Origin of the sequence: Sorangium sp. So ce887 (assembly GCF_051521455.1) — a bacterium.
Taxonomy (GTDB): Bacteria; Myxococcota_A; Polyangia; order Polyangiales; family Polyangiaceae; genus Sorangium.
Genome location: NZ_CP150354.1, coordinates 10,811,373 through 10,926,715 on the forward strand (window position 1 = coordinate 10,811,373; position 115,343 = coordinate 10,926,715).

Annotated in this window: 83 protein-coding genes and 1 pseudogene (2 of these 84 cut by a window edge); 50 read left to right on the forward strand and 34 right to left on the reverse strand. The window is 70.7% G+C overall.

Features of this window, described 5'->3' with window-relative positions:
• Positions 1 to 425, reverse strand: partial view of a winged helix-turn-helix transcriptional regulator gene (locus WMF36_RS40470; protein WP_437576179.1) — the 5' portion only. The gene continues 16 nt to the left of window position 1, outside the view; only the first 425 of its 441 coding nucleotides appear in the window; it begins with the start codon at positions 423 to 425; its stop codon lies beyond the left edge, outside the window.
• 143 nt (positions 426 to 568) lie between these two features.
• Here WMF36_RS40470 and WMF36_RS40475 point away from each other — a divergent pair, with 143 nt between their 5' ends.
• Together WMF36_RS40475 and WMF36_RS40480 are read left to right on the forward strand one after the other, a co-directional pair.
• Positions 569 to 1,681, forward strand: coding sequence for an alkene reductase (locus WMF36_RS40475; protein WP_437576180.1), 1,113 nt, complete (start codon positions 569 to 571; stop codon positions 1,679 to 1,681).
• Positions 1,682 to 1,888: 207 nt separating this feature from the next.
• Positions 1,889 to 4,852 carry a HEAT repeat domain-containing protein gene (locus WMF36_RS40480; RefSeq protein WP_437576181.1) on the forward strand — a complete coding sequence of 988 codons (2,964 nt, stop codon included), beginning with the start codon at positions 1,889 to 1,891 and terminating at the stop codon, positions 4,850 to 4,852.
• Positions 4,853 to 4,992: 140 nt separating this feature from the next.
• On the opposite strand, the gene WMF36_RS40485 is transcribed toward WMF36_RS40480, so the two are convergent.
• The 7 genes from WMF36_RS40485 to WMF36_RS40515 form a co-directional block, all read right to left on the reverse strand.
• Positions 4,993 to 5,415, reverse strand: coding sequence for a response regulator (locus WMF36_RS40485; RefSeq protein ID WP_437482058.1), 423 nt, complete (start codon positions 5,413 to 5,415; stop codon positions 4,993 to 4,995).
• A gap of 278 nt (positions 5,416 to 5,693) precedes the next feature.
• Positions 5,694 to 8,588 (reverse strand): PAS domain S-box protein, encoded by a 2,895-nt coding sequence (locus WMF36_RS40490; RefSeq protein WP_437576182.1) that lies wholly within the window; start codon positions 8,586 to 8,588, stop codon positions 5,694 to 5,696.
• Between the two features lie 420 nt (positions 8,589 to 9,008).
• Positions 9,009 to 9,662 carry a hypothetical protein gene (locus WMF36_RS40495; protein WP_437576183.1) on the reverse strand — a complete coding sequence of 218 codons (654 nt, stop codon included), beginning with the start codon at positions 9,660 to 9,662 and terminating at the stop codon, positions 9,009 to 9,011.
• Positions 9,613 to 10,353 carry a ParA family partition ATPase gene (parA, locus tag WMF36_RS40500; RefSeq protein ID WP_437576184.1) on the reverse strand — a complete coding sequence of 247 codons (741 nt, stop codon included), beginning with the start codon at positions 10,351 to 10,353 and terminating at the stop codon, positions 9,613 to 9,615. Before parA ends, WMF36_RS40495 begins: the two co-directional genes overlap by 50 nt.
• A 33-nt stretch (positions 10,354 to 10,386) precedes the next feature.
• Entirely contained in the window at positions 10,387 to 10,926 is a 540-nt protein-coding gene (locus tag WMF36_RS40505) for an SRPBCC family protein (protein ID WP_437576185.1), read from the reverse strand.
• A gap of 195 nt (positions 10,927 to 11,121) precedes the next feature.
• A complete protein-coding gene (locus tag WMF36_RS40510) occupies positions 11,122 to 12,876 on the reverse strand; it encodes a right-handed parallel beta-helix repeat-containing protein (RefSeq protein ID WP_437576186.1) in 1,755 nt (584 codons plus the stop codon).
• A 564-nt stretch (positions 12,877 to 13,440) separates the two neighbouring features.
• Positions 13,441 to 13,917 carry a DUF1801 domain-containing protein gene (locus WMF36_RS40515; RefSeq protein WP_437576187.1) on the reverse strand — a complete coding sequence of 159 codons (477 nt, stop codon included), beginning with the start codon at positions 13,915 to 13,917 and terminating at the stop codon, positions 13,441 to 13,443.
• A 644-nt stretch (positions 13,918 to 14,561) separates the two neighbouring features.
• On the opposite strand from WMF36_RS40515, the gene WMF36_RS40520 reads away from it, so the two are divergent.
• The 4 genes and pseudogenes from WMF36_RS40520 to WMF36_RS40535 form a co-directional block, all read left to right on the forward strand.
• Positions 14,562 to 15,806 carry a PAS domain S-box protein gene (locus WMF36_RS40520; RefSeq protein WP_437576188.1) on the forward strand — a complete coding sequence of 415 codons (1,245 nt, stop codon included), beginning with the start codon at positions 14,562 to 14,564 and terminating at the stop codon, positions 15,804 to 15,806.
• A gap of 138 nt (positions 15,807 to 15,944) precedes the next feature.
• Positions 15,945 to 20,009, forward strand: coding sequence for a hypothetical protein (locus tag WMF36_RS40525; protein ID WP_437576189.1), 4,065 nt, complete (start codon positions 15,945 to 15,947; stop codon positions 20,007 to 20,009).
• Positions 20,006 to 21,157, forward strand: a complete 1,152-nt coding sequence (locus tag WMF36_RS40530) for a UDP-N-acetylmuramate dehydrogenase (protein ID WP_437582017.1) — start codon at positions 20,006 to 20,008, stop codon at positions 21,155 to 21,157. The genes WMF36_RS40525 and WMF36_RS40530 overlap by 4 nt, the downstream gene beginning before the upstream one ends.
• Positions 21,158 to 21,483: 326 nt before the next feature.
• Positions 21,484 to 21,741: pseudogene (locus tag WMF36_RS40535) on the forward strand (ATP-binding protein); the annotation flags it as partial.
• 331 nt (positions 21,742 to 22,072) lie between these two features.
• Here WMF36_RS40535 and WMF36_RS40540 read toward each other — a convergent pair.
• Together WMF36_RS40540 and WMF36_RS40545 are read right to left on the reverse strand one after the other, a co-directional pair.
• A complete protein-coding gene (locus WMF36_RS40540; RefSeq protein ID WP_437582061.1) occupies positions 22,073 to 22,516 on the reverse strand; it encodes a hypothetical protein in 444 nt (147 codons plus the stop codon).
• Between the two features lie 345 nt (positions 22,517 to 22,861).
• A complete protein-coding gene (locus WMF36_RS40545) occupies positions 22,862 to 23,137 on the reverse strand; it encodes a DUF4288 domain-containing protein (protein WP_437576190.1) in 276 nt (91 codons plus the stop codon).
• A 66-nt stretch (positions 23,138 to 23,203) separates the two neighbouring features.
• Between WMF36_RS40545 and WMF36_RS40550 the strand changes: the two genes are divergently transcribed.
• From WMF36_RS40550 to WMF36_RS40560, 3 genes are all read left to right on the forward strand, one after another.
• Positions 23,204 to 23,533: a hypothetical protein gene (locus WMF36_RS40550; protein WP_437576191.1), complete on the forward strand. Its 330-nt coding sequence runs from the start codon at positions 23,204 to 23,206 to the stop codon at positions 23,531 to 23,533.
• A 197-nt stretch (positions 23,534 to 23,730) separates the two neighbouring features.
• Positions 23,731 to 24,198, forward strand: a complete 468-nt coding sequence (locus WMF36_RS40555; RefSeq protein ID WP_437576192.1) for an ATP-binding protein — start codon at positions 23,731 to 23,733, stop codon at positions 24,196 to 24,198.
• Positions 24,186 to 24,323 (forward strand): ATP-binding protein, encoded by a 138-nt coding sequence (locus WMF36_RS40560; RefSeq protein ID WP_437582018.1) that lies wholly within the window; start codon positions 24,186 to 24,188, stop codon positions 24,321 to 24,323. Before WMF36_RS40555 ends, WMF36_RS40560 begins: the two co-directional genes overlap by 13 nt.
• Positions 24,324 to 24,871: 548 nt before the next feature.
• On the opposite strand, the gene WMF36_RS40565 is transcribed toward WMF36_RS40560, so the two are convergent.
• From WMF36_RS40565 to WMF36_RS40575, 3 genes are all read right to left on the reverse strand, one after another.
• On the reverse strand, positions 24,872 to 27,802 hold the full coding sequence (locus WMF36_RS40565) for an RHS repeat-associated core domain-containing protein (RefSeq protein ID WP_437576193.1): 2,931 nt from the start codon (positions 27,800 to 27,802) through the stop codon (positions 24,872 to 24,874).
• 334 nt (positions 27,803 to 28,136) lie between these two features.
• Complete coding sequence (locus WMF36_RS40570) at positions 28,137 to 28,481, reverse strand: hypothetical protein (protein ID WP_437576194.1); 345 nt, start codon at positions 28,479 to 28,481, stop codon at positions 28,137 to 28,139.
• Positions 28,482 to 28,746: 265 nt separating this feature from the next.
• Positions 28,747 to 30,027, reverse strand: a complete 1,281-nt coding sequence (locus WMF36_RS40575; RefSeq protein WP_437576195.1) for a SpvB/TcaC N-terminal domain-containing protein — start codon at positions 30,025 to 30,027, stop codon at positions 28,747 to 28,749.
• Positions 30,028 to 30,354: 327 nt separating this feature from the next.
• On the opposite strand from WMF36_RS40575, the gene WMF36_RS40580 reads away from it, so the two are divergent.
• From WMF36_RS40580 to WMF36_RS40645, 14 genes are all read left to right on the forward strand, one after another.
• On the forward strand, positions 30,355 to 31,185 hold the full coding sequence (locus WMF36_RS40580) for a hypothetical protein (protein ID WP_437576196.1): 831 nt from the start codon (positions 30,355 to 30,357) through the stop codon (positions 31,183 to 31,185).
• Positions 31,186 to 31,567: 382 nt separating this feature from the next.
• Positions 31,568 to 32,647 carry a prephenate dehydratase gene (gene pheA / locus WMF36_RS40585; RefSeq protein WP_437576197.1) on the forward strand — a complete coding sequence of 360 codons (1,080 nt, stop codon included), beginning with the start codon at positions 31,568 to 31,570 and terminating at the stop codon, positions 32,645 to 32,647.
• A gap of 120 nt (positions 32,648 to 32,767) precedes the next feature.
• Entirely contained in the window at positions 32,768 to 34,099 is a 1,332-nt protein-coding gene (locus WMF36_RS40590) for a hypothetical protein (RefSeq protein ID WP_437576198.1), read from the forward strand.
• A 147-nt stretch (positions 34,100 to 34,246) separates the two neighbouring features.
• Positions 34,247 to 34,846, forward strand: coding sequence for an RNA polymerase sigma factor (locus WMF36_RS40595; RefSeq protein ID WP_437576199.1), 600 nt, complete (start codon positions 34,247 to 34,249; stop codon positions 34,844 to 34,846).
• Entirely contained in the window at positions 34,843 to 35,838 is a 996-nt protein-coding gene (locus WMF36_RS40600; protein ID WP_437576200.1) for a tetratricopeptide repeat protein, read from the forward strand. Before WMF36_RS40595 ends, WMF36_RS40600 begins: the two co-directional genes overlap by 4 nt.
• Before the next feature lie 67 nt (positions 35,839 to 35,905).
• The gene (locus WMF36_RS40605; protein WP_437576201.1) at positions 35,906 to 36,946 is read left to right on the forward strand and encodes a hypothetical protein; all 1,041 of its coding nucleotides are present in this window, start codon (positions 35,906 to 35,908) and stop codon (positions 36,944 to 36,946) included.
• Between the two features lie 58 nt (positions 36,947 to 37,004).
• Positions 37,005 to 38,018 carry a hypothetical protein gene (locus tag WMF36_RS40610; protein WP_437576202.1) on the forward strand — a complete coding sequence of 338 codons (1,014 nt, stop codon included), beginning with the start codon at positions 37,005 to 37,007 and terminating at the stop codon, positions 38,016 to 38,018.
• Positions 38,019 to 38,075: 57 nt separating this feature from the next.
• Positions 38,076 to 40,139, forward strand: a complete 2,064-nt coding sequence (locus WMF36_RS40615; RefSeq protein ID WP_437576203.1) for a PEP/pyruvate-binding domain-containing protein — start codon at positions 38,076 to 38,078, stop codon at positions 40,137 to 40,139.
• Positions 40,140 to 40,266: 127 nt separating this feature from the next.
• On the forward strand, positions 40,267 to 41,457 hold the full coding sequence (locus WMF36_RS40620) for a CotH kinase family protein (RefSeq protein ID WP_437576204.1): 1,191 nt from the start codon (positions 40,267 to 40,269) through the stop codon (positions 41,455 to 41,457).
• 353 nt (positions 41,458 to 41,810) lie between these two features.
• Positions 41,811 to 43,070: an Ig-like domain-containing protein gene (locus WMF36_RS40625; protein WP_437576205.1), complete on the forward strand. Its 1,260-nt coding sequence runs from the start codon at positions 41,811 to 41,813 to the stop codon at positions 43,068 to 43,070.
• A 102-nt stretch (positions 43,071 to 43,172) separates the two neighbouring features.
• The gene (locus WMF36_RS40630; protein WP_437576206.1) at positions 43,173 to 43,853 is read left to right on the forward strand and encodes a class I SAM-dependent methyltransferase; all 681 of its coding nucleotides are present in this window, start codon (positions 43,173 to 43,175) and stop codon (positions 43,851 to 43,853) included.
• A gap of 82 nt (positions 43,854 to 43,935) precedes the next feature.
• Complete coding sequence (locus WMF36_RS40635; protein ID WP_437576207.1) at positions 43,936 to 46,182, forward strand: glycosyltransferase; 2,247 nt, start codon at positions 43,936 to 43,938, stop codon at positions 46,180 to 46,182.
• A gap of 14 nt (positions 46,183 to 46,196) precedes the next feature.
• Positions 46,197 to 47,606 carry a DUF362 domain-containing protein gene (locus WMF36_RS40640; protein ID WP_437576208.1) on the forward strand — a complete coding sequence of 470 codons (1,410 nt, stop codon included), beginning with the start codon at positions 46,197 to 46,199 and terminating at the stop codon, positions 47,604 to 47,606.
• Positions 47,607 to 47,843: 237 nt separating this feature from the next.
• Positions 47,844 to 49,076, forward strand: a complete 1,233-nt coding sequence (locus tag WMF36_RS40645) for a non-reducing end alpha-L-arabinofuranosidase family hydrolase (protein WP_437576209.1) — start codon at positions 47,844 to 47,846, stop codon at positions 49,074 to 49,076.
• 11 nt (positions 49,077 to 49,087) lie between these two features.
• Here the strand turns inward: WMF36_RS40645 and WMF36_RS40650 are convergent, their stop codons facing one another.
• From WMF36_RS40650 to WMF36_RS40670, 5 genes are all read right to left on the reverse strand, one after another.
• A complete protein-coding gene (locus WMF36_RS40650) occupies positions 49,088 to 49,822 on the reverse strand; it encodes a glutathione S-transferase (RefSeq protein ID WP_437576210.1) in 735 nt (244 codons plus the stop codon).
• A gap of 140 nt (positions 49,823 to 49,962) precedes the next feature.
• Positions 49,963 to 52,215, reverse strand: coding sequence for a bifunctional SulP family inorganic anion transporter/carbonic anhydrase (locus tag WMF36_RS40655; RefSeq protein WP_437576211.1), 2,253 nt, complete (start codon positions 52,213 to 52,215; stop codon positions 49,963 to 49,965).
• A 252-nt stretch (positions 52,216 to 52,467) separates the two neighbouring features.
• The gene (locus WMF36_RS40660) at positions 52,468 to 52,833 is read right to left on the reverse strand and encodes a hypothetical protein (protein WP_437576212.1); all 366 of its coding nucleotides are present in this window, start codon (positions 52,831 to 52,833) and stop codon (positions 52,468 to 52,470) included.
• 141 nt (positions 52,834 to 52,974) lie between these two features.
• The gene (locus WMF36_RS40665) at positions 52,975 to 53,715 is read right to left on the reverse strand and encodes a ferritin-like domain-containing protein (protein ID WP_437576213.1); all 741 of its coding nucleotides are present in this window, start codon (positions 53,713 to 53,715) and stop codon (positions 52,975 to 52,977) included.
• Positions 53,708 to 54,190 carry a hypothetical protein gene (locus tag WMF36_RS40670; protein ID WP_437576214.1) on the reverse strand — a complete coding sequence of 161 codons (483 nt, stop codon included), beginning with the start codon at positions 54,188 to 54,190 and terminating at the stop codon, positions 53,708 to 53,710. The genes WMF36_RS40665 and WMF36_RS40670 overlap by 8 nt, the downstream gene beginning before the upstream one ends.
• A gap of 534 nt (positions 54,191 to 54,724) precedes the next feature.
• Between WMF36_RS40670 and WMF36_RS40675 the strand changes: the two genes are divergently transcribed.
• Positions 54,725 to 56,530: a serine hydrolase domain-containing protein gene (locus WMF36_RS40675; RefSeq protein ID WP_437576215.1), complete on the forward strand. Its 1,806-nt coding sequence runs from the start codon at positions 54,725 to 54,727 to the stop codon at positions 56,528 to 56,530.
• 293 nt (positions 56,531 to 56,823) lie between these two features.
• On the forward strand, positions 56,824 to 57,126 hold the full coding sequence (locus WMF36_RS40680) for a pentapeptide repeat-containing protein (protein WP_437582019.1): 303 nt from the start codon (positions 56,824 to 56,826) through the stop codon (positions 57,124 to 57,126).
• Between the two features lie 164 nt (positions 57,127 to 57,290).
• Here WMF36_RS40680 and WMF36_RS40685 read toward each other — a convergent pair whose 3' ends face one another.
• Positions 57,291 to 58,001 carry a hypothetical protein gene (locus WMF36_RS40685; protein WP_437576216.1) on the reverse strand — a complete coding sequence of 237 codons (711 nt, stop codon included), beginning with the start codon at positions 57,999 to 58,001 and terminating at the stop codon, positions 57,291 to 57,293.
• Between the two features lie 364 nt (positions 58,002 to 58,365).
• A complete protein-coding gene (locus WMF36_RS40690; RefSeq protein WP_437576217.1) occupies positions 58,366 to 58,941 on the reverse strand; it encodes a hypothetical protein in 576 nt (191 codons plus the stop codon).
• Positions 58,942 to 59,219: 278 nt separating this feature from the next.
• On the opposite strand from WMF36_RS40690, the gene WMF36_RS40695 reads away from it, so the two are divergent.
• Together WMF36_RS40695 and WMF36_RS40700 are read left to right on the forward strand one after the other, a co-directional pair.
• On the forward strand, positions 59,220 to 59,549 hold the full coding sequence (locus WMF36_RS40695) for a transposase (protein WP_437576218.1): 330 nt from the start codon (positions 59,220 to 59,222) through the stop codon (positions 59,547 to 59,549).
• Positions 59,539 to 60,432 carry an IS701 family transposase gene (locus WMF36_RS40700; protein ID WP_437582020.1) on the forward strand — a complete coding sequence of 298 codons (894 nt, stop codon included), beginning with the start codon at positions 59,539 to 59,541 and terminating at the stop codon, positions 60,430 to 60,432. The genes WMF36_RS40695 and WMF36_RS40700 overlap by 11 nt, the downstream gene beginning before the upstream one ends.
• A gap of 143 nt (positions 60,433 to 60,575) precedes the next feature.
• Here WMF36_RS40700 and WMF36_RS40705 read toward each other — a convergent pair whose 3' ends face one another.
• Complete coding sequence (locus WMF36_RS40705) at positions 60,576 to 61,472, reverse strand: cupin domain-containing protein (protein ID WP_437576219.1); 897 nt, start codon at positions 61,470 to 61,472, stop codon at positions 60,576 to 60,578.
• A 108-nt stretch (positions 61,473 to 61,580) separates the two neighbouring features.
• Between WMF36_RS40705 and WMF36_RS40710 the strand changes: the two genes are divergently transcribed.
• Positions 61,581 to 62,324: an SDR family oxidoreductase gene (locus WMF36_RS40710; protein WP_437576220.1), complete on the forward strand. Its 744-nt coding sequence runs from the start codon at positions 61,581 to 61,583 to the stop codon at positions 62,322 to 62,324.
• 124 nt (positions 62,325 to 62,448) lie between these two features.
• On the opposite strand, the gene WMF36_RS40715 is transcribed toward WMF36_RS40710, so the two are convergent.
• Positions 62,449 to 63,237 (reverse strand): hypothetical protein, encoded by a 789-nt coding sequence (locus WMF36_RS40715; RefSeq protein ID WP_437576221.1) that lies wholly within the window; start codon positions 63,235 to 63,237, stop codon positions 62,449 to 62,451.
• Positions 63,238 to 63,532: 295 nt separating this feature from the next.
• Positions 63,533 to 64,918, reverse strand: a complete 1,386-nt coding sequence (locus tag WMF36_RS40720) for a sigma-54-dependent transcriptional regulator (RefSeq protein WP_437576222.1) — start codon at positions 64,916 to 64,918, stop codon at positions 63,533 to 63,535.
• 322 nt (positions 64,919 to 65,240) lie between these two features.
• On the opposite strand from WMF36_RS40720, the gene WMF36_RS40725 reads away from it, so the two are divergent.
• Positions 65,241 to 66,728 carry an amino acid permease gene (locus tag WMF36_RS40725; protein WP_437576223.1) on the forward strand — a complete coding sequence of 496 codons (1,488 nt, stop codon included), beginning with the start codon at positions 65,241 to 65,243 and terminating at the stop codon, positions 66,726 to 66,728.
• A gap of 19 nt (positions 66,729 to 66,747) precedes the next feature.
• Here WMF36_RS40725 and WMF36_RS40730 read toward each other — a convergent pair whose 3' ends face one another.
• A complete protein-coding gene (locus tag WMF36_RS40730; RefSeq protein WP_437576224.1) occupies positions 66,748 to 67,956 on the reverse strand; it encodes a cytochrome P450 in 1,209 nt (402 codons plus the stop codon).
• Positions 67,957 to 68,180: 224 nt separating this feature from the next.
• A complete protein-coding gene (locus WMF36_RS40735) occupies positions 68,181 to 68,642 on the reverse strand; it encodes a macro domain-containing protein (RefSeq protein WP_437576225.1) in 462 nt (153 codons plus the stop codon).
• A gap of 359 nt (positions 68,643 to 69,001) precedes the next feature.
• Between WMF36_RS40735 and WMF36_RS40740 the strand changes: the two genes are divergently transcribed.
• From WMF36_RS40740 to WMF36_RS40780, 9 genes are all read left to right on the forward strand, one after another.
• Complete coding sequence (locus tag WMF36_RS40740; protein WP_437576226.1) at positions 69,002 to 70,762, forward strand: sigma-54-dependent transcriptional regulator; 1,761 nt, start codon at positions 69,002 to 69,004, stop codon at positions 70,760 to 70,762.
• 60 nt (positions 70,763 to 70,822) lie between these two features.
• Positions 70,823 to 74,878, forward strand: coding sequence for a TOMM system kinase/cyclase fusion protein (locus WMF36_RS40745; RefSeq protein WP_437576227.1), 4,056 nt, complete (start codon positions 70,823 to 70,825; stop codon positions 74,876 to 74,878).
• A gap of 27 nt (positions 74,879 to 74,905) precedes the next feature.
• Positions 74,906 to 75,766 (forward strand): BMA_0021/BMA_0022 family TOMM bacteriocin, encoded by an 861-nt coding sequence (locus WMF36_RS40750; RefSeq protein WP_437576229.1) that lies wholly within the window; start codon positions 74,906 to 74,908, stop codon positions 75,764 to 75,766.
• Positions 75,767 to 75,787: 21 nt separating this feature from the next.
• On the forward strand, positions 75,788 to 78,013 hold the full coding sequence (locus WMF36_RS40755; RefSeq protein WP_437576230.1) for a TOMM precursor leader peptide-binding protein: 2,226 nt from the start codon (positions 75,788 to 75,790) through the stop codon (positions 78,011 to 78,013).
• Positions 78,014 to 78,040: 27 nt separating this feature from the next.
• Positions 78,041 to 79,261: an amidohydrolase family protein gene (locus WMF36_RS40760; RefSeq protein ID WP_437576231.1), complete on the forward strand. Its 1,221-nt coding sequence runs from the start codon at positions 78,041 to 78,043 to the stop codon at positions 79,259 to 79,261.
• Between the two features lie 447 nt (positions 79,262 to 79,708).
• Positions 79,709 to 80,827, forward strand: coding sequence for a phytanoyl-CoA dioxygenase family protein (locus WMF36_RS40765; protein WP_437576232.1), 1,119 nt, complete (start codon positions 79,709 to 79,711; stop codon positions 80,825 to 80,827).
• Positions 80,828 to 80,899: 72 nt separating this feature from the next.
• The gene (locus WMF36_RS40770; protein ID WP_437576233.1) at positions 80,900 to 82,519 is read left to right on the forward strand and encodes a hypothetical protein; all 1,620 of its coding nucleotides are present in this window, start codon (positions 80,900 to 80,902) and stop codon (positions 82,517 to 82,519) included.
• A gap of 85 nt (positions 82,520 to 82,604) precedes the next feature.
• Positions 82,605 to 85,469, forward strand: a complete 2,865-nt coding sequence (locus WMF36_RS40775) for a TIM-barrel domain-containing protein (RefSeq protein WP_437576234.1) — start codon at positions 82,605 to 82,607, stop codon at positions 85,467 to 85,469.
• A gap of 420 nt (positions 85,470 to 85,889) precedes the next feature.
• Positions 85,890 to 86,327 carry a hypothetical protein gene (locus WMF36_RS40780; RefSeq protein WP_437576235.1) on the forward strand — a complete coding sequence of 146 codons (438 nt, stop codon included), beginning with the start codon at positions 85,890 to 85,892 and terminating at the stop codon, positions 86,325 to 86,327.
• Positions 86,328 to 86,544: 217 nt separating this feature from the next.
• Here WMF36_RS40780 and WMF36_RS40785 read toward each other — a convergent pair whose 3' ends face one another.
• The 3 genes from WMF36_RS40785 to WMF36_RS40795 form a co-directional block, all read right to left on the reverse strand.
• On the reverse strand, positions 86,545 to 87,573 hold the full coding sequence (locus tag WMF36_RS40785; protein WP_437576236.1) for a S1 family peptidase: 1,029 nt from the start codon (positions 87,571 to 87,573) through the stop codon (positions 86,545 to 86,547).
• A gap of 68 nt (positions 87,574 to 87,641) precedes the next feature.
• On the reverse strand, positions 87,642 to 88,307 hold the full coding sequence (locus WMF36_RS40790) for a hypothetical protein (RefSeq protein WP_437576237.1): 666 nt from the start codon (positions 88,305 to 88,307) through the stop codon (positions 87,642 to 87,644).
• Positions 88,308 to 88,463: 156 nt separating this feature from the next.
• Entirely contained in the window at positions 88,464 to 90,737 is a 2,274-nt protein-coding gene (locus WMF36_RS40795) for a membrane dipeptidase (RefSeq protein WP_437576238.1), read from the reverse strand.
• Positions 90,738 to 91,088: 351 nt separating this feature from the next.
• Here WMF36_RS40795 and WMF36_RS40800 point away from each other — a divergent pair, with 351 nt between their 5' ends.
• Positions 91,089 to 92,132 (forward strand): AraC family transcriptional regulator ligand-binding domain-containing protein, encoded by a 1,044-nt coding sequence (locus tag WMF36_RS40800; protein WP_437582022.1) that lies wholly within the window; start codon positions 91,089 to 91,091, stop codon positions 92,130 to 92,132.
• Positions 92,133 to 92,628: 496 nt separating this feature from the next.
• On the opposite strand, the gene WMF36_RS40805 is transcribed toward WMF36_RS40800, so the two are convergent.
• Positions 92,629 to 92,757 (reverse strand): hypothetical protein, encoded by a 129-nt coding sequence (locus WMF36_RS40805; protein WP_437576239.1) that lies wholly within the window; start codon positions 92,755 to 92,757, stop codon positions 92,629 to 92,631.
• 28 nt (positions 92,758 to 92,785) lie between these two features.
• On the opposite strand from WMF36_RS40805, the gene WMF36_RS40810 reads away from it, so the two are divergent.
• Both WMF36_RS40810 and WMF36_RS40815 read left to right on the forward strand, forming a co-directional pair.
• Complete coding sequence (locus WMF36_RS40810) at positions 92,786 to 98,008, forward strand: DNRLRE domain-containing protein (protein ID WP_437576240.1); 5,223 nt, start codon at positions 92,786 to 92,788, stop codon at positions 98,006 to 98,008.
• A 55-nt stretch (positions 98,009 to 98,063) separates the two neighbouring features.
• Positions 98,064 to 99,746, forward strand: a complete 1,683-nt coding sequence (locus tag WMF36_RS40815) for a VWA domain-containing protein (protein WP_437576241.1) — start codon at positions 98,064 to 98,066, stop codon at positions 99,744 to 99,746.
• A 98-nt stretch (positions 99,747 to 99,844) separates the two neighbouring features.
• Here the strand turns inward: WMF36_RS40815 and WMF36_RS40820 are convergent, their stop codons facing one another.
• The 3 genes from WMF36_RS40820 to metG all read right to left on the reverse strand — a co-directional run bounded on the left by WMF36_RS40820 (position 99,845) and on the right by metG (position 104,933).
• Positions 99,845 to 100,840 (reverse strand): AraC family transcriptional regulator ligand-binding domain-containing protein, encoded by a 996-nt coding sequence (locus WMF36_RS40820; protein ID WP_437576242.1) that lies wholly within the window; start codon positions 100,838 to 100,840, stop codon positions 99,845 to 99,847.
• A gap of 180 nt (positions 100,841 to 101,020) precedes the next feature.
• Complete coding sequence (locus WMF36_RS40825; RefSeq protein WP_437576243.1) at positions 101,021 to 102,625, reverse strand: sensor histidine kinase; 1,605 nt, start codon at positions 102,623 to 102,625, stop codon at positions 101,021 to 101,023.
• A gap of 178 nt (positions 102,626 to 102,803) precedes the next feature.
• A complete protein-coding gene (gene metG / locus WMF36_RS40830; protein WP_437576244.1) occupies positions 102,804 to 104,933 on the reverse strand; it encodes a methionine--tRNA ligase in 2,130 nt (709 codons plus the stop codon).
• A 170-nt stretch (positions 104,934 to 105,103) separates the two neighbouring features.
• Between metG and WMF36_RS40835 the strand changes: the two genes are divergently transcribed.
• The 3 genes from WMF36_RS40835 (at position 105,104) to WMF36_RS40845 (ending at position 108,222) form a co-directional block, all read left to right on the forward strand.
• Positions 105,104 to 105,718, forward strand: a complete 615-nt coding sequence (locus WMF36_RS40835; RefSeq protein ID WP_437576245.1) for a Dps family protein — start codon at positions 105,104 to 105,106, stop codon at positions 105,716 to 105,718.
• 201 nt (positions 105,719 to 105,919) lie between these two features.
• A complete protein-coding gene (locus WMF36_RS40840) occupies positions 105,920 to 107,209 on the forward strand; it encodes a phytoene desaturase family protein (RefSeq protein ID WP_437576246.1) in 1,290 nt (429 codons plus the stop codon).
• 20 nt (positions 107,210 to 107,229) lie between these two features.
• Positions 107,230 to 108,222 carry a sigma-70 family RNA polymerase sigma factor gene (locus WMF36_RS40845; RefSeq protein WP_437576247.1) on the forward strand — a complete coding sequence of 331 codons (993 nt, stop codon included), beginning with the start codon at positions 107,230 to 107,232 and terminating at the stop codon, positions 108,220 to 108,222.
• 162 nt (positions 108,223 to 108,384) lie between these two features.
• Here the strand turns inward: WMF36_RS40845 and WMF36_RS40850 are convergent, their stop codons facing one another.
• Positions 108,385 to 108,717, reverse strand: a complete 333-nt coding sequence (locus WMF36_RS40850) for a polyhydroxyalkanoic acid system family protein (RefSeq protein WP_437576248.1) — start codon at positions 108,715 to 108,717, stop codon at positions 108,385 to 108,387.
• Positions 108,718 to 109,021: 304 nt separating this feature from the next.
• Between WMF36_RS40850 and WMF36_RS40855 the strand changes: the two genes are divergently transcribed.
• The 3 genes from WMF36_RS40855 (at position 109,022) to WMF36_RS40865 (ending at position 113,309) form a co-directional block, all read left to right on the forward strand.
• Positions 109,022 to 110,050, forward strand: a complete 1,029-nt coding sequence (locus WMF36_RS40855) for a hypothetical protein (protein WP_437576249.1) — start codon at positions 109,022 to 109,024, stop codon at positions 110,048 to 110,050.
• A 93-nt stretch (positions 110,051 to 110,143) separates the two neighbouring features.
• On the forward strand, positions 110,144 to 111,814 hold the full coding sequence (gene rseP / locus WMF36_RS40860; RefSeq protein WP_437576250.1) for an RIP metalloprotease RseP: 1,671 nt from the start codon (positions 110,144 to 110,146) through the stop codon (positions 111,812 to 111,814).
• Positions 111,807 to 113,309, forward strand: a complete 1,503-nt coding sequence (locus WMF36_RS40865; protein WP_437576251.1) for an RsmB/NOP family class I SAM-dependent RNA methyltransferase — start codon at positions 111,807 to 111,809, stop codon at positions 113,307 to 113,309. The genes rseP and WMF36_RS40865 overlap by 8 nt, the downstream gene beginning before the upstream one ends.
• A gap of 59 nt (positions 113,310 to 113,368) precedes the next feature.
• Here WMF36_RS40865 and WMF36_RS40870 read toward each other — a convergent pair whose 3' ends face one another.
• The gene (locus WMF36_RS40870; protein ID WP_437576252.1) at positions 113,369 to 113,548 is read right to left on the reverse strand and encodes a hypothetical protein; all 180 of its coding nucleotides are present in this window, start codon (positions 113,546 to 113,548) and stop codon (positions 113,369 to 113,371) included.
• A gap of 255 nt (positions 113,549 to 113,803) precedes the next feature.
• On the opposite strand from WMF36_RS40870, the gene WMF36_RS40875 reads away from it, so the two are divergent.
• The 3 genes from WMF36_RS40875 to WMF36_RS40885 all read left to right on the forward strand — a co-directional run.
• Positions 113,804 to 114,394: a Uma2 family endonuclease gene (locus tag WMF36_RS40875; RefSeq protein WP_437576253.1), complete on the forward strand. Its 591-nt coding sequence runs from the start codon at positions 113,804 to 113,806 to the stop codon at positions 114,392 to 114,394.
• A 135-nt stretch (positions 114,395 to 114,529) separates the two neighbouring features.
• The gene (locus WMF36_RS40880) at positions 114,530 to 114,835 is read left to right on the forward strand and encodes a hypothetical protein (protein WP_437576254.1); all 306 of its coding nucleotides are present in this window, start codon (positions 114,530 to 114,532) and stop codon (positions 114,833 to 114,835) included.
• On the forward strand, positions 114,832 to 115,343 hold the beginning of the coding sequence (locus WMF36_RS40885; protein ID WP_437576255.1) for a hypothetical protein. 784 nt of this gene lie beyond the right edge of the window; 512 of the gene's 1,296 nt are visible here — the first part of the coding sequence; it begins with the start codon at positions 114,832 to 114,834; its stop codon lies off the right edge, out of view. Before WMF36_RS40880 ends, WMF36_RS40885 begins: the two co-directional genes overlap by 4 nt.

Below are 115,343 nucleotides of genomic sequence, written 5' to 3' on the forward strand. Positions count from 1 at the left end.
ACCGGCGCGGCCCGCGGCCGCGCGCGCCTCGCCGCCGGCACGTGCCGCGCCGCGCGCTGGCTGCTCGCCGCGCGCGCGCCGCCCTTCGCCCCGCCGCTGCGCGCCGCGCTCTCCTCGAGCAGCTCCCCCCACCGCGAGATCGCCTGCGCCACCTCGCCGAATCCCCGCCCGGCGTCGGTCAGCTCGTACTCCACGCGGACGGGGGGGCCCGGCAGGACGCGCCGCACCACGAGCCCGAGCGCCTCGAGCTCCTTCAGCCGGCTGGAGAGCATCCGATCGCTGATCGCGTCGAGCCGCTCGCCGATCTCGCCGAAGCGCAGCGCGCCCTCCTCGAGCGTCGCGATGATGAGGCCGTTCCATGGCTTGGCGAGCACGGCCATCGCCGCCTGGAACCTGTCGCAGAGGTGCTGGCAAGAGTGCTTCATTGCTCGTCCCCATGTCACAGCATGACCGCTTCACTACCAAAAAGGAAGTCCCTTGACACAAGGTAGCGGAGATCCATGCTGCTCGCCGGACGGATGCTACTTCCCTTTCGGAAGCCACATCCTTTTTACAAGGAGCATCGATCGTGACCACCGCATCTGACCTGCTGTTCAGCCCCTACGCGCTCGGTCCCCTGTCGCTGCCGAACCGCCTCGTGATGGCGCCGATGACGCGCTCACGCGCGGAGGGCCACGTGCCGACCGAGCTCCACGCGCGGTATTACGAGCAGCGCGCCTCGGCCGGCCTCATCATCAGCGAAGCCACGCAGGTCAGCCCGCAGGGCATCGGATACCTCCGCACGCCGGGCATCCACACCGACGCGCAGGCCGAGGGGTGGCGGCTCGTGACGGACGCGGTCCACCGGGCGGGGGGGCGCATCTTCCTGCAGCTCTGGCATGTCGGGCGGGCGTCCCACGTCTCGTTCCAGCCGGACCGACAAGCGCCGGTGTCGTCCTCGGCCATCGCCATCCGCAAGGGCCATGCGCACACGGCCGAGGGCCCGCAGCCGTACAGCACCCCGCGCGCCCTCGAGACGGACGAGATCCCCGGCGTCGTCGCGCTGTTCGAGCACGGGGCGCGCCAGGCCAAGGCCGCCGGCTTCGACGGAGTCGAGATCCACGCGGCGAACGGCTACATCATCGATCAGTTCCTCCGCGACGGCGTGAACCGGAGGACCGACCGGTACGGCGGCTCGATCCAGAACCGGGCGCGGTTCCTGCTCGAGATCACCGACGCCGTGACCGGCGTGTTCGGCGCGGACCGGGTCGGCGTCCGGGTCTCGCCGACGGGCGACTACAACGACATGAGCGACTCCGATCCGAAGGCGCTCTTCGGCCACGTCGCCGCCGAGCTCTCCGCGCGCAAGCTCGTCTATCTGCACGTCGTGGAGCCGATCTCCGGGGAGCCGCCGGACGCCCCGGAGCGGGTGACGACCCTCCTCCGCGAGCGGTTCCGCGGCGCGCTCATCGTGAACGGCGGCTACACGCTGGAGGCCGCCGAGCAAGCGCTGCGCGCCGGCGTGGCGGAGCTCGTCTCCTTCGGCGTGCCGTTCCTGGCCAACCCCGATCTGCCCGAGCGCCTGTCGCGCCGGGCGCCGCTCAACGCGCCCGACGTCGCGACCTTCTACTCCGACGGCCCGCGCGGCTACGTCGACTACCCGCGCCTCGGCGAGGCGCAGGCGGCCAGCGCCGCGCGCTGAACCTGATGGCCTGAGGACGTCGTGGCCAGAGGGCCTGGACCCGTGAGCCGCGGTCTCGATCGGCCGCGAGGGCGGCAGCGGCGGCCAGGAGCCCCCGCGTCGCTGGCCATGATAGGCTTCCGGGCCGATGTCGGCCGCCGCTCCCCTGCTCCCGCACGATGAGATCCACCCGGCGCCGTGCCCGGCGCGCTCGCCCGCGGAGGCCCCGTGAGCGCGGCGCCGGGCGAGGTGCAGCGCATCGGGGCCGCCGAGCTCCGGGCGTTCATCCAGGACGCGGGGGAGCTCAAGAAGGGCACGCTGCTCTACGACGGCGGGCAGCTGCTGAACCTGGCGCGCCACGAGAACAAGCTGTTCTGCGACGCCAGGGGCTCGGGGGCCTCGCCCTACAAGGTGACGCTCGTCTACAGCGACGCGCCGGCGCCCGCGTTCAAGGGGCGCTGCACCTGCCCGGCGCGGGCCTTCAGCACCGCGTTCTGCAAGCACGCGGCGGCGCTGCTCGTCGCCTGGGCGCGCGCGCCCGAGTCGTTCGCCGTGAGCAACGCGGCGCCCCCCGGCGCCCCGGGCGGGGAGAACGCGCGCAAGAGCGTGAAGAAGGGCGCCGCGAACGCGCAGGCCCTGATGAAGTCGGGCGTCGAGCAGGTCAGCACGCTCGTGCGCGAGCTCGGCGTGGCCGGCGTCGCGGCGATCGGGGCCGACCGCATCGAGCAGATGGAGAAGCTCGCCGAGGGCCTCCGGGAGAACCGCCTCCGGCGGCTCTCGGCCCGGACGCTCGACCTCGCCGCGCTGCTTCGCGGACAGGCCGCGAGCGGTCCACAGGCCACGGGCGGGCGACAGGCCGCGGGAGCTCGCCGCGGCGCGCTCCCGGCGGTCGCCTACGCGAACCTGATGGCCGACCTCCTGCTCACCGCCCGCAAGCTCGAGAAGCACCTCGCGGGCGAGCCGCTCGACGACCGACACGTCGAGGAGCTCGTCGGCAAGACGTGGAAGGCGTCCGACCGGAAGCCCGCGGACGGGCTCACGCTCGTCGAGTACGCCTTCTCGACGCGGACCACGAGCGACGATTTCGTCATCCGGGAGAGCCGCTTCCTCGATCTCGAGTCCGGCCGGCACTTCAGCGAAAAGCAGATCCTCCCCGCCTTCCTGGCGAAGCGGACCGAGCCGAAGCGGAGCTTCGCCGGCGAGGTGCTCGCCGGGGCGCGCGCGACGACCTACCCCGGCTACCCGCCGCTCCGCCTCGACTTCACCGATCTCGGCGACAAGCGCCCGCTCGACACAGGCGCCCTCGAGGCCGTCCTCGCGCGGGCGCTGCCCGACGTCGGCGCGGCCCTCGCGGCCCTCCAGGAGCACCGCAAGGACGTCTTCGCGCCCGACCTCGTGCCCGTCGCCGTGCTCACCGACACGCTCTTCGCGCGCGGCGCGCGGCTCTCGGCGGTCGACGACAAGGGGGAGGCCCTCCACCTGCCCGACGACCCGGCGCTCGAGGAGCGGCTCGCCGGCTCGCTCCGCGACGCCCGGCTCCGCGCGCTGCTCGGCGACGTCGGGATCGACGCGGCCCTGCCCATCCTGTGGCCGCTCGCCGCGATCGTCGAGGGCCCGCTCGGCCTCTCGCTGCTCCCGGTCATCGAGCAGGGGGCCGCGGCGCGGACCGGGCCGCTGGAGGGCTCGGCGTGGAACGCCGCCGCCCGCGAGGCGGGCGCCTCGCCCGCGGCCATCGCGCTCGGCGAGGTCCGCGAGGAGCTCGCCGAGGCGCTCGCCACGGGCCTGACCGGGCTCAGCGCGCGCGTGACGGACCCGCTCGCCGAGCGGCTCCGCGACCTCCGCCTCGAGAAGCAGGCCGCGCTGCTCCAGAGCCTGCCGCAGAAGCCCGAGCCGGCCGACCGGCTCGACGACTTCATCAAGCTCTACCAGGTGCTCGAGATGGCGCTCGTGCGCCTCGCCGGCGCGACCCACATCGATCGCGCCGGCGAGGCGATCGAGCGCGTGCCGACCTACGAGAGCGTCGCCGTGGCGCGGCCCGACGAGACGCTCCCCCCGGACGAGGTGGCGCGGCGCCGGGCCGCGGGCGCGATGAGCCGCTACGTCGCCGCGGTCCACCACGCGCGCTACTACGCGTCGCTCCCGGCGAGCGAGCTCGTCCAGAGCATCTTCCCGATCTGGGCCGACGGCACCGCGACGCCGACGATCGCGAGGACGTTCGCGCCGCTCGGGGCCGAGGCGATCGCCGCCGCCGAGAAGGCGCTCACGGTGAAGGCGGGCCGCGTGGCGAAGCTGACCGCGGTGCGGGTGCTGCAGGCGGTCGTCCAGCACGGCGGCCCGGCCCGCGGCGAGGCGGCGGCGATGCTCGGCAAGGTCGCGGAGCACGCCAAGGACGCCGGCCTGCGGGCGCTCGCCCGCGACGCGCTGGACGCGATCGACGTCGCGCAGTCGCCCGGGCCGGGCGGCGCCGCGGTGCGCGCGCGCCGCGCCGCCCGGATGGAGCGGGTGCAGGAGCTCGCGAAGACGCTCGGCGCGGCGCCGACCAAGGAGGAGCGGGGCGAGGCGCTCAAGGCGCTCGCCGAGCTGGGCGACCTCGCCGCGCTCCCGGCGCTCCGCCGCGCCTTCTACGCGGACGCCGCCCGCGGCGTGCGCGAGGAGGCCGCCTACGCGCTCGCCCAGCTCGGCGACGTCGAGATGGTCGAGACCTTCGTGCGGAGGCTGGCGAGCCGCGGCGAGGACGAGCGGGAGGCGAAGATCGCCGCGTACGCGCTCGGCTACCTGGGCGACGTCCGCGGGCTGAGCGAGCTCCTGTCGGCCTACGCCGAGGGGTACAAGCCCGGCATCGTGGCGGACGCGATCCGCGCGTTCGGCCCCGTGGCGCTCGCGCCGCTCGTGGATCTCATCGAGGCGCAGCCGGAGCTCGCGAAGCGGGCGGCGGCGCTCGACGCGCTGAAGAAGATGGACGACGCCGCGGTGGCGAGCTGCCTGCTCGAGCGGATCGAGGCGCGGCGCGGCGGCGCCGATCTCGCCGAGAAGGCGCAGCTCTACCTGAAGCTCGCCGACGTGCACCCGCACAGCCGGCGCGAGGTCGCGACCGCGATCATGGCGGCGCTCGCAGGGGTGGACGGCAAGGAGGCGCATGCGGCCGTCAAGGCGGCGCAGCGGGCCCTCGGCGTCGTCAAGCGCAGCAAGTAACCGGCCTCCGCCAGGTCACATCGCGATCTGCACGGAGATCTCGTGCGCGTGGCCGGCCTCGGCCAGGTCACATCGCGATCTGCGCGCCTCGCCGTCTCTCCGCCCCGCCGTGAAGGCGGTCAGAAAGCCGGCGAATTTCGCTAAGGTAGCTCCACGAGTCTCCAGTACTTGTTGAGCGCTGCCATGAGCTCGACGAAGCTGAGGAACGTGACGGGCTTGAGGAGATAGCCGGCCACGTTGAGGTTGAAGGCACCCACCTTGTCACGGTCGTCGTTCGAGGTGGTCAGCACGACGACCGACGTGGCCACGAGATCCGGATCGGCCCGCAGCTCGCGCAGGAACTCGATGCCGTTCATCTTCGGCATGTTCAGGTCGAGCAAGATCAGCCGGCGCTCGACCGGGATGACGCCGCTGCGCAGGATCTCGAGCGCCTCGACGCCGTTGCCAGCGACCCAGAGGGGGTTCGAGATGTTGTTGCGCTTGAACGCCCGGCGGACGTTCATCACATCGACCTCGTCATCCTCGACGAGGAGGATGTTGAGGAGTTTTTCTTCGACGTTCATTGTCTCCAGGATCTCCTTGGCGAGGAGGACGTGAACGTCAACCTCCGCGCGATGGCCGCCGAGGCAATTATCATGGCAAGACGGCGATCGCCGCGGAGGTTTCGCGGCCGCCGGTGTGCCTGGGCGCGCTCCGACCTGCACGCACCCGCGCGGGCTCCTCGAAGTAGTCCATCGTTCGAGCTTGGACCACCGTTTCGCCCGGTTCAACTCCAACAAGGAGATTCCGTACCTCTGCTGAGCTTGCCAGTGGCGCTCGCCGGACGCGGCAGCACCGGGTCTCAGGAGTCGCTCGGATCACGCTTCTGCCAGGTGAAGCGGAAGGTGGCGCCCGGGCCTCGGGGGGAGTCGATCCAGATGCGTCCGCCTCGGCTCTCGACGATCTTCTTCACCACCGACAGCCCGATCCCTGTGCCCTCCACCTTGTCGCGCGCCTCGAGCGTCTGGAAGAGGCCCCAGACGCGCTCGTGAAACTCCGGGGCGATGCCTGGCCCGTTGTCCTCGACGAAGAACTCGTGGTGCAGGCCCGCGTCGCGGTGCCCGACCCGCACGCGCGCATCGGCGCGCCGCGCGTGCTTGAGCGCGTTGCTGATGAGGTTCATGAACACCTGCTGCAGCGGGATCCGCTCGGTCCGCAGCACCGGCAGCCCCGGCGCGACCTCGACGCTCGCCTCGGGCGCAGGCGCGATCAGCTCGACGACGTCCGCGAGGATCTGGCCGACGTCGACCGGCTCCAGCGCGTGCCGCAACCGGCCGGCGCGGCTGTAATCGAGGATCCCGTCGATGAGCGCCTCCATGCGTCGGACGCGGCCGCGCAGCAGCGTCATGTGCTCGCGCGAAGCGCCCCCGAGGGTCCCGGCGAGATCTTCCTCGATCCACTGCGTCAGGTTCGCGATGCCGCGCAGCGGCGCCTTCAGGTCGTGGCTGGCCACATACGCGAACTGGTCGAGCTCCTTGTTGCTCCGCTCCAGCGCGGTGATGAGGCGCTCGCGCTCGGCCTCGGCGCGCTTCTGCTCGGTGATGTCGCGGAGCTCGATGACCGTGCCCACGGGGACGTCGCCGTCGAGGATGGGGCTCGCGGTGAAGGCCACATGGTAGAAGGAGCCGTCCTGGCGGACGAAGACGTCCTCTCCCTGCTCCTGGCTCTTGCGCGGCAGCGCCCGGTCGATCGGGCACTCCTCCATGGGATAGCGGCTGCCGTCCGGCCGCGTATGGTGGACGATCTCGTGCAGCGGGCGATCGATCGCCTGGATCTCGTCGAAGCGGAAGCCGGTGATCTTCTCGGCCGCCGGGTTCATGAAGGTGCAGCGCTGGTGCGCATCCATCATGAGCAGGCCGAGCGTCGCGTTCTCGGCGATGGTGCGCACGAGCCGGTGCTGGACCCGGAACGCCTCCTCGGCGCGCCGGATGTCGCTCACGTCGACGTTGCAGCCGACCCACTCGTAGATCGCCCCGTCGTCCGCCACCAGGGGGACGCCGCGCGCGACGGTGTGGGCCCACGAGCCGTCGCGCCGGCGCAGCCGGTACTCCACCTCGTACCGGCTCCTCGACGCGACGGCGCCTCGCCACGCGGCGTCCGCGCGCTCGCGGTCGTCGGGGTGGACGGCGTCGAGCCAGCCGTAGCCGGCCCACTCCTCGTAGCTCTGCCCGGTGAAGCCGCGCCAGGACGGGGAGTCCTCCACGACGTGGCCGCCCGGATCGGTCCGCCAGACGACGACCGTGGTCGCCTCGACCATGGAGCGGAAGCGCTTCTCGGCGGCGAGCGACCCCTCGCGCAGCCGCGTGTTCTCGATGGCCACGCTGGCGAGCTGCGCGAGCTGCACGAGGATCGACTCGTCGTCGCCGGTGAACTCGCCCTCTTCCTTGTCCGAGAGCTCGATGAGCCCGAGGTTCTTGCCGTCGCGGCAGATGAGCGGCGCGGCGAGCCAGCCGCGCATCGGCGGGTGGCTCGCGCCCTCGCCGTCGCAGCCCCGCCACGCCGGGTGCGCCTCGAGCTCGGCCTGCGTCATGCGGAGCGGCCTGTTGGCCTTGCGGACCAGCGTGTCGATGCCGTTCCCGTTCGTCCTCGCGTCATCGCTGCGGTACGCGGCGTACTTGTCCGAGAGGCTGACGGCGTGGGTGGCCTGCGCCCAGTCCTGGTCGTCGGTCATGCGGATGGCCGACTGGTGCGCCCCGATGAGGGAGCGCGCCCGCTCGGTGATCTCGGCGAGCATCCGCTCGAGCGACGTCGCCGAGTTGACGGCGAGCGACGCCTCGGCGAGCCCCCTGAGCTGCTCGCTGCGGCGCTGCTCCTCGCGCAGGGCGCGGATCCTCTCCGTCGCGTCGACGCCCACCACGACGCCGGCCACGATCTGCCCCGCGGCGTCGCGGATGGGCGCGGCGCTGTACTCGATGATGGCGCGGGCGCCGTCGGTGCGCAGCATCTCCACCGGCTCGGCCCGGACGAGCTCACCGGCGGTGACCGCGCGCGCGAGCGGCCACTCGTGCGGCGCGTAGGGGCGGCCGTCTCCGTGGAAGCCGTGGTAGGCCGCGTTGTATGTGGCGATGTCCGCCGAGGGGACGAAGGGGCGCCCCAGCTGCTCGGCGCACTGGGCGTTGCCCATCACGATCTGCCCCGAGGGGGCCTCAGCGATGTACACCGCGTGGGGCATCTGCTGGATGATCTGCTCCAGCTTGTGGCGCTCGTGCTCGAGCTGCTCGGCGAGCTGCTCGATGCGGCGGCGCGCGAGCACCTGATCGGTGACCTCGACGGCGAAGAGCACCACGCTCGCCGCCCCGCCGCCCGCGGCCGGGATGGGCTGAAACGTCACGTTGAAGTACCCCTCGGCCAGCGCCCCGTCGCCCGCGCCGCGGTCGAGGAGGATGAGGAGCTCGCCCGCGGCGGCGGGCTGGCTCGATCCGTAGGCCCGATCGAGCAGCTCGGCCACCCGGGAGCCGGCGAGCTCCGGGGCGCACTGGAAGAGGCGCCTGCCCACGACGGTCCGGTCGCGGAAGAGGCGCTGGGCGAGCCGGTTCGTGAAATCGATCACCCAGTCGGGGCCACGGAACACCGCGATGGCGGTCGGCGCCTCCATGAACATCGCGTGAACGGAGCGGCCGGCGTCCGACGTGACCTGCGCCTCCTTCTGATTGAGCCCGCGCGCGGCCGTCCCCTCGTCCCGAACATGCTGGGTCATCGCTCGTCCTGGTGGTCAGTCGCCGCCGCGGCGAACGGTTCCGTGACGCTGGAGCTCATCGCGCGCTCGGCGGCGGGAGCAGCGCGCTTCATCCATCGCGCGGCGCCTCGGCGGGGCGGGCGGCCTGGCCACGCCCCGCGGAGAGACGGGCACGCCTCTTGTTTGGAGGCCTGATGAGGGCTGCGCACCGGGAATTGAAGGGCAGGACACGTGATGGCCTTTTGGGGCCCGGAGAGAGGCTCGCAGGTGAGGAGGGAGAGCGGCAAGGCAGGAAGATCCTTGTTCTTCCTCCGCTCGCCTTCCAGCTGCTGTCCGGCCATCGCCGGAGCGTCGGTCGCGCCGGGGTTTCGCGCAGCGATTTCGCGCCGGGGTTCGATTCGAGAGCGGTGGCGTCTTGTCAGGCTCGCTCGTGCGCTCGGGTCAGCTCGCCCGGGGCCGCTGTCGCCACAGGGTCATCAGCACCCGCCCCACCTGGACCATCCGGCCGACGCGCCCTTTCGGGCTCGTGTCCGCCGCGCGATACGGCTCGGCGCGATACGGCTCGGCGCGGTACGTCGGGCCCGGCGGCGCCGCCTCTCGCGCGGCGGCTGCGCCGTCCGAGGCCGGGGATGCGGAGACCGACACCGGCCCGAGGCGCCTGTCGAGGTGCACCTCGACCGCCTCGCCGACCAGGTTGCTCACGTCGCGGTCCTGCTCGATGCAGTGGAGCAGCAGCCGGTCCGCGAGCGGATCGGGGAGGTAGACGGTCACCGCGCGCCGCGCGCGGCCGTCATTCCCGACGAGCACCGCCGGGACGGCCGGCGGCTCCGAGGTGGTGGCGAGCGCCTGGGGCTCGGCGGCCGCGCTCGCCTGCAGCGGCGCCGCGGGCGGCTCGGCGGCCGGCTGCGCTTCCGGCGCTCGCTCCTGCTTCGCCTCGGCCGGCTTGTCGTCGTCGGACGCTCGCTTGTCTGCGGCGGGCCGCGACTTCACGGCGTCGTGGGCCGGTTTGCCGTCGGTGCTGCCCGCGACGAACGCGTCGGCCTTTTCAGGCGACGGCGGCTTTCTTAGCGAGACCGCGACTTGCTTTTTCGCCATGATGAAGCTTCTCCAGTTCTTCGAGAAGGTGGGTGATCTCTCTGGCCGCGGCGTCGCGCGGCGCGTAGCCCGTCACCCCTTGCCCGCAGGCGAGGGACTCCTGGTAGGCAATGCGATAGCCGAGCTCCGTGGAGAGCACCGGCAGGCCCGAGGTCTCGAGCACCGCGCGCGCCGATTTGCCGAGCGCCGTGCGGCCCTGCTTGCGCGTGATGAGGATGCAGCCCTTGAGCGCGCTCCGCAGCGCCGCGGCCTCGCGGAACACCTCGATCGCGGCGGTGAGGGCCCAGGCGTCCGCGGCCGTGGGGCCGCAAGGATAGATGGCCACGTCGGCGACCATCAGCGCCGACCGCGCGATCTCACCGTGACGCGGGGGACAATCGATCACCGTGAGGTCGTACGCGGCGGCGACGTCCGGCAGCTGCCCCGGCTTGTGCATCGAGGCGCCCATGGCCATGACGGTCGGGGTCTCGTGCCCTGCCTCGGCGGCCACGTCGCCCCACGTACGGACGGTCCCCTGGGGATCGGCGTCGACGAGCAGCACGCGCCGGCCGTTCGCCAGCGCGGCCACGGCGAGGCTCACGGCCGTGGTGCTCTTGCCGATCCCACCCTTCTGTCCGGTGAGCGCGATGATCATAAGTCCTCCCCCTAGCAGAACCTGCGCGGCGCGGTCCACTTTCTTGCAAGCGCCCACACGGCTGCTTCACCGCCATCGGAAGGGAATTCCCTACGCTGGCGTCGATTTCTCGGTGCTGTCGATGGGTTGGCCGGCACATCGCAAGAGGTAGTTCAGCTCTCTTTCGGGCCGGGCCATCCTCTTCCCCCACGTCACCTGGGCGCCTGAGGACACCCTGTCCAGATACGCGTCCGGCGCGCGCGAGGGCGCCGCGCCAGCACCGGAAGCGTGCGGCTCGGGCGAGCGGGCGAGCCGGTGCCCTGGGCGAGCAGGGCATCGAGGCCCGAAGGTTGTGGTGTTCGTCGCCTCGAACGGCTTGATGAACTCGAGCCGGAGGGTGACGTTCGACGGCTGCTTTGCCTCCGTGATGGTCATCTTGCCCTCGCCCGCCTGCTCGTTGCCCGACCCCGCGTACGACGCGCCGGTGCCGGACGCGGGCCCGCCGTAGGTCCTCTGCATGGACGGGTCGAGTTTCTCCCACGGCGACCACCCCTGCCAGGCGTGAAAGTCCACGACCTGCGCGTACACCGCCTCGGCAGGCGCAGCCACGGTCGCTGAACGCTCGACGCGGAACGTGGAAGGTTGGGTCATCACCACGATCACGAACAGAAGAACGAGGGCCGCACACGTAGAGGACGAGAAGCGCCGCGAGGGCGTGATTCCGTGTCGAGGCGCTCACGCGCCCGGCCACCGCCCGATGGATCGACTCGACCCAGGTTGAGGTAGCCGACGTGGGCTGGGGTAGCCGACGTGGGCTTCACGCGAGCGCGGACGGGCGTCGCTCACTCATAAGTCGCATACGAGCACCTGCGGCGCGCTCGTGCCGTGCGCGCCCACGCCCGAGATGAGGTTGTCCTCCGGGTGGAAGACCACCTGCTCGCCCGTCAGGCCCGACTTCCAGCACTTCTGCTGGATGGATGCCGATTGCGCCCCGCGCGTTGCGGAGCACCGCGCGATCTCGCCGCCGTCGATCGTGACGTCGCTGGCCTCGATCCTGATACCCGGGTGGGAACCCGGCGAGAGGCGTAGCGCGTTGTTGAAGACGACCGGGTTCTCCAGCGTCACGTTGTCGACCCGGAGCGCGCTCGCGGGCAGCGCGGTCGTCCGCGATGTCAGGTACACGCCGTAGTACCCGTTGCCCCAGGACCAGAGGTCCTCGAGCGCCACGTTGGTGCCCGCCTGCATATGCACACCGTAGCTCCCGTTGTAAGCGGACCTGACGCCCTCGAGCGAGATGTTCTCCGGCCGAACCTCCGCGAGGGGGCTCGCCATCATGACGCCAGAGCCGCCGTTGTGGTGAAAGTAGCTGTCCTGGATCACGACGTTCTCGGGCACCGAGGGGATGGTACTGAGCCCACCGGGGACCTGAGCCGCGATCCACAGACCGTGCCCACCATAGGACGTGGAGCCATGAAGCAAGCTATGGTGGACCTCGCAGTTCCGCACAATGACATTGGCGGTGATGATCTTGATCCCGGCCGCCCCGACCGGGCCGGAGATGTTCTTGATCTCGCAGTTCTCCACGACGATGCCGGGCGTGGCGTGGAGCCCGGGGACCGAGGAGAGGTAGATGCCGCCCTTCGGCACGCCGTCCACGATCACGTTCCGGATCACGCCCCCGGATCCCCCGCCGAAGGTGATCCCATCCAGGTTGGCCGGCTTGCAGGCGGGCACCTCCGTCGAGGGGGGCGCGTACCGCATGATGACGTTCTCCACCTCGCAGCCCTCGCAGTGGTTGATCCGGATGCCGCTGTTGGCCGTCTCTCGTGGCCCGTCCGTGAGCTCGATCTGAAAATTGCGGATCCAGAGCGCAGTGACCGGGTCGAGCAGGTGCTCGTTGGGCCTGCTGACCTGGATTGCCCCGGGATACTGCTCCGGGTTGCAGGGGATCGCCACCAGGGTCGCGGTCCCGGGATCGCCAGGTTCGGCGTCCGGCGACAGCTCCGGCCCCTCCAGGGTCAGCCTGTCGTAATGAGGTCTCAGCGGGGTGCGCAGCACGTAGCGCCCGGCAGGGAAAGCCACGGTGCGCCGGTCGGTCGTCAGCGACGCTGCGCACTCGATGGCCTCCGCAATGCCCGGGCTGTCGTCGACCGTGAGGCTATCGTCGACGCAGTCGTCGGCGGAGAACGGCGATTCGACCGGCCTCATCAGGTAGGGCAAGACATCGACAACGCCGTCCGCGACGGACCCCGGCAGACAGCAGTCTTCACCTTCGCAATCATTGCTGTCCTCGTGCAGATCGGTGGTTTCCGTGTCGATGCCCGCGCATTTGCCCCCGACGACAGGGCAAAAAGGCCCCTTGCAGATCGACGGCGCTGTCGTCGTGGGGCAGGGTAAGAGGTCAGCTTCGTCTGCCGTGAACGCCGATTCGGTGTAGGGAGCATCGAGGCTGCAGAAATCGGGATACTCGGCGCTCTCCCCCGTGGGAGGGTGATAGCCCCAAACAGCGCTCGAGCCGCCGGAGCTGGCCGCGGCCGGGGCGGAGACGAGCGCGAGCACGGCCCCTATCCAGGTCTTCACGATCCGTTGCGTGGACAGCATGCGTTCTTCCGTTCTTCGACGCGAATGATATGGATATTGTCAGATGCACTAGTCGAGAAAAGGCACTTGGCCTGCCTTGGCCTGGGCAAGCAAGGGCCGTGCCGCGGCGCGGCTGGCGCACGATCTCCGGCGATGTCACGGCACAAGCCATCGATGCGCCGGCGTACCGTGACCGTGTGCCAGGCGAATGTCACGGCGCACCGGCCGGATGTCCCGTGACATGTCACGCGATGTCCCGTGACATGTCACGCGATGTCCCGTGACATGTCACGGGACGCGCGGCTGGCGTTCGCCTTCCGGCAACGGCTGCGGTTTCGCCCATCCGCGGCCTCGCAAGCCGAAGTTTCGCGCCCGCTCGATTCGGGAGCGTGCCCAGAGCCGCGAAGACTCGATGCCTACGGCGCGAACTCCGCGTCGAGGTCGCCGGCGAAGACAAGATCGATCAGCTTGGGGCCAAGGCACTCCGGAGGTTCGATGGCAAGCGCATCGAAGACGGCCATCACCGCGCATAGCGCCCGTCGGCACCAGCGCCCTGTTTCATGATCGGACAAGCGGCAGCGCCGATCAGGCCGGGTTGGCGAGCTTCACCTGGTATGCCGCCCACTGCCGGATGATCGCGACGAAGGCACCCCGCCTGGCCTCAACGTCATCGAGGCTGGTGAAGGTGATGACCGCCCGGTCAGCAGACAACCACTTCAGCAGGCCCGCCGTGTCATCGATCGACTCGCTGAGGGTGGATTCCGCCCGCACGCTGGCACCGTGGTGCAGCACCACCTGGACCGCGTCTTTGGCCCGGACGTTGGCCGTGGCGAACCATCCATGGAAATAAAAACTCGCGGAGTTCCACTTGATCCCCTCGCTGATCGCCGGGTCGACCCCGAGGATGGCGCTCCGAACCGCCACGACCACGGCTTTGAGCGGGTGCTCCAGCGCAGCCAAGTAAGCGGTCACTGCGGCGGAGTCATCGTGTTCGCTGGTGGACGGGGCATGCTTCCCGCCGCTCCGCGGCTTCCTTGTTTCTTCCCGCGATCCTTTTTTCATGGCATCTGTCTCTCTGGGTCGTTCTTCGACCTTCCAACGTACCGGCGTTCAGCTGCGCCCGCCAGAGCGACGGCGAAGCCGGAGCGACAGGCGCGTCAGCTGCCTTCGCGCCTGCAGAGCACGGTCGAGCCAGGTCCGCCTCACTGCCGCCCAGAATCTCCCAGGTCGCCGCCCCCCGGCCATGTGAAGCAGGACGCAGGGGGGCGCGACCGGACCCAGATTGGGAGGCGACGTCTGCCAGCGCCCCGGGAGCCCTCGCTGCGCGGCGCGCTCACCCGTCGCGCGCCGCGCAGCCGAGGCGCCCGCGCGGGCACCGCGCCCGACGCGGAGGGCCGCGGCGCCGTCCGGTGAGCGCGAGGTTCAGAGCTCACTCCTCCCCTGGCAGAACCTGCGCCGGGCAGTCCACTTCCTTGCAAGCACCTACACCGTACTTGGGGGTCGTCTCGCTGCTCTGATCCCGCCCGGCGCCTCGCCGCGCGGAAGGGAGCTCCCTGCACGAAGATGAACAGGACGCCTGATCCCCGGGCCCGTCGACGCGATTGAATTCCACCTCACGCGCTCGGCTCAGCGCTCTCCCCCGTGCTGACCGCTCGTCGGTCGTCCTCGACATCGGCCGCCGGCCCACGTTACCTTGAGGACGAACGATGACGAGCACAGCGACTGCCCCCGGATCCCCTGGGCTCCCCACGAGCTACATGAGCGCTGTCCGCAGCGCGCCTTTCGCGGTGATCGAGTGCGAGGGAGATCTCGACGATCTCGTGGTCGTCGAGTGGAATAGCGAGGCGGAACGCCTCTTTGGATATACCGCTGACGAAGCGGTGGGCCGCCGCCTCACCGACACGATCCTGAGCGGTCCGGACGCCGAGGCCTGGCGGCGCTCGCTCGGGCGGGCGAGCGCCCCGCTGCGCTGCACCCATGCCCGCAAGGACGGGCGCACCATCGTGTGCGAGTGGCGGCATGCGCCCGTGGTCGACGACGGCGGCAAGCCGATTCGGCTGCTCTGCTTCGGGCAGGATGTCACGGAGCAGGTCAAGGCCGTCGAGGTGCTGAGGGAGAGCGACGTCATCCTCCGGGCCATCCTCGGCGCCGTGGAGACGTCCGTGACCCGGATGGATCGCGATGGATTCTGCACCTTCCACGAGGGCAAGACGCTCCCGTCCCTCGGCCTGAAGCCGGGCCAGTTCGTCGGAATGAACGTGTTCGATGACCCCCCCGCGCCGATGGACATGGAGCCGATGCGAAGAGCGGTCCGGGGCGAGCTCGTCCGCACCCACGTCGAGGCGTTCGGGATGGCCTGGGAGACGTGGGTCGTCCCGATCCGCGACGCCCGCGGGGAGCCCGACGGCGCGGTCAGCTTCACGCTCGACGGCACGGAGGCGAAGCTCAGGGAAGACGAGCTGAAGTCGCGGATCGAGATCATCGAGCGCCAGCGAAGCGTGATCCGCGACCTGTCGACGCCCATCATCGAGGTCTGGGACAGCGTGCTGACCCTCCCGATGGTGGGCGTCGTCGACAGCAAGAGGGCCGCCGACGTGATGGACGACCTTCTGGCCGCCATCGTGGACAAGCAGGCCCGCTTCGCGATCCTGGACCTCACCGGTGTCGAGTTCGTCGACACGAAGACAGCGAGTTATCTCATCGAGCTCGTCCGCGCCATCCGGCTCCTGGGCGCCGAGGGGGTCATCACGGGCATCCGGTCCAACGTGGCGCAGACGATGGTCTCCCTCGGGCTCGACCTGTCGGGCATCGCGACCGTGGGGAACCTCCGCGCGGGCCTCAAGCTCTGCATGAGGCGCCTTTCGGCGAGCGACGCGGCGTCGTCCGGCGCGCCGGCGCGCACCCCCGCCGGAGGCGCCGCGCCGAGGCCCCCGGCGGGCGGCTCGGGCTGAATCCAAGGACACGAGGCCGGCCTCGCGGGTCGGGCGGACCGCGCCGCCGCCCCGAAGTTCGCGTTTGCGTCGGCGATCCCAGGCCCGTAAGGAACGGCGGACAGGCACCGCCGCGCGCGGCGCCGGGAGACGCCGATCGTGACCACCCAGCCCCGCAGCCCCAGGAACGTCGGCCAGCGCGCGGCGAGCCCTCGCAGCCCTCGCCGCGCCGGGTGCGCCCCCGTCGCGCGCCAAGCCGGGTGCGCCTCCGTCGCGCGCCAAGCCGCCCTGGCGCTCGCCCTGGCGCTCGCCGGCGCCGCGCCCGCCGCGTGCGCGCCGCGGGGGGCCGCGGCGCCTGCGGCCGTCGAGGCGCCGCTCCCCGCCGCGTTCGGCGCCGCGCTGGAGGCCGAGATCGCGAGCTCCGCCGCGGCGGCGCCGTACCTCGCCGCCATCGAGCGCGCCGTCGACGCGCCGAGCGACGAGGGCGCGCTCGCCACCGTGATCGCGTCGCTGGACGCGCTCGTCTTCGGCGCCGGCACCGCGAGCGGCCCCGCCGCCGACGCCTCGGCGATCGCCTTCCGCTCGCGCGAGGCGCTCCCCGAGGTCGCCCGCCGCCTCCAGCGCGCCTGGGCGTTCGCCGACGTCGCCGGCCGCGGCGCGCCGGAGATGCCGTTCGTGCGCGGCGCGCTCGCGGCCGCCCTCCACCGCATCGCCCTCCACGTGGGCGACGAGGCCGCGGCGGCGACGTGGAGCGCGCGCCGCGGCTGCGCGGGCGAGGCCGCTCTCATAGGCCCGCTCGATCCGACCCCGCTCCAGAGCCTCGCCCGCCCCTCGCCGGTGAGCTCCGCGCCGGGCGCGCCGCTCGCGCGGTCCTACCCGGGGATCGCCCCGTTCGCGAGGGCCACCTCGCCGATCGTGGTTCGCGCCGACGCCTGCGCGATCCCCGTCGACGCGGTGAGCGCCCTCCAGGGCACGCGCGCCGTGGTCGTCGACCTCCACAACCCGATCGCCCAGCGCGTGAGCCTCGCGCTCGCCTCGTCGTCCGCCGCCGTGCTCGAGGTGGGCGGCGTGCTCGCCCTCCAGCGCGACTACGCGGCGGGCGGCGCGCAGGTCACGCGCCTCGCGACGGTGGAGGCCCAGCCGGGGACGCTGCGCGTCGTCGTGCGCGTGGCGCAGAAGGGCGACGGCAGCGACGTCGAGCTCAGCGCGTGGGGCGAGAACGGCCTGCCGCTCCGCGCCCGCGCGCCGCGCCCCGGCGCCGCCGCGTCCGCGACCGCGGCGCGGCCCGCCGCGGTGAGCCTCGTCCCGGCCCCGGCGGCGGGCCGCGCCCCCGGCGAGCGGCTCGGCCCCGCGGGCGTCGACGTCGCGGCCGCGGCGCTGCTCGCGCTCGGCGACGCGCGCGCGGCGGAGCACCTCCTCGACCCGGACGGCGACGGCCGCCTCGGCCAGGGCAGCGCGCCCTCGCCGGCCTCCGCGCCGCGCTCGTCGCCGGCCTCCGCGCCGCGCTCGCCGCGCCACGATCTGCTCTACGCGCGCGCCATCCGCCGCGTGGGCGATCTGCCCGAGACCAAGGTCGTCGAGCGCACCCGCGCCGCCGTCGAGCGCGTGCTCGCCGCGTGGCCCGCGTCGTGGGAGGCGCGCCTCTACCGGGCGGAGCTCGCCGAGCGCCGCGGCGGCCAGGGCGAGGGCACCATGGACGCGCTCCGGGAGCTCGGGGTGAAGGTCGCCGCGCCCGGCCCGGCCGGCCCGAGCGCGCCCGGGGTCGCAGGCGCCGACCGGATGGTCCTCGCGGAGCTCGCGGTGACCGCCCGCCGCGCCGGCGTCACCGACGTCGCCGAGGCCGCGTACGCAAGGCTCGCCGCGGCGGCGCCGGGCTCGGCGCTGCTCGCCGCGGTCGACGACCACATCCACGGCCGCGCCGGGGTCGACGCGGTCAGGGCCGCCTGCGGCGGCGGGCTCGATCGCTCGAGCAACGCGTGCCTGGGCGCGCTCCTCGGCGCGAGCGACCGCCCCGCGGTCCTCGCCGAGATCCAGCGGCTGCGCCGGCTCCGCCGCGCGCCGGGCGCCCTGCGCGAGGTCGAGCTGCGCGAGCGCGTCGCCCGCGGGGATCTGCGCGGCGCGCTCGCCGTGTACGACGCCATGCCGCCGGGCGAGCGCGTGATGCTGGAGGCGCTCGGCCTCGCCGCCGGCCGCGGCGACGGCCGCGCGGTGCGGGGCCGCCTCGCACGCGACCGCATCACGGCGCGCGACGCCGCCGCCGGGATCGGCCCCATCTCCCGCGCGCTCGGCCTCACGCCGGACCCGGCGCCGCCGCTCGAGGTCGAGGGGCGCAAGCTCGTGCTGGAGGACCAGGCGAAGGCGTTCCTCCCCGGCGCCGCGACCGCGGTGCTCCGTCACGTCGAGCGGTTCACGATCTCGCCCGACGGGCTCGTCCACTACGTGACGTACGACCTCCGGCGCGTCTCCGGCACCACGGACGTCGCCCAGGGCGCGGTCGCCTACGGCCCGCTCATCGAGGGCCGCGGCATGCCGCGGCTGCTGCGCCGCCGCATCCACAAGCGCGACGGCCGCATCCTCGCGCCCGACGCCGCGTCGAACGCCGCGCAGGAGCACAGCGACCTCTCGCAGCTCGAGCAGGGCGACTACGTCGAGCAGATCACCGAGGGGTACGCGCTGCCGGGCGACAGCGGCCAGCTCGTCATCGACACGTGGGATCTGCTCCCCGAGCGCACGAGCGTCCGCGAGGCGGCGATCGAGGTCCGCCGCCCGTCGTCGCTCCCGCTCGCTGTCTGGTCGCACCCGCTGCTCGGCGCCGCGGAGGAGCGCGTCGAGGGCGCCTCCAGGGTCAGCGTCTGGCGCATCAAGGACCAGCCGCCGCGGCGCATCGAGGACGGCGTGCCGCGCATGGAGATGGGCGTCGGCGTCAGCCTGGGGACGCAGACCTGGAGCCACGTGGCCGCGGCGATCGACGAGAACCTCCGCGCGCTCTCGGACCGCGACCCGTACATGACCCGGTGGGCGCGGGAGGCGGCGGGCCCCGAGCGGGCGCCGTCGCCCGCGCTGCTCGAGCGCGTCGTCGCGGCCGCGGGCAAGGCGGTGAAGGTCGCCGGCGGCGCCGAGCTCTCGGATTTCGCGGCGCTCATGGGCGGCGGCCCGCAGCGCACGACGGCGCGCGCGATGATCGAGCTCGGCCAGGGCAGCCGGTCGTGGGTCGTCTACCGCGCCCTGCGCGAGCTCGGCGTGCGCGCCGATCTCGCGATCGCCGAGACCGAGCCGTTCAGCTCGTCGGCCGAGTTCCCGCCGCACGCCGGGCGCTTCCGCCACCCGCTCGTCATCGCGCGCCTGCCGGGCGGCGACGTGTGGATCGACGCCGACGTCGAGGGCCCGCCGCTCCCGCCCGGGCGCATCAGCCCCGAGCTGCGCGGCCGCGCCGCCATGCTGCCGAGCGGCGAGCTCGTCACGGTGGCCGGGACGAGCGGCGAGACCGGCGACGAGGTCGACCTGCGGCTCACGGTCGACGCGCAGGGTAACGCCTCGGGATCGTTCACGATTCTGCTGCACGGCCGGGCGGCGCAGGCGCTCTCGGAGGCGTTCGAGACGGTGGTCGGCACGGCGCGGCGCGAGATGCTCCGGGGCGTCGTGCTCGGCTGGCTCCCGTGGGCCGACGTCGAGGACGTCACGGTCTCGTCGACCGAGGGCTCGTGGGAGGTCGCGCTCCGCGCCGCCGTGACGATCCACGGCTTCGCGCGGCCGGAGGGCAAGGACGCCGCGGCGTGGACGCTGCCGGGGCTGGAGCCGGTGCACCTCGTGTTCCCGCGCGCGTTCACGGGCACGCTCGGCGCCACGTACGCCTCGCGCGGGGCGCGCAAGAGCGCGCTCTCGATCGAGACCGCGCTCCAGTACCACATGCGCCGCCGGATCGAGCTGCCGGCGGGCTACGCGGTCCTGCGCGCGCCCGAGGGCGTACGGGTCGAGCACGCGGGCCTCGCGGCGTCGCGCAACGGCAGCTACGGCGCGGTGATCGAGGAGGATTTCGCGATGAGCTTGCCGACGGGGACGGTGTCGACCGACGAGTACAAGGCGTTCGTCGAGCGGGTGCAGGCGGTCGACAGCGGCTTCATGGCGGGCATCCGGGTGACGCGGCCGGCGCCGCCGGCGAGCGGCGCGCAGAAGCCGGCGGCGCGCGGCGCGGCGCGGCCGCAGGGACCGGAGAAGAAGCCCTGAGCCTCGAGGTCCGCGAGTCGGTCCCGCTGGCCCCGCTCACGACGCTCGGCGTGGGCGGCCCGGCGCGCTTCTTCGCCGAGGCCGAGGGCGACGCCGCGGTGGTCGAGGCGTTCCGCTTCGCCGAGGCCCGCGGCGTGCCGCTGTTCGTGCTGGGCGGCGGCTCGAACCTGCTGGTCGCCGACCGCGGCGTCGACGCGCTGGTGCTGCGCGTGCGCGTCCGCGGGGTCGAGGTCGTGGGCGCGAAGGGCGGCGAGGGCGGGCGGGGCCCGAGCCTCCTCGTGCGCGCGGGGGCGGGCGAGGGCTGGGACGACCTCGTGGCGCGGGCGGTCGCCGAGGGCTGGGCGGGGGTCGAGTGCCTGTCGGGGATCCCTGGGGACGTCGGCGCCACGCCGATCCAGAACGTGGGCGCTTACGGCCAGGAGGTCGCCGAGACGATCGCCGAGGTGGAGGCGATCGACCGCGCGACGGGGGCGGCCGCCGTCCTTTCCGGAGCGGACTGCGGGTTCGGGTACCGCGACAGCCGGTTCAAGCGCGCGTGGCGCGGGCGGTATGTCATCACGGCGGTCACGTTCGCGCTGCGCCCCGGCGGCGCCGCGGCGGTCCGCTACCCCGAGCTCCAGCGGGCGCTCGCCGCGCCTGCGGCGGGGGCCGCGCCGCCGCTCCCCGAGGTGCGGAGCGCGGTGATCGCGCTCCGCCGCGGCAAGTCGATGGTGCTCGATCCGGGGGACGAGAACGGCCGGAGCGCGGGGTCGTTCTTCATGAACCCGACGCTCGATGCGGGCGCGGCGGCGGGCGTGCTCGCGCGCATCGAGGCGGCGGGCGTGCTCGCGCCCGGCGAGGCGATCCCGCGGTATCCGGCGGGCGGCGGCCGGGTGAAGCTGTCGGCCGCCTGGCTCATCGAGCGCGCCGGCTTCGCCAAGGGGACGCGCCACGGCGCCGCGGGCATCTCGACGCGCCACACGCTCGCGCTGGTCAACCGCGGCGGAGCCACCGCGGCGGAGCTCCTCGACCTCGCGCGGCGCGTGCGTCGCGGGGTGCTCGACCGGTTCGGCGTGGCGCTCTCGGCCGAGCCCGATCTCGTGGGGTTTGCGCCCGGCGAGACCGACGATCTGGCCAGCGGCGCCCACGCGGCCGACCAGGGCAGCTGAGCGGCCGAGCGCGCGGCGAAGAGCGCCCGCGCGTCCGGCTCTGTGAGAGGGGCCCACGGGCCACCGGGGGCCCGGCTCGACGACTTATCGCCCGGCGTCGTGGAGCAGACCCTTGATCACCCAGCTGTTGTCGACCTGGCGCGGGGACACGTCGCCCAGAAGTGCGCGCCGTGCACCAGCCAGATGCCGACCTGGCCATTCGTGTGCCGCCAGACGATGTCGTCGCGGCGATCGTGATCGAAGTCGCCGACGCCCTGCACCTGCCATGAGCGTGGATTTCGCGCCCAGGGGGCACGAGCGAGCCGAAGTTGCCGTGCGAGCGGCGCTTGCGCCGATACACCGGGCCTGATCTGTTGATCTTGGACGATCTCGGCTACGTGCACTGCGACGCGAGCGCGGCGGACCTCTTGTTTCGCATCGTCAGTAAGAGGCACGAGAGCCGCGCCGTCGTGATCACGACGAATCTCTCCCACAAGCAGTGGGGCGCGGTATTTGGAGACGCGCCGTGCCTCGGTGCGCTCATCGATCGCTTCGCCCAGCACTGCCACGTGCTCGACATCGACGCCGACTCGTGGCGCGACAAGGAGCGGCTGAAGAAGAAAGGCCGCGCGCCCAGGCCGCGGCGGAGACGACCCGGAGCCCGGGCGCGATCTCGTCAGCCGGTGGCGAGATCGCGTCCTGAACCCGCGGGTCGTGATGGCCGTCTACACTCTGTAAACTTGCGGCGGACAGCGCGGGGGCGCACACAAGAGGGGCCCACTTCGCGGCACGTCGCTTGCGACGGCGACCTCCAACACACTCCGAGCAAGCGCCGCGCCGCGTCCCCTGCTCGGGTGATTCCATCGCGCGCTCACCGCTTCGGTCGCACCGGCCTCGGGGCGCCCGACAGCTTCGCTCTCGCGCGCTGTATCGGACTCAGCCCGGCAACACTGCCTTCAATCGACCAGCCAGCGCCGGCACATCTTGCGGCCCTAGCGGATACCACTGCAGTGCTCCAGGCGCGACGGTACAGAACTCATCCCAGTCGCCAGAAAATTCCTCATTCACGGCTTCAAGAGCGGCAGCTGCGAGGGGAATCTCCGTTGCGTCCAGCGTCAGAGCCGGACGTAGTGCAGCTCTGCTTGCGATCAATTCAGGGGTCCACGCCGAGCCTCGATTCCACAATCCAGCGCCCTCAAGAAGCCGTATCCATCGCGCCGACAGCACTTCGCTCAGGCGCTCACCTGCACTCTTGTCCGTTCCTATCAAGCTTTTCGCCTTCGCGTTCGTGAACGGCCACTCCGCCAGTGCGAACAGCGCCGCGACCACCAACGCGGACTCGCTACCTGTCAACGCTACTGCCTTCTCCGACGTATCCATATCTCAGCACGCGTTCTGATCAGAAGACGGCTCCACCGTTCTCCTGGATGAAGCGCCCCATGCACCGCAGCGCTGCCTTTACTGAGTCGGCCTGGAACCAGGTGCCACCACTCCTCCTCGTCTCCCGCGCTGAACGTGAGCGACGCAAGCTCGCCGCTCAGCCGCACCGTCCGGTGCTCCACCCGCCGCAGCGCCTCCGGCAGCGAGAATGACGCGCTCGATCCGAATCCCTTGCCGGTGTTGAGCACCGCACGACCCGCCACGCGCAGCGGCGGACAGACGATGCGATCGCGCTGCCCAACGGGTGCCGCTCGGCGCGCATAAGATTCTACCGAGGAGCGCGATTTACATGGTCTGCGTTGGCTCAGATTTATCTGGAAAAAATTGATGATCGAAGCCTACAGCTTCATCTGCGTTTATCTCCACGGGTTCTGAGTAGACCTCCGCCCCATCCGTCAGCTCATCACCGATCAAATCCAATAAAATTATGGAGGCGAGAACCCATCTAACACGCCATCCTTCGGCATTGAGATACTCCTGCTCGTGAACCTTGCCCATCTCTACCGCACGCCTCATCGCCTCAGAAAAATCGGATGCTTTGAACAGGTGAATGGAATCCATATACCTACTGAGGCCCGCAGACTCAATCAGGCAGGCGACTCGGATTTTAGCACTAAACTAGCTCATTTGGAGAACCTTCCGTCGATCAGAAGCTTCTTGACCTTGGAACTATATTGCAGAGCATCTTCCACGGAAAGGTCAAGCACTTCGCCGGGGAGTTCACGCAGCACCCCGACCCTCGATGGCGCGATCGCCGACGCGCTCGGGCGCGGCGCGCTCTCGGCCCAGTCGGTCGCGCACGTGCTCGATCAGGCGACGCGCGCCGCCGGGGCCCCGCCGCCGCTCGAACATGTCATGTCCGACGATCCGCGAATCCACGGACTCCGGATCACGCCGCACGCGCTCGGCCGCTATGACGCGCTCGGCGCCAGGGACCCGGAGGAGCCTCATGAGTGATCTCGCAGAGCGTCTTGACGACCTCGGGCTCCGCGCCACCAGCGTGGGGCTCGGCGATCTCATCGCCCTGGCAACGAAAGAGCGCTGGAGCCCGGTGCAGCTGCTCGAACGGGTCGTCGATCTCGACGAGAAGGACCGCGTGAGGCGCACGCCTGGAGCGGCGCTTCTCGGACAGCCATCTCGGCCGCTTCAAGCCGATGATCGACTACGACTGGGCCTGGCCGACGAAGATCGACCGCGAGGTCGTCGACCACGCGCTCGGCGGCGGCTATCTCGCCGCCGCGCGCAACATCGTGCTCGCTGCCCCGCAAGGCCTGGGAAAGACGATGATCGCCCAGAATCTCGCGCACCAGGCCGTCCTGATGGGCCACTCGGTCCTCTTCGTCACCGCCGCGCAGCTCCTGCTCGATCTGGGCTCACAGGAGTCCTCACGTGCCCTCGACCGTCGCTTGAAGCACTACGCGAAGATCAGCCTGCTCGTGCTCGACGAGGTCGGCTATCTCGCCTTCGACAACCGCACCGCCGACCTGCTCTTTCAGGTGGTGAGTCGGCGGTATGAAAAGAAGAGCCTTGTTCTCACCACCAATCTCGCGTTTAGCGACTGGCCGACTGGCCGACGGTCTTCCAGAACGCGACGTGCGCCACCGCGCTCATCGACCGGGTGATCCATCATGCCGACGTTATCGCGATCGAGGGGGAGAGCTACCGGCTGCGCGAAGCCAAGGAGCACGCCGGCCGGCGAGCACCGTCTCCGCGAGACGACGGGGGGCCGAAGAGCAAGAAGAAGTAGGCGCCGCCGGGCAGCCCGGCCACCCGCTCAGGGGTCGGCCGGACTGTTCAGATTTCCGCGGTTTGAACGGTCCAGCAACACTCAATCTCCTGACACCGGCAACGACGCGATAAACGCTCCTGGATCCTGAACATAACTCCAAGCCGGTGATGCCGCCAGAGCATCGCGAACGGACGGGAGCGTTGGCTCGCATCGCCGCCCACCCTCATCGATCAACATAACATGCGCCTGGCGAAAACAATCGAGTAGCCGTACCAAGTCGGCTTCCTGTATGTTTCTCAGATCGACACGAAATATTATTTCGACGACTCTTCCATCCTCTTGGATCATCTTCAGGCAGGTCGAGCTCTCGTCTCCCCAGATGTCCACCTCTGTAGACCAAGCTGGACTCTTTCCCAGGACATTTTCCGCCGTTCGCCGAATCTCTTCGTCAGGCACCTCGCTTGCCCAGAAGCTTCCTTTTTCCAACTTTTCCACCAGAATCCCAGAGTCACATTCGCGCTCCGTGTCTGGCACAAGCAAAAACGAGCATTGCCAAACAGCCATAATCAGTGCCCCACAAGGTCACTGGTTGTTTTATAACCACGATACGGCAAACCAACCTGCTCAGCAGGAACCTCCGGAATTTTCAATTCTTTCGCAATACGCAATCTGTGGTGTCCATCCACAACATATCGCTTTCCGTTGTGCTCAACGAATTTTATAGACTCACTGATTCCGTTCTTCGCAATATCGCCCTTGAGCTTACCATACACTCGCCTGCTATGCGTCAGCTCGTGCGTTGGGTTTAATGAGAACGGATCGACTTTTCCTTTGAAGAATTGGTCTCCCCGGCCTGCCGGCTCCTCCGGTGGCTCGGCAGCAACGGCCGTTGAGGGCTTCGGAGGCTCCTTCGCCCCGCCCCCTCCCGCCGCGGGCGGCGGCGATGGCACCGCGACATCCTGGGGCGTGTCCTCGGGAATAGGAAGCGACTCGGGGGGCTTGGGAGGGTTCCCATTGGCGGCAGCATCATAGATCAGGTAGCCCGCGTAGCCTATGGATCCTACAACGACCGCACCAGCAACGACCAGCTCTCCGACAGGCGTCGGTTCGAGCAGTGCCGCTGCAAGCGCCGTGGCAAGGAACTTCCGGGTCGCATCATCAAACTGCCCGGTCGGATCGATAAGGACCACAGGGTTGTTGCTGGCATACGTGTACAGCCCCAGGTTGATGGGCCGGTACACCCCGCCGTTGATCCTGCCGGCCATGTACTGGTCGAGGATCGGATCCGGGCTCATCCACACCCCGAGCCGCGGCTCGTAGCTGCGCGCCCCGTAGTGGTAGAGCCCGGTCGACAGGTCGAGCTCCTTGCCGGTGAACAGGTACGGCTGCCGGTTCTGGAACTGCGAGTCCGTCTGGTCGGTCCACAGCTCTCCGCTCGGCAGGTACTCGACGTGCTGGCTCAGCTGCTGGTCCTGGTCGGTGACGTACTGCGTGCTGCCGAGGTGGTCGGGGTGGTAGTACAACACCGGCGGCCGCTGGAACCAGTCCGCGTCGATCTTGCTCGCGAGCCGCGTCTCCCCCGCGAACAGGTGCTTGGTCGCCACCACCCCGTTGCGCACCACGAGGTGCTGGTCGACGTACGCCGTCTCCTCCTCGCCGGCCACCCGGTGCAGGTGCACCCGTCGCTCCCCGGCGCCGTCGTACAGCGCCCGCGACATCTCCTGGTTGTTCTCTCTCACCGACACAAGCCGCCCGTCTTCGTCCCAGCTCAACGTGCGCTGCGGGCTACCCCGGTATTTCCGCTCCTTGTGGTTGCCGTTCGCGTCGTAGAACAGCTCCCGCAGCCGCGGCTGTGTCTCGGCCACCACGTACTCGTCCACCTGGTTCGCCGCGTGCGGCCTCGGACCGGTGTAGCGGTACTCGTTCCGGTACGTCCTCTCCCGGATCGGCTCCTGCTTCTGCCACTCCCCCGGGGCGCCCCACTTCGGCACGTACCGGGCCACCTCCTGCCCCTTCTTCTTCACGTTCCCGAGGACGTCGTAGTCCATCTCCAGCGTGTACCGCTGCTGCTCGTTCCCCCGCTCCTGGTAGATCCCCGACGCCTCGGTCAGCTGATAGAGGTCGTCGTACGCGAACCGCTGCTCGGTCGTCGCGACCATCACGGCTCCGCCCGGCGACGCGTCGAACGGCGCCTCGTTGTCGAGCGCGAGCACGTTGCCCACCAGGTCATAATCGTACCGCAGCCGCTGGAACGCCCTCGGCGGCCGCCCCATCTGCCGCATCTGCGGCGTCCGGTGGTCCGCGTCCACCTCCGATAGCCGCCGCGTCGACGCCTCGTACCGGTACTTCGTCTCGATCCCGTTGCCCGCCACCACCCGCACCCGCTGACCGAACTCGTCGTACCCGATATGCCTCAGGTACTCCGTCGTCATCGGCTCATTCGGGTGCTGCGGATTGACCTTCTGGTTCTCCCCGACCACCGACACCACCGCGCCGCCGCGGTCGTACCCGTAGCGCACGATCTCCTCGCCCGAACCGGGGAAGTGCAGCTCCTGCATCCGACCCAGCGAATCGAACACGTACTTCAGCGTCGCCTGGTACGGCCCCCGGTGCGGCTCGCGCAGCCGCGGGAACTCCGCCACGAGCTCCGCCACATGGCCGAACCGGTCATACCGGTAGCTCCGCGTCCCCGCCGCGCTCGTCTCCTGCTTCATCCGCCCCGCGCGGTTGCCGTTCGCGTCGCCGGCCTCCTCGGCCTCGCCGTACGTGTACACAACGTCCTGCGTCACCGGATAGTCGATCTTCCACAGCCGGTTGTGGTTGTACTCGTACCGGATCAGCTGACCGCTCAACGCGAGCTCCGCCGTCTGCTTCGCGCGGAGGTTCCCGGCCAGGTCGTACCGCCACTCCGTGCGCCCCGCGTCCGGGCTCACGAGCTCCACCATCCGGCCCGCGGTGTCGTACGTCGCCGTGGTCGCGTTGTTGCGCGCGTCCGTCACCCGCACCAGCTCGCCCACCGGGTTGTGCTCGTACCGCGTCACGATCTGCTGCCCCACCTCGTCGATCGTGTTCCACTCCTCGACCGCCGCGATCCGCCCGCCCACGTCCCGGTAGGTGTTCCGCGACTTGCCGTTCGCGTCGATCACCGTCTCCTGGAACAACAGCTGCCCGTCGAGCTGCACAAGGTCGTGCTCGACCCACGTCCGCGCATACCCAGCCGTCGCGGTGGCCTTGGGGTCCGGCATCTCGACAAGCCGCGTCCGCGACAGCACATCGTGCTGAAAGTGCGTGCTCCGCACCATCTCCACCGCCGTGAACGCCGTGTCCGGCTCCACGCTGAACACCGGCTGTCCCTGCTCCACCACGCGACCGAGCGCGTCGAACCGCACCGCCCCGCTCACCGTCATCCCGACCTCGGTGCCCGTACCCGTGTCGCGCTCCTGGTCCTTCTTGGTCTGGATCACCCGCCCGAGCCCGTCCGCGAACGTCACCGTCACGATCGGATCGCCCGGGTGCTCCGCGTCCTTGTGGCTCGTCCTCGCCCACGCCGGCACCGCGGCGGACTGATCCGGCTGGAGCGCGTACTCGAACCCGACCGCCGGCTCGCCTTCTCCGTCGAGGTCTTCCTCACTCCAGATCTTGCCCAGCTCGCAACTGGTGCTCCGCGCCCGGGGTTGACGATGAGTTGCCCTTCTGAGCTACAACGCCCGGTCGCCCGCGCGATCGTCCAGGCCGATCCATGGGCCAACGGGCGCATGCGCGCCGCGCTGACGCGGCGCGCTCTCCACCATCTCACGCGAAACCATCGATTCTCGTGCGTAAACTCAATATTCAGGAAACCTGACCCTTAACCTCGATGCTACGGCACAGGAAGCAGACAAATTCCTCTTCTGCATCGGTCACCCTGTAAGATAGACCTTCCCAGCCGCGACCGCTTATATCCTCGGCGATAAGCAGCACCAATTCCGTCAGCGCAACCGATTCACCTCTAAACCTGAGCTGCGCAACACCATCAAACACAATATCGGTCTCTTTGTCGCTTTTCGGATCGCGCAACCGAATCATCAACATCAAATTTGAATATCCGCCCTCCCCAAATGCTCGCTCGAGCCCTAGCTGCACCACATACCCCATCGACGCAAGCGGCTTTGTTGTTGTCAACGATTCATTCGTCATTGTGCCTTATACTCTCCAGGGACATGACTTTTGACCTCTTGCCCGGCAGCACCGGGCTTCGACCAGTCATATACATGATGATGCGTATCCGGAATCCCTTGCGCCTTGTTGCCTGCGTTGTAGTCGGTCCGCCCAATCATTCGTCCATATTCGTCATAGTGAGCTTTCCAGGGTTCCACTCGACCTTGGTCGTTTACGTATTGTCCTTCAAGCGTCCGCGTCCCCGGCGCCACCTGCTTGGGCGCTTTCCCGGCGAGATGACTGTCTACTTTAGAGTCCGGTGCCCCCGTCGCGGGCCCCGCGATGGTCGCTCCACCTCGATGTGCGGCGCCGGGCCCGCGGGCTCGACCCGATGCGCGTAATGGAAGAACATCTGGTTGCCGAACGGGTCGCGCACCTCTTCCAGGTACCAGCGGAACACGTTGCGCGGCCGGCCCGGGTCCGGATCGTCGAGCCGCGCGGTCGCGCTGCGCCCGTAAACATACGTGGTCCCGCTCTTGTCCGTGACCTCCCAGAAGTAGCTGTCGGGCCCGGTCCCGTGGCGCACGATCCGCGCGAAGCGCCCCTCCACCCGCTGCCGGTAGGCGCCCGGCTCGCCGGACGCGCCGCCCGCCGGCACGAGCTCGCTCCCGTCGAGCGCATACCGCTCCTCGCCCGTCGCGTACGTCGGCACGCCGAAGCGCGTGTTGATCTCCACCCGCGACAGCCGCAGATCCCAGCCCACGCCGAGCCAGCCGTTGCGGTGCTCGCTGTCGTAGCGAATGGCGAGCGCCGGCTGCAGCCCGTTGCGCCCCGGCGGGACCTCGATCGGGTGGCTCAGGTGCGCCGAGCCGCTCGAGCTCGCCTCCGGCGGCGCGATGAGCGTCACCCCGGCGAGCGGGCTGCCGAGCGCGAGCCCCTTGATGCTGCTCGGATCGAACGAGCGCGCCCCCGGCGCGTCGGGCATCGCCAGCGTCGCACCGATGAAATCGGTGAAGTGGTCGGTCAGGCTCGCCAGCTTGCCCTTCGCGGCCACGCCGGCCCGCTCGACGCCCTGCCAGCTGCCGAGCGACTCATCGAAGTAGAAGCCCGTCACGTGCTGCGCCGTCATCCCCGGTGGAATGGCGTGCTCGTCATAAGGCAGCGTCAGCCGCACCGGCTTCTTGAACCTGAGGCCGTGCGGCCCGAAGCGATAGGCCCTCCCTCCGGGCGTGACGTTGACCATCGCGCGCCCCATCGGCCGCACCTCGCCCTCGGGCAACGGCCGGATCGTGATCCGCACCGGCTCGTCCACCGCCCCCTCGGGGATCTCCAGGACAGCCCCCTCGAACGCCACCACCCGCGCCTTGTCGGGGAGCACCATCTCGCCATGGGGCGCCCCCACGTCCTCGACAAGCGGCGCATCGAACCGAGGCCCCAGCAACAGACCCCCGACACCGTCGCTCGGCAGCCGCAAAGGGATCGCCGAGAGCGCCACCCCGCCGCCCGGCGGCGACAGGGGCAAGAGCCGCGGCTCCGGAGGCCCGGCCAGCGCGAGGCCCTCGTGCCCCCGCCCGAGCAGCAACATCACAGCACAAAACACCACGAGACGAACGAGCCAGCTCGCGTGTCGCATTCGAGATCCCCCGACGCAATGTCTGTTGGTTGGCGCACAGGTATCCACGGCAGAACGCACCGTGTCAATGCGCATTTGGCGAAAGCAATGAAAGCGCGCCACCCTCCTCTATGGGCACCTGGCGCCTCTTCCTGGAACCCTGGAAGCTGCGCACGCCGATCGTCGCAGCAGCATTCGGACGCCTGGCCCACGCGGAGCGTTGTTGACATCGCCTCCCCATTCGCGACCATCACCCGGTTACGCTCAACCAGGAGGGAGCTCATGCCCCAGAGACGCACCGTGAAGAACTCATCCAAGCCCACGTCCTCCAAGGTCCAGTCGTCGAGGAAGACGCCCGCCCCCAGGACGAAACGCCCGGCCTCTCCGGCCCACGATCCCACCAGCGAGGAGGCGCTCCTCGCGCTGGACCCGATCTACGCGACGGGTCCCGACATGCCGGTGAGCGTCGCGGAGCGCGAGCTCACCTCGCTTTCGCGCCTCGCGCAGGCGCAAGACGCGCGCCTCTCGAAGATCGGGATCACCGCCGACAAGGTGGCTCTCCTCGCGCGCTTCGCCCGACGCCTCGGCGCGCTCGAGAAGGTCTGGCAGAAGGCGCGCGGCGCCGTGAAGCTCACGTCGGCGCAGCGGAGGCTCCGCGACGAGGCCGAGGCGCTCGACGCGAAGCTCGTGGCCGGCGGCCGCTGGGGCTGCCGGAACGACGCCGCCGCCCAGGCCGAGCTCTCGCGCATCGCCGAGGGCTCCGGCCTGGCCGATATCATCCAGGACCTCCGCGATCTCGTCGACTTCTGGGACGACCACGAGGGCGCGCTCGGCGTGACCGATATCACGAGGAAGGACCTCGACAGGGCCAAGGCGCTCGCCGATGCGCTCGAAGGCGCCGCCGCCAACGAGGCCTCCGACGCGAGCGCCGCGCACGCGCTGGAGCTCCGCAACCGCTGCTTCTGGGCCGCCGACGAGCTCGCAAAGGAGATCCGCGAGGGCGGCCGCTACGCCTTCCGCGATCAGCCCAAGATCGCGGCCAGGTTCGTATCGCGCCACCGGACGACCCTGAACCGGCGCTCCCGCCGAAAGGCCAAGGCCGCCGAGTCCCTCGCCGCCCCGGAAGTATAGCGTCTCCCGCGCCCGCCCCTATCGCTCCCGCGCCCGCCCCTATCGCTCCCGCGCCCGCCCCCATCGCTCCCGCGCCCGCCCCCATCGCTCCCGCGCCCGCCCCCTATCGCTCCCGCGCCCGCCCCTATCGCTCCCGCGCCCGCCCCCATCGCTCCCGCGCCCGCCCCTATCGCGCTCTCCTCTCTTCACATCCTCGGCGGTCTTCTCTTCTTCCCTCCGCTTCCCCGTTCGACGCGTCGAGCCCGCACGGACGCGCTTCGCCCCCGACGCGCGCCGCCGACACGCGCCTCCGTCGCGCGCGTTCCCGGCGCCGAGGCGAGCCTTGCGCAGCGGCCTCCCCTGCGCTTTGATGGCCGCCGGCCCCGTAAGAGGTGAACCGTACATGACGACCCTTGGCGAGCTTCGCGTGCGCATCGACAGCATCGACGATCGGATCCTCGATCTCCTCGCCCAGCGGGCCGAGGTGGCCGTCGAGGTCGCACACGCGAAGCGCGCAGCGAACGCCACGCAGTTTCACGACCCAGAGCGCGAGCGGCGCGTGCTCGACCGCCTCCAGGCGAAGGGCGCAGGCCGCTTCCCGCGCGACGCCATCCGGGTCGTCTTCCGGGAGGTGATGAGCGCCTGTCTGGCGCTCGAAGAGCCCATGAAGGTGGCCTTTCCAGGGACCGAGGGCGCCTTCGCCGAGGTCGCCGCGCGCCACCTCTTCGGGCTGGCGGCGCGCTACCGGGAGACGGGCACCATCGAGGGCGTCTTCGACGCGGTGCGCGCGGGCGAGGCGGCCTGCGGCGTCGTCCCCGTCGAGAGCTCGACGGACGGCTCGGTGACCCTGACCGCCGACGCCCTGATCGAGAGCGACCTCCAGATCCGGCAGGAGCTCGTGCTCGACGTCGCGTATTGCCTGTTCAGCAAGGCGGAGGGGCTGAGCGGCGTCACCCGGGTCCACGGGCACTCGCACGCGCTCTCGCAGTGCCGCCTCTGGCTCGCGAAGCACCTCCCCGGCGCGCAGATCATCCAGACCGTCTCCGCCGCCGCGGCGGCGCACGAGGCCGTCGGCGACCCGGCCGCAGCGGCCGTCGGCAACCGCGGCGCGGGCGAGCTCTACGGGCTGCCGCTCCTCCGCGAGCGCATCCACGACCGCCCCGAGAACGCGACCCGCTTCATCGTCATCGCCCCGGTCGACGCGCCGCCCACCGGCGCGGACAAGACATCGGTCGTCTTCTCCGTGCAGGAAGAGCCCGGCGCGCTCCGACGGGTGCTCGCCATCTTCGACGACGCGACCATCAACCTGACCCGGATCGAGTCTCGTCCGAGCCGGCAAAAGCACTGGGACTACGTCTTTCTCGTCGACCTGGAGGGGCACCGGAGCGACCCGCGCGTCGCCGAGGCGGTCGAGCGGCTGCGCGCCCGCTGCGAGATGGTGAAGGTGCTCGGGAGCTACCCTCGGTCGGCCGGAACGCGCTGAGGCCCCCAGGGCGGCTGTCCCGGCGCCTCAGCCCTGCTGTGCTCGTCTCGACTCCGCTGCTCGGGCCGGCCCGGCAGGGGGATGGTGCCCCGGGGGGAACGATGATATTTTCCGCAGCCCGTGCCGGCTGCGTCGCTCGCGCTCGCCCTCCGCGCTGCCCGAACGGCCGCCAGCGCGGTCGCATGCGCGCTCCTCGCGCTGCCTGCGGCGGCGGCGGAGCCCCGCGCCGGCCGCGGGCCGGTGCTCGTCCTCGCGGCCTTCCCCGGCGCCGGCAGCATCGACCAGCGGGCCATTGCCCTCGTCGCGGCCCGTATCCGCCCCCTCGGCGTCCGCCTCCAGGTCATCCGTCCCGGCGCGCCGAGGTCCACGCTGCAAACGCTCCTCCCCGACGCCCGCGCCCTCGCCGACGCATGGGACGCGCGGGGCGTGCTCTGGATCGACGCCGGATCGAGCGGCGAGCTCGCCCTGTACGTGGTCGAGCGCGGCGGCGATCAGGTCTACGGCCGCCGCATCCCGGTCCCGCCCGGGCAGACAGCGACGGCCCTCGAGTCGCTCGCCAGCATCGCCGGCGCGGTCGCCGAGGAGCTCCGCGAGGGGCGCATCGCCGGCCTGACCGAGGTCGAGGTGGGCGTCGCAGCGGCCGCAGCGACGCCGGCGGCTCCGCCCGAGCCCGCCGCCGCCCCTGCGCCCGCGGCGCCCCTTGCAGCGCCCGCAGACACAGCGCCGCGCCCGCAGGCGCCCGCGGCCCGGCCGGGCGCCCCGCCCGAAGCGCCCCGGCTGCCCGCGCTGGCCGTGCAGGTCGGCTACACCGGCGCGAGCTTCAGCGGCGAGGCGCCCTGGCAGAGCGCCGCCGCGCTCCGCGCCTCCTGGGCGCCGGTGGATCAGGCCGTGATCGGCCTGGGCTACGACCTGATCCCTCCGGCGACCCTCGGCGACGAGCGGGCGGCGTTCGAGCTCGTGCGTCACCCCGTGATCGCCACGGGTCAGCTCCGGCTCAGGCTCCCGCTCGGCTTCGACCTGCAGCTCGGAGCGCGCGCCAGCGTCGATGTCGTCGAGCGCATCCCCAAGCCCTCCGCGCAGCCCACCGCGGCGCCGCCGACCCGGACGCTGCCCGCCCGGCCGCCGCCGCCGCCGCCGCCGCGGCGGGGCCAGGGGCCGCTGCCGGGCTTCCCCCCCTGGCAGTGGCCGCATGTGGCTCCGCAGCAGCTGCCTCCGCCGGAGCCCCGGACCGATGTGCTCTTCAGCGTCGCGCCGGTCGCGGAGCTCGGGTATCCGCTCACCGGGTGGCTTCGCCTCAAGGCGATGCTGGGCGTGGACTTCCTCCTGACGCGGCCTGACGCCTCCGTGCACCCGGACCTCGCGCTCCAGCCCGACCCGGTGCGGTTCCTCACCGGCCTCGGCCTGGAGCTCGGCCTCGCCCCGCCGGCGGCCGAGGGCGTGGTCAGGCGATGATCGCCCGCGCCACGTGACGCGACAGGGAAAGAAGTTTGACCCGGTTCGGCCCGGGCGCCCCACCAGATCGCGGCGATGGACGCTGAGCACACACGAGCTCTTCGCGCGAGCCTCGGACCGTTTCCCGAGCCGCGACTGGCCAGCTCCATGACCCGCCCCCCTCGCAGCCCGTCACCCGCCGTGCCCGAGCCGCTCGACCTCGACCGGATGCGCCACGCCGGCGCGGGCGATCCGCAGGCGCAGGCCTGGCTCATGGCGCGCGTGATCCCGCGGGTCCGCCGGATCGCGCGGGCGTTCCTCCGCAGCTCGGCCGACGCCGACGACGCCGCGCAGCTCGCCCTGCTCGCGATCCTGGAGAGCGCCTCGACCTACCGCGGCGAGGCCACCGTCGAGGCCTGGGCCAGGCGCATCGCCGTCCGGACGATCCTTCGCTACGTCAAGCAGCAGCGCCGGGATGGCGCCCCTGTCGCGCCGGAGAGCGCGATCGACGAGGAGGTCGCCCAGGCGCCGCACCAACCCCCGTTCGAGGCCCTCCCGCGCGAGGCGCGCGCGTACCTCGACGAGCTGCCGGAGGCGCAGCGCGACGTGATCCTCCTGCACCATGCGCTCGATTACTCGATCGAGGAGATCGCCGGAATGACCGAGGTCAGCCCCGACACGGTGAAGAGCAGGCTGCGCCTCGGGATCGGCGCGCTCCGCAAGCAGGTGCGCCAGGACATCGCCGTCGGCCGGAAGAGAGCATCATGACAGGGACCCAGAAGCCCGAGATCGATCTGGACCGCCTGCCCGCCATCTTCGCCGCCGAGGCGCGAGGCAAGCCGATCCGCCCGGAGGACGCGGAGCTCCTCCGCCTCGCCGAGCAGGAGGACCCCGAGCTCCGCGGCGAGGCGCGGCTCTGGGCTGCGATCGGCAAGCTCGGCGACGAACGCGGCGACGGCCGCGAGCTCAGCGACGCCGCCCTGCTGGAGCGGGTGCTCGCGCGCGCCCACGTGGAGCCCGCGCCCCGGAGCACGGCGAGGCCGCGACCGACGCTGCGGCGAGGGCTCGCGGGGACGATCGCGGGCGTGGCCGTCGCGGCGACCCTCCTTGTCGCGCTCGCGGCGGAGCTTGTCGACGGGCCCGCGCAGGCGCCCCCGCCGCCCGCGCCGGGCGGGAGCGAGGCGCTCGATCCGAACGGCGCACCGCGCGCCCCGGAGGGCTCCCCCGCGCCCGCGCCGCCGGGAGAGCCCTCGCCGGGCGCCGGCGCGGCCGAGGCCCCGAGCGAGCCGCCGCCGGGCGCGGCCGCGGTGGCCAACGAGCCCGCGGCCACCGGCGCGGACGAGGCCCGGGATCGCGCCCCGCAGCCGCCCAGGCCGCGCGCGGAGGGGCCCCAGGCGCTGCTCCTGCGCGCGCAGGCCCGGCTCGGGGAGGGGAAGAACGCCGAGGCGAGCGCCGCGTACCGCGCCCTGCTCGCGCAGCACCCGTCCAGCCCCGAGGCGCGGGCGGCGCTCGTGTCGCTCGGCCAGCTCGCGCTCCACCAGGGCAAGGCGGCCGAGGCGCTCGGCCACTTCGAACGCTACCTCGCCGGCCCCGGCGGCCCCCTCGCGGCGGAGGCCCGGGTCGGGCGGGTGAATTGCCTGCGCCGGCTCGGGCGGACGGCCGACGAGCGCGCGGCCATCGCCGACTTCCTCGCCCGGCACGGCGAGAGCGTCCACGCGCCGCGGCTGCGCGCACGCCTGTCCGAGCTCGGCGGCAAGTGAGCGCCGGCGCGACGTCCGCAAAAAAGATTGACCCCCGATCCTGCGACATCGCCACCAGGCCATCAAAATGTCGCGAAAAGTCCGCAGGATTGTAAAATTCCCCTCCCGATGCGAAGCGTGCGCCGGCGTCCTCGTCGGGCTCCTGAGCCTGCTGTCTCTCGGCTGCTCGACCTCGACGACGGGCACCGAAAACCCGCCGGACGCTGGGGGCCCCGATGGATCCGCGGGGCCGGACGGAGCGACCGGCGACCCCACGCGCCTCGTCGGCGCCTTCCAGGTGCGCTTGTTGCCAGGCGACGCGCCGGAGACGCCCGGCAGCACGTCGGTGCTCGGGAAGATCTACGACGGGCCCACGCCCTCTCAGGTCGTCTGGGAGCTCGCGACCGAGGAGGGGAGCTGCCGGCTCCTCACGCCGCGCGTCCCGTTCTGCAACGAGCCCTGCGGGGGCAGCGCCGTCTGCGTGGAGGACGACACGTGCCAGGCCTACCCGGCCGCGCACAGCGCCGGAGACGTGACGGTGACCGGCCTGAACCTCGAGTCGGGCGAGGCGGCCTTCGTCATGAAGCCCGTGGCGAACAACTACCAGCCGCCCGCCGGCACGAAGCTCGGCTATCCGCCCGCCGGCGAGGGACAGACGGTCCGCTTCGAGGCGAGCGGCGATTATTTCAACGCCTTCGCGGTGGAGGCCAGGGGCGTGAGCCCCCTCGAGCTCCTGAACGACACGATCCGCATCGAGCCCGACGCGGCCGTGCAGCTCGCGTGGGCGCCGCCGGGGCAGGCCGGCATCTCCACGGTCCGCGTGACGCTCGATATCAGCCATCACGGGGGCACGAAGGGGAAGATCGAGTGCACCGCCGAGGACACCGGCTCGCTCGATCTGCCGGCGTCGCTCGTCACGCAGCTCCTCGACCTCGGCGTGGCGGGCTTCCCGTCGATCATCGCCACGCGCGAGTCCGTGGGCTCCACGACGATCTCGCCCGGCCGGGTCGATCTGGTCATCTCATCGCAGCTCGAGCGGCCGGTGGAGGTCACGGGGCTCACCTCGTGCAACGACAGCTCGCAGTGCCCCGACGGCCAGACCTGCCAGAGCGATCTCACCTGCCAATGAGCCTCGCCGATCACGGCGCGACCGACAGTCCAGCTTACCAAGACAAGGAAACGAGACCATGACACGCGCTTATCCTCTCGTGTTGCTCCCTCTCACCCTGGCGCTGCTCCCGCACGTGCTCGGCTGCTCCGGCGGGGACACGGACGCTTCGAGCGACGGAACGACCAGCACGTCGTCGAGCTCCGGCGGCGGCTCCGGGGCCACCGGCGGCAGCACCACGGCGACCACCGGCGGCGGCACCACCACCGCGACGACCGGCGGCGGGGCGACCACCGGCGGCAGCACCACGGCGACCACCGGCGGCGGCACCACCACCGCGACGACCGGCGGCGGGACGACCGAGAAATTCAGCTTCTTCGTGACAAGCATCGTCGCCATGCGGGAGCTGTCGGGCTCCCAGGACGGCTTCGGGGGCGATCTCCGCTTCGGGGAGACGGGCCCGGGCGCCGGTCTCCGCGGCGCGGACAAGATCTGCGCGACGATCGCCGAGAAGAGCCTTCCAGGCGCGGGGGGCAAGACGTGGCGCGCGTTCCTGAGCGCCGCGGCAGGGGAGGACGGCAACCAGGTCGACGCGATCGACCGGATCGGCGAGGGGCCCTGGTACGACCGGCTCGGACGGTTGATCGCCAGCAACAAAGAGGAGCTGCTCGGCGAGCGCCCCACCGGGGCCGACGACGGGCTCGCCGACGATCTGCCGAACGAGGACGGCGTCCCCAACCACCAGCCCGATCCGAGCCAGCCCGAGGTGGACAACCACGACACCATGACGGGGAGCGACGAGGAGGGGCGGCTCTTTGGCCCGACGGCCACGTGCAGCGACTGGACGAGCGCGGCGGCGGACAGGAACTCGAAGCCGCGCCTCGGACACTCGTGGCCGAGGGACTTCGGCGGCGGCGGGCCCGGCGGCCCGGGCGGCGGGTTCAACATGGCCCACTGGATGTCGGCCCACGACGCGGCGGGGTGCACCCCGGGCGTCAACCTCGTGGACGCAGGGGGACCGGCGCAGGGCTCGACGAGCGTCGGATCCGGCGGCGGTTACGGCGGGATCTACTGCTTCGCCCTGACGCCCTGACGCAAGCCTACCGGCGCGCGCCGCCCCTCGGTCACCTTACTTGTCTCAGGAGGATTCATGGTTCAAGGCAATCGCATCTCGTCGATCCTCGCGCTCGCCCTGCTCGCCGCGGTGCTGCCGGGCGCGTGCGGCGGCTCGTCCGACGATGTCGGCGCGACCGGGGAGGTCTGCGAACGCAAGAGCGACGACGGGTCGACGGAGTTCCTGAAGCGCGTGGGGTGCGCCACGGACTTCGAGGCGCTGGCGTCGACGCCCGTCGACGCCAGCTTGCCCGGCGCGCGGTCGGTCAAGGTGGTGCTGGATATGGCCGATCAGAACGCGCTGTATTTCCAGAACAGCGTGCTCTACGAGGTCCACTACGCCTTCATCTCGTCGCACCTCTCCGGCGGCGAGCTGCCCTACGTCCCTCCCCTCTTCGAGTTCAACACGACCGAGTACTTCACGCCGGACCGCCGCTTCGTCCTCGGCGCGGTGACGCATTACGCGGGCCCCGGCGTGTGGGCGCTCGAGCTCTCCCCCTACGACACCGCGTCTGCGGACATGATCACCACCCTGTTCAGGGCGGTGCAGGGGGCCTCGTTCTTCGGATCGAAGCTCGCCTTCCACCCCACGTCGGAGGCCGTGGCGGCCGAGGCGCGGAAGCTCCCCTCGGACATCCCCGTGGTCAGCACCGGCGATCTCTACGCCGGGATCGACTACCAGCCGCTCTCGCTGGGCACGGCGGTGGGTCGTCTACACTTCGCGAAGGCGGCGGATCTCGACTCGGAGTACCTGTCCCATCAGGATATCGCCGTCCTCGACGGGGTGCCCAACGACATCTCGGTCGTCCAGGGGATCATCACGGAGGAGTTCCAGACGCCGCTCTCGCACGTCAACGTGCTCTCCCAGAACCGGCGCACGCCCAACATGGGGCTGCGCAACGCGATGAGCCACCCGGAGCTGCTCGCGCTGAAGGGCAAGCTGGTCGAGCTCACCGCGGGGCCGTCGTCCTGGAGCGTCCGCGAGGTCACCGAGGCGGAGGCCGAGGCGTTCTGGGAGGCGCACAGGCCCGAGCCCATCACGCTCCCCGATCTGGATCTGACGGTCACGGATCTGCGCGACATCGAGGAGGTGACCCCCGATCCGCCGGACGGCGAGCCGCTCCGGGACGCGATCAAGAAGGCCGTCCTCGCCTTCGGCGGCAAGGCGGCCCACTACTCGATCCTGGCGAGGATCCCCGAGGTCCCGATCCAGAAGGCCTTCGCGATCCCGGTCTACTACTACGACCTGTTCATGAAGCAGAACGGGTTCTACGACCAGATCGACGCGCTGCTCGCCGACCCGAAGTTCAACACCGACGCCGCGACCCGCGACGAGCAGCTGAAGGCGCTCCGCGACGCCATGAAGAGCGCGCCCGTCGACGCCGAGTTCCAAGAGCTCCTCAAGGCGAAGATCGAGGCGGAGTACCCCGGGCACAAGATGCGCTTCCGCAGCAGCACGAACAGCGAGGATCTCGACGGGTTCCCGTGCGCCGGCTGCTACGACTCGAAGACCGGCGATCCGACCGACTGGGAGGACGTGCTCGACGCCATCCGCAAGACCTACGCCAGCTCCTGGCAGCTCCGCACCTTCGATGAGCGCACCTATTACGGCATCGATCACAAGACCGTCGCGATGGCCTTGCTCGTGCACCACAACTTCCCGGACGAGGAGGCGAACGGCGTCGCCGCGACCAACAACCCGTTCGACACGACGGGAGTCCAGCCCGCCTTCTACGTCAACGTGCAGACGGGCGGCGACGTGGAGGTTGTGGCCCCGCCCCCCGGCGTGACGAACGAGGCGTTCCTCTACTTCTTCAGCCAGCCGAACCAGCCCGTCACATACCTGAGCCGGTCGAGCCTCATGCCGGAAGGCCAGACGGTCCTCACGGCGGCGCAGATTCATCAGCTCGGCGTGGCGCTCGACGCCATCCATACCCGGCTCTCTCCCGCTTACGGGCCCGCGGCGGGGAACACCGGCTGGTACGCGCTGGAAGTGGACTTCAAGTTCGATGACGACGCGAACCCGGGCGAGCCGCCGACGCTCTACATCAAGCAAGCGCGCCCCCTCCCCGGCCGCGGGGCTGGCGCCGACGCGCCGTGAGGCGGGCGCGCGCGTCCAGGCGGGCGGAGGCCGAGGGAACGCGGTATCACGAGGGATGCTTCACACCAAACCGGGAACCCTGAGATCGGGGCGCGCTCCCACCGCCGCCCTCTCCCTCCTCCTCGTCGTGGCGAGCCAGACCGGCTGCCCGGTCGACAAGGCGACCGGGGAGGCGGTCTTCGATCGGACGAAGCTGCACACGATCGCGATCACCGTCTACGGGGCCCACCTGGACCAGCTCGCCACGGACCTCGATGCTCGCGTCCCGTGCACGCTGAGCTACGACGGCGAGGTCGTCCGCGGCGTCGGCATCCGGCAGAAGGGCAACAAGCTCGTGGAGCTCGAGGACAAGCCGAGCTTCAGCATCAAGATCGACGAGTTCGATGAAGAGACGGAGCTCGACGGGCTCAAGAAGCTCTTGCTGAACAACGCCAAGCAGGACTCGGCCTTTCTGCGCGAGCAGATCGGCGGGGATCTGCACGACCGCGCCGGGGTGCCGGCCGCGCGCACCGCGCACGCGGTGGTGAGCCTGAACGGCGTCGACAAGGGCATCTACGTCGTCACCGAGGCCCTCGACAAGCGGTTCCTGAGGCGCCATTTCGGCGAGGTGAACGACGAGGGCGCGCTCTACGAGGGGCCGTGCTGCGGCGACTTTGTCGACGATCTCGACGCCGCCGAGCTCGACGGCGGGGAAGACAAGGGCGCGGCGGCGATCCGCGCGCTCGCCGACACCATCCGCGACACGCCGGACGAGCAGCTCGAGGCGAGGCTGAGCGAGCACCTCGACCTGGATCGGTTCATCACGAGCTTCGCCCTCGAGGCGCTCCTCGGCCACTGGGACGGCTACGCGTACCGGGCGAACAACTATTACATTTACAAGAACCCGGCCGATGGGCGCTTCGTGTTCATGCCCCATGGCATGGATCGCATCCTGGACGACCCGCGCTTCGACACCGAGACGGCGTCCGTCGCCGTGCTCCCGCGCCGGATCCGCGAGATACCGGCGCTCGACGAGCGATTCCGCGCCGAGCTCGCCCGCATCGCGAGCGCGGCGTGGGACGAGCCCGCCGCGCTCGCGGCCATCGATCGGGCGGCGCAGCTGATCGGCGCGGCCAGCGCCGGCGAGGCGACCCGGGACGATCAGCGCGAGTTCACCGAGCACGCGAGCGCGCTCCGGGAGGACCTGAAGCTGCGCCGCACCCTGATCGATCCCGCGATCGTGTGCGGCGACGGCAACGTCGGAGGGCTCGAGTCGTGCGACGACGGCAACACGGCAGGGGGCGACGGGTGCAGCGTCGGGTGTCGCGTCGAGCCCTGACCGCAAACCCCCCTCCCTGTTGCCGCAACGCGTGGTGACCGGGCTCAGCCGGGAGCTGCGCAAGCCGCTGCCGGAGCCCGCGAACGGTTGCGGGATGCCGCAACTACCCGCAAACGTCCTGGCGCGACAGAGCGCCTCCGGCGCCGGCGAACCGCAAATTTCCGACGCCTCCTGTCGGCCCTTGCGCGGCATGCGCGATGCTCCAGGCGGAGCCCGGCGCGCAAGGGGCGATAGGGCCGCCCGGGTCATCCGCTATCAGCAGAGACCGCCGCGCCCGCCATGATGTTGCCCAGCATCATCCAGGGAGAAAAACCACCATGCGAAGCTTATTCCACTCTCGCGCGAGCAGAACGATGGTCATCGCGCTCGTCACCGCGGCGCCGGCGTGCGACACGAGCACGGAGGACGTCACGGCGACGAGCGCCGGGGAGACGGGGGCCATCCATGCGGCGCTCACGGTCGGAGGCTTGCGTCACGACGTCGTCGCGGTTCACTACAAGCTCGTTGCCGTGGACGGCACCTGCGGTGATCCGGCCATCGCCGAGACCACGAGCGCGCTGGAAGAGGAGGCGCTCCCCGACCGCGTGCTCCCTCCTCGAACCCGGGTCCACGCGGCGGCCGACGGCATGTTCGTGGTGCCGCCCGGCGCCTACCGCGTCTGTGCAACCCCGATGAGCAGCTCCGGTCCTTCGCTGGAATGCGCGCCCGCCGAGGCGACGGCCAACGTCTACCCCGAGGCGACGTCCGAGATCGTGCTCGTATCGCAGTGCGCCGGGGAGCCCAACGGCGGGCTCGACGTCATCGTCGCCCTGAACGACCCGCCGACGATCGAGGGCATCGACATCACCCCGAGCAAGTACATCACCGAGTGCGAGACCGCCACGATCGCCGTCACCGCGTCGGATGCCGACGGCGACGCGGTGACGGTTGCGTGGGAGCTCCTCAGCGACGCGGGCGAGCTCGCGGGCAGCGGCAGCACCGCGACGTTCACCCCGGCGGGCGCAGGCGTCGTCGCCGTCCAGGTGACGGTCTCCGATAACCTCGGCGGGAGCAGCCGGCTCTCGTTCCCGCTGTACGTGTCGCCGGCGGACTGCGGAACAGGGGGCGGCGTCTCGGTCTTCTCGTTCGTCGACACGCCGGCGGACGACGTGAGCACGACATCGATCCACGACTGGTTCTCGAGCCTCGGCGCCGTGAGCTCGAGCCATCATATCCTGTTCCAGATCGCCACGAACGAAGGCACAAGCGCCCTGTGCGCCGAGAACGCCGCCTACTACGTCGAGAACTACATCACGCGGACGGACATCGGCGGCGGCGGCATACCGTCGGGCAGCTGGGCCAAGTACTGGCGCGTGCTCGACGGTCCCTGGGTTGGCCCGGACACGGGGTCGTACTCGAACAACTACGCCGCGAGCTGCGACGAGAGCCCGTACTCCTGGTGCGCCGAGTGGTACATGGGGGATCTCCGCATCGCCGTGATGCCCTTTCACACCGAGGACAACTTTCACACCGAGGGCAACGGCGAGAGCTACGCCAACGGATGGTCGAACGGCGAGGGCTGGGAGGTCACCCTCGCAGTCGGCGAAGACCGCCTCACGACCTGCGGCTTCTAGAGCGGCCGAGATCCTGGCGGATCGCGGGGCCGTGTTCCCTGCTCAGGCCGGCCGCGCGCGGCGCGGGTGAGGCTCGGGCGACCCCGTGCTATGAGGGCCGCCATGCCGAACGCCGCCGGCGACATCGATGTGGAGGCGCTGAACGACCGCCTCGCCCGGGAGCACCCGATCGACGACTACTACGAGCGCGCCCCGCTGCCGATCCGGCTCATCGAGCGCGAGCGGCTCGCCATCATCCGCGACATGCTCGGCGACTGCACAGGCCTCGATCTCGCCGAGGTCGGCTCGGGCGGCGGGCACGTGCTGCGGATGTTCCCGCGGTCGCGCATCACGGCGATCGACGTCTCCGACGTCTTCCTCGACACCGCCCGCAAGAACCTCGCTGGCTACGACGCCCGCTTCCTCAAGGGCGAGGTCGAAGCGCTCGACCTGCCCGCCGCGAGCTTCGACCGCATCATCTGCACCGAGGTCCTGGAGCACACGGTCGATCCCGCCGCCGTCCTCGCGGAGATCGCCCGCCTCCTGCGCCCCGGCGGGGTGGCCGCGATCACGGTGCCGAACGACCCGCTCATCGCGCGGCTGAAGGGCATCGTCCGCCGCACGCCCGTCGGCTACCTCCTGCGCGACCGCATCCAGTGGGGCGGCGACGTGTACCACCTGCACAAGTGGACTCCGGACGAGTTCGGCCGCCTCCTCGCGCGCCACTTCCGCGTGACCGAGCGCCGCGCGGCGCCCCACGGCGCGCTGCCGATCCGCGCGTGCTTCCGCTGCGTCCCCCCGTGACGCCCGCCGTGCATCCGGGCTGCCCCGAGCGCCCGTCGCCCTGCTGCGGGCTCCCCTTCCAGGCAAGATAGGCGAACACCCCATGTCCGACACCCGATCTGAGCTTCCTCCGGAGACCCCGATCGAGCTCTCCGTCATCGTGCCCTGTCTGAACGAGGAGCTGAACATCCCCGAGCTCACCGAGCGCGTCCTCGGCGTCTTCCGCGAGGGGGGCCTCACGGGGGAGCTCCTGCTCGTCGACGACGGCTCGACCGACGGCACAGAGGCGACGATCCGCGCGCTCATGGCCGCGCACCCCGGGCTCGTGGTGGGGTGCTTCCACCCGCAGAACCGCGGCATCACCGCGGCGTGGCGCACCGGCGCGGCCTCCGCGCGCGGCAAGCTCGTCGCCATCATCGACGCCGATCTCCAGTACCAGCCCGAGGACCTCCTGCGCCTCCGGCGCGAGCTCTACGAGCACAGCGTCGATGTCGTCCAGGGCTGGAGGAGCGCCGTCGGGCGGCGCATGGACCGCCGCTACCACCTGAGCCGCGGGTTCAACACGCTGCTGAACACCACCTTCGGGATGTCGCTCCACGACAACAAGAGCGGCTTCGTGATGTGCGCGCGCGAGGTGTTCCAGGATCTGCTGACGTACAAGGGCAGCTATTTTTACTGGCAGTCGTTCATCCTGGTCGCCGCCCACGCCAAGGGCTACTCGTACAAGGAGGTCGAGACGCTCTTCGAGCAGCGCCGTCAGGGCGTCTCCTTCCTCGACCAGCAGGCGGCCAGCGCCGTGGTCAAGTCGTTCTACGACCTCGGCAAGGCGGCCTGGGAGTACCGCGTGGACCGGATCCCGGCGGACGTGGCCACGCAGTACCTCCGCCGCCACCCGGTGGTCGACCGCTCGCCGGAGCGCGATCCGCTCACCACGACGAAGTGGCGCGCGTATCTCGGCGCGTTCAACCACACCCACTGGATGATCACGCGCGACGTCGAGCACTACTACGATACGCTCCGCAAGACGCAGTGGCTCACGCCGGCGCAGACCCGCGAGCTCCAGGACGAGAAGCTGCGGCGGCTGCTCCGCCACTGCTACCGCAACGTGCCCTACTACCGCGCCCGCATGCAGGAGCTCAAGCTCCGGCCCGAGGACATCCGCGGCCAGGAGGACCTGCACAAGCTGCCGTTCCTCACCAAGGCCGATATCCGGCGGCACCTCTATTTCGATATCATGTCGGAGAACCACGACAAGTCGCAGGTCCTCAAGATCACGACGAGCGGCTCCACCGGCGAGCCCTTCGTCTGCTACGCCGACCGGGCGCAGCTCGAGTTCCGCTGGGCGGCGACGCTCCGGGCGCAGGAGTGGACGGGCTACCGCTTCGGCGACCCGACGGTGCGGCTGTGGCACCAGACGATCGGGATGACCCGGTGGCAGGCGGCCCGCGAGCGCGCGGACGCCATCCTGTCGAACCGGACGTTCATCCCGATCTTCGAGCTGTCCGACGACAACCTGGGCAAGATGATCGAGCGGATCGCCGGCGTGCAGCCGGTGCTCATGGACGGCTATGCCGAGGCGCTCGATTTCCTGGCGCATTACGTGAAGAGCACCGGCAAGGTCGCGGCCCGGCCGCGCGCGATCATGTCGAGCGCGCAGACGCTGCCGCTGCCGAGCCGCCGGCTCATCGAGGAGGCGTTCGGCTGCAAGGTCTTCGACAAGTACGGCAGCCGCGAGTTCTCGGGCATCGCGTACGAGTGCGACGCGCACGAGGGCCACCACGTGGTGGCCGAGGGGTACCTCGTCGAGATCCTCCGCGACGGGCGCCCCGCGGAGCCCGGGGAGATCGGAGAGGTGGTGATCACCGACCTCAACAACTTCTGCATGCCTTTCGTCCGCTATCGCATCGGCGATCTCGCCGAGGCGATGGACCCGGCCGTGCCGTGCCCGTGCGGCCGCGGGGCGCCGCGCGTGGGCCGCATCGAGGGGCGGGTCCAGTCCATCATCCGCGGGACGGACGGGCGGTATCTCCCCGGCACGTTCTTCGCGCATTACCTGAAGGAGTTCGATTACGCGATCAAGCGCTTCCAGGTGGTGCAGGAGGAGCGCGACGCCATCACGTTCCGCGTCGTCAAGGGCGGGCGGTACTCGCCGCAGGTGCTGGACGAGGTGCTCGCCATGTTCCGCCGTTATCTCGGCGAGCGGATGCGCATCGAGGTCGAGTTCGCGGACGACATCGCGCTCGTCCGCACGGGCAAGCACCTCGCGAGCGTCTCGCGCCTGAACGTCGACTTCCAGCGCGCCGCGCCGGTGGAGATCCTGTCGTCCGGCCAGAGCGGCGCGGGCGGTTGAGCGGGGCGCTCCCGATGGCACCGACGATGAACCGCGTGGTGACCGTATCGAGGCCGGGCCTCGGCTACGCCGATCGCGCGCCGTACGGCCCGCCGGGCCCGGTCTACGAGGCGGTCGAGGCGCTCTTCCGCCGGCTCGGCCTCGACGCGGCGCGCGCCGGCACGCCGGCGTGGAACCCGCTCGGCGACCTGATTGCGCCGGGCGACCGCGTCCTCATCAAGCCGAACCTCGTCTCGTCGAAGAACCTGCACCAGAAGATCACGGGCGAGCGGCTCGCCGCCTCCAGCACGCACGGCTCGCTCCTCCGGCCGGTGCTCGACTATGCGCTCCGCGCCGCCGGTCCGCGCGGGCGGGTGCGCGTTGTCGACTCGCCGGTCGAGGGGTGCGAGATCGAGAAGGTGGCCGGCCCACTCGGCATCTTCGAGGTCATCGATCACCTGAAGGCCCAGGGCCATGACATCGATTTCATCGACCTGCGGTATTTCCGGGTCGCGCCGGTGTTCGCGCTGGACGACGCGCGCCGCCTCGGCCGCTCGTGGAACCTCGGGCTGCTGCTCCGGCGCCGCCTGCCCGGCGACCCCCGGGGCTACCGGGTGGTCGATCTCGGCCGCGACAGCTTCTTCGCCGGCGCGGGCGCCCCGCGCCCCGGCGCGCTGCGGTTCCATCGGAGCCATTACACGACGCCGGTGCCGCACCATACCGAGCAGCGACACGAGTACAGCATTCCCCAGACGCTGCTCGACGCGGATGTCGTCATCAACCTTCCCAAGCTGAAGACGCACAAGAAGACCGGGGTCACGCTCTCGCTGAAGAGCGTGATCGGGTTGACCAACGAGAAGTACTGGCTCCCGCACTTCACCGAGGGCGATCCGTCGGTGGGCGGCGACGAGTTCGATCGGCCGCAGGGCGTGGGCGAGGCGGTGGAGAACAAGCTCAGCCGGTTCCCGCTCCCGGGCGATCACTCGCTCGTCGCGCGCGCGCCGCGGCTCGGGGCGCCGCCGAAGGTCATCGATGGGAGCTGGGAGGGGAACAACACGCTCTGGCGGACCATCCTGGATCTCAACCGCATCCTGTTCTTCGCGGACCGCGGCGGCGCGCTGCGCGGCGAGCCGCAGCGGCGGTATCTGACGATCGTGGACGGCATCGTCGCCGGCGAGGGCGAGGGGCCGCTCGGCGCGACGCCGGTGCGCTCAGGGCTCCTGATCGGCGGGTTCGACCCGAGCGTGGTCGACGGGATCGCGTCGCAGGGGATGGGCTTCGATCCGGCGCGGATACCGCTCGTGCGGGAGTCGCTGGGAGGGGTGCTGCTCCCTGGCAGCCGCCTGGACGAGGTCGAGCACATCGTGGACGGGCCCGCGCCGACGTACCTGTTCAAGCCGCCGCGGAGCTGGCCGTCGCTGCGCACCGCTCGGGATCGAGGATAGCCGCGCGCCGCTTTTCTGATTGACGCCGGCCGTGTGAACGTTCACACTCCGGGTTCCGGGTATTCTTCCGCCTTGCTCTGGACAGGCCGGCCTCTGCACCGGGCCTTCGTCCTCATGCGCGTTCACCTTGACGGTCGGGCTCTCAGGAGCTCGCTGGCCCGATTGGGCATTCCTCTGGAGATTAGCATGATCAATCCCCTCGATTTGCCCCGCCGACCGCTGACTCCGTCCCGTACCATGCTTCGATTCTCGGCCCTCGGTTGTGTGCTCGCCGCGCTCGCCGGTTGCGCCGGCGACACGTCGGACGGGCAGGAGCCCCCTGGGACGGGTGGCGCCGGCGTCACGACGAGCGCAGGCGTCACGTCGGGCGCAGGCGTCACGTCGGGCTCAGGGGGAGCGGGCACAGGCGGGTCGATCCCCGGGACGAGCACGGGAAGCGCGACGGGCACGGGCGGCGACATGACGGCGACCGGGAGCGGGGGCTCTCCGGCGGCCGGTAGTGGTGGTGGCGGAGGCGGCCCGACGGTGAAATGCGACTTGCCCACCACGTACAAGTGGAAGGCGGGGCAGCCGGTGATCGGCCCCAAGCCGCCTGCTGGCCGCACCTTCGCCTCCGTCAAGGACCCGACGGTCGTGTTCTTCGACGACAAGTACCACGTGTTTGCCACCGTATTCGACACCACTTCGGGCAACGGCGGGTGGCAGTCGGTGTACCTGAACTTCACGGACTTCCCTCAGGCGAACGCCGCCGAGCAGCACTACATGGCGGGCTGGCCCACCGGCAGCACGGTCGCCCCCCAGGTCTTCTATTTCCAGCCGCACAACAAGTGGTACCTCATCTACCAGTGGAACGGCCGGTACTCGACCAACGACGACATCAACAACATGAACGGTTGGAGTCGTCCCCAAACGCTGCTCCGAGGCGAGCCAGGCCAGATGGGGAACACCCTCGGCGCGCTGGATTTCTGGGTCATCTGCGACGACGACAACTGCCACCTCTTCTTCTCGCGGGACGACGGGAAGCTCTACCGCTCCAAGGTCAGCATCGACGACTTCCCGAACTTCGATGGCTATGAGGTCGTCATGACGGCTCCCAGCTCGGGGCTCTTGTTCGAAGCCAGCAACGTCTACAAAGTGGACGGATCGAACAAGTACCTGCTCCTGGTGGAGGCGTTCGACAACAGCCCTCGCTTCTTCAGGTCGTGGACCTCCGAGAGCCTCGATGGCCCCTGGGCCCCCTTGGCGGATACAAAGACGAATCCCTTCGCCGGCCCGGCCAACGTGACGTTCGAAGGCGGCGACTGGACCGACGACATCAGCCACGGCGAGCTGGTCCGCTCCGGGCACGACGAGAAAATGACCCTCGATCCGTGCGACCTGCGGTTCCTCTACCAGGGGAGAGATCCGAGCGTTGGTGGGGAATACGGCCGCTTGCCCTACAAGCTCGGGCTGTTGACGCTCGATAAGTAGCCTGGCCGGCGTCAATCAAGATCGAGCTCCGGATAGCGCCGGAAGATGCCGTCTTCGTTGAACGGGATCCGCCGGTCCGAGGCCAGGTAGCCCGCGATCCGCGGGCGCTCGGCCACGCGGTCGTGCAGCGCGACGAGCGTGGGGATCCTGGGCGCGAAGGCGGCCATGGCGCGCGGGAACGCGTAGCGGAGGCCCTCGATGATCTGGAACATCGAGAGATCGACGTAGGACATCGCGCCTCCCACGAGGTGACGGCCGCCGTGGCGGTCGAGGACGCGCTCGAAATAGCCGAGGAACTTGGGCATGCGCTCGGCGAGGAACGCCTCGGTTCGGCGGAGGGCCTCGGGCTTCTGGTCCTCGTAATAGAGATCGACGGAGATGGGGTGATGGGTGTCGTGCACCTCGGCGACCAGATCGGCGATGGTGAGCTGGATCTGATGGGCGCCGAGCCTGCTCGCCTCGTCGTCGGGCGCGAGGCCGAGGCGCGGGCCGAGGTAGAAGAGGATGTTGGCCACCTGCGCGATCACGAGGTCCCCTGCGCGGAGGAACGGCGGCGCGAAGGGCTCGAGCGCGAGGGCGTGGCTCTTCATGAGCTTCTGCATGGCGGCGACGCCGCCGTGCTTCGCCGCGGGCAGACGGGCGACGTCGGCATAGGGGGCGCCGGCGTCCTCGAGCGCGAGGCGCACGAACTCGCCTCGACCCTGAATACCCGGCCAGTAATACAGCTCGTACGTTGGTGCCTTCATGCCGGGTAGCTCGCACCGGCGGGGGCCCTGGTCAATGGGCGCGCCGCCGGGCGGTCGGCCCGGTCCGGCGCGGGCACGCGACCAGAGCTTGCTCGGGGCCAATGCCATGCCGGCGTGAGCCGCTTCAGGCGCCGGAAAATCTAGTGGAACGACTCCCGACGACCCGCCATCACGGCGAACGCCCCCTTGGCCTCGTCCCATTCGAAGAGCTCGGCCTGACCGACGTCATAAAACCAGGCGTGAAGCTCGATTTCACCGCTCGCGAGCCGCTCGCGCACCAGCGGAAACTGCCGGAGATTATCGAGCTGGCGCACGGTCACGGCGCGCGCCGCGTCGTCCAAGTCGGCGTGCCCCGACAGATCGCCCGACGCCGCCGGGACCTCCGCGAGCCAGCGCTTGAGCGTCGGCAGCTCGTCAGGCACCTGCCCGCTCTTCGCGGCCTTGACGGCGCCACACGACGAGTGCCCGCAGATCACGATATTGCGCACGCCCAGCACGCCGACCGCATACTCGACAGCCGCTCCCTCACCCGGCCGCGTCGACTCGCTCGGGGGCGACACCATCGCGCCGAGGGCACGCACGATGAATAGCTCGCCCGGGTGCGTGCCCGTGAGCATCGAAGGCGTGATCCTGCTGTCGACGCACGTCACGAAGAGCGTGTGCGGGTGCTGCCCGTCAGCGAGCTGGTCGAAGAGCGGCGTGTAATGCTCGCGCACCTCGATCCGGAACCGCTCGAGGTTCGCGACCACCTGCGCGCGCATCCCGAACGCGCGCGCTTGCCCGAGGACCGCATCGACATCGCGGTCCGTGACGGCCAGGCGTCCGGCGAGGAGATCCCCGCGATCGGCCGCGAGCAGCTTGTCGCGGCAGGCCGGGGAGGCGCCGAGCACGACGACGCGAACGCCGCGAAGGACCAGGTCGGCCACGAGCGAGAGGAAGCGCTCGCAGCCGGTCAGGTCCATCACGTGCACCCCGCGAATATCGAGGATCACGCCCGCGGTCGGGTCGAGCGTGGCGAGGTGCCGGCGCGTCGTTTCGAGCTCGAGCACCACGAGGAACGTGATGGGGCCGCTGAAGTTGACCTGGTGCGGAGCGCCCGCGCTGCCCTGGTGAACCGCGGCGCGGAAACGAGCGATGCGCCATAAAGCCAGCGCCAGCGTCGCCAGGAGCCCGACCTCGATCCCGCGCAGGAGGCCGCCGAAGAGCATCACGAGCGCGGTCGCCACGAGCACCACCGCCGCGGAGCGCGAGATGCGATAGACGGCGACGAGCGGCCGAAGATCGAGCAGCGGCACGGCGATCGCGATGACGACGCCGGCCAGCGCGGCGAGCGGCACGAGGCGATCGACCACCAGGACGACCGCGGCGAGCGCCGCGCCGAAGAGGGCATGAAAGAGCGCCGCGGCACGGTGAAGGCCGCCCGCGGCGCGCATCACGGACGAGCGCGCGATCGACCCGGCCGCCGGGACGCTGCCGAGCAGCGACAGGAGGATGTTCGCGAGCCCGTAGCCGATCATCTCCTGATCGAAGTCAGGCCGGGCGCCGGGCACGCGCTCCTCTTCGGCGCTCGCCGAGAGCAGCGTCTCCATCGAGGCGAGCGCGAAGAGGACGAGCGCGGCCCGACCGAACTGCGCCATGGCGTGCGCGGGCTCGCTGGGCCACGGACCGAGCGGCAGCGCGAAGGCCATATCGGACAGCGTGGGGAGATCCAGCTTCGTCAGGTGTGTGAGCCCGGCGCACGCCGCGATCGCGAGCAGCGCGACAGGGGCGCGCCGCGCGTAGCGGGCCCCCAGCCACGTGGCCGCGCCCGCGAACACGGCCATCGCGAGCGCCGGAGCGCGCGCGCCGCCGAGGTGCGCGCCGATGTGGTCGAGCACGCGCAGCGGGTCGAGGTCGGTGGGCGTCGCGAGGCCGAGCGCGTCGGGCAGGCTCTGGAGGACGAGCAGCGCGCCGAGGCCCAGCACGAAGCCGTGCACGACGCCCAGGGGCACGAGGCGAGCGAAGCGGCCGACCCCGAGCATGCCGAGGAGGAGCTGCAAGAGGCCGCAAATCGCGCCCGCGAACGCGAGGGTGGCCGGCCCGTAGTCGCGGGCGATGTCGGCGAGCGCGAAGCCCATCGCGAGGCCCGGCCCGGCGAGGCCGAGCCTCGTGCCGCCGAGGAGCGCGACCACGGCGCTGCCGACGACGGCGCAGGTCAGCGCGGCCGCAGGGGGCAGCCCGGCGTGGTGCGCGGCGAGCAGGGCCAGCGCGAACGAGGGGCCGAGGGCCGCGGCGCCCGCGACGGCGTCGCTCCACCGCGTCGCGCGGTGAGACGCCTCGCGCCATAACGGGAGGAGAGCGCGCAGGCCGAGATCCGGCCGCGGCATCAGCAAGGGCTTCTGCCGGTCGCTCATGGCGCGCAGGATGCCTGGAAGGACGTGGCGGGCGGAAGCTCGAAATGCGCTCGCGGGTCGACGTCTCCGATTCGTACCGTCATCGTGGGCATTCGTCCCTGCTCGCCGAAGATCCGCCGCCGAGGCACCCGACGAGACCCATCACTGGACGGATTGACCGAGAGCAGGGTGGGCTGCAATCCCGAGTCACCGCGCCACGAACAAGCGAGAGGACAGCGCAACGCGAGCTCCGCGGCGCCGAGGATGGGACCGTCAGAACAGCAGCCGAACGCCACCGCCGAGCGGGCCGATCTGGAGCTGAGCCTGCGCCTTTGCGCGATCGATGTTGATCTGACCCGTGATCCAGAGCGGTACGCCCGTGGCGGCCATGGCGCCTCCGAGGCTCATGAGCACGGTGGGAAAGACCCACGCGCGAGACGAGCAATCGCAGAGATCGTCGTCGCTCGGCCGGGTGAGGAAGTACAGGCCTGCTCCCGCGGCACCCACGGCCAGCCCACCCACCGTGAGACCGGTGCCGACGTCGCGCCGGGTGGCGTCGATGGGGGCGGCCGGCGCCATCGGCTCGGCCTGCGCGTTGCCCGCGAGCAGCAGGATCAACCCGAACGCGGCGAATCGCATGTCTGCGAGGATCGCTGGTCGCGGCGCGCCCGTCAAGCCGAGCGACGGCGCCGGCCTCCGCTGGTGCCAGAGGCGCCGCCCTCCAGTCCCGCGATCCGAAGAGCGGGCCGCCCAGGGATCCCAAGCGCGCTTGCGCGCCGATCACACGGTGGGTCCAAGGCGGGCCTCATGCTCCGCGAGCCACGCCTCCCCGCGCGCCGTATCCACGCCGAATCGCCGTAGCCCAGGAAGAACCACGAGCCGCATCGTCTCGCTGAAGATTCGCCTGCTCTCGCCGCGTCCAAGCGCGCCGAGGCCCGACAGCGCATCTTGCGCCGGATCCTCGGCCTCCGCCGAAAAGAGCACCTCCGCGGCGACGGTGCCCGCGAGCATCGCCGGGAGATACGCGCCGATCACGTCCCCGACGCCGCGCTCCCGCTCGGCCGCGAGGTGCGCCCAGCCGAGGCGCGCGTGGTCGATCTCGTCACGCAGGATGCGATTCATGTTCTCCCGCACGACGGGATCGGCCGCCCGCGAGACGAGCTCGCCGAGCAGCGCCGCGCTGAGCGTCTCGGTGATACACGACATCGCGACGACCTCGTAAAGGACACGCTCCCGAGCCCCGAGCCCGCGCGGCCCGAGCTCTCGCGCCGGAGGCGCCGGGCCGAGCGCACACGGCTCGCCGCCGAGCTCGCGCACGAGCGCCGCGCATTGCTCTGCATGGCGCCGCTCGTCGGAGGCCGCGTCGCGCGCCATCGCGACGACCGGGCGCACGGCGCCCACGGCCGCGAGCTCGTCCCCGAGCCGCGAGAAGCGCGAGGCGGCCTCGAGCTCGGCGCGCGCCCTCCGCCGCCAGACCCGCGCCGCCGAGGCGCGCACCGCCGCGCGATCCACGTCAGCCACCGCAGCACCCCACTCCGTCGTTCCCGGAGGCGCAGAACCCCGCGCAGCAAGGCTCGTCGTTGTTGCAGCCGTTCATCCAGCAGCACGGGCAGCCGCAAGGATCCCTCGGCTCGCCGGGAAATTCGAGGACGGTGCATTGCGGGCCGCCCCCGCCGCCCCCCGTCCCGCTCGTCGCGCCGCCGCCGCTGCCCGCCGTCGCCCCCGCGCCGCCGCCGCCTTGGGCTCCCGAGCCACCCGCCGCGTCCTCGCCGCCATGGCCGCCGCTGCCCGCCGTCGCCCCCGCGCCGCCGCCGCCCTGGGCTCCCGAGCCGCCCGCCGTGTCCTCGCCGCCATGGCCGCCTGTCCCGCTCACCGCCCCCGGCGCGCCGCCGCCGCCGTCGCCGCCGCTCCCACCGCCGGCCTGCTGCCCACACGCCCCGAGGCCGAGCGACGCCCCACCGAGGACCACCACGTTGAAGAGTCTTTCGAGCTTCATCACACCCTCCAGATCAAGCAAGACACAATGAAGGACCGCCGCGCCGCTGCCCGGCGCTCCCCCGTCGTGACACGCTCAGCATGAAGGCCATTTCGCGTCCTGTGAATCGAAACTTTCGGCATAGTATTGTTCGGCAGAGCCGAACGATGCTCGCTCGACCGAGGTCCCCCGCCCGCGCGAGCCTGCCCGATCTCGGCGCGCCGCTCTTCGATCGCACGACCCGCCGCGTCGCGCTCACGCCCGCCGCCGCTGAAGGACCATGGGGAGCTGAGCTGAGCTGCTGAGCGGGCGCTGTCACGGCGGTGTACCAGCGCGACCGCGCGGTGTCATGGCCGCGTGCCAGCGCGGTGTCATGGCCGCGTGACACCGCGCCCCAGATTGCCCCGATCGCCGGCCTTTCATGGACTGGCCTGCCGGTTGCTCTGACGTCGACGTCGAGTGGTGAGTGGCGAGTGGCGAGTGGCGCGCCGCCGCGCGCCGGCAGACGGCCCCCGCGGCGCGGGCTCTTTATTCATCGGTCACAAGGGAGAAACAATGAACCTCAATCGATGCATCATCGCGTGTCTCGGCGTCATCCCCTCGCTCTCCGGGTGCGCGGAGCCCGGGAACGACAGCGAGCCCACGCAGGCGGCGTCCGCCGAGAGCGTCAGCGAGTCGACCGAGCACCTCGATATCATCGCCGCGCCCTCCCCGCCGCCCCTCCTGAACGCCACGCACGACGACATCTCGTGGAAGCTCGACGAGTACGCCGGCTTCCCGAGCGCGGGCGCGGTCACGCCCGGCATGATCGCCGCCGTGGTGAAGGGCAAGCACATCGTCGCGATCGGCGCGGCCGGCCACGCCAAGCTCCCCGAGAACACCCCGATGACGACGGACATGATCTTCAACATCGGGTCGAACACAAAGAGCATGACCGCGACCCTGCTCTCGATCCTCATCGAGGAGCACCCCTCGCTCGAATGGGACACCACGCTCGCCGAGGCGCTGCCCTGGGCCACCGCGCCGGGCAAGGAGTACATCAAGCCTGCCGCGCGCAAGAACGTCACGCTGCGGCAGCTCGTCGGGCACCGCTCGGGCATCGCCTGCGGGGGCGGCAACGAGCTGTATAACCACCCTGACTACGGCCCCAGCTGGAAGAGCCAGACCCGGCAGACGGTGCTGAAGGAGTTCCTGCGGGGGCCCGTCATCGGGGTCGGCGGCAACGCCACGGGCTTCCTGGCCGATTGCAGCGCGCCCATCGGGGTCTACGACTACGAGAACGGGAACTTCACCATCGCGCAGGCGGTGATCGATCACTGGTCCGGCATGGAGTTCGTCGAGTACGCGAAGCAGAAGCTCATCACCCCGAACGGGATGGGCGCGACCTACCTGCCCTCGCACGCGTTCTTCCTCGCGCAGAGCGGCACCATCACCGGGACGGCGGCCCAGAAGGCGTACTGGAACCCCTATTTCTTCAAGCCTGCGCACGCCTACCTCGCCGCCGGCGATTTCGTCTGGGGCCACAACGCGGTGGGCACGCCGCACTCGGTGCTCCACCCCGACGTCGATCCCTGGGCCATGTCGCCCGGCTCGGGCGGGTTCGCGTTCAACATCTTCGACTGGGCCCGCTACGCCGTCCTGCACATGCGCGACAACTCGCCGGCCATCACGAACACCCACGCGCTCGACTACGCGTCGTACAACTACGGCTGGAGCTCGGGGCCCCGCGTGACGGCGGGCGGGATCTCGTATACCGGCATGTGCCACTCGGGCGCGCTCACGGGCATGCAGTCGAAGATCTGCGTGTACCCCGAGATGGATATCGCCTACCTCTCGTTCGCGAACGGCGGGCCGGACCCCGATGGGGCGAACGAGAGCGTGGTCAGCTGGATGGCGAGCCAGCCGGCGTACCGGCGGACCACGGGCGGGTGCAAGGACGACCCCGCGCTCGTGACGGGAGTGCAGCGCTTCTGGGACGACGAGATGTTCGGCTGCGCCGGCAGCGTGAGCTTCTCGGACCGCGCCGACCTGTGCGCGGCCGGCCATCACGTGTGCAGCGCGGAGGAGTTCGTCGACAAGAACAGCTACGGCTCGACGAACGCCGAGGCGCCGAAGCACCATTACTGGACCGACGATCACCTCGACTACACCGGCACGGGCTCGGGGAATTGCAGCGCTGCGGCCACCGGCACGAGCTGCGGCGCCGACACGCCGATGCGGGTGTGCTCGCCCGACGAGATCGATCCCGAGGGGAACAGCTGTAACTGGGTGCGGTGCGGCTACGACGGCGGCACGACGAGCCGGCACTTCGGCGGCTGCGCCGGCAACACGACGGCAGGCACGCTCTGCTGCAAGAACTGAGGTCGCCTCCGGGCTCGGGGTTCGTGGGGAGCGGGGGCGGCGGCGTCCTGGCCATGAACGGCACCATGGACGAATAGGTTCCGAACGTCTGCAGCGGGCACCGGGTGGTGCGGTCATTTGCCCAGAGAGATTCCACATGAAGGCGGGAAGGCGGGAAGATCCTTCAGGCTTTCTTCCCGCCTTCATGTTCAAATGACTGCACTACCCGGGCCCGGCCTCCCGGTCCCGGCGGTCGCTCAGGTCGCGTCAGGTGATCCGCTCGACGCGTCAGCACCACCGCCGAGAGCGCCTCGATCAGGCACCCCCGCCTCCGCCACTCCCGCCTCCGCCACTCCCGCCTCCGCCACTCCCGCCTCCGCCACTCCCGCCTCCGCCACTCCCGCCTCCGCCACTCCCGCCTCCGCCCCCAGAGCCGCCGGCCCCAGGCAGACTACAACAGAGCTCGTTTTCATTCCGACCGTCGACGCAATCTGGACCCATCCCAAACGGACTCGCATTGGGTGCGCAGTACCAGCCTTCCGGCTGTTCTGGGTGGTCGACCGCGCAAGCGGCGGACAGGTCGGGGTCGCTATAGCAATACTCCGTCGTGCTGGTGATCGAACTGCTGACGGCGTCCCCCGCGCTGACGCTCGAGCTCGTGGCCGATGCGCCGCCCGTTCCGGGCGTGGAGCCGCCGCCGCCATCTCCACAGGCACAAAGAAGAAACCCGAAGAGGGCGATTGTAGCCAAAGATTTCAAGTGCATAGATAGGTCTCCTTGACTAACCGCCGGAGCCGCCGTTCGACGTGTCGGGCCCCAGCCCGACGCCCCCGTCTCCACCCCACGCCCCGGCTCCGCCCTGGCCTCCGGTTGTCTCCCACCCCCCGGCTCCGCCCGCGCCTCCTTCTCCGCTCCCACCGTAGATTTCGCTCGGATCCTCGTGGACCTTGATGCTGACGTTCAGCTTGCCGTTGAGCCACAGGGCGGCGTCCCCGATACCGAACTGATACTGAGCCCAGGTCGTCGAATGCGGCGAGACGTAGACGTAGACAGTCTCCGACGACAGCAACGTGGCCTCGACGTCCGTCACCGTGCCGCCCTGGACCTTCTTGAACTCCCAGCCTGGAAGCAGCGTGACGTTGTAGCTGCCCTGCTCCAGATCGACGAGGATGGCGCTGGCGTCTGGATCTTCGTCCTCCGTATGGATCGTCAGCAGAGGTCCGCTGGGAATACCCCCGCCGCCGCTTGTGGACGAGGCGCCGCCCGCCCCCACGCCCGTCCCCATGTCCCGGTAGTAGCCGCGCCGGATCTCGAACGTGGCGTTACGAAGCTGATAGCGCGCTCCAGACGGCGCCTCGGCCGCGAGCGGCAAGCTGATCGAGCCGAGCGCTGCCTCGTCATCGCCAGGTTGCGAGACGCAACCGCTGAGCCCGACAGCGAACAGCGCGCCAGCCGCCGCGAGCGACCCGAACCCCCTACACATCTTGCTCATCCTTCTCTCCTCCCGAGCTACCGCTCGGTACCGGCGGCCGCGGGTGCCACGGTCCACCATTGGTTTTCCGTGCGACCTGTGAGCAATCCGCGGACCAAGCAGGAATCCCCGTCATTCATGCTCTCCTCGGTGCTCGTCCAGCGAGTTGGCTCAATATGGCTCAAACGATCTGTGCCATTGTGTGTGCGCGAGCCAGTGTGACGCAGCCAATCGCGCTTCGCGCGGCGCTGTCCAGCGAGCGTCGACGGCGAGGCGCGTCCATCTCGGCGAAGCGTGGAGGTTCCGGCGCGGCGGGCTCCTGACCCGACGACGCGTCCTTCGCGGCGGAGCGCTCGTGCCCCTGCAAGCGCGAGCGAGAGCCGGGCTAGGGAAGATATCTGATTTCGGAGGTGCAGGAGCCCTCCTTGCAGCGCGCCACGACGGCCGCCTCGCTCGGGTTGTCGAGCGGCTTGCCGTCCTCCGCGACCGGCGGACCTGTGGGGCAGTCGCACAGCGGGTAGCTGGCGGCGCAGGCCGCTTCGGCGGACTCGAACGCGCCCTTGTCCTCCGCGTCCACGCCGACGAACAGGACATCTCCGCAGCAGCTCGTGATGTGCTCCAGCACGACGCAATCGCTGGCCTGCTCGCAGGCCTTGCTGAACCCCGGAAAGATCGAGTCGCGGCATGTCAGCCCATGGCTGCCCTCGCCCCCGGAGCCGCCGGCCCCCGCGCTCGCGGCGCCGCCGCCGTCGCCCCCGCCGCCCCCGGAGCCGCCGGCCCCGGAGCTCGCGGCGCCGCCGCCGTCGCCCCCACCCCCGGTGCCTCCCGGGCCTGCGCCCGTGCCGCCGCTCGCCCCCGCGCCGCTGGCGCTGGAGGTTTCCGCGTTCGCCGGCTCATGGCCGTCATCGCTGCACGCCGCAGCTCCCAGCGCCGCCCATGGGAGGAAGCAAGCATGAGCCAACCAGAGAGAGTACCTGTCTATCATGGCCGCGATGTCTAGCACGGGGCATGCCCCGCTCAGGCTGCGGGGGGCGCGGATCTGCGTCGCGTGAGCGCGCACCACGTCGGGGTCGGCAGCGACGTCCCGCTCGACGCGACGTTTTAGCACCACTGTGTCGCGACCGAGCGGGATGAGCCGATGCTGCGCCCAGGAATTGCTCGGAAGTCTGGAGCCTTTCTGCGGACCGGCTCTTGCCGCCCCGCGGGCGCGACGCAGCCTGGTGTGCCGTGGAGTACACGATGGATGCCGCCGCCCAGCGGCGGCTGGACGCCTACTTCTCGGACATCGGGGACATCCTTGCCCATCCGCTGCGGCGCGAGTCGTTCGCGATCTATGCGATGGGGCTGCTCGGCGAGGCGGAACGCAAGAGCATCGAGCCGATCGCTGCCCGAGCCTGCCCCGACCCGGCGCGCGTGCAGGCGGCGCATCAGAGCTTGCAGCATTTCATCTCGAACGCGCAGTGGGACGACCACGCCGTGCGTCGGTACGCAGCCAGCTACGCCATCGCGGCGATGGCTGAGCACGCTCCGGTCTCGGCATGGATCATCGACGACACAAATTTTTTGTAAGAAGGGCGAGCACTCGGTAGGGGTTCAACGGCAGTACACCGGCTCCGCCGGCAAGATCACCAACTGCCAGATCGGCATCAGCCTGAGCGTGGCAACGCGCTACCACCACGTGCCCATCGATTTCGAGCTGTACCTGCCTCGGAGCTGGTCCGAGGACCCAGCCCGACGGCGCGAAGCCCGCATTCCTACGTCCGTGCAGTACAAGAGCAAGGTCGACTTGGCGCTCGGCATGATCGAGCGTGCCGTGCGCGAAGGGATCCCCGGCGACATCGTGCTCGCCGATGCCCTCTACGGCAACGCCCATGGGTTCCGGGAGACCGTGCGCCTGCTGGGGTTCGACTATGCCGTAGCGATCGAAGCGCCCACCAAAGTCCTGCTGCTCAACGGAAGCGACTCCGAGCGATGCAGCCCGGTGAGCGTGGGCGAGCTGGGGCGACGCCTCGGCCGCCAGGCCTTTCGGCGGATTGCCTTGCGCGAAGGGACCGGGCGCACGTTGTCGTCGCGCTTTGCGCTGCGGCGCGTGCGAGTAGCGAGCCGCGATGGCATTCCGATCGCGCAGCACGAGCCGGTCTGGCTACTGATCGAGTGGCTCGACGGCGAACGTCAGCCGACGAAGTTCGCCCTCACGACGCTGCCGGCCCGGATGTCCCGGAGGGAGATCGTGCGCATCTACAAGGAGCGCTACCGTACCGAAAAGGTCTACGAGGAGTTGAAGGGCGAACTCGGCCTGGATCACTTCGAAGGCCGGCGCTTTCCCGGCTGGCACCACCATGTGACCGTCGCCCTCAGCTGCTACGCGTTCGTTGTCGCCGAACGCGCGCGGCATTTTTCCCCCTCGGCCGAACGGACGCGTTTCCCCGCGCCGTTCCCGCTCGCGGCCTGAGCGCCATTTTGGCGACTCCTTCCCCACCTGTCGTCTCGCCATCGCCCACGTGCTGACCCGCTGGTTGCCCCGGTGCCCCAGCTGCCACCGTCGACACGCCGAGCGCCCCAGGCTCCAGTCCCTCCGGCTGTGACACAGTGGTGCTAGCCCGCGCGCGCGTAGCGGCTCGGAGGCTGGCCCACGTGGCGGCGGAACGCGGTGCTGAAGGTGCTCGCCGAGCCGTAGCCGACGCGCTCGGCGACCTCGGCGATCCCGAGATCCTGGCGGCGGAGCAGATCCCTCGCGACCGCCATGCGCCAGGCGAGCAGGTATTCCATCGGCGGCTGGCCCACGGTGCGGGTGAAGCGCTCGAAGAACGTCGAGCGCGAGAGGGCCGCGGTCTTCGCGAGCTCGGCCACCGTCCACGAACGCGCGAGCTGACCGTGCATCTGCCGTATCGCCGGCGCGAGCCGCGGATCGGCCAACCCGCGCAGGAGCCCCGGAGGCGCGTCTTCAGCCGAGGTCGACCGCAGCGCTTCGATGAGCAGCACCTCCACGAGCCGCGTGAGCACGAGGTCGCGACCCGATCTCTGCTCGCTCGATTCGTCGCCTACGAGCCGCACAAGCACCGAGAGCCGCTCGACGCCGCGCACGTGCAGCAGCGCCGGCAGCAGCGACACGAGCAGCGCCGCGTCAGGCGAGTCGAAGATGAAGTAGCCGCCGAGCAGCCGCACGTCGGGGCGCCCACCGCGCGTGCCGTGGCGGACTTCACCCGTCGGCGCGGGCGCCACCTTCGGGTCGATGCGCTCTGGCCTCACCGGCTCGAAGCCCGACAGGGTGAAGCCCGGCGTCGCCGGCAGGAGCACGAAGTCGCCCGCCTCGAGCGTCAGGGCGCGCTCGCCGTCGACAGCGAGACGACAGCTGCCCTCCACCACCGCGCAGAAGCTCGGCTGGCCGAAGTCCGAGTAGCGAACCCCCCAGCGGCCGGCGCCGCTGATGCCCTTCGAGAGCACGGTGCGCGGTTGGAGCAGCGCGATGACCTCCGAGAGAGGGTCGTTCATGTCCGGACTGTAGCAAACAAAATGTGGACTCTCAATTGTAGATAGTCCGGCGCCCCGCGGCTATGTTCCCCTCATGAACGCCGCGCTCGTCGCGGCAAAGGAATGGATATGAAGACCGTGCTCATCACTGGTTGCTCCTCGGGCTATGGCCTCGAGACCGCGCGCCACTTCCACGCGCAGGGCTGGAACGTGGTCGCCACGATGCGAACGCCGCGCGAGGACGTGCTGCCGCGGTCGGACCGGCTGCGCGTGGTGGCGCTCGACGTGACGAAGCCCGCCAGCATTGCGGCGGCGCTCGAGGCGAGCGGGCCCATCGACGTTCTCGTCAACAACGCCGGTATCGGGCTCATGGGCGCCTTCGAGGCCACGCCGATGACCACGGTGCGCGAGGTGTTCGAGACCAACACCCTCGGCGTGATGGCCATGACGCAAGCCGTGCTGCCCGGGTTCCGCGCGCGGAGATCGGGCGTGGTGGTGAACGTGACCTCGAGCGCGACGCTCGCGCCGATGCCGCTCGTCGCCGTGTACACCGCGAGCAAGATGGCCATCGAAGGGTTCAGCGCGTCGCTTGCGTTCGAGCTCGAGGCCTTCGACGTGCGCGTGAAGCTCGTCGAGCCGGGCTACGCCCCGACGACGCGCTTCACGAGCAACGGGGGAGCCCGCATGGAAGGGCTGATTCCCGACGCCTACGCACCTTTCGCGCAGCGCATCTTCGCCTCCTTCGGGCAGCCGGCGCTCGTGACGAGCGAGTCCGACGTGGCCGAAGCGGTGTGGCGCGCCGCGAACGACGCATCGGGGCAGCTCCGGTTCCCGGCCGGCCCCGACGCGGTGGCGCTGGCTCGGGCGAGCTGAGCAACTCCAGGGGGCGTTGGCGGCGGCGTGACGGGAAGGAGATGAGCGGTGTGACCCGCGTCGCCGTCACGCGGGGATCGCCGGCAGGCGCGGGCCGCGAGCGGTGCGCCTGCCGGGAGGCGGTTCAGTTGGCGATGAACACGCAGCACCCGAGGACGCAGCTGTAGCCGTTGGAACACCCGGCGCTGCAGGGCTCCGAGCACGTCGGGTCAGGCTCGCCCTCGCCGCCGCTGCCGTCGGAGCCGCCCTCGCCGCTCTCGCCCGTGCCGCCGTCGGGGTCGCCGCCGCTGCTACTGGAGCCGCCCTCGCCGCTCTCGCCCGTGCCGCCGTCGTGGGCGCCGCAGCCCCCCTCGCCGCCGTCGCTGCCACCCGGGTCGCCGGAGCCGCTGCCGGGGCCGTCGTCGCAGTGGCCGGGGCCGATGCCGCCCTCGTTGAAGTCGGCGAGCTTGCCCGAGAGCGAGACGGCCGCGTCGGCCGCGGCGCCGCGCTTCACGCCGTACGGGAGCTTGCCGTCAGCATCCTTGTTGGCGGCCATCCACGCCTCGGCGTCGGCGAGCGCCCCGTCGAGGGCAGCGTCGCTCGCGCCGCTCGCCACGTTGAGCAGCGCGGCGATGAGCTGGTGGCCCAGGATCAGGCTCGTGTCGCCCTTCGGGGGCGTCCGGAAGAGCTCGAGCAGCTCCTCCTGGGAGTACTCCACGCCGCCGAGGGTAAGCTTCGACGTCGGCCAGCTCTCCTCGTGGTTCTTCCAGTAGCCCTGGGTGAGCGTGCAGCCGTCGCCCTCGGACGTGGGCTGACCCACGACCACGTTGCCGGTCCCCTCGCCGAGGCGATCCGCGGCGCCCAGCCCACAACCGGCGAGGGCGGATCCGACCAGCGACAGACAGCCCACAAGCATCATCCTGCTAAGCGTCATGACTCCTCCTGAAGTTGCTCATCCGCGGTGCTCGCTCCTCGCGAGGAGCAAACCACCGACATCGTGCGTGCAGAGCGGCCGGCGTCGCGCCGATCGGGTTGCACCGGCGGCCCCCGATCGACGGGGACCACGACCTCGATCGGATTGAACCAGCTACAGTCGTGACGAGCCGCGCTCTCGGTCCTTCAGTGCCGGCCTGAGCTCGGTACGGCTCATGTTTTTGTGGTCGCCTGCAGATCCGATGTCGTTCTCGGTCGAGTGAAGTTTTCCTTCACCATCACACGAGCGGCCGAGCTCACTTCAGCCCATACCGATCCATCTTGTTGAGCAGCCCCTGGCGCGACAGCCCGAGCCGCACGGCCGCCTGACTCCTGTTCCCCTGGGTCGCCCGGAGCGCGGCGGCGATCTCCCGCCGCTCCAGCGCCGCGATCTTCTCTTCCAGCGTCGCCCCCTCGGCCGGCTCATCGCCTGCCGCCGCCGTGGGCGCGCCACCTCGCCGCGCCGGCGAGAGGTCCTCCTCGAGGATCTCTCCCCTGCCCCCGGCCATCACGAGCGCGCGCTGCATCTCGTGCCGGAGCTCGCGCAGGTTGCCGGGCCAGTCGCAGGCCTCGAGCCGCCGCATCGCGCCGGGCGAGATCGCCGTCACGGGCGAGCGCGGCACGAGCGCGCGCGACACGTTCAGGAAATGCTGCGCGAGCAGCGGCAGGTCGCCCACGCGATCCGCGAGCCGCGGCAAGGCGATCTCTATCCCGCGCACGCGCCAGTAGAGATCGTCGCGAAAGGCCTTGTTCGCGACCATCGACTCCAGCGCCCTGTGGGTGGCCGACACGATGCGGACGTCCACGGTCACCGGACGCGCCGCGCCGACCGGCAGGATCTCGCCCGTCTCGAGCACCCGCAGGAGCTTCACCTGCAGCGCCGGATCCATGTCCCCGAGCTCGTCGAGGAACAGGGTCCCTCCGTCCGCCTCGACGAACAGGCCGGGAGCGTCCTTGATCGCGCCCGTGAAGGCGCCCTTGCGGTGGCCGAACAGCGTCGACTCCAGCAGGGTCGGCGCGAGCGCGCCGCAGTTGACCGCGATGAACGGCTTGCCCTTCCGCCGGCTCCTCGCGTGCAGGTAATGGGCGAACACCTCCTTGCCCGTCCCGGATTCGCCCGTGATGAGCACCGGCACGTCGGTCGGCGCCGCGCGCTCGCACAGCGTCTTCGCCTCGAGGAACGCCGGCGACTGCCCGAGCAGCGCCGAGGCGTCGCCCTCGCGGGCGGTGAGCGAGCGCTCCAGCTCCGCCACCCGGTCTTCCAGCGCGAGGCGCGCCGCCGCGCGCGCGACCACGGCGAGCAGCACGTCCGGGTCGACCGGCTTGGCCAGGAAGTCGTACGCGCCGCGCTCGACGAGCCGCAGGGCGAGCGGGGTCTCGCCCGCGCCGGAGACGACGATCACCTTGGCCGCGGGCCGCTCGGCGAGGATCTTCTCCGCGAGCGCGGCGCCCTCCTCGGGGCGGCCCGACGGCGGCAGCATCAGGTCGAGCACGACGAGGCGCGCGCTCGTGCGGCGGAGCTCCGCGAGGGCCTTCGGGGCGGCCCCGGCCTCGGCGACCGCGTACCCGTCCAGCGAGAGGAGCTCGCGGTAGGCGTCGCGGAAGCCCGGATCGTCGTCGATGAGCAGGACAGTGTCGGTCACGGGTGACCGTACCGCGTGGCCCGGGCGCTGAGCCAGGCCTGTCTTGGGCGCGGCGCTCTCCCCGGCTTCACCCGGCACCTCTCGCCCACAAATCACGCTCGCGGAAAAGCGACAGTCCGCTCGCGGCGAGCGGGCGATGACAGGCTCCAGGGGATGTGCGCGGCCAGCGAGCTGCCGAGCTGCTCTGCCGTCGCGCCGTCGAGGGAGCGGCGGCTCACCCCCTGCGCCCGCGCGATATCCGTGCCGAGGTCATCGCCTCTGTCGACGTGCCTCTGGCTTGACGTGCTGAGGGCCGGGCCGCAGAGCCAGCACACCGAAGTTCATGGGGAGCCGGCTATTCGTCCGCAAACCGATATCGGTCCTGAAAAAGGAGCTGGAGGGGGAGCACCGCCTCCACCGCGCCCTCGGGCCGCTGCAGCTCACGAGCCTCGGGATCGGCGCGATCATCGGGACAGGCATCTTCGTACTCACCGGTCAGGCCGCGCACGACAAGGCAGGTCCCTCGCTGATGCTGTCCTTCGTGGTCGCGGGGATGGCCTGCGTGTTCGCGGCCCTCTGTTACGCGGAGTTCGCGGCGATGGTGCCGGTCGCGGGCTCGGCCTACACGTACGCGTACGCGACGCTCGGCGAGCTGCCGGCGTGGATCATCGGGTGGGATCTCATCCTCGAGTACGCCGTCGGCGCCGCCGCCGTGGCGCACGGGTGGTCCCACTATTTCCAGGACTTCATCGGAATCTTCGGGGTCGAGCTGCCAGGAGAGCTCAGGAGCGCGCCGTTCGACTACGATCCAGCGCTCGGCGAGCTCGTGTCCACGGGGTCGGTCATCGATCTCCCCGCCATCCTCGTGACGGCCGCGGTCACGATGATGCTGCTCAAGGGCATCCGCGAGAGCGCGACCTTCAACGCCGGGATCGTCGCGCTCAAGCTCGCGGTCGTGCTCTTCGTCATCGTCGTCGGCGCGTTCCACGTCAACCCGGACAACTGGCGGCCGTTCGCGCCGTTCGGGTTCGGGGGGCTCAGCTTCTTCGGTCACACGATCTTCGGCGAGCTCGGCAAAGGGGGCGAGCCGCTCGGGATGCTCGCCGGCGCCGCGACCATCTTCTTCGCCTACCTCGGGTTCGATGCGGTCTCGACCCACGCCGAGGAGGCGAAGCACCCGCAGCGCGATCTCCCCATCGGCATCGTGGTCTCGCTCATCATCTGCACCGTGCTCTACGTCGCCGTCGCGGCGATCCTGACGGGCATGGTGCCCTACACCGAGCTGAGCATCGACGCGCCGGTCTCCGACGCCTTCGCGCGCGTCGGCCTCCCGTGGGCGCAGTTCATCATCTCCCTCGGGGCGGTCGCGGGGATCACCTCCGTTCTGCTCGTGCTCATGAACAGCCAGCCGCGCGTGCTGCTCGCCATCGCCCGCGACGGGCTCCTGCCCAGGAAATTCTTCGGAGCGGTGCATCCGGTCTTCAGGACGCCGTGGAAGTCCACCCTCGTCACCGGGTTCGTGGTCGCCACCCTCTCGTCGCTCCTCCCGCTGCGGATCCTGGCGGAGCTCGTCAATATCGGGACGCTCCTTGCGTTCCTGTTCGTCTGCGCGGCGGTCCTGGTCATGCGCCGGGCGGCGCCGGACACGCCGCGCCCGTTCCGGGTGCCGCTCTATCCGCTCACCCCGATCCTCGGGATCGTGATCTGTCTCCTCCTCATGTTCTCGCTGCCCACCGAGAACTGGCTACGTCTCGCCATCTGGCTCCTCCTCGGGTTCACGATCTACTTCGGCTACAGCCGCAAGCACAGCGCGATGACGGCGAGCCAGTGACGCCCCGGCGCGGCGCGCGCTACCCGGCAGGGCGCGCGCACCGGACCGGCATCGACTTCACGCCGCTCACCCAGTTCGAGCGGAGCCGCACGGCCGGCCCGGCGAGCTCGATCTCTGGGAGCCTGCGCAGGAGCTCCTCGAAGGCGACCCGCGCCTCCAGGCGCGCGAGCGCGAGGCCCAGGCACACGTGGGGACCCATGCCGAAGGAGAGATGCTCGTTGGGCGTCCGGCCGACATCGAATTTCTGCGGATCCCTGAAGACCGCCTCATCGCGGTTGGCCGAGACGTACCACAGGACCACCTTGTCCCCGGCCGCGATCCGCTGCCCGTCCAGCTCGGTGTCCCGCACCGCCGAGCGCCGGAAGTAATAGACCGGCGGCGAGAAGCGCAGCATCTCCTCGATGGCGGTCGGGAGGAGCGAGGGATCCTGGAGCAGGCGCCGGCGCTGGTCGGGGTGCTCGATCAGCGCGAGCATCCCGTTGGAAATGAGGTTCTTCGTGGTGTCGTGGCCTGCCGTCAGCAGCAGGTTGAAGAAGCCGCCGAACTCCGTGTAGGAGAGCGTCTCGCCGTCCACCTCGGCGGCCATGAGCAGGCTCAGCATGTCGTCCTTGGGCGCCCTGCGCCGCTCTTCGGCGAGCCTGTGGGCATAGGCGTTCATGTTGTGGAGCACCGCGTTCAGCTCCTCGGGCGTGACGCCGACGTCGGGGTCGCTGGCCCCGAAGAACCGCATCGTCCAGTCGAGCATCTGCTCCTGATCCTCGCGGGGGACGCCGAGCATCTCGAGGATCACGGTCAGGGGCAGCTTGCCCGCGATGTCGCTGGCGAAGTCGCACCCGCCGCGCGCGCAGGCCTCGTCGATGAGCCGCGTCACGTGCTCCCGCACGTGCGTCTCGAGGCGCTGGATGACACGGGGCGTGAACCCCTTGCTGACCAGCGCCCGGAAGCGGGCGTGCCGGGGCGGGTCCATCATGATCATGACATCGGGGTTGTCGCGCATGTCCCCCGGCGGGAAATCCTCGATGAAGACGCCGCGCCCCGAGCAGAACGCGGCCGGGTCGCGCGAGATGCGGGCGACGTCGGCGTGCCGCGTGATCGCCCAGAACCCCCTGCCCGCCGGCTCGGGGTGCCAGTAGACGGGGGCCTCCCGGCGGAGGATCTCGAAGCGATCGTGCGGCGCGCCCGCGAGGTAGAGGTCTGGATCGAGGACATCGACGGTTTCATGGATCATCTGCGCAGAACCTCCTCACAGAGGCTTCGCAGGGTACCAGGCGGGCCCGCGGCCGTCTCCGTGAGCTGCCCGCGCCGGTCGTGACGGGCGGCGCTACCGCTGCGACGAACGGCGGGCGTCACGCCGCGAGCGGAGGAGCGCCACGCCGCTGAGCCCCACGTTCCTCGGTCGATCACGGCGCGCACCGCGCAGAGGCAACGAGTCGCGAAGCGAGCCGCCTGCGGCTACGCGGTCCGCGCGCGCACGAACTGCTCGAAGACAAGGAGCGTGACGCTCGTGTGGGCGCCGCTCTCCGCGAGGACGCGCTTCACCCGCTGCCCGTCGAGCCCGGCGCTCCCGGCCCCGAGGCGCGGCAGCGCGATCCGGTCGATCCCCGCTTTCGCGGCGAGCTCCACCATCGTCTTCAGGGATTGCGAAAGGGCCGGCAGGGTCGCCTTTTTTGCCTCGCTCTCCTGGATCGCGAGGCAGTAGACCGTGTCCATGCCCTCGCTCCACGCGAAGACCTCCCCGAGCGTCGGCCTGCGCTCGGCGCAGCGCTGGGCGTAAGCCTCGAGCATCCGCGGCCACCGCTTCTTGAAGGCGACGGAGACCCCCGCCTCCATGGTCCCCGCGCAGTTGCAACCGTGGGCGTAGGCGCGCACTCCGTCGGTGTGGAGGATGTCGCCTTTGGTGAAGATCGTCGGCACGGAGGGCACACTACCCGATCCGCGGCGGGGCGAAGCCGCGGGATCGCGGTTTCGATGGCCATCTTCAGGATCCGAGCGACCTGGCTGACCTGCTCGCCCTCGTCAACCAAGAGGAGGACGAGGCGCTCCCGGGGCGTGGTCAGCCGGAGCTGGTTCAGCAGGTCGCGCACCTCGACGAGCCGCGCGCGCCCCTGCCCGCCGGCTCGGGGCGCGAGTAGACGGGGGCCTCCCGGCGGAGGATCTCGAAGCGATCAAGTGGGGGCTCGCGTCCCTCCCGGACGCGCTGCGTCCGCCGGAGACGCCAATCTGTGCGTTCCACCTGGACCCGCCCCCGTTCTCCTGCTTTCCTGCTCCCTATCGTGACCGTGTCCCGCGACGAGAGTTTCGTCTCGCTCGTCCCCCGCCTCGTGTCGGCCACGTACTTTGACGAAGCTGCCACGGCGGTCCTCCAGGCCATGTTCGCCTGCGTCGAAGAGGCGCTCGCCGACAGCCCGCTCGCCAGCCGCGCTCGGATCCTGCGCGGCGTCGTCCACCTCCGTCCCGAGGGCAGCTACCAGCGCCTCTTCGGCATCGACCGCCTGAGCGGCGCGCGCATCGAAGGCACCGGCTATCTCACCTCCGGCAGCGTCTGGAGCTGGATCGAGAAGCACCGCTGTTCGGTCTCGATCGACGTCCAGCGCGCTTCGCTTCGCTCCTGGATGCCGGACGGGGCGGCGATCGAGCTCCGTCATCCGTCGGAGACGGCCGGCATGCCCGGCGACGCGACGCGCGAGCGGATGCTCGGTCGCGACGCGACCCACGTCCATGTCGTCCCGCTGCGCGCGCCCGGCGGCAGCGTCGACGGCATGATCACGCTCGAGGCGAGCTGCAGGGGGGCCGTCGGACTGGAGCTCCCCTGGGCGGAGTGCCACGAGGAGCTGGCGATCCTCGCCAGCATCGCCGGGGCCTTCATCGCCGCCCGCGCGCTGCCGCTTCGCTCGGACGATCCGGCGAGCCCGGACGAGTTCCTGCCGGTCGTCGGCCAGAGCACCGCGCCTCTCGTCGAGCTGCTCCGCGCCTTCGCCCCACGGGACGACACCATCCTGATCACCGGCCCGACCGGCGCCGGGAAATCCAGGCTCGCGCGCTGGTGCCACGAACACTCGCAGCGCCGAGGCCAGCCCTTCGAGTCGCTGGACCTCCTCGGCGTGCCCGAGGACCTGCAGATGGCCGAGCTGTTCGGCTGGAAGCGAGGCGCCTTCACCGGAGCGGTCAAGGACAACCCAGGCGCGATCGCCCGCGCCGCGAAGGGCACGCTCTTCCTCGACGAGATCGACAAGCTCTCGCTCAAGGCCCAGGCGGGCCTCCTGCGCTTCATCGAGGAGCGCACTTACCGGATGCTGGGCGATGACGGGGCGGGGGAGCGCCGCGCCGACGCGCGCCTCCTCGTCGGCACCAACGCCGATCTGCGCGCCGCCGTGCGCGCCGGCCGCTTCCGCGAGGACCTGTACTACCGCATCAACGTCCTGCCGGTGCGGCTGCTCCCGCTCGCCGAACGGCTCGACGAGCTCCCGCGCTGGGCCGATTACATGCTGAACCGGCGCCATCAGGAGGCCGACGGCAAGGGTACGGCGCGCTTCGAGCCCGAGGCCATGAAGCTCCTTGTGTCCGCGCCCTGGCCGGGCAACCTGCGGCAGCTCGACAACATCGTCCGGCGCGCTTACGCGCTCCAGCTCGCGGGGCAGAGCGGCCTGGGTGGCGACCTCTTGATCCTGCGGCGCCACGTCGAGCGCGCGCTCACCTTCGACAGCGACGCCGAGCCGAGCGCGCTGATCAAGCTGCTCTGGCGGGCGGCGCTCAGCTTCGTGAACGAGGCCGAGCGACGCCGGGGCGGCAGCGCCCCGCTCCCGCTCGAGCTGACCGACGCGTTCCGCGGCATGGTCCTGGGCGCGGCGGTGCAGCGGACGGGCAACCGTGACGACGCCTTCACGCTGCTCGGCCAGGAGCCGCTGCTCAAGAACCGCAACCACCATCGGACGCTGCGCCGCGAGCTCTCGCGGGTGCGCGAGGTCCTGGATCTGCTCGGGGGTGACGTCGATCCGGGTCTCCTGGCGGTGCTCGACACCGACAAGGAGCCCTGACGGACAGGTGCCGGCGCGCTCCAAGTGCCTCGAGCGCCTCCAGCGACCATGAGATCGACCATGCAGCGCTACGTTGCGAACGGTGCAGCACTCGTACCAGGCACCACGTTCGAGGGGCGTTACGAGATCCTGGCCAAGCTCGGCGAGGGCGGCTTCGGCGTCGTGCACAAGGCCCGCCAGCTCACCACCGGGCAGCCGATCGCCTTGAAGATCCTGCGCCTCGCCGAGCAGGGAGGCGTCGCGCAGACCGACAGGCGGGTCACGCGCTTCCTGCGCGAGACGCGGCTCTGCGCCCAGCTTCACCACCCCAACATCGTCCAGCTCATCGACGCGGGGCAGATAGAGGATGGGACCCTCTACACCGCGTTCGCCTTCGCGCCCGGCGACAACCTCGCCGCGCTGCTCGAGAGAGAGGGCGCGCTCGCGCCGTCCGAGGCGCGGCACCTGATGCTCCAGATGCTCGACGCCCTCGCCTGCGCCCACGCAGCGGGCGTGGTCCACCGCGACCTCAAGCCCAGCAACATCATGGTGATCCCCACGGGCGCTCGCCGCAACGCGCTCGTGCTCGACTTCGGGATCGGCACCACGATCGACGTCGAACGATCCACGCGCCTGACCGGCAGCCACGACGCGCTGGGCACGCCCGGCTACGGGGCGCCGGAGCAGTGGCGCGGCGCAGAGCCCTCGCCGCGCGCGGATCTGTTCTCGTGGGGCCTCGTGTTCCTCGAGTGCCTGACGGGCAGGCCGGTGTACGGCGGCACCGAGGCCGAGGCCTTCTATCGCCTGCTTGGCCCCGATCCCGTCCCGATCCCAGCCGCGCTCGAGCGCCACCCGCTCGGCGACCTGCTCGCCCGCGCTCTCCGCAAGGACGTCGACGCGCGCGATGTCACCGCCCGTGGGCTCTTCGAGGCGCTCGACGCCTGCAACCTGCGCGGGTTGTCGCGCGAGGCGATGCTCGGCGCCGGCGTCTGCCCGTCCGGCGGGGACACGCGGTCGTTGTCCTCGACCGCGACGGTCGCCACGTCGCTCGACCGAGGGAGGGGGCCCGCTCCGCGCGCGTTCGACGGCGAGCGCCGGCAGCTGACGGCGCTCTGCTGTCGCCTGAGCGCGCGCGCCGACGCCGCGCAGGCCCTCGACGTCGAGGCGCTGGACGACCGCCTGCGCTCGGCGCTCGCCCTCTGCGCGGACGTCGGGCGCCGCCACGGGGGGTACGTGGCCGCGGCGCTCGGCGACGATCTGCTGGTCTACTTCGGCTACCCCAGCGCGGCGGAGGACGACGCCAAGCGCGCTGCCCGCGCGGCGCTGGCGATGGCCAGCGCCGCGCAGATCGAGCAGACCGAGGACGAGCCGATCGCTGCGCAGGGCGTCCGGATCGAGGTGAGCGTCGGCCTCCACACCGGCCTGGTCGTCGATGGGAATCTGGGGGATCTCGACGGCGCGTGCCTCGTCACCGGCGCCACCCCGCGGCTCGCCGCGCGGCTCGCCTCGCTGGCGCCGCCGGGATCCGTGACGGTCAGCGCCGCGTCGCAAGCGTTGCTGCGCGTCGCCTTCGACCTCGAGAGCGAAGGGGTCCGCTCCATCGAGGGAATCGCGGCGCCGGTGGAGACCTTCCGCCTCCGGCAGGAGCACGGCGACGCGGCGAGGTGGCCGACCCCCGACGGCTCGAAGGCGCCGATCTCCGGCCGAGAGCCGGAGATCGGGCTCCTCGTGGAGCGGTGGCGCCGCGCGTGCGAGGGGGCGGGCCAGTCGAGCCTCATCACAGGCGAGCCCGGCATCGGCAAGAGCTGCCTGGCGCGCGCGCTGCGCGATCGGCTAGCGCATGAGGCCCACACATTCCTGGAAACGCGGTGCTCGCCCGACACGCAAAACAGCCCCCTCCGTCCGGTGGTCGATCTCCTCGAGCGCGCGCTCGGGCTCGACCAGGAGCCCGACGCGGGCAGCAAGATCGCGCGGCTCGGGGGGGAGCTCACCGGCCACGGCTTCGCGCTGGCCGAGGCCATGCCGCTCTTCGTGCCGCTCTTCTCCCTGCCCCTCGGCGAACCGTACGCCCCGCTCAACGTCTCGGCGCAGCGGCAGAAGGCGCTGACGCTCCAGGCGATCGCATCGCTGCTCCTCGCGATGGCCGACGAGCGGCCCGTCCTCCTGTTGGCTGAAGATTTGCACTGGGCCGACCCCACCACGGTGGAGCTCCTCGCACAGCTCGTTCGCGAGGCGCCCGCGGTCCCTCTGTGCGTCGTCATGACGGCTCGACCGGAGTTCTCGCCCTCGTTCACGACGGCCGATGTGCTGCTGCTCCCTCTGAGCCGCCTGGAGCGCCCGCACATGGAGGAGATGCTCACCGGGCTTGTGGGCCACAAGGCGCTGCCTCCCGCCGTGATCGATCAGGTGGCGGACCGCGCGGACGGGGTGCCGCTCTTCGCGGAAGAGCTGCTCCGGATGATGGTGGACTCGGGGCTCCTCGTGGGGCGGGAGGATCGCTACGAGCTCACGGGACCGCTCTCGGGGGCAGCGATCCCGGGGACCCTGCGGGCACTGCTCACGGCGCGCCTGGATCGGCTGGAGCGCGCCAAGGAGACGGCCCAGCTCGCGGCCGCGCTGGGGCGGGAATTCCGCATCGAGGTGCTCTCGGCAGCGAGCCCGCTCGGCCCGGCGGCGGTGAAGGACGACCTGGAGCGGCTGATGAGCGCGGGGCTCCTGCTGCGCAAGCGGCGGCAGAAGGATGCGGTGGGGGTGTTCAAGCACGCGCTGGTGCGGGATGCGGCCTACGAGTCGCTCTCCACGGGGGCGCGGCGGAGGGTTCACGCGCGGATTGCTGCGACGCTGGAGGAGCGGTTTTCGGAGGTGGTCCGGACGCGGCCGGATCTGCTCGCGCACCATCACGCGGCGGCGGAGCAGAAAGGGCAGGCGGTCGGTTACGCGCAGCGGGCCGCGGAGCAGGCGCTGCAACGCTCGGCCTATCCCGAGGCCATCGCGCACGCGTCCCATGCTGTGGCGTGGGCCGAAGCGCTGCCGGGCGCCGAGGGGGTCGAGGCGGAGCTGGCCGCGAACGGCGTCTTGACCCAGGCCCTGATGGCGACCCTGGGCTGGGCCGATCCGCAGGTCAAGGCGACCGCTGATCGCTCGGCCAGCCTGTTGCAACGACTCGAGCAGGACAGCGAGCACCGGGTGCCGACGCTGTGGTTCCTGTTCACCTATCACCACGTGGCCAGCAACCGCCGGACCGCGCGCGGAATGGCGGAGGACCTGGTCGCCATCGCCGAGCGCTCCGGCGACCAGGGGCTCTGCGCTGCCGCCGCGGCGCTCCACGGCCTCGCCCTGTTCATGGATGGCGACCACGCGGACGCGAGCCGCGCCGTCGAGCGCGCCGTCGAGCGCTACGATCCCGAGCTGCACCGGGACCACGGGGCGCGCTTCGGGCTGGACTCGCTGGTCCTGGCGAAGTCGTTTGTGGCCCTGCTCCGCTGGTTCTCCGGGGACACCGCCTCTGCCTTCGCGCTCGTCGCGAGCGCCCTCGAGTGGGCTCGCGAGCTCGGCCACGTGCCCTCGATCGCCCTCTGTTTGATGTACGGGGGCATGGTCCACCAGCTCGCCGGCGACCGGAGCGCGGTCACCGCCATGGCCGGAGAGCTCCTCGCCCTGAGCGAGAAATACGGGCTACCTGCCTACGAAGGATACGGGGTGGCCCTCCACGACTGGGCGACCGGCGACGAGCAGCGCCCCCGGGCGATGGTGGGCGTCCTCTCCGACCTCGGGTGCAAGCTCGGCCTCTCGTACTACGCCTCGCTGGTCGCCGATACCCAGGCAGCGCGCGGCGAGCTCACCGCAGCCATCGAGTGCATCGACCGCTGTCTCTCGATGTGTCGTGAGAACGACGAGCACTTCTACGAGCCCGAGCTCCACCTTCGCCGGGCCATGGTCGAGGCGCGGCAGGATCCTGCGGCCGAAGGCGTGCGGACCTCGCTCGAGCGAGCGGCCCTCCTCGCGCGGCGCTTCGTCATGCCGAGGGTCGAGGCGCTGGCGATGCTGGAGCTGCTCCGGCGCTCCGGCGGCGACGAGCAGCGACGAGCGCGGCTCGACGAGCTGCTCATGCTTCACCCTGGCCTGCAAGCGATCTAGGCCGACAATCACGAAGGAGACGGTTTGATGAGCACGAACAAGTTGATGGAGTTTCGCGTGACCTACCTGCGCGCGATCGCAAAGGCGTGGGCCGAACCCGATTTCGAAAATAAGCTGCTCAACAACCCAACCCGTACGCTGCTCGATTATTTTGGCTTTGACTGGGGGATGTGGGAGAACGCATGCACCCTCCAGATCGTGAGCACCGGGCGCTCTCCAGGTCGGTTCGATCGGCGCGGCAACACCGCAAGCACCGAGCTCCCCCCGATGCGGTTCGAGTGGATCGGCGATGAGTGGGTCTGGTCCAAGAACCTGCTCGACAGCATGACGATGTACCTGCCGCTCACGGCCCCGTCCACGGAAGCGACCGAGCAGGCCATGGCGCTCGCGGATTATTACAGACAGCGCGCGTCGCTGTTCAGCGACGACTGGGGGACGGAGTACGGTCCGATCGGAAAGAAACCAGTCGCCATCGCGCCAGCCGTCGGCACGCAGAGCAACTCCCCTGTCGGCGGCTTCGTCCCGACGGACCAGGGGTTCGAGGCGTTCAAGGTTGTGCTGCTCGCGGCGATCGCCAAGGCCTGGGCCAGCGAGGACTTCAAGCAGATGCTCCTGATCGACTCCGCCGCAGCTATGCAGACCATCCGAGGTTACAAGCTGCCCTGGAACATGAACATCTGCATCATGAACGACGACGGGGCCAGCTGGACCAAGCCTGACGCGTCGAGCGATCCGCCGTCTCAGGGCCAGTCGTACTGGACGTTTTCTCGACCGCACACGCTCACGCTCTACCTGCCCACGGCGCCGAGCGACGAGAACGCCGAGCCCGTCGCGCTCGCCGTGTACAACGCCACGGGAGCAGAGTACCCCTTCACGTGCTGCTGCTAGCGGGCGGGGCCAGGACCGACGATGGAGCCTCTGGAGCTGAGCCAGGTGCTGGCGTTCAAGCCCACCCTGCGCGTCGAGCGCATGGATGCCGGCGCGGTATTCCTGATCGGCGAGCGCGAGCGCTTCGTCCTCTCCGGCGCCTGCACCGCCGAGGTGGCCGCGTTCGTTGACGGCCGGCGCACCGTGGGCGACATCCTGCGCGCGGCGCGCGGCCGGTTCTCCGAGCCCGAGGCCCTGTATGCCCTGAGCCGGCTCGCGGCGCGCGGCTACCTGGTCCCCGCAGCGCCAGAGCTTCCCCCCGAGAACGCAGCGTTCTGGCACGGGGTGGGTCTCGACGGCAAGGCGGCCGCCGAGGCCCTGAGCCGCACCCCCGTGTCGGTTCTGGCCATTGGCGAAGCCGCTCCCGCCGGGTGGATGACCGAGGCGCTCGAACAGGCGGGCGTGCGGATTGACGGCGAGGCGGCCGTGCAGGTGGTCGTGAGCGACGACTACCTGCGGCCCGAGCTTGCCGCGATCAACCGCCGCGCGCTGCGTGACGGGACGCCGTGGTTCCTGATCAAGCCTGCCGGCGTCCAGCCGCTCATCGGGCCCGGCTTCGAGCCCGGCGCCGACCCCTGCTGGGATTGCCTGGCGTTCTGGATGCGCCAGAACCGCCCGGTCGAGGAGCTGGTGCGCCGGCGCCGGGGGCACGAGGGGCACGTCCCTCCCCCCAGGGCGGCCACCGAGGCGAGCGTACGGACCGCCTGCGGGCTCGGGGCCTCGGCCATCGCCCGCACGCTCGCGAGGGGGGATACAAGCTCCACCCAGGCGCTCGGCGCCCGGGTGCTCGCCCTCGATCTGGCCACGTTCCAGATCACCGCGCACGCGGTCGTCCGGAGGCCGCAGTGCCCGGCGTGCGGAGATCCAGGGCGGATGGCGGCCGTCGGCGAGCGCCCGATCGAATTGCGGCCGGTGGAGAAGGCGCATTACGAGGACGGCGGATACCGCCGGCAGACCCCGCGGCGAACCTACGAGCGCTATCAGCACCTCGTCAGCCCGATCACCGGAGCCGTGACGCACCTCGTGCCGATGCCGGGACGGGACACCGAGCTCCGCGCCGTGTACGCGTCCGGTTACCTGGTCTGCCCTCGGGAGGGCGTCCCGCGCACCAACGTCTTCGACAAGGGCTGCGCCGGCAAGGGGCGCAGCGCGGACCAGGCCAGGGTGAGCGCGCTCTGCGAGGCCCTCGAGCGCTACAGCGGCGTGTACCAGGGGGACGAGGCGCGCGTCCACGGCAGCAAGGACGAGCTCGGCGCGGCGGCGCTGGCCCCCGGCGATCTGTTGAACTTCAGCGAGGCGCAGTATCGCGCGCGCGAGCGGCTCAACGCGCAGGCAGCGGATCGGCGCCAGGGGGTGCCCGAGCCGTTCAACGCCAGCATCCCCATTGACTGGACCCCGGCCTGGTCGCTGAGCAAGCGCGAGCGGCGCTACGTCCCGCTGGCCTACTGCTACGCCGAGGCCCCGGCCGAGAGCGGCACTGCGTTCTGCGGCCCGTGCAGCAACGGCGTGGCGGCCGGTACTTGCCTCGAGGAGGCCCTGTTGCAAGCCCTGCTCGAGCTGGTAGAGCGCGATGCCGCCGCGGTCTGGTGGTACAACCGGCTCGCTCGCCCGGCCGTCGACCTCGATAGCTTCGCGGATCCATACTTCGAGGCCCTCCAGGCCGACTACGCTCGTCTCGGTTGGGCCGTCTGGGTGCTCGATCTGACCCACGACCTCGGCATCCCCACCTGCGTGGCGCTCGCCCACGAGGCCCGGGCGGATCGGTTCGCCATCGGGTTCGGCTGCCACCTCGACCCGCGCCTCGCTGTGCAGCGATCGCTCACCGAGCTCAACCAGCTCTTCGATCCTGGTGGCGCGCGCCGGGCGCCGTGGGATCTCGAGCGGATGCCTGCCCGCGCGTATCTCTTCGCCAACCCCGACCTCCCGCAGGTCGCGGCCGAGAGCTTGCCCCGGATCTGCGGCCCCGATCTGCGCGCTGACATCCAGGAATGCATGAGGCGCCTCGGCGAGGCGGGCCTGGAGCTCGTCGTCGTGGACAAGACCCGCCCCGATATCGGCTTGCCCGTGGTCCAGGTGGTCGTCCCGGGGTTGCGCCATTTCTGGCCTCGGTTCGGCCCAGGGAGGCTCTACCAGGTACCGTGCGCGCTGGGGTGGCTCCCCCGCCCGCGCGACGAGGGCGAGCTCAACCCGGTTTCTCTGTTCGTCTAGCCGCCTATAGCCGCCGAGGAGCTGCGCATGCGAGATGGCTTCCGGATCATGGATGTGGACCGTCACGTCTCCGAACCCATTGCCCTCTGGGCGGAGTACCTGCCGGCGCAGATGCGGGCGTATGCTCCTCGGCTCGCGCCCTTCGGCCCCCCCGAGCCCCTGGCCGAGCGGATGAAGCGCCTGGGCGAGCACGCGCTCCTGCCCACGCCCCCCATCCTCTGTGTGGCCGGCGAGCCGATCCTGCGTGTCCCCGAGGTGGCTTACATCGAGCTCGGGCTTGTCGCCGAGCGCCGCCGCGAGCTCCTCGCCACCTCGGGGACGCCTCGGGGGCACCTCGCCGAGATGGACGCGACCGGCGTTGACGTCGCCGTCTTGCTCCCGACGTACGCGTCCTACCTCGTCCACAATGACGCCATCGACGCCGAGCGCTCACGCGCCTACGCCGGCGCCTACAATCGATGGCTGCGCGATTTCTGCGCGAGCGCGCCGGAGAGGCTCCTCGGCCCGGCGCTGCTATCACGCCATGATCCGGAGGCCATGGCGGGCGATCTGGAGCAGGCAGCGCGCGACGGCGCACGCTCCGTGGTGCTCCGGCCCAACCCGGTGCAGGGCCGCACGCTGAGCGCGCCTGCCCACGCGCGGTTCTGGGCGGCTTGCGAGCACCACGAGCTCACCGTCCTCCTCCACGAAGGCACGCACGCGCGCGTCTTCGCGGCGGGGGCCGATCGCTTCGAGACCCGCTTCGGCCAGCATGCCTGCTCGCACCCGATGGAGGCGATGATGGCGCTGCTCTCGCTCATCGAGGGTGGCGTCCTCGAGGCCCACCCGACGCTGCGGGTGGGCCTGCTCGAGGCGGGGTGCGGCTTTCTGCCTTACTGGCTCTGGCGGCTCGACCACATCGAATACGCGCAGCTGCGCGGCGAGGTGCGCCGTCGGGTGCGCCGGCCGCCCTCGGAGTATTTCCAGCGGCAGTGCTGGATCGCGCTCGAGCCCACCGAGGCGATGCTCGACCGGGTGGTAACAGAGATCGGCGCTCCGCGGATGGTGTTCGGAACCGATTTCCCCCACCTCGACCATGGCCCCGGGATGGTCGACGAGTTGCTGGCTCAACGGGGCGCGCTCGGCGATGAAGCGCTGCGGACGATCCTCTGGGATAGCCCGTGCGGCTTGATGGGCATGGCCCCCAGCGCGTGGCCCCCGGCCGCCGTCAGCGATCCAGCGGGCCAGCGCGAGCGCCGTAAGATCTAGCGCCGCCCGGGCGCTCGTGGGCAAGGCGACCCGGGGCGGCGCCATGAACCCCCCGCGCGATGAACGGCGAGCGGCGCGACCGGCCGCCGGCCGTCTCCGGGAGGGACGCAGCGCGTCCGGTTGGGACGCGGCGGCGGCGGCAGCAGCAGCAAGTCTCCACGACGACGTCGTCCCCCGCGCTCTCTCCCATCGCTCGCGCACACATAGCAATCCCGGCGGCCCGCCTCATTTCATGGGTGGCACACGTCGTGCAATTCCATTGCGTGCGTGGCGTGCTGGGCTCGGTGCACGGTGCCCGCTCGACCACGCCCGCGAACGCACGACGCGCGCACGGATGCGCTGCGCCCCCGCAGCCTTCTCCAGCTCTGCCACCGGATCAACGCCATGCGGTGAGCGTTGATGGACGTGCCAATCATCGCGAGGGAGGGTTCCCTCGCCGGAATTGCCATGAATTTGAGTAACCAGCGACTCATCGAGATCTATCTGCAGCACGGCGAGAGCCTGATCGCCAGATCCGAGGGGGGGACGCCGGTCAAGTGCGAGCCGCACCCGAGCCTGCCGGATATCTATACCGTCGACGCAGGCAAGCTGGCCCCCGGCGAGCCGTTCCGATACGTGGTGTGCCGCGCCGATGGCACCGAGAGAGCAGAGCGGTTCTTCGCCCACTCACTCGACCAAGGCGGGCCGGTGGACGTGTGGGAGGGGATCCGGGCCGTCGACAACGCGTTTTACGCGGCCGAGGTCAAGGAGCACTTCGAGCGCTGCGGGTTCGCCGTGGTCCGAGGCGTCCTGTCTGCCGACGTGGTGAGCGCCTTGCGCGCTGTCGTCGATCCCCTCATCGCCGACGTATGGAGGGAGGGCAGGGCTGCGCACCGGGACAAGATCAACCTGGAGAAGATCCTGCTCCGTGTCCCCTATCTCCTCCATGCGATGGCCGAGAAGCTGGGGCCGCTCCTGCAGCGCATCGTGGGAGACGAGGTGTTCCTCGAGTACGAGCAGGTCATGGTGGTGCGCGCAGGCTCATCGTATGCCACCCGGCGCCATCGGGATGTCGACGGCGGCAAGGACGGCCTCTCCGAGGCTTCCAAGCGCCACAAGGGCTCTGTGCACCTCTGGATCCCCCTCGTCGACATCGACGAGACGCGGGCGTGCATGTACGTCGATCCGTTCGACGCGCCCGAGCGGTCCATCACGATGGAGATGCGGGCCGGCGACGCGCTGCTCCTGCACAACTATGTATGGCACGGGAGCCGCGCCAACGCGTCCGCGGAGGATCGTATCTCCTGGCTCCTGAACCTGGCGCCCTCGCCGAGCCGCGATGAAGCCAACCCCGATGCCGATCTCAACCTTCAGATCCTCCGGGGCGGTGCGCCCACCGATCTGTCCCCTGACGTGTGCTGCCGGCTGGCCCGGGAGAAGCACGCGTTCTTGAACCTGTTTGACGCGTTCTTCACCTATGATCCATTCCTCCTGCGGATGGTCCACCCGGACAATCGCCGGGTGAGCCCCGAGCGCCCGCTCCCGTCGCGCAAGGCTGAAGGCCTCGCAGACCGCACCGCGGGCTGAGCGGGCCGCAGCGACCCGCCTCCTGCCGGATGTGTATCTGCCACCCAGGCCTCTCGACAAAAGGACACCTTGATGCTCTCAAAGAACTTTGACAGATCCGCCGCTGCCCTCGTGCTCGCCGCGTGCTCCTCTGCGTGCGGAGGCGCCGCGCAGACCTCCACGAATCCTGGAAGCGGGGCCACCACCCCGCCGGTGCTGGCCTCCCAGCTGCCCTCGTCGGCGGACCAGTGCCAGCCGACGTCGGTGCAGGCCGCACCGGCGCCACAGCCGCCTCTCCTCGTCACGAGCTTCGCGGACGTCACCCCCAGGTTCGCGGGCGCTCCGAAGCTCCAGTCCTTCGCGTTCGCCCGGTACACCCAGGGGCTCAAGCAGTACTGGGTCTTCATCGCCGGGCGGACCAACGGGTTCCACGGATTCTCCACCGGCGACGAAGACTTCCCCGCGGCGAGCGCGAACACCAAGATCTGGGTGCTCGAGGATGTCTATGGCACCCCCAAGGTGCACTCGATGGATGTATCCCAGCTTCCATCCAAGTTCAGCGCGATCATGCCGCAATGGAAGTCGTCGAATCCGCTCTTTTACCAGGACTACTCGAGCGGCCTCCTGTACATCGCAGGCGGCTACGGACCGGACGCCGGCGGAAAATACCAGACGTTCCCCCTCCTCTCTGCCGTGAACATCGGTGATCTCGTCCAGGCGGTGACGTCCAACAATCCGTACCTCCTCAGCAACTCGATCGCGTTCGTGAGCTCACCGCTCGTGCAGTCGACCGGCGCCGAGCTGCTCAAGCTTGCGGACGGCAATTTCTATGTGGTCATGGGCCACAACTTCCAGGGTAAGTACACCGATGTCCTCAACGGCGCGCCCGGGGCCTCGCAGACGTACCTGAAGGCGATCAACCAGTTCAGCGTGACCACGAACACAAGCCAGAACACCATCACCCTGAAGCCGGGGAAGGTGTTCACCAACGCGGACCAGTTCGGGCGGCGCGACCTCAACGTGACCTACACCGTGATGCCGGACGGACAGGCGGGGATCGGCGCCTACGGCGGCGTATTCACCGCGAGCCCGGTGCAGCTCAATTACTCCTTCCCCATCTACCTGGGCCCGGGTCAGGGTACGCAGACGCCGATCATCGACACCGCCTACGAGCAGAAAATGAGCGCCTATTCGTGCGCCAAGGTGGTGCTCTACAGCAAGTCCAAGCAGACCACCTACACCACCTTCTTCGGTGGCATCAGCCGGTGGCGCTTCGACGACACGATCAACGATTTCGTGGAGAACTCGCGCTTCGGCCACGGCGGCCCCCCGAAGGTGCCCAACTTCAGCGATGGAATGCCCTGGATCAACACCATCACCACGCTCGCGCACACGTGGACCAGCCCGACGACCGGAACGACGTCCGAGGTCGCCCAGCCCACCACCAAGCTGCCGGCTTACCTGGGCACCGAGACCTTGTTCATCCCGCGCACCGCGGGGCTCCCGGGCCTCAACTCATTCAAGGAGGACATCATCGATTTCGATGCTCTCCCGAAAGGGATCCCGTTCTCCCTCGGATACCTCTACGGGGGCATCGTGGCGATGCCACAAAAATTCTATCTGGGTGTGCAGTCCGACTCGGGGCAGACACCCAACGCGATCAACGACAAGATCTACGAGGTGTTCGTGCAGATACCCGCGACCTCGAACTAGCGCGCCGCGCAGCTGAGAATCGAGGCGAGGCGCCGTTCACCAGCGGCGACGAGACAAGCAGAAGAAACATCGAAGGGTCATTCTCATGAACTACCAATACGTGCAGGTCAACGCCTTCGTGCCGAACAGCACGTGCGGCTGGAGCGGCTTCGGCGACGTCGTATCCTACAAGCCATCAGGCTCGGGCACCGGCTTTCTGCTCAGCGACTGCAACGACCGGGCGCTCTTGCTCGATTTCCTGTCGCCGACGGCGCTCCGGGTCCGCTTCAACGCGACCGCGACGGGCTACGACGACGGCGGCGCCTCGTACGCCGTCGTCAACCGGAACCTCGGCCCGGTGACGCCGCGGGTCGTCAGCGATACCAGCTCGCTCTTGACGATCGACACCGGCGCCATGCAGGTGAAGGTGCAGAAGCAGCCCTTCTCGCTCGCGATCTACCGCGACGGGCAGCTCATCCACGCCGACGCGGCGGTGAGCGGCGCCAACAAGGGCCTGCTGTACGTGGACGGGCAGCCGGCCGTCGCGTCGATCAAGGTCGCTCCGGAGAACGCCGTCTACGTAGGGTTGGGTGAGAAGGCGGGCTCGACGCTCAAGAAGAACGGTTTTTCGATGACGTTCTTCAACTACGACAACTTCAAATACGGGGGCAGCGCGGTCATTCCCCCGCCACCCGCCGAAGGCTGCGGCGGCCCCCTGAACCCCAGCGAGCCGCTCTACAACTCGATCCCGCTGCTCATCGAGGTGAACCCGAACCCGACGGGCGCGTACGCGGGGCGGCCGTACAGCTACGGCATCTTCCTCGATAACCCGGCGCAGACCTACTTCAACATCGGCGCGGACGTGCCGACGGTGTGCCCCTCGTTCAGCATGCAGGGAATGTATTACTTCGGGGCCCTCTACGGCGACCTGGATTACTATTTTCTCCTCGGCGACGGCGTCCCGTCCTTGGTCGACCAGTACACCCAACTCACGGGGCGGCCGGCCATGGTGCCGAGGTACGTGTTCGGCTATCATCAAGGCGCCTATGGCTACTACAGCCGCCAGGTGCTCGAGAAGGTGGCGGAGTCGTTCCGGAGCGCGAAATTCCCGATCGACGGCCTGCACATCGACGTCGACTTTCAGAACAATTACCGCACGTTCACGAGCAGCGACGAGAAGTTCCCGGACGTCGCCGATATGTTCTCCCAGCTCGCCGAGAACGGCTTCAAATGCAGCACGAACATCACCGCGCTCGTGACGTGCAACCCCTACGATGAGAAGGGACTGGACTACGATGCGGGCGGCCTCCGGTACACGACCCGCGACGAGGGCATGGAGAACAACTACTTCATCTTCAATACACGCGTGGGCCAGGGGCAGAGCTCCCAGCAGTTCATCTCCCAGGAGAACTACGGGGTGAACTACGGCCTGAACCCGTTCACATGCCCGCCCCTGCAGAAGAACTCCCAGGGGAACACGCCGCTCATCTCGTGCGGCTTCTACCCGAACCTGGGCGACCCGAACGTGCAGGCCTGGTGGGGCCAGCAGTACGAGTACCTCCTCTCTGCTGGCCTCGAGATGATCTGGCAGGACATGACCTGCCCGGCTATCGAATACGATCGCACACCGCAGGCTGGCACCTACGTACCCTACGAGCAGCTCCTCGATCATGATACGAACGACCACGACGACTGCGACAGCATCAAGACGCTGCCGCTGGACCTCATGATGGTAGGCCCGGACGGCGAGACCTATCAGCCGCACGCGCTCATCCACAACGGGTACGCGCTGTCCCTGTGCAAGGCCACGTTCAATGGCATCAACTCGCTCCGGCCGGGGCGGCGCAACTTCATCATCGCGCGCGGCGGATACGCGGGCATCCAGCGTTATGCGGCGCTATGGACCGGCGACTCGGCGTCGAGCTGGGACTTCTTGAAGATCAACGTCCCGGAGGTGCTCAACGTCGGCCTGTCGGGCGTGCCCATCTCGGGCTGCGACATCGGCGGCTTCGCCACGGGCTCAGGCTCGACGCAGGAGGGCTACGTGACGGATCCGGCGCTGTTCGTGCGCTGGATGAACCTCGGCGCCTTCCTGCCCTGGTACCGCAATCACTATGACCACTACGAGAAGTGGTACCAGGAGCCTTACAATTATGGGGAGCCATACCTGTCGTATTGCCGCAAGTACGTCGAGCTGCGCTACCGACTGAACCAGGTCTTCTATGACGCGATGTACCGAGCCACGCAGACGGGCATGCCCATCTGCCGCGCCATGTTCCTGAGCTTCCCGGACGACGTCGAGGTCTACAATCACCTCGACGACCAATTTTTCCTGGGAGACTTCCTCCTGATCGCGCCGATCATCGACGAGGGTGATACGCGGAACATTTACCTGCCGCTGGGCGCGGACTGGTATCCTTTCCCCGAGGAGGGCGCGCTCGGCGCCAGGGTGGCCGGAGGGACGAACATCGGCGTCACGTCCGGGACCACGCCCTACTATGCCCCCCTCGGCGTCGTGCCTATCTACGTTCAGGCCGGGGGCATCCTGCCCATGCGCGAGCTCGAGCAATGGGTGGGCCAGCTCCCCCAGAATATCTTGACGATCACGGTCTTTCCAGGGCCGAGCTCGTCGTACACGCTCTATCAGGACGACGGGATCAGCACGGGCTCGTCCTACCGCCTCTCGACGATCACGCAGGAGACGACCTCGACCAGCCGCAGCGTCCGCGTGACGCGGAAGGTCGACCAGTACACGCCGCCCGAGCCGTACTACTACGTCGCGCTGCTCGGGGTGACGGCGGCGCCGTCGAGCGTGACAGCAGGCAAAACCACGATCCCCTTCGTGGCAGATGCCTCGAGCCTGTCGGCCTCTGCCTCGAACGCCTATACGTACGATGCGACCACAGACACGGTCACGATGAAGATCTTCGACACCCGCGCGGACATCACCGTGAACGCCACGCTGGCCTGACGAGGTCCATCGCCGTGGGCGCCGCGCGGGCAGCCCTGGGGGGATCGCCCCCCGGGACCGGACGGGGAGACGGCCGGGCCCAGGACCGCGGGACGCCGGTCACCTGCTCAGCGTAGCGTCTCTGCAGCAAGCGCCGCGTCGCCTGGAGACGCAGGCCTCGCGCCCACGGGCGCGCGCGCACCCGTCTCGCCTCGACGCGAGCCCGCGTCCCTGGGTCTCGACGGGCTCGCGGCTGCGCCTCCGCGCGACGCCTGGCGCCCGCGAGGGAAGTCGAGCGCATGGCACGCCCGCTGCAAACAACAGAGATCGGGGAGAATCAACGGAAGTCGAAGGAAATCAACGGAGTTCACTGGGCGGGCGGGCGGCCAGCCGGCAGCTGGCGCCCGGCAGCCCCACACCGCGTCACTTGAGGAGACTACCATGTCCGTACCGTCTGCGAACTTTCAGTTCAACGCCAGCCGTGGGTCGTATAACTTTGAGATGTCCTCATGCAACCCACAGCAACCTGTCAGCTTCATGCTGCCGAGTCAGGCCTACGATCCGAATCGGCTGCAAGACAGCGGGAATCTAGGCGTCATGGGGGGCATCCGCATCGTCAGCGTCACCACGTTCCCTCGAATCGCCATACCGACCACCTGGAACCAGAACCCTATCAAGCTGGTCGTCTACGCTGTCACTACAGGTAAAGGAGAGTATACCGGAGACTCAGCCGTGTTTTATGGGTACTACCTCGGCTACGGCGGGGAGGGGCTTGGCTTCTACCTGAACCAGGAGCAGAGCACCACGGCTGGTCAATACGGGCGCGCGGGGATCGGCGGCGGTTTCAACAACTCGTCGCGAACTCTATTCCTCCCCTGAGCCCGCTTACGAGGGTGGATCGCCACCTGGAAGACGTCGTCGAGCAGCCACTTCGCCCCTATCCCGATGCGATCACGCAGATTCGGGACCAGGACCTGGAAACAGCCGAGGCTCACGCCGCGCGGATTCCAGCCGGCAGGCGATCGACAGGGGTGGCTGTCCGTGAGGATCGCTATCGGCCGCAGCCTGGGCTGCCTCCGAGGTGCGTCCTCCAGCGCTAGCTGGTCGGCATCGCCGTCCGGCACCGGCGCGCCCTGGATCGTCGCAGGAACGTCACGATGGCGCTCGCCATCAACGCTGGCGCTCCGATGCCCCTGCGGTCCAGGGGGCGCCCGGCGCGGCCGACGGCGCATCCGCCCGGCGGGTCTCCGTCGAAGCCCGCCGCCGGCGTGGCGCCTCCGCCCGCGACAGGCACCTCTCCGTCGGCGTTCTCCTCGATCCAGCGGCCGTATGCGGGCACGAGCGTGTAGATCCCGCCGTCTCCGCAGTCGGGGCCGGCGGGCGAGCCGAGCGCGCGGACGCTGATGCCGAGGAGGTGCGCCTCTCCCGCGATCATGAGGCACGCAGGCCCGCCCGAATCCCCGGAGCAGCTGTCCGGCGACCCGGGAGCGCCGGCCGAGAGCTCGGTCGCGTTCCGCTCCTGGAAGGGCGTCTCGCCGACGTACAGCGCGCCGGAGGGCTGGCCAGGCTCGCCCCGGGCGCCGTAGCCGGCGATCACGACCGGTGCGCCCTCGTCCAGCAGGTCGTCCAGCGCGTCGGGCGGGACCAGCGGAACCGGGTTCATCGTCGTCACCGGGGTCTCCAGCAGCAAGAGCGCGATGTCCTCCGCCCGGGCGAGCTTCCTCGCGTCGATCGTGCCAGGCGCCGGGAAGTCCTGGTGTCGGACGACCTTGCGAACACGGAAGATCTGCTCGGGCGACGCGTCCGTCACGTCGAGCGCGCCCGCCGCCACCCGCAGGTTCGCGGGCCCGAGCTCGGCGAGGATCTCCCCGGTGATCTCGTCCTGCAGCACGACACAGTGGGCCGCGGTGACGACACAGCTCGGGGAGATGAGGACGCCCGAGCACTCCTGGGCATCCTCGCTGTCCAGCACGGCGACGGCGCCGAAGAGGGCGTCGGGGGTCGCCGGTCTCCCGTCCTTGATCGCGAGAGACTGCTCGTCCACGGGGTCTCCGGGCAGGGCGTGCGAGCACCCCGCGAACCCGCCGAGGGCCGCGCAGGCGAGAGCGAGGAGGCGTGGGCTCATGTCACGCAGGCTCCGGGCTCACGGCGAGCCGGGCTCGAATGCCCGGCGCGCCGCGCCGCCGGGATCGGTTACTGGCACTCCGGGACGTCGGAGCAGGACTGCTTCGACAGGCGGATGCCGTCGACGACCGGCACCCCGGCGAAGAACGCCGAGCACTTCGCGGCCGCCCAGATCCCGATCGTGTTGAACTGGTGGCACGACCAGTTGTCCGAGAAGGAGACGCTGGCGCGACAGCAGTACGTCGACGCCCTCTGAGACGAGTCGCCGGACTCGGAGACCCGCTCCGCGACCGAGAGCCAGCTCGAGCGCAGCTCCGTGAGCCGGGCGTCGAGGGTTCCCTCGGCGTGCTGCCGCTCCATCTCGAGCAGGACGGCATCGTAGGACTGGAGGTAGAGCTCGATCGCGTCCGACCCGGCCGCGAGCAGGTCTCCGGAAGTGGCCCCCTCCCGGAGGAGCTCGATCAAGGTCTGGACCTGGCTCTGCTGCCGCATGGCCTGCGCCTTGGACCAGGCCTCGGCCCATTCGGCCGAGAGCGTCCCCGAGGCCAGCCGCGCCTCCAGCTCGGCGCCGATGTTCTCCACGGTCCGCAGCAGCAGGGCCGGCGTGACGGCCGCCGACGCCTCGGCCTGCGGCGCGGGCGCGTCGCTCTCCGTCTCCGTGGCGTCACCCGAGCCGCAAGCGGCGGAGAGTGTCGCGATCAGCATGGACAGGGCAAGTGCGAGCTTCTTCTTCATCTGGATCTCCTGGAATGGGTCGTGGCCAGTCAGGCCGAAACGGTGCTACGACGAGCGTGTAACACGCGCTCGCGAGGGCTCGAGTTCCACTTCGCGACAGGCGATGTACAGAATGCGCCAGGGTGCCGTGGCCCCGGAAATGTGCAGCCGCAGCGGTCAGCGGCAGAAGAGAAACCTGCAGTTCCCGGAGGCGCACTGGTTGTCCTTGGTGCACGCCGCGCCTCGGCTGCGCTTGTTGACGCACTCGCCCTCGTTGGTGCCCCAGCCACAGAACTGGCTCGCGGCGCAGTGCGCGTCGGAGCGGCAGAGGCACGTCTGGGTGAGATCGCCGCAGCGGTCGCTGTGGCACTCCTCGTTCACCCGGCACCCCTGGCCGATGGTCCTGGATCCGGGCGTGTAACACCAGCCCGCGCCGGCGATCAGCCCCCCGCAGCGGCCGGACGCGCACTCGCCGTCGCGCGTGCACATCTGATGATCGGCCTTCTTCGGCTCGCAGGCGTTGTCGCCCCCGATGCCAGGCGTCTTCCGCGCGCAGCGGAGGCCGCTGCCGCAATCGGCGTCGTCGTTGCAGACGCAGCGCCCCGGGATCGCATTGCAGGCGACGGCCGTGCACTGGCCGCTCTCGCACTCCTCATCGAACCGGCAGCTCCCTCCCAGCGCCTGGAACCCCGGGCAGTAGGCCGCGCCGCACTTCCTTGGGTAGGCGAGCTCCCGCTCCTCCGACGTCGCGAAGGGGGCGACGCCGCTCTCGTCGAGATCGGTGGCGGGATCGGCCATCCCGGCCCGCGGCCCTTGCGCGCGCTCCCACATGCGGAGAAAGGACTCGGTCGACGACCGCAGGCCGGTCGTATCCACGCCCAGGCGATCCAGGTCGGCCACGAGGTCGGGCAGCATCCCCTCGTGGGCGAGGCCCTTCTCGTCGAACTCCGTTCCCAGGGGGCCGGGCCCCTGCTCGCGCTGGTCCCAGGCCTGGCAATCGGCCTCGGCCTGGAACGCCGCCGAGCAGGCGCCGTCCTCGCCGAAGCGCGGCCGGGTCTGCTGGATGAAGCCGTTGAGATCGGCCCCGAAGGCCATGGGGACCTTCAGGCCGAGCCGCCCGTACTCGTAGGCCTGAGCGAAGGAGCGCGAGGAGCCCTGACAGCTGTTCTCGACCGAGCTGCGGGTGTACTGCCGGGTCTCGTCGTGCGCGGTGCGCAGGCCGAAGATGCCGCCGGTCTGCCGGAGCATTCGGATCACCCGCGCCGGCGTGGACTTCTCCTTCTCCGCCACCTCCGGGCCCATGATCTCCCGGAAGTGACCGTGGGAGATATAGATCGGGTAATAGTCGCGCGCCTGCGCCAGCTGGAACACCCGATCCACGCCCCGCTCCGCCAGGTGCGCGACGTCGATCATCATTCCCCGGTCCATCATCTCGCCGACGAGCGCGTCGCCGAGCGGCGTCAGCCCGCGCATGTTGCGGCAGCTCGCGTCGACGTCCATGCCCAGCGTCAGCCCCGCGAGGGTGGCGTCGCAGTCGGTGTCGATGAAGCAGCTCTCGGTGTACTGCGCGAACTGGAAGATCGGGTTGTGCAGCGCCGCCCCGCCGAAGGCGTTGTCGACCTGGTGCACCGGCTGGAGCGTCCGGACCCCCAGGGCGTGGTACCTGTCGAGCTGCGCGCGCATCTTCGCCGCGTCGACGTCGCGGCCGAACAGGTGGCTTGCCTCGATGGACAGCACCACCGCCAGCTTGCCCGCCCCGATGATCTGCCGGGCGTGCGCCGGCGAGAGCGCGACGTCCATCCAGCCGGCGTTTCGCGCGACGAGCGCGTGGGTCATCTGGAGCTGGAGGTCGACGTCGGCCATCTCGTCGCACGCCCGCGTGCGGTTCTGCTCCGGCACGAGCGAGCAGAGCCAGTCGAAGCTCACCGCCGACATGACAATGAGGCTCAGCCCGCGGTCGTGGGCTGCGCGCAGCCAGCTCACATGACCCTGCTGGTGAGCGATGGTGTCCCAGCGCGGCCACCCCTCGGAGAGGCGCTTTCGCTGGAGGTGAAGCCCTGTGTCGCCCTCCGTCCCTTCGGCCTTGCCCATCGCCTCCGAGCCGGCGACGCCGCCGCCCAGGCCCAGCAGCGCCGACAGCGCGCCGCTGCTCGCAAGATCCAGCATCGCCGACTGAGGGCACCGGTCCAATAGCGCGCTGACGTCCTGTCGCACGCGGGCGTGATCGCTCCCTGGAATGCCGCCGTCGCAATCGTCGAGGGCGCCTGCGCCGTCGTGCTTGCCGTGCAGCCATCCGCCCCCGAACGCCTCCTCCGACATCATGTGGAAGTGCAGGTCCGCGAACCCGCTCACCGGGGGTGAGCCGAGCGCGGCCGGGGCGGGGACAGGGGTCGACGCGGCGGCGCCGGCGGAGAGGCCGCTCCAGACGGCAGGACGCGCGAGATCGCCCATGGGGTCTTGCCCGCTGGCCGGCGGGGTCAGTCCGGAGTCGCACCCGGACGCCATGAGCGCGAAGGCGGCCAGGGCCGCGGTCGCGAGGGGGCGCGCGCGGCGCCGGCGACGCCGGTCGGGCGTCGGGTCAGGTCGAGGCGATCGAGCACGTGTCAGGCAATGGTCGAGGCAGGTCATCGGTGGCGCTGCCCGGGGGGTTCGGTTGTGGGTGTCCCAGGCTCTCAGGGCGCCAAATTAGCTGATGTATCGCCGGATCGATCGCGCGACAGATTTACATTTTGCGACACGCTCGCATAATGCACCATCGTGCCGGCTCAAGGTTCGGGATCGACGGAGTTATTGCGGGCCTTGGTGACAGCGGCAGCGCGAGACGGGCTCGAGGCCGAGGACGTTCGGCGCGTGATGGCCCTCCCCAGCGGCTTTCTGGAGAAGCGGGGCGCTCGCGTGTCCATCGCCATGGTCCGCCGCGTGTGGAGCGGGCTCACGGACCCCCGGACGGCGGGTCCTCTCCTGGGCCTCCGCGCTGCCCGGCAGCTCCCGCTGGGGAGCCTCGACCTCCTCGATTACCTCGCGATGGCCAGCACGACCGGCGCAGAAGCGTTCTCGCACCTGACACGTTATCTGCCGCTGCTCGCGGATGCCGGGCGCGTCTGGACCGAATCCGACGGGCAGAGCTTCCGGTTCTGTCACGATGCGCCCGGCGGCGTCCCCTCGCTGGCGGAGCTGCTGCTCGGGCTGGTCGTCGCGCGTTCCCAGGCGCTGTTCGGGCCGGCCCACGCGCCGCGCCGGGTCCAGTTCGCGCACGCTCCCCTCGCCGCGGCCAGCAGGTATGAAGAGGTCCTCGGCGTCCCGGTGCAGTTCGGGGGCCGCTTCGACGAGATCGTCTTCGATCGCGACATCGCCCGGGCGCCGATCGCCAGCCAGGACCCGCAGCTCAGGTGCATCCTTGTTGCGCAGGCGGAGGAAGCGCTCTCTCGACTCGGTGTCTGCGGGGAAGTCGCGCAGGATGAGGATTTTGTCCCTGCCTTCCGGCACGCGCTGGCGCTGGCGCTCGACGCGGGCGACACCAGCCTGACGCGCATCGGCGAGAGCTTCGGGATGAGCGCGCGGACGTTGCAGCGCCGGCTGGCCGCGGCGCACGTCAGCCACCGGGAGCTCTTGCAGCAGCTGCGGCTGGAGCGGGCGCGGCAAGCCCTGGGGGCTGCCCAGCTCAAGGCGGTGTCTCATGAGCTCGGCTATTCGAGCCCCAGCGCCTTCCACCGCGCGTTCAAGCGGTGGACGGGGCTGACCCCCGGCGCCGTGGCCGAGGGCGGCGCCTCGCCGCCGGCGGGACGGAGCGGCGGCGAGAGGCAGCGGGGGGCCGGGGAGCCGCCCGCGCCGCCGGCGGGCGCATAACGGCCGCCGTGGCAGGCCCGATGCGCTGATCCCGCGTCGCCGCGGATCGCGCCGGCGCGCGGCGCCTGGCGGGTTTTGTCACCCCCTGGCGCGCTTTGTCGCCTTCGCGGCCGGCCCGAAGGCAGGTAGTCCAGGCCATCACGGGAGACCGCCAGCCGCTCCGCGAGCGCGCCCGGCGGACGACCGCGTCACGTCCGCTCATCTCGGCCAACCAGGCCGTCGGGGATGATTCAATGACAGCTCGTAGGTCCGTGCTGATACGTCAGCTCATTCAATTACAAGACGCCCTCGCGGTCTCCAGCCGCGCGGGGCGCCTCCCGCTCCTCTTCTGCCTGGGCATCGTCGCCGCCGCCTGCGAGGGCGGCGCGGACGACCCGGGCGAGCCCATTGGAAACGCGCAGCAAGCGCTCTGCGCAGCCGACGACCTGGGCTGCCAGAACGGCGCCCCGAGCTGGCCGAAGTGGTCCCAGCAGCCCGATCGGCCGGACCCGGTCTTTCAGGAGTTCGAGACCGGCTCGGGCGCCGGGAGCGCGTCGAGCAGCGCCGGCTCCGGCAGCGCGTCGAGCAGCGCCTCCACCGGCGCGAGCGGGGCGGGCGGCGGCTCCGGCGTCGAGTTCAAGGTCAAGGCGTGCGACCCGAACCAGCTCGGCAAGATGCCGGAGAACCCCAATCCGAAGGGCGCCGACCTGCAGAACGTCACCACGAACTTCCACGTCCTGCAGTCGATGCAGCTGCTCTCGTCGATCGTCAACAAGACGTCCGAGGCGATCAACAAATTCGAGACGGAGACGATCGAGGACGCGGACAAGGGCAAGTGCATCTGCACCCAGCGCGTGGCCGCCGAGTGCCTGGAGGTCATCCAGCAGGACAAGACGACCTACGAGGCGTGCCTCGACTTCTGCGACCCGGTCACGACGCCGGCGAACGACTGCAGCACCGGGGTGCTCGTCTGGCTCGCCAACGACATCCAGCAGAGCGAAGCGGGCAAGGCCAAATGGGCCCTCAGCACGGTCAAGTGGCTCGACAAGATCGCCGGCGAGATCGCCGACGGGCGCTTCGCGAATTTCCTGGAGCAGTTCGGCGGCGAGCTCTCGAACGCCACGGAGCTGCTCGCGAAGATCCAGTGTTACATCGACCTGTACACCGAGGGATACCACCTCGGCAGCTACTCCGAGCAGCGGCCTGATCTGCACATGTGCATCCCCTGGGCCGGACACGGCGCGTACGCCACGCTGGTCGAGAGCGGCGACAGCAGGTGGGGCATCGGCGGCCGCTACACGTCGCACAACCTGAGCGAGGAGCGACGCGCCCAGATGCGCACCGGCGGCTTCGCCGTGACGGCGTTCGGCGAGACGCTGAGCATCCTCCCGGGGATGGAGTTCGACATGCAGCTCGACGGGTACAAGTGGTTCGACCGCGAGGCGCCCCTCGGCATCGAGGCGCTCGGCCACTCCGGCGGCGGCGGCGTCAGCCTCGCCGCCGCGAAGAAGCTCGGCGTCTTCTATCTCGCGGACGAGGACCAGACCGGATCGCTCGACACCGACAGCGACGGCCGGGTGTCTCCGCAGGAGTTCCTCATCGGGACCTACATGCCGTTCTCCTACACGGCGGACTACACGCCGAGCGGCGCTCCGACCCCGGCCACCTGGCCCCGGAGCGCGGCGGAGGCGGTCGAGGACTGGGAGGGGCGCTCCGCCGCCGTCATGGCCGCGGCGCTCAACCTGGATCTGCAGATGAAGCCGATCGAGAAGGAGCTGACGAAGATCCCCCTTCCCCCGGTCCCCGGCGCGTTCCTCATCCCGTACTTCCGGCTCGGCGCCGGGGTGAAATGGTACGACGAGGCCTATTTCATGCGGAAGCGCCTGCAGGAGGCGCTCAACAAGCACACGCATCACAAGATCGAGAACGTCGATTTCGATCGCAACATGCACCCGTTCCAGGCGCCGGACGTGACGGCCGAGGCGGGGACGGAGGTCTCGGTGAGGCCGGAGGTGGGCGCGAAGCTCTTCCTCGGCGTGCCGCTCGGCAAGCGGCTGAAGATCGGCGTGGAGGCGAGCATCGGCTTCTCCGTGGATCTCAAGCCGAGCGGCTCCGGCGGCGTGGTCGACCTCAACACCGCGCTCGAGCAGGCGCTGGTGAACAGCAACCCCGACGAGGCCCTCGAGTGCAAGCCGGTCTTCAACTACAAAGATCAGACCTACTGCTCGAACCGGCTCGTCGAGGAGTCCGGGCTCAACCTCGGCTGCACCCCGCTCGACACAAACAACTCCTGCTGCATCTCCTTCGTCGCGGGCGGCCGCGCCTGCATCGACGACTGGACGGGGATCACCCAGGAGCTGTGCGACCCGGGCAAGCTCTCGTACGCGCTGTTCTCGACCTTCCTGAAGGAGAAGACGGCCAAGCAGCTCAAGAGCGCCTTCCAGCAAGGCTTCACCGCCCAGTGGAACGCGAACAAGACCTGTGACGAGTGCGACAGCGACGGCACCTGCACGACGAACGTGCGCAGCGACGATCTCCGCGACATCTCGGGCTGCCAGAAGCATGGCGTCTGCTGCCTCCCCGTGGCGTCCTCGCCCTTCGGCCAGGCCGGGCTGCGCAGCCTCGTGAACGACACGTACACGCAGGCCCGGTTCCTCCAGGCCGGCGACCTGGCCTACGATCCGGCCGCGCGCCTGCTCTACGTCGCGGACCGGACGGCCGTTCGCCGCATCGATCTGGCGAGCGGCGCGGTGACGACGATCGCGGGGTCGACCGCCTCGGGCTCCACCGACGGCGTGGGCACCGCCGCGCGGTTCAACACGATCTCGGGCATCACGCTCCATAACGGCGCGCTCTACCTCGCGGATCGCGGCGGCCGCACGGTCCGCAAGCTCACGCTGAGCAGCGGCCAGGTCACGACGGTGGCCACCCGCACGGTGCTCGGCACGCCTCGCGACGTGGCCGTGGACGGAGGCGGCCTGTACGTCACCGACAGCGGGGCCCGCACGCTGCTCCGCATCGATCTGGCGACGAGCGCCGCCACCGTCGTCGCCGGCCAGCCCTCGTCGTCCGGAAACGTCGACGGCGTGGGATCGGCCGCCCGGTTCGCCGAGCCGGCCGGCATCGTCGCCGATGGGCGCGGCAACCTGTACATCGCCGACGCGTTCAACCACGCGCTGCGCCGGGTCGAGATCGCGACCGCGACGGTCACCACCGTGGCCGGCAACGGCACCGCGGGCTCCGCGGACGGCGTGGGGACGGCCGCTCGGCTCACCTCCCCGCAGGCGCTCGCGACCGACGGCTCCGGCAGCGTGTTCATCGGCGAAGGCAACAGGCCCGGTCGCATCCGGCGCTTCGATCCGGCGCTCGGCGCCACCGCCACGATCGCCGGCGCGCCTGGCACCGTGTGGCTCGACGGCCTGGCCGAGGACGCCATCTTCGAGCTGCCCGGGGGCGTCGCCGTGCTGCCCTCCGGCGACATCTACGTGAGCGATACGTTGCCGTCGACGGTCCGCAAGATCGGCAGCGACTGCGACGCGTCCGTCGCGGGAGCCGTCGAGTACGACCTCACGGAGGCCGAGTGCCCCGGCACCTTCGGCGCGTACCGCTGCGTGACCGAGACCCGGAGCGATGTCGTCGAGTGGCGGGGCCCCGGGTGCCATCCGCTCCACGCCGGCTTCCAGTCCGCGTGCGGCTGCGCGTCGGACGCCGACTGCGGGAGCGGCGAGACCTGCGACACGGTGAAGAAGCTGTGCGCCGTCGGCGGCGCGCCGGTCGAGTGCCTGTGCAGCGCGAACCCGAACCCGACCTGCGCGAGCGAGCCAGGCCGCACGTGCGTCGAGGGGGCGTGCACCCGCCGCTGCAACTACAACGCTGCCACCGCGGACACCGCCTGCGGCTACGGTCAGGTCTGCACGCCCGACGGCGCGTGCGCGCCGCAGGCCGGCGCCCAGTACGCCGAGCAGGTGATCTGGGGGATGAAGAACCAGGAGGCGCCCGCCCACGCGATCGCCACCTACGGCATGAGCGAGATCGAGCTGATCGCCGCGCTCAACGCCGGCATTCACGTCGGCCTCGAGGTGAAGCTGTTCAAGAAGCCGAAGAAGTTCACGCTCTGGGACTGGCGCCGCTCCTGGGACATCGGCTCGGTCGAGAAGGCCAGGTTCCAGCCCGGGCTCGAGGCCACGTACCAGTGGGACAGCACGTCGCTCGGCCAGGTGACGAACTACCAGCCGGACGAGGTGACCCGCTATGCGACGGTCACGTCGGAGACAGGCGACTTCCTTTCGTGGTGCAAGGACGAGCTGCCGCTCTACCCCGAGGACCCGCTGCCCCCCACCACGGGCGACATCACGGGCAGCGTGCAGGAGGTCATCGACTTCGGCTTCCACCTGGGAGAGCAGGTGTCCACGATGGAGAACCTCTGCATCGACGGTCGGCCCATGATGGAGTGGCTGCAGGACAAGGACGCGCTCGCCGAGGCGTTCGTGACCGGGACCTGCTCCTACGTCGGACTGGTGAGCGGCTTGCGCGGCAACCTCAATTTCCCGTGCCAGGAGGCGCACCTGTACCTGCTCATGCACTGGGGCTGCCTCGACACGCATCGCTCCGCCATCTCCAACCTGCTGCGGCTGGGCGACTTCAGCGGCGCGGTCATCAACAACCCGACGCCCACGTTCGACCCGGCAGCGCTGCTGTACAACCCGAGCGACGGACTCGAGGCGTCGAACCTCGTGCACCGGAGCGCCCTCGCCGAGGCGTGGCTCGCCGAGGTGGAGGCCTGCTTCGACGACCACTCCGAGGACACCGTGCCTTGCACGTGCATCGACGACGCGGATTGCACGACGGGGCCGGGGCAGACCTGCGTGAGCGGGACATGCCAGGGCCCCGAGGACGACGTCATCCAGTGCTCCGTCGTGAAGAACGCGGGCGTGACCGTCGGGCGCTGCTGCGGCGACGGCGTGCAGCAGGCGTCCGAGCAGTGCGACGACGGCAACGCGCAGAACGGCGACGGCTGCTCGTCGAGCTGCAAGCCGGAGACGAAGGGCGCGTGCTGCCGGTCCCTGGCCTGCACCGACCTCGGCACGGGCGGCATCAGCTCCAGCGCGAGCTGCCGCGAGGCCGGCGGCTACTTCGTGAGCGGTCACAGCTGCGCCGAGATCGACGCCTGCGGGGCCGAGCCCATCGGCTCCTGCACAGAGCCCGACGGCACGTGCCACACGCCGACCTACGAGGCGCAGTGCGACGCGGTGAGCGGCGTGTTCACCGAGAGCGGCCAGTGCGAGAGCGAGCCGGAGCGGCTGACGCTGCAGCCCGGCAGCGCCGGCATCGACGCGACCATCACCAGCCTGAGCGCGGGCGTCGGGAACAACAACGGGAGCTCCCCGAACATGACCGCGGGGGAGTGGACCTCCAACGGCGTCGATTACGTGAACCGGAGCCTGTTCAGCTTCGATCTGTCGCCCATCCCGGCGGGCTCCACGATCGAGCGGGCGCGCCTCACCCTCTACGCCGATCCCGACGCGCGCATCTACGGCCAGGGCACCTGGAACGGCCTGCTCCCGGGGCACTCGACGCACGGCGGCTCCAACGCCTTCCTGCTCCAGCGCGTCACCTCGCCGTGGCAGGAGAGCACCGTCACCTGGTCGAGCCAGCCCACGACCACGACGCTGCACCAGAAGCTCCTGCCGCAGAGCACGTCGCTCGGTCAGGACTACGAGAACGTGGATGTGACCGCGCTCGTGCGGGACATGCTGAGCGCGCCCGCGAGCAACCACGGCTTCCTGATGCGGCTCGAGAACGAGGTGACGAGGTACCGGGAGGTCTCGTTCACGTCGAGCGACTACGCGAACGCCTCGCGGCGCCCCAGGCTCGAGGTGGTGTTCCGGAGACCGTGATCGCCGGCGCGCTCAACCTTTGATTTTGATCAAGAGTACAGAAGGATTGGATACAATGAGAACGTCATTCAGAATCTTCGCAGGCGTCGCCGGCGGCCTCCTCGCGAGCATGGCGGGGGTGTCCATGGCGCGGGCCCAGGTCGCCCCGCTCGACACGAACCATGTGGTGATCATCGACCGGTCCGGCAGCATGTCCGGCGACCGCATCGAGCTCGCGAAGAAGGCGGCCAAGATCTACTGGAACACGCTCGTCTCGAGCAACGTGCCCGCGTCGCAGTCGTTCACCGAGCTGCTCGGCGTGGCGAGCTACGCCGACACCTCGTCGATCACGTACCCCATGACGGCGCTCCCGGCGTCCGGCCTGAATACGGCGGTCGACGCGCTCGTCGCGAGCGGGGGGACCTCGATCGGGTCCGGCCTGGAGGAGGCGCTCGACATGCTGGTCGCCGAGAGCCCGACCAAGAGCGCGCGCGAGTGCGTCATCCTGCTGTCCGACGGGCAGCACAACACGCCGCCGGCCCCGAGCGACTTCTACAGCGCCTACTTCAACCGCGTGGACGAGGTCCACTCGATCGCGCTCGGGTCGGGTGCGGACGAGGCGATGATGAGCGACATCGCAGCCAACTACGGGTTCTCGCCCGGCGTCTACCTGCGCGCCGACAGCGACACCGCGATCGACCAGCTGGAGCTGATCGGCGCGTTCAACCGCATGGCGAACGATTGTCGTGACGGCGGCATGATCGATCAGGTGCTGACGCAAGTCCCGCCGCAGTCGACGTCGTGCGCAGACACGCTGGTCTCGGCGGCTCAGATCGTGGATTTCACGATGATCTTCGTCGGCGCGGCCGCGCCGGACGTGTACTTGCAGCCCCCGTCGGGGCACCCGACGCCCACGATCACCGAGACGAACTTCGCCGCGTCGGGCTCCGACATGACCTTCTTCTCGGCCGAGAGCTTCAAGCGCTTCTCCCTGAACCTGACCGAGTCCTACGAGGAGGGGTTCTGGCAGTTCTGCGCGGTCAACAGCTCGGATCAGCCCCTCTACCTCTACTCCGCGGTGTCGACCCTGGCCGATACGATCACGCTCGACGTCACGCCGAGCACGCTGAACGTCGGGGCGGCGCCGCTCATCGTGGAGGCCGAGGTGAGCCACCTGGGCAGCCCGGTGGTGGGCGCCGCGGTCAGCGCGGAGATGACCGGTCCGAGCGGCGCGGTCACGGCCCTGTCGTTCCATGACGACGGCGCCGCCGCGCACGGTGACACGACGGCCAACGACGGCGTTTACTCGCTGAAGGTCGGCCAGTTCACCGAGACGGGGAGCCACGACGTCACGGTGTTCGCGGACCACGCCGGCAGCGCCACCGTGCCGATGTTCACGCGGCAGCACACGTTCGGCTTCTACAAGGACCCCACGCCGTCCACGCCCGTCTGCCAGAGCCTCGGGGCGATGAGCACGGCGATCGTCACCTCGATCAACGGGTCAGCTTGCTTCCAGATCGATCGGGCGAGCCTCCCGACCACCTGGACGCCGGCGGCCCTGAAGCTGCAGATGAGCCCGGCGGACGGCGTCCCGTTGAACGGCGTCAGCGTGTCGGCCAACGGCGGAGCGCCCCAGAACGCCCCGGCAAACAGCTGGTCCACCGAGACCGTCATCCCGTTCCCGGGCACCGCGAACGATGTCGTCTATCAGGTGAACACGACCAGCAACAGGCAGCTCCGGATTCAATGGTATCCGTGACGCTGCGCGACGGCCCCGGCGCGCCGCGCCTTCGATCGGTCATGTCCCGCGCGCGCGCGTAGAGCCCCTTTCTCTCAGGGCCGCCGGTGCGCTCCGGCTCACCGGCGGCGCAGCGCGCGGGACACCGAGCGCGCGCTCGCGTAGCCGAGCCCGGCGGCGAGCGTGCGTCTCGTGGGGCTGGACGAGGCCAGATAGTGGTTCGCGAGCTCGGTTCGCACTTCCATCAAGAGAGCGCGATGCGACGTGCCCTGCTCTCGCAAGAGCCGCTGGACGGTCCGCGAGCTCACGCCGAGGTGCTCGGCGACGCGATCGATGTTGGGGTTGCCCGCGACGACGCAGATCTGGAGGGCCTGTCGGACGTCGTTCGCGAAGCTCGACGGAGCGGCGGCGACCGCCGGCGTCTCGCCGACCTTGCTGCTCGCACGGAGCCGTGCCTCCGCGCAATCCTCGAGGATCTCACAGAGGCGCGGCTCGGCGGAATGGAAGGGCAGCTCCAGGAGATCCCGATCGAAGACCAGCTCGTCGCAGGGGCCCTCGAACTCGACCCGTGCGTCGAAGATCCGCTCGTATTCGCCGGCGGCATGCTCGCGGCGGTGCCGGAAGCGCACGGCCAGCGGGCGGATGTGCTCACCGGAGAACGTCCGCGCCCGGAGCACCATCAAGCTGGAGAGGAGATCCGCGACGGCAGGCACGCCATCCGGCGAGAAATGGCGGAAATGCGCGCGGCGACCGGTCACCTGCAAGCCCAGGACGCCCGCATTGGCGAACAGCGGCGCAAAGCGGATGAAGCGCTCCAGCGCTTCGCCGAAGCTGCTGCTGCTCCGTGTCAGATAATCCACGAGGTCGAGCGAGCCGACGTCGAGCTGCTCCGCGGCGTGCAGCCCGATCAGCGGATCGCCGCTCACCTCCTCGGCGGAGGACCAGATCTGCCGCGCCGCGCGGAGGGAGATCGGCAGCCCGCGCTGGCGGAGCGCCCCCGGCGGGAGCCCGGAGTTTCGCAGGACCGCGTCGATCGGCAGACCGAGCTTGGGCGCTGCTGAGAGAAGGAGCAGGACGAAGTCAGAGAACGCGGACGGAGCTAGCGCCTTGACCAAGATTCCTCACGAGAACAAACGACTCGCAAAGTAATCGCCGAGACGGTTTGGGGCAACCCGGATCCTGGCGCGCGGACAGCCCGGCGCGCCACCTGGCCGGGCTGGCCGGGGGCCGGGCTGCCCGGTCAGACCTCTCTCTCGCGCCCACCCGGGGACGAACCCGAGCGACGCGGCCTCACCTCACCCCGCCGCCTCCGCCGCCCTCTCGGGCCACCGCGCCTCGAAGCGCGCGCCGCCTCCGCCTCCCAGGGCGGCGCGCTCGTGGCGCAGCGTGCCCCCGTGCCGCTCCAGCCAGCGCGCCGCGACGGCCAGGCCGAGACCCGTGCCCGGGTGCTTCGCGTCTCGCCCCCGCCCCGTCACGAACGGCTGGAACAGCATCGCCTCGATCTCGGCCGGCACCCCCGGGCCGTTGTCCTCCACGCGCACGACCACGAAGCCGCCCTCGCCGCGCGTGACGACCACCCGGATCCGCCCCTCGGCGCTCCCTTCGAGCGCGATGGCCGCGTTCTGCAGCAGCGCCGTCGCGACATCGAGGAAGGCCCCGCGGTCGGCCTCGACGAAGATCGGCCCGCCCGCCTCGGGCGCGATCTCGATGGGCGGCGCGCCCTCGCCGACGATCTGCCGGACGTGGCTCGCCGCGAGCCGCAGCGTGGAGAGCGCGTCGACCTCGCTCACCTCGAGCGGCCGCGGACGGCTGTAGCGGAGCAGGTCGTCGAGGAACCGCTTCGCCCGGTCGACCTGGCCGCGCAGCGAGGCCACGGTCTCGGGCTTCGCGCCCTGCCGCTCGAGCAGCTTCGTCTGGGCGGCGATGACCCCGAGCGGATTGCGGATCTCGTGCGCCACCGCGCTCGCGAGCCGGCCGAGCTCGGCGAGCCGCTCGGCCTGGTCGGCGCGCACCTCGACGCGCTCGATCTCCTCGGCGAGATCGCGGACGCCGATCGGCCTCTTGAACATCCGGCGCCCGAGGTGCTCCACGACGAGCAAGCGCAGCGGGTCGGACGGGAGCGCGGCGAGGAAGGTGACGAAGACGAGCCAGGCGAGCGACGCGCCGCCGCCGGGCGCGAGCGCGGGCAGGATCTTGAAGAAGACGACGAGCCCGAGCGACGAGAGGAACGCCGTGAGGCCGGCGTAGGCGAGCCCCTGCGCGAAGACGCGGCGGGAGCGCCCCAGCTCGCCGATGAGCACCGCGTAGGCCACGAGCAGGATGGCGAGGAGGAGGACCGGCGCGCCGAGGAGCACGTCCCCGAGCCCATGCACGCGCAGCACCACGAGGAAGCCGCCCCCGAGCGTCGCGAGCACGCTGCCGAAGAAGAGCGCGGCGATGCGCCGCTGCTGGAGCCCCCGGGCCGCGAGCGCCGCGCGCCCGAGCCGCGCGCCGACCGCGACCGCGGCGAGGCCCATGACGACGGCGAGCGGGAGGAACAGCGGGCCCGGCGAGCGCGCGGCAGGGCCGTAGAGCAGGCGCGGGGAGACGGCCCCGAGCAGCGCCACCGCGGCGCTCACGGCGTAGGCCGCGACGACGGGGCGGCGCGAGGCGCCGGCGACGTCGGCGTAGGCGTGGGCGAGGCCCGCGGCGACGATGATCCCGCTCGGGAGGACGTGCTCGGCGAGGGCGACCGTGCCCTCGGTCTCGAGCAGGATGAGCCCTGTGACCCAGAAGGCGAGGAAGAAGCAGAGGGCGACGAGGCCGCGGCCCACGTTGCGCCCGAGGCGCAGCGCGGTGACCGCGACGGTCACGGCCACGGCCCAGAGCGGGTAGTACGCGAGGGCGACAAGGGGTCTCACGGGGGCCTCGGCGGTCGGGAGGCCCCGACCATAGCGCCGAACGCCGCGGCCGCGCGACGTATCCACGCCGTGGACACCGGCGTGCCCACGACCTGGGCACGGCGGCCCGGCGCCGCGCCGGGCGCCCCCTCGGCAGGGCCTTATCGGAGAGGGGCTGTCGCGCCCTCGCCGCCTCGCCTCAGTGGACCCGCATCCCCGGCTTCGCCCCCGAGTCGGGCGAGAGGAGGTGCACCGTCTCGTCCCCCGCCGCCAGCACCATCCCCTCGCTGAGGCCGAACTTCATCTTCCGCGGCGCCAGGTTGGCGCACACGATGACGAGCCGCCCGACCAGGTCCTCCGGCTTGTAGTGCGCCTTGATCCCGGCAAACACCGTTCGCCGCGCCTCGCCGCCGAGCGAGACGGTCAGCTTGAGCAGCTTCTTCGCCTCGGGCACGTGCTCCGCCGCGACGATGCGCGCCACGCGCAGGTCGACCTTGGTGAAGTCGTCGATCGTGCACTCCGGCGCGAGCGGCTCCTTGGCGAGCGCCGCGCCGTCGTCCTCGGCGGCCGCGCCCTCGCCCGCCGCCTGGCCCGCGGCCGGCGCCCCCGCCGCTGCCGGCGCCTCCGGCGCCCCCGCCGCTGCCGGCGCCTCCGCCGCTGCCGGCGCTCCCGCCGCCCCGCCCGCCGCCGCCTCCTCGGCCGGGCGGCTCTCCGTGATCATCTTCTCCACTGCAGCCGGATCGACCCGCTTCATGAGGTGCTCATACGCGGCCACCGGCGTCCCCACAAGCGGCGTCTTCGCGAGCTCCCACCGGTCCATCGGGCACCCGAGCAGCCGCGCGACACCGTCGGCCAGCTTCGGCACCACCGGCGCCAGGTAGATCACGATCTGCCGGAACAGGTTGAGCGCCACGGTGCACACGGCCTGCACCTCGGCCTTCTTCTCCGGCTGCTTCGCCAGCGCCCACGGCTGCATCCGGTCGACATACTCGTTCGCCCGATCCGCCAGCGACACGATGATCCTCGTCGCCCTCGCGTAGTCGAACGCCGCGTACGCCGCCCCGATCGCGTCCGCCTCCGCCGCGGCCGCCGCGAACAGCCCCCCGTCGTCCGGATAGGCCGCCGACAGGCCCGTCTGGGCCACGAAGCGCGAGGATCGGCTCGCCAGGTTCACGACCTTGTTCACGAGCTCGGCGTTCACCTTGTTCACGAGCTCTTCCAGGTTCAGGTCGATGTCGTCGACCTTCGAGCTCAGCTTGCTCGCGTAGTAATAACGCAGGTACGCCGGGTCGAGGTGCTTCAGGTACGTCGAGGCCAGCACGAACGTGCCTTTGCTCTTCGACATCTTCTCTCCGTTGACCGTCAGGAACCCGTGCACCTGCACGCGAGACGGCAGCGAGAAGCGCGCGGCCCTGAGCATCGCCGGCCAGAAGAGCGTGTGGAAATAGACGATATCCTTCCCGATGACGTGGACGATCTCGGTCTCCTCGGATCGCCACCAGTCGTCGAACGCCTCGCCTTCCCGGTCGCACCACTCCTTGCTTGCGGCCATGTACCCGATCGGCGCGTCGAACCAGACATACCAGTAGTTCCCTGGCGCGTCGGGGATCTCGAACCCGAAGTACGGCGCAGGGCGCGATACGTCCCAGTCGCGCAGGGGCTCCGACAGGAAGTGGCCGGCGAGGTAGTTCGCGATCTCCTTCGGCATCCGCCCCTCGCCCTGCGTCCAGGTCGAGAGGAACGGCCGCTCCGGCTCGATGACCACCATGAGGTGCTGCGCGCTGCGCACCTCCGGCCGCGCGCCCGTGAGCGCGCTCCTCGGCTCGACGAGATCCGTGGCGGCGTAGGTCGAGCCGCACCGGTCGCAGCTGTCGCCGTACTGGTCCGCGGCCCCGCACTTCGGGCAGGTGCCCTTGACGAAGCGATCCGCCAGGAACATGCCCTCCTTCGGGTCGAAGAGCTGCGTGACGTCCTTCGTGGTCACCATGCCGCGCTCGCGCAGCGACGCCCAGATCTGCTCGCACAGCGCCCGGTTCGCCGGCGAGTTCGTGCTGCCGTAATGGTCGAACCGGATCTGGAACGCCGCGAAATCGCGCTGGTGCGCCGCGCTCATGTCGGCGATGACGTCGGCCTCGCTCCGCCCCTCCTGCCTCGCGCGGATCATGATGGCCGTGCCGTGGGTGTCGTCGGCGCACAGGTAGATGCACCTCCGCCCGATCATGCGCCAGTAGCGCGCGAGGATGTCGGTCTGCGTGTACTCGACGAGGTGGCCGATATGGATGTGCCCGTTGGCGTAGGGGAGCGCGCTGGTGAGCAGGAGCCGTTTCATGCTGCGCTCGACTTTGCACGAGATCCCGGCCGGATGCGAGCGGCCGATGCGGCGCGGCGCGCCGCGTCTGGCCGGGCCGCCCCGCGCGGAGGCGACTCCGGGCCTCCGCCCTTGGACGGAGCGGGCAACCGCTTTAGATATCCGATGAACCGAGCGACGTGGAGGGGACCATGACATCGAAGCGCCAGCAGCAGCAACAACGTGGCAAGGACGGAGAAACGCGGGCGCTGGAGGCCCAGCCGCTCCTGCGCCAGCGGAGCAGAGAGATCCAGCCTTTCGGGACGATCGTGGAGTATCCGCTATCGCTCGACGCGAAGAAACGCGCGCCGAGCATCCAGGTGCTCAATCAGATCCTGGCCGACACCCTCGTCCTCCGCGATCTCTACAAGAAGCACCACTGGCAGGTATCCGGGCCGACCTTCTACCCGCTGCACCTGCTCTTCGACAAGCATTTCAAGGAGCAGACCGCGCTCATCGACCTGCTCGGCGAGCGCGTGCAGACCCTGGGCGGCGTCGCCGTCGCCATGGCGCACGACGTCGCGGAGATGACGAAGGTCGAGCGGCCGCCCAGCGGCCGCGAGCAGGTGCCCGCCCAGCTGTCGCGCCTCCTCGACGCGCACGAGGTGATCCTCGCGGAGACGCGCGAGGCGGTGAGGATCACGACCGAGAACCGCGACGACGGCACCGCCGACCTGCTCATGAGCGACGTCCTCCGCACGAACGAGATGCAGGTGTGGTTCCTGTCCGAGCACCTCGTCGACACGCCCCTCGTCCGCGCCACCTGAGCCCCGGCCCGCCCTCGCCCGCGCCGCACAGGCCACCGGCCAGACCGCTCGCGCGGACCCGCCGCCGACCCCCTCCACCCGCCGCCGACCCCCTCCACCCGCCGGCGCCTCCGGCCCTCCGGGCCCGCCCCGGAAATCGACAGGGCGCGCGTAACCTTTCCGGGCCCCCGATCGTGGTACCGCCAGGAAAGGGAAATCGTGATGAAAACTACAAAAGACGTGGTGGTGGTCGGCGGCGGGCTCGCGGGCCTCGCGGCGGCGGCGTACCTGGGACGGGCGGGTCGGTCCGTCGCCCTCGTCGAGAAGGCGCACGCGCCGGGCGGCCGCGCGGTCACGCAGGAGAGCCACGGCTTCTCGCTGAACCTCGGCGCCCACGCGCTCTACCGCGGCGGCGCGGCGCAGGAGGTGCTCCGCGAGCTCGGGGTCCGGTACACGGGCGCGCCGCCGCCCGCGTCGGGCGCGTTCGCGTTCGACCGCGGCGCCTTCCACACCCTGCCGTCCGGCGCCCTGTCGCTCCTCACGACGGGCCTCTTCGGCCTCGCCGCGAAGCTCGAGATGGGCCGCGTCCTCGGCGGCCTCGCCGCGCTGAGCCCCGCGCCGCTCGCGGCGGTCTCTGTCTCGGCCTGGCTCCGCGACGCCTTCCGGACGCCCGAGGTGCGCCGCTTCGTCGGCATGCTCGTCCGGCTGACGACCTACTGCGCCGACGCCGATCGCCAGAGCGCCGGCGCCGCGCTCGCCCAGGTGCAGCTCGCCCTGAGCCAGGGCGTGCTCTACCTCGACGGCGGCTGGCAGACGCTCGTCGACGGCCTGCGCGGCGCCGCGGAGGCGGCCGGCGTCGAGATCCTCACCGGCGCGCGGGCGACGCGCGTCGCCGCCGAGGGCGGCGCCGTCTCCTTCGTGGAGCTCGCGAACGGCGACCGCCTCGGCGCCGGCGCCGTGCTGCTCGCCGCGAGCCCGCGCGCCGCCGCCGCGCTCGCGCCCGACGTCCCGGAGCTCGCCGCGCACGCCGAGCGCGCCGCCCCGGTCCGCGCCGCGTGCCTCGACGTCGCGCTGTCCCGGCTGCCTCGCCCGCGCTTCCGCTTCGTGATGGGCATCGACCGCCCCCTCTACCTGTCGCTCCACTCCGGGGTCGCGCGCCTCGCCCCCGAGGGCGGCGCCGTCTTCCACGCCGCCCAGTACAGCCCCGAGCTCGCCGGCGGCGACGCCGAACGCGAGCTCCAGGACCTCCTCGAGCGCGCGCAGCCGGGCTACCGCGACGTGCTCGTCGAGCGCCGCTTCCTGCCCTCGCTCGTCGTCTCCAACGCCGTGGTCGCCGCCGAGGGGGGCGGCTACGCGGGGCGCCCCGGCGTCCGCGTCCGGGAGGTCGACGGGCTCTTTCTCGCGGGCGACTGGGTCGGACCGACGGGCATGCTCGCCGACGCGAGCCTCGGCAGCGCGCGGGACGCCGCCGCGGCCGTGCTCGCGCGCCGGGCGCTCGACCGCGCGGCGTGACGGGGTTACCCGGGCGCTCCATGAGCAGCTCCACGGCCTCCTCCGCCTCCTCGGCCCCCGGCGCGGCGCTCGCCCCTCCCCCGAGCTTCGTCGCCGCGAGCTACCGCGAGCACGAGCGCTTCCTCTGGGCGCTCTCCTACCGGCTCACCGGCAGCGCCGCCGACGCGGACGACATCGTGCAGGAGACGTTCGTCCGCGCGCTGGAGCGCCCGCCCGCGCGCACGGACGAGCCTGTACGCCCGTGGCTCGCGCGCGTCGCGCTCAACCTCGGCCGCGACGCCCTCCGGCGCCGCAAGCGCTGCGCCTACGACGGCCCGTGGCTCCCCTCGCCGATCGAGACGGAGCCCGAGCCGCCGTCGTTCGAGATCCCGGGCAAGGACGGCACCGAGGGCCGCTACGATCTCCTCGAGAGCGCGTCCTTCGCCTTCCTGATCGCGCTCGAGGCGCTCACCCCGCAGCAGCGCGCCGTGCTCCTGCTCCGCGACGTCTTCGACTACTCGGTGCAGGAGACCGCCGACGCGCTCGCCCTGTCGGAGGCCAGCGTGAAGACGACGCACCACCGCGCCCGCCGCGCGCTCGAGCCGTACGAGCGCGAGCGCTGCTGCCCCTCGCCCGAGCTCGTCGAGCGGTCGGGCGCGGCGCTCATGCGCTTCCTGCAGGCCCTCGCGACGCAGGACGTCCCCGCCATCGAGGCCCTCCTCAGCGAGGGCGTCCGCGTCGTCAACGACGCGAACGGCGAGTACAAGGCGGCGCGCCGGATCGTCGTCGGTCCGAACCGGGTCGCGCGGTTCTTCGTCGGCCTGCTGCGGCATGAGGGCGGCCGGGAGCTCCGTCACGAGATCCGCCTCATCAACGGCCTCCCGGCGCTCGTCCTCGAGCGCCGGGCCGGCGTGGACAGGCTCGCTCCGAGGTACGTCCTCCGCTGCGACATCGACGCGCGCGGCCGCATCACGGCGATCCACGGCGTGCTCGCCTCGCGCAAGCTGACGGCCGTGAGGGCGCTCACCCCGTGAGCGCGGCGGCGAGATCGAGAGAGCGCGGCGAGGAGACAGCCCCTGCCGGCCGAGCACTGGAGTGAGTCATGTCGTGGGGCGTGCTTCGGCCGGCGGAGTCGAACCTGTCACCGCAAGGTAGCGCCAGCCGGCGTTCATGTCCACGGCGGAACAGGCCGCTCGCTAGGCGGTTTTGCCGGCCGCCTGAGCCCGTTCCTTGTGCGCCTCTCCGATGAAGTGGCGAACCTCTTTATCGATGGCGCCGATCGCCACTCCCTTGAAGGGGCGCAGGAGGAACGGCACGTCGAGATCGACGTCCACGGCGCCGGGGCGGAGCTCCATGCTGCCTTTCAGCTTGACCCCCTTCACCGAGAAGCCGAGCTCGGCGCGCTTCTCGTCGAGCCACACGAGGAAGGGCGCGAACTCCGCGTACCGCTCTCGGTATTGCGCGATCGCTCGTTCGGTGACCACCTTCGCCTCGCCGTCGCTCAGGTCGTGCTCAATCGTGTGCTTCATGATGGGACCTCGCAGTTCGTATGGGGGCACATCGCGAGAATCGGCCAGGAGACCTTCCGCCGCGGGCGTCCGCTCGCAGGCGCGGCGCCCGGCCGATTTCCATCGGTGAGATATCACGGATGCGCGGAGCTCGCGGCCCTCCAGGACACGCGATGACTCACTTCTGTGCTCTGTGGCATTTCGCCACGAGGCGAAATTGCAGGTGTTTGTGGGCTCGTGCGCATGCGCGCTGAGCCTGGCCGCGGGCACCGGTGATGCAAAGCCCTCTCTCATGCGTGTGCGCGGCGCTCGATCCGGAGATCTCGTGGGGCTCGTGACCGCGCTCTGCCTGCTGGTGGGCGCCGGCGGGTGCGCCCTCCCCACGCGGATCACCTCGGTCGATGAGGAGGTGGCCAGGGTCCAGACGCCGGCGGCGATCGACGAGGGGCTCCGGAAGCTGGAGGACGCGGAGACCCAGCGGCGCGTCGAGCGGATGATGGCGAGCCCGGAGATGAGGGCGGCGCAGCGGCAGCTCATCGCCGGGCTGATCGACGGGACGCTCGCCTCGCTGAGCGAGGAGGACCGCTCCGCGCGCATCGACGAGCTCACCGCGCAGTACATGCGGGGGGCCGTGCGGAGCGCGATGGCCGGAGCGCTGGACGGAGCGCTGAGCGAGGACCGCCGGCGCGAGCTCCAGCGCGCGGCGGGATCGCTTGTGGCGGCGAGCGTCAAGCAGCTCAAGGAGAGCCTCGACGAGGCCGACCTCGGCCCGTCCCTATCGACGGCGCTGCGGGAGCAGCTCGGCCCGGCGCTCCAGGGGGTGATCGCCGAGAACCTCGGCCCGGGGATGACCTCGCTGCTCGCCAGCGACGAGCTCCAGCGCGCGCTGGGCGCCACGGCGCGGGTCATCGGCCGCGAGATGGTCGCCGGCGCGAGCGACGCGCTCACCGAGGCGCAGCAGCGGGGCGGCACGCAGGACGGGTCGTTGCTCTCGCGCATCGGCCACCTCGCCGACGAGGGGGCGCAGCTCGTCAGCACGATCACCTGGCTGCTCGGCGCGGTCGCGGTCGCGCTCGCGGTGTGGGTGACGATGCTGTTGATGCAGCGGAAGCGGTACCGGGCCGAGACCGAGCAGCGCGCGCGGGCGCGCCTGCTCCTCGGGGCCATCGAGGCGTCCGAGGGCAAGCCCTGGTCGGACGAGCTCCTCGCGGCGCTCGAGGATCGCTTCCGCACCGAGGAGGAGGCGGCCGAGGTCCAGCTCCGCCGCGCCCGGCACCGGGTCATCCGGGCGCGCGCCCGCGCGAACGGCGCGAGCGGCGCCGATGGCGACCCGCCGAGGTCGTCGCTCCCCTGAGCCGGCCCTCCACGCCGGAGCGCGCCGCGCCCCGGTGTGCCCCCAGTGGCCAGTGGTCACCGCGCCCGGCCTCGCGTAAAGACAACCGCCGCCGTGGACCTCCTGTATTTCGCGCTGCTCTGCTCCGTGCTCATTTTCGTGCACGAGCTCGGCCACTTCGTGTGCGCGAAGATCTTCGGCGTGAAGGTCCTCACCTTCTCGATCGGCTTCGGCCCCCGGGTGCTGCGCCTGCGGGGCCGGGAGACGGAGTACTGCATCGCGCTCCTGCCCCTCGGCGGCTTCGTGAAGATGCTCGAGGAGAACCGGCAGGAGGCCGTGCTCCCCGAGGATCGCAAGCGCACCTTCGAGTCCCAGGCGCTCTGGAAGCGCGTGATCATCGTCATGGCCGGCCCGGCGATGAACGTGCTCTTCCCGGTGCTCCTCTACTTCGCCGTCTTCATCGGGGAGACCCGCTTCGTCCCGCCGACGGTCGGCGTGGTCCTGCCGGGGCACCCGGCCGAGGGCCGGCTCCTCCCGGGCGATCGCATCCTCGAGGTGGACGGCAAGCGCGTCAGCACCTTCGCCGAGCTCCACCGCATCGTCACCAAGAGCCCGAACCAGGAGCTCCGGCTCAAGGTGTTCCGCGACAAGGAGCACGTCGAGGTCACGGTCGTCCCGGAGGAGAAGGTCGTCCAGAAGCCGCTCGAGATCGTCGACCGGGTGGGCGAGATCGGCGTCAAGCCGAGCCGCCCAGCCGCCGTGGTCGGCGTCTCGCGGCCCGACTCGCCGGCGTTCCGCGCCGGGCTGCGCACGTTCGACGTGGTGACGGAGGTGCGCGGCACGCCCGTGAAGACCTTCGACGACCTGGAGCTCGCGCTCGAGGACAACCGCGGCGCCACGGTGCCGGTCACGTACCTGCGCCCGGTCCCGGTGTCGCGCGCGCTCGGCGGGCTGGCCGAGCTCGCCGTCTACGAGTCGGGCGTCGCCGCGCTGACCCCGGAGACCGGCCACGGCGACCTGTTCGCGCGGACCGGCATCGAGCCGGCCGACCTCTACGTCGCCGAGGTGCCCGAGGGCTCGGCCGAGTGGGACGCCGAGCTCCGGCCGGGCGATCGCATCGCCGAGGTCGACGGGGTCGAGGTCACCGCCTGGTCGACGTTCGTCGAGCGGCTGTTCGCGGCGCCCGACCGGCCGCACGTCATCACGTGGCAGCGCTCGGGCCAGCGCAAGAGCGGCACCATCGAGCTCCGGCGCGAGGACTGGGTCGACGAGTACGGCCAGCATCGCCCGCGCTTCTACCTGCGCGCGTCGAACTGGTCGCCGATGGTGGCCGAGCCTTATGTCGAGAGCCCGTCCGCGTTCCGGTTCGCCCTGGAGAGCGCCGTCGACGAGACGTACGACGTCATCCGGTTCATCGTGGTCGGGATCGTCCGCATCATGGAGGGCAAGGTCAGCATCTCCACGCTGGGCGGCCCCATCACGGTGTACGACGTCATCGGCGAGGAGGGCGCGAAGGGGGTCAGCTATTTCGTCTGGGCGATGGCGGTCATCTCGATCAACCTGGGGCTCATCAACCTGCTGCCCATTCCCGTGCTCGACGGCGGTCATCTCCTGTTCTTCACGTTCGAGGCCGTGCTGCGGCGCCCGCTGCCGCTGCGCGTCCGCGAGATCGCGAGCCTTGTCGGGCTCGTGGTGCTCATCGGCCTGATGGGCATCGCCTTCAAGAATGACGTCGAGCGCCGCTGGGACGTGATCCAGGGGCAGTTCAAGGAGCTCGTTGGCTGACCGGACAAAAGGGGACGGGCGTGACGGCGGCGGCGCCGCGCAGCGCCCGAAGGAGAGCGCGCCGCGCGCGATCGCGGCGCGCGTGCTCGCGCGGGTGTGGGCCTCGGACGCGTTCGCCTCGGCGGCCCTCGACGCCGAGCTGCGCCGCGCCCCGGCGCTCGATCCGCGGGACGTGGGCCTCGCGACCGAGCTCGTCTACGGCGTCCTGCGCGCGCAGGTGGCGCTCGAGGCGCGGATCGCCGAGTTCGCCGCGAAGAGCCGCTGGACGACGGATCCGCTGGTGCGCGCGCACGTGCTGATGGGCGCGTACTCGCTGTGCTTCCTCGATCGTGTCCCCTCGTTCGCGGCCGTCTCCGAGGCGGTGGACGGCGCCCAGGCGGCCGGCGGGCCGCGCGTCGGCGCGTTCGCGAACGCCGTGCTGCGCAGGCTCGCTGCGGCGATGGAGGCCGGTCGCCCGCCGCTCGCGGGCGCGGTGGTCGCCTCGGCGCCGGGGTGGCTGCGGGGCGCCCTGCGCCGCTCGCTCGGCCGCGCTGCGGCCGAGGCGTTCCTGTCGGCCGGCCCGGTGCCGCCGCCGACCGGGCTTTGCCTTGCGCCGGGCGAGGACCGCGACGCGTGGATCGAGGCGCTGCGGGGCGCCGCGCCCGCCGCGTCGTTCGAGCCGGGGCGCGTCTCGCCGACCGCGATCGTCGCGCGGGGCGCGGGCGATGTGCGGCGGCTCCCCGGCTTCGGCGCGGCGTGGATCGGCCAGGAGGAGGGGGCGCAGGCGCTCGCGCTCGCGCTCGGCGCGCGCCCTGGCGAGCGGGTGCTCGACGCCTGCGCCGGCCGGGGCAACAAGTCGTGGATCCTGTCGCGCGCGGTGCTCCCCGGGGGCGCCGTGGACGCGGCGGACCTGTATCCCGCGAAGCTCTCGCAGCTCCGCGCGACGCTGAGCGCGCCGCCGGCGAGCTCGGAGGGCGCAGAGGGCGCTGGCGAGGAGGGTGCCGGCGCCGGCGAGGGCGCGGAGGGCGCGGAGGGCGCCGCCGCGCGCGGAGGGCTGGAGCGGGCCGCTGCGTTCGTCCGCGAGACCTACGCCGTGGACTGGACGGTGGGCGCGGGCGACGTCCCGGAGGGCTACGACCGGGTGCTCGTCGACGCCCCCTGCTCCGGGGTCGGCACGCTGCGGCGGCGCCCGGAGATCGCGCTCCGGCGCGACGCGGACGACCTTCCGCGCCTCGCGGATCTCCAGGTCGCGATCGCGCGACGCGCCGCGACGCGCGCCCGGGACGGCGGCCGGCTCGTGTTCGCGGTGTGCAGCGTGCTGCGCGAGGAGTGCGAGGCCGTGGCGGCGCGGCTCGCGGACCCGGCCGAGGACGACCTCGGCGTCCGGCTCGAGCCGGCGCCGTTCGACGCCGAGATCGCGCGGGAGCTCGCGGGCGGCGGGGACGCGTTCCGGCTGCTGCCGCACGTGCACGGCACGGACGGGTATTTCGCGGCGATGTTCATCGTGCGGCGGTGACGGCGCGCTCGCGTCCGCCGTCCTTCACGGCCTCTCGACGGGGCGGCGAGCACCTTCGGTCAGGCGCGGAGGGCCGTGACCCGGCGGCCCGACGGCGTGAGCACCTCCACGAAGCGGGTGCCTGACTCGGGATCTGCCCCGGGCCGGCGGTCGGAGATCACCACGACGCCGGTGTCGAGGGACAGCCCGTCGAGGGTTGCCCGCGGAACGCCGGGTGGTGGATCAAGGATCATCCTCACATGAACCGATTAAGCTCAGCCACCGAGGCGACCTGCCCGAAGCGCATCGAGTGACCCTGTAACCCATTGAAAGCGGTCGCCTCGGACGCGCGTCCCGAGGTGGACCGCATCTCACCGCCGGACCTGGACGCGCTCGCGCTGGTCCTGGCGATCGCGGTCGTGGCCGTGCGCCGATGAACGCCCCGGCCGGCGCGCCGCCGGGGGCCTGCTCCTCACCGCCTTGCCTCGCCGCGCGCCTCCGGGCAGGCTCCGGTCATGGGCCAGCCCGCCGAGAAGCAGCGCCGCGCCACGTACGCCGACCTGGAAGCCGTGCCGCCGAACAGGGTGGCGGAGCTCGTCCGCGGCACCCTGCACGTGTTCCCGCGGCCGGCGCCGCGGCATGCACAGGCAGAGACCGAGCTGGCTACCGAGCTCGTTGGCGCGTTCGGTCGCGGGCGCGGTGGCCCTGGTGGCTGGCGCATCCTGGTCGAGCCCGAGCTGCACTTCCCCGACCCGGACGCGCCGGGCGAGGTGGAGGCGCTCGTGCCCGACCTCGCCGGCTGGCGCCGCGAACGCATGCCAGAGCTGCCCGAAACGGCTTATTTCTCGCTCGCTCCGGACTGGATCTGCGAGGTCCTGAGCGCATCCACGGAGGGCGTCGACCGCGACGAGAAGATGCCCGTCTATGCGCGTGAGGGCGTGCGGCACGCGTGGCTTGTCGACCCGATCGCGCGGACGCTCGAGGTGTACGTGCTCGGCCAGGATCGTCGCTGGGGGCCCGCGGTGGTCCACCGCGACGCCGCGCGCATTCGCGCCGAGCCGTTCGACGCCGTCGAGCTTGATCTCTCGGTGCTCTGGGCGAAGTAGGAAGCCGCCGCGCCGGCGAGGGCGGCGGTGACGAGCCTTGCAGGAGCACCAGCCGATCCCGTGATGTTCGCGGGTCGTCACGCGGCCTCTAGCCGCTGTACCGTGCCGCACGCGTGTGAGAGGATCGCTCTCCTCATGAAGAGGATCAAGCTCAAGCTTCATAGCGACGAGTACCACCTCAGCGCCGTCGGCTACCTGTTCGAGGATCCCGCTCCCGCCGGGGATCCGGCCGGCGTGCGGCCGTTCTCGATCCGCAACACGGTCTTCCCCGAGTTCGATCTGGAGCCGGGTAACTACGTATTCCGCTTCAGGATCCGGAACGGCAGCGGCAAGTTCCAGATCTTCGCCTTCGACCCCAAGACGAACCAGAGCACCCGCGCGGAATACGACACGTCGACCGGCGCCGAGGCCCTCACGTTCAAGTTCACGGTGGCGCCATGAGGACATCCCTGCTGCTCCAGCGCACCGCAGCGCTGCTGTCTCTCTCGCTCTCGCTGGCCGCGCCCGCGCGCGCCCAGGGCGTGGCGCCACCGTCGGCGCCTGCGCCGCCGCCCGTCCCCACGGCGCCTCTCGCCCCCACGCCGCCCGTCCCGCCCGCCGCCGCCCCGAGCGCGCCCGCGGCCCCCGCGCCGGACGCCGGCGCGGCCGCGGCGCCCGCGCAGCCGGGCCGCTCCATCGCGCCGATCTCGCCCGTCTCGCCCGCCGCCGGCGCGCCGATCTCGCCCATCTCGCCCGCCGCCGGCGCGCCCATCGCGCCGGCCGGCACGGGCCGCGAGCTCGTCTACCTCGTGCCCGCCGAGGTCTCGGGCACCTCCGGGGGCGCGGCGGTCGCGCGGGTCGGCTTCGGGGTGCTGGCCGGCTTCGGCGAGGTGACCGATCCGACGGCGTGGGACGTGAGCACCGTGCTCGAGGCCGAGGTGGCCACCGAGGACGGGCTGGCCACGCTGAT

Coding starts and splice junctions, on each gene's coding strand:
- WMF36_RS40485 (WP_437482058.1), bottom strand. CDS start 5,415: ATGAACGTCGAAGAAAAACTCCTCAACATCCTCCTCGTCGAGGATGAC.
- WMF36_RS40490 (WP_437576182.1), bottom strand. CDS start 8,588: ATGACCCAGCATGTTCGGGACGAGGGGACGGCCGCGCGCGGGCTCAAT.
- WMF36_RS40495 (WP_437576183.1), bottom strand. CDS start 9,662: ATGGCGAAAAAGCAAGTCGCGGTCTCGCTAAGAAAGCCGCCGTCGCCT.
- WMF36_RS40505 (WP_437576185.1), bottom strand. CDS start 10,926: ATGACCCAACCTTCCACGTTCCGCGTCGAGCGTTCAGCGACCGTGGCT.
- WMF36_RS40510 (WP_437576186.1), bottom strand. CDS start 12,876: ATGCTGTCCACGCAACGGATCGTGAAGACCTGGATAGGGGCCGTGCTC.
- WMF36_RS40515 (WP_437576187.1), bottom strand. CDS start 13,917: ATGAAAAAAGGATCGCGGGAAGAAACAAGGAAGCCGCGGAGCGGCGGG.
- WMF36_RS40520 (WP_437576188.1), top strand. CDS start 14,562: ATGACGAGCACAGCGACTGCCCCCGGATCCCCTGGGCTCCCCACGAGC.
- WMF36_RS40540 (WP_437582061.1), bottom strand. CDS start 22,516: ATGGATACGTCGGAGAAGGCAGTAGCGTTGACAGGTAGCGAGTCCGCG.
- WMF36_RS40545 (WP_437576190.1), bottom strand. CDS start 23,137: ATGGATTCCATTCACCTGTTCAAAGCATCCGATTTTTCTGAGGCGATG.
- WMF36_RS40555 (WP_437576192.1), top strand. CDS start 23,731: ATGATCGACTACGACTGGGCCTGGCCGACGAAGATCGACCGCGAGGTC.
- WMF36_RS40570 (WP_437576194.1), bottom strand. CDS start 28,481: ATGACGAATGAATCGTTGACAACAACAAAGCCGCTTGCGTCGATGGGG.
- WMF36_RS40575 (WP_437576195.1), bottom strand. CDS start 30,027: ATGTTGCTGCTCGGGCGGGGGCACGAGGGCCTCGCGCTGGCCGGGCCT.
- pheA (WP_437576197.1), top strand. CDS start 31,568: ATGACGACCCTTGGCGAGCTTCGCGTGCGCATCGACAGCATCGACGAT.
- WMF36_RS40595 (WP_437576199.1), top strand. CDS start 34,247: ATGACCCGCCCCCCTCGCAGCCCGTCACCCGCCGTGCCCGAGCCGCTC.
- WMF36_RS40600 (WP_437576200.1), top strand. CDS start 34,843: ATGACAGGGACCCAGAAGCCCGAGATCGATCTGGACCGCCTGCCCGCC.
- WMF36_RS40605 (WP_437576201.1), top strand. CDS start 35,906: ATGTCGCGAAAAGTCCGCAGGATTGTAAAATTCCCCTCCCGATGCGAA.
- WMF36_RS40610 (WP_437576202.1), top strand. CDS start 37,005: ATGACACGCGCTTATCCTCTCGTGTTGCTCCCTCTCACCCTGGCGCTG.
- WMF36_RS40615 (WP_437576203.1), top strand. CDS start 38,076: ATGGTTCAAGGCAATCGCATCTCGTCGATCCTCGCGCTCGCCCTGCTC.
- WMF36_RS40625 (WP_437576205.1), top strand. CDS start 41,811: ATGGTCATCGCGCTCGTCACCGCGGCGCCGGCGTGCGACACGAGCACG.
- WMF36_RS40630 (WP_437576206.1), top strand. CDS start 43,173: ATGCCGAACGCCGCCGGCGACATCGATGTGGAGGCGCTGAACGACCGC.
- WMF36_RS40635 (WP_437576207.1), top strand. CDS start 43,936: ATGTCCGACACCCGATCTGAGCTTCCTCCGGAGACCCCGATCGAGCTC.
- WMF36_RS40640 (WP_437576208.1), top strand. CDS start 46,197: ATGGCACCGACGATGAACCGCGTGGTGACCGTATCGAGGCCGGGCCTC.
- WMF36_RS40645 (WP_437576209.1), top strand. CDS start 47,844: ATGCTTCGATTCTCGGCCCTCGGTTGTGTGCTCGCCGCGCTCGCCGGT.
- WMF36_RS40650 (WP_437576210.1), bottom strand. CDS start 49,822: ATGAAGGCACCAACGTACGAGCTGTATTACTGGCCGGGTATTCAGGGT.
- WMF36_RS40655 (WP_437576211.1), bottom strand. CDS start 52,215: ATGAGCGACCGGCAGAAGCCCTTGCTGATGCCGCGGCCGGATCTCGGC.
- WMF36_RS40660 (WP_437576212.1), bottom strand. CDS start 52,833: ATGCGATTCGCCGCGTTCGGGTTGATCCTGCTGCTCGCGGGCAACGCG.
- WMF36_RS40670 (WP_437576214.1), bottom strand. CDS start 54,190: ATGAAGCTCGAAAGACTCTTCAACGTGGTGGTCCTCGGTGGGGCGTCG.
- WMF36_RS40675 (WP_437576215.1), top strand. CDS start 54,725: ATGAACCTCAATCGATGCATCATCGCGTGTCTCGGCGTCATCCCCTCG.
- WMF36_RS40685 (WP_437576216.1), bottom strand. CDS start 58,001: ATGAGCAAGATGTGTAGGGGGTTCGGGTCGCTCGCGGCGGCTGGCGCG.
- WMF36_RS40695 (WP_437576218.1), top strand. CDS start 59,220: ATGGATGCCGCCGCCCAGCGGCGGCTGGACGCCTACTTCTCGGACATC.
- WMF36_RS40705 (WP_437576219.1), bottom strand. CDS start 61,472: ATGAACGACCCTCTCTCGGAGGTCATCGCGCTGCTCCAACCGCGCACC.
- WMF36_RS40710 (WP_437576220.1), top strand. CDS start 61,581: ATGAAGACCGTGCTCATCACTGGTTGCTCCTCGGGCTATGGCCTCGAG.
- WMF36_RS40715 (WP_437576221.1), bottom strand. CDS start 63,237: ATGACGCTTAGCAGGATGATGCTTGTGGGCTGTCTGTCGCTGGTCGGA.
- WMF36_RS40725 (WP_437576223.1), top strand. CDS start 65,241: ATGGGGAGCCGGCTATTCGTCCGCAAACCGATATCGGTCCTGAAAAAG.
- WMF36_RS40730 (WP_437576224.1), bottom strand. CDS start 67,956: ATGATCCATGAAACCGTCGATGTCCTCGATCCAGACCTCTACCTCGCG.
- WMF36_RS40745 (WP_437576227.1), top strand. CDS start 70,823: ATGCAGCGCTACGTTGCGAACGGTGCAGCACTCGTACCAGGCACCACG.
- WMF36_RS40750 (WP_437576229.1), top strand. CDS start 74,906: ATGAGCACGAACAAGTTGATGGAGTTTCGCGTGACCTACCTGCGCGCG.
- WMF36_RS40755 (WP_437576230.1), top strand. CDS start 75,788: ATGGAGCCTCTGGAGCTGAGCCAGGTGCTGGCGTTCAAGCCCACCCTG.
- WMF36_RS40760 (WP_437576231.1), top strand. CDS start 78,041: ATGCGAGATGGCTTCCGGATCATGGATGTGGACCGTCACGTCTCCGAA.
- WMF36_RS40765 (WP_437576232.1), top strand. CDS start 79,709: ATGAATTTGAGTAACCAGCGACTCATCGAGATCTATCTGCAGCACGGC.
- WMF36_RS40770 (WP_437576233.1), top strand. CDS start 80,900: ATGCTCTCAAAGAACTTTGACAGATCCGCCGCTGCCCTCGTGCTCGCC.
- WMF36_RS40775 (WP_437576234.1), top strand. CDS start 82,605: ATGAACTACCAATACGTGCAGGTCAACGCCTTCGTGCCGAACAGCACG.
- WMF36_RS40780 (WP_437576235.1), top strand. CDS start 85,890: ATGTCCGTACCGTCTGCGAACTTTCAGTTCAACGCCAGCCGTGGGTCG.
- WMF36_RS40785 (WP_437576236.1), bottom strand. CDS start 87,573: ATGAGCCCACGCCTCCTCGCTCTCGCCTGCGCGGCCCTCGGCGGGTTC.
- WMF36_RS40790 (WP_437576237.1), bottom strand. CDS start 88,307: ATGAAGAAGAAGCTCGCACTTGCCCTGTCCATGCTGATCGCGACACTC.
- WMF36_RS40795 (WP_437576238.1), bottom strand. CDS start 90,737: ATGGGCGATCTCGCGCGTCCTGCCGTCTGGAGCGGCCTCTCCGCCGGC.
- WMF36_RS40810 (WP_437576240.1), top strand. CDS start 92,786: ATGCCGGAGAACCCCAATCCGAAGGGCGCCGACCTGCAGAACGTCACC.
- WMF36_RS40815 (WP_437576241.1), top strand. CDS start 98,064: ATGAGAACGTCATTCAGAATCTTCGCAGGCGTCGCCGGCGGCCTCCTC.
- metG (WP_437576244.1), bottom strand. CDS start 104,933: ATGAAACGGCTCCTGCTCACCAGCGCGCTCCCCTACGCCAACGGGCAC.
- WMF36_RS40835 (WP_437576245.1), top strand. CDS start 105,104: ATGACATCGAAGCGCCAGCAGCAGCAACAACGTGGCAAGGACGGAGAA.
- WMF36_RS40840 (WP_437576246.1), top strand. CDS start 105,920: ATGAAAACTACAAAAGACGTGGTGGTGGTCGGCGGCGGGCTCGCGGGC.
- WMF36_RS40845 (WP_437576247.1), top strand. CDS start 107,230: ATGAGCAGCTCCACGGCCTCCTCCGCCTCCTCGGCCCCCGGCGCGGCG.
- WMF36_RS40850 (WP_437576248.1), bottom strand. CDS start 108,717: ATGAAGCACACGATTGAGCACGACCTGAGCGACGGCGAGGCGAAGGTG.
- WMF36_RS40875 (WP_437576253.1), top strand. CDS start 113,804: ATGGGCCAGCCCGCCGAGAAGCAGCGCCGCGCCACGTACGCCGACCTG.
- WMF36_RS40880 (WP_437576254.1), top strand. CDS start 114,530: ATGAAGAGGATCAAGCTCAAGCTTCATAGCGACGAGTACCACCTCAGC.